The organism is Paenibacillus sp. FSL R7-0652 (assembly GCF_038595045.1).
In the GTDB taxonomy this organism is placed as follows: domain Bacteria; phylum Bacillota; class Bacilli; order Paenibacillales; family Paenibacillaceae; genus Paenibacillus.
The window spans coordinates 6,038,015-6,153,357 of sequence record NZ_CP152001.1 but is presented as its reverse complement, the minus strand read 5'-3'; the positions used below and the strand labels follow the sequence as shown (position 1 = coordinate 6,153,357).

Annotated in this window: 87 protein-coding genes and 1 riboswitch (2 of these 88 running past the window's edge); of the genes, 64 read left to right on the top strand and 23 right to left on the bottom strand. The window is 49.6% G+C overall.

Going from position 1 to position 115,343, the window contains the following annotated elements; genetic code table 11:
• Nucleotides 1–93: the 3' end of a methyl-accepting chemotaxis protein gene (locus tag MKY97_RS26820; protein WP_342553183.1), read on the top strand. The gene continues 1,656 nt to the left of window position 1, outside the view; 93 of the gene's 1,749 nt are visible here — the last part of the coding sequence; its start codon lies beyond the left edge, outside the window; the stop codon is at nt 91–93.
• Between the two features lie 38 nt (nt 94–131).
• Here MKY97_RS26820 and nrdG read toward each other — a convergent pair whose 3' ends face one another.
• On the bottom strand, nt 132–641 hold the full coding sequence (gene nrdG / locus MKY97_RS26815) for an anaerobic ribonucleoside-triphosphate reductase activating protein (RefSeq protein WP_342553182.1): 510 nt from the start codon (nt 639–641) through the stop codon (nt 132–134).
• Nucleotides 638–2,599: an anaerobic ribonucleoside triphosphate reductase gene (locus MKY97_RS26810; RefSeq protein WP_342553181.1), complete on the bottom strand. Its 1,962-nt coding sequence runs from the start codon at nt 2,597–2,599 to the stop codon at nt 638–640. The genes nrdG and MKY97_RS26810 overlap by 4 nt, the downstream gene beginning before the upstream one ends.
• Before the next feature lie 454 nt (nt 2,600–3,053).
• Between MKY97_RS26810 and MKY97_RS26805 the strand changes: the two genes are divergently transcribed.
• Together MKY97_RS26805 and MKY97_RS26800 are read left to right on the top strand one after the other, a co-directional pair.
• Complete coding sequence (locus MKY97_RS26805; RefSeq protein ID WP_342553180.1) at nt 3,054–4,694, top strand: histidine kinase dimerization/phospho-acceptor domain-containing protein; 1,641 nt, start codon at nt 3,054–3,056, stop codon at nt 4,692–4,694.
• Between the two features lie 260 nt (nt 4,695–4,954).
• Nucleotides 4,955–5,893, top strand: coding sequence for an aldo/keto reductase family protein (locus tag MKY97_RS26800; protein WP_342553179.1), 939 nt, complete (start codon nt 4,955–4,957; stop codon nt 5,891–5,893).
• Nucleotides 5,894–6,012: 119 nt separating this feature from the next.
• On the opposite strand, the gene MKY97_RS26795 is transcribed toward MKY97_RS26800, so the two are convergent.
• Nucleotides 6,013–7,137 (bottom strand): diguanylate cyclase, encoded by a 1,125-nt coding sequence (locus MKY97_RS26795; RefSeq protein WP_342553178.1) that lies wholly within the window; start codon nt 7,135–7,137, stop codon nt 6,013–6,015.
• Between the two features lie 273 nt (nt 7,138–7,410).
• Between MKY97_RS26795 and MKY97_RS26790 the strand changes: the two genes are divergently transcribed.
• The 30 genes from MKY97_RS26790 (at nt 7,411) to MKY97_RS26645 (ending at nt 41,425) form a co-directional block, all read left to right on the top strand.
• On the top strand, nt 7,411–7,806 hold the full coding sequence (locus MKY97_RS26790; protein WP_342553177.1) for a transcriptional repressor: 396 nt from the start codon (nt 7,411–7,413) through the stop codon (nt 7,804–7,806).
• Nucleotides 7,782–8,597: a winged-helix domain-containing protein gene (locus MKY97_RS26785; RefSeq protein WP_342553176.1), complete on the top strand. Its 816-nt coding sequence runs from the start codon at nt 7,782–7,784 to the stop codon at nt 8,595–8,597. Before MKY97_RS26790 ends, MKY97_RS26785 begins: the two co-directional genes overlap by 25 nt.
• 4 nt (nt 8,598–8,601) lie before the next feature.
• On the top strand, nt 8,602–8,958 hold the full coding sequence (locus MKY97_RS26780; protein ID WP_342553175.1) for a hypothetical protein: 357 nt from the start codon (nt 8,602–8,604) through the stop codon (nt 8,956–8,958).
• Nucleotides 8,959–9,308: 350 nt separating this feature from the next.
• Nucleotides 9,309–10,760, top strand: coding sequence for a catalase (locus MKY97_RS26775; RefSeq protein ID WP_342556466.1), 1,452 nt, complete (start codon nt 9,309–9,311; stop codon nt 10,758–10,760).
• A 263-nt stretch (nt 10,761–11,023) separates the two neighbouring features.
• Nucleotides 11,024–11,440 carry a BlaI/MecI/CopY family transcriptional regulator gene (locus MKY97_RS26770; protein ID WP_342556465.1) on the top strand — a complete coding sequence of 139 codons (417 nt, stop codon included), beginning with the start codon at nt 11,024–11,026 and terminating at the stop codon, nt 11,438–11,440.
• Nucleotide 11,441: 1 nt separating this feature from the next.
• Nucleotides 11,442–12,302: a M56 family metallopeptidase gene (locus MKY97_RS26765; protein WP_342553174.1), complete on the top strand. Its 861-nt coding sequence runs from the start codon at nt 11,442–11,444 to the stop codon at nt 12,300–12,302.
• Between the two features lie 60 nt (nt 12,303–12,362).
• The gene (locus MKY97_RS26760) at nt 12,363–12,776 is read left to right on the top strand and encodes a DoxX family protein (protein WP_342553173.1); all 414 of its coding nucleotides are present in this window, start codon (nt 12,363–12,365) and stop codon (nt 12,774–12,776) included.
• A gap of 272 nt (nt 12,777–13,048) precedes the next feature.
• Nucleotides 13,049–13,750, top strand: coding sequence for a pirin family protein (locus MKY97_RS26755; RefSeq protein ID WP_342553172.1), 702 nt, complete (start codon nt 13,049–13,051; stop codon nt 13,748–13,750).
• A 47-nt stretch (nt 13,751–13,797) separates the two neighbouring features.
• Nucleotides 13,798–14,136 (top strand): hypothetical protein, encoded by a 339-nt coding sequence (locus tag MKY97_RS26750; RefSeq protein ID WP_342553171.1) that lies wholly within the window; start codon nt 13,798–13,800, stop codon nt 14,134–14,136.
• A 180-nt stretch (nt 14,137–14,316) separates the two neighbouring features.
• Nucleotides 14,317–15,915, top strand: a complete 1,599-nt coding sequence (locus MKY97_RS26745; protein ID WP_342553170.1) for a spore germination protein — start codon at nt 14,317–14,319, stop codon at nt 15,913–15,915.
• 4 nt (nt 15,916–15,919) lie between these two features.
• Complete coding sequence (locus MKY97_RS26740; RefSeq protein WP_342553169.1) at nt 15,920–17,119, top strand: Ger(x)C family spore germination protein; 1,200 nt, start codon at nt 15,920–15,922, stop codon at nt 17,117–17,119.
• A complete protein-coding gene (locus MKY97_RS26735) occupies nt 17,112–17,339 on the top strand; it encodes a hypothetical protein (RefSeq protein WP_342553168.1) in 228 nt (75 codons plus the stop codon). The genes MKY97_RS26740 and MKY97_RS26735 overlap by 8 nt, the downstream gene beginning before the upstream one ends.
• A gap of 56 nt (nt 17,340–17,395) precedes the next feature.
• On the top strand, nt 17,396–18,625 hold the full coding sequence (locus tag MKY97_RS26730; protein ID WP_342553167.1) for an endospore germination permease: 1,230 nt from the start codon (nt 17,396–17,398) through the stop codon (nt 18,623–18,625).
• 131 nt (nt 18,626–18,756) lie between these two features.
• Complete coding sequence (locus MKY97_RS26725; protein ID WP_342553166.1) at nt 18,757–19,590, top strand: uroporphyrinogen-III synthase; 834 nt, start codon at nt 18,757–18,759, stop codon at nt 19,588–19,590.
• A gap of 257 nt (nt 19,591–19,847) precedes the next feature.
• Nucleotides 19,848–20,037, top strand: a riboswitch (cobalamin riboswitch).
• Between the two features lie 375 nt (nt 20,038–20,412).
• The gene (cobJ, locus tag MKY97_RS26720; protein ID WP_342553165.1) at nt 20,413–22,347 is read left to right on the top strand and encodes a precorrin-3B C(17)-methyltransferase; all 1,935 of its coding nucleotides are present in this window, start codon (nt 20,413–20,415) and stop codon (nt 22,345–22,347) included.
• 393 nt (nt 22,348–22,740) lie between these two features.
• Complete coding sequence (locus MKY97_RS26715) at nt 22,741–23,973, top strand: sirohydrochlorin chelatase (protein WP_342553164.1); 1,233 nt, start codon at nt 22,741–22,743, stop codon at nt 23,971–23,973.
• Complete coding sequence (cobK, locus tag MKY97_RS26710) at nt 23,970–24,752, top strand: precorrin-6A reductase (protein ID WP_342553163.1); 783 nt, start codon at nt 23,970–23,972, stop codon at nt 24,750–24,752. The genes MKY97_RS26715 and cobK overlap by 4 nt, the downstream gene beginning before the upstream one ends.
• Before the next feature lie 126 nt (nt 24,753–24,878).
• Complete coding sequence (locus MKY97_RS26705; RefSeq protein ID WP_342553162.1) at nt 24,879–25,526, top strand: precorrin-8X methylmutase; 648 nt, start codon at nt 24,879–24,881, stop codon at nt 25,524–25,526.
• 633 nt (nt 25,527–26,159) lie between these two features.
• Entirely contained in the window at nt 26,160–27,314 is a 1,155-nt protein-coding gene (locus MKY97_RS26700) for a cobalt-precorrin-5B (C(1))-methyltransferase (RefSeq protein WP_342553161.1), read from the top strand.
• The gene (cbiE, locus tag MKY97_RS26695) at nt 27,277–28,560 is read left to right on the top strand and encodes a precorrin-6y C5,15-methyltransferase (decarboxylating) subunit CbiE (RefSeq protein WP_342553160.1); all 1,284 of its coding nucleotides are present in this window, start codon (nt 27,277–27,279) and stop codon (nt 28,558–28,560) included. Before MKY97_RS26700 ends, cbiE begins: the two co-directional genes overlap by 38 nt.
• A 233-nt stretch (nt 28,561–28,793) precedes the next feature.
• Nucleotides 28,794–29,495 (top strand): precorrin-2 C(20)-methyltransferase, encoded by a 702-nt coding sequence (gene cobI, locus MKY97_RS26690; RefSeq protein WP_342556464.1) that lies wholly within the window; start codon nt 28,794–28,796, stop codon nt 29,493–29,495.
• Nucleotides 29,492–30,289 carry a precorrin-4 C(11)-methyltransferase gene (cobM, locus tag MKY97_RS26685; protein ID WP_145404502.1) on the top strand — a complete coding sequence of 266 codons (798 nt, stop codon included), beginning with the start codon at nt 29,492–29,494 and terminating at the stop codon, nt 30,287–30,289. The genes cobI and cobM overlap by 4 nt, the downstream gene beginning before the upstream one ends.
• Complete coding sequence (locus MKY97_RS26680; RefSeq protein WP_342553159.1) at nt 30,282–31,370, top strand: cobalamin biosynthesis protein; 1,089 nt, start codon at nt 30,282–30,284, stop codon at nt 31,368–31,370. The genes cobM and MKY97_RS26680 overlap by 8 nt, the downstream gene beginning before the upstream one ends.
• 687 nt (nt 31,371–32,057) lie before the next feature.
• Nucleotides 32,058–33,659 carry a cobyrinate a,c-diamide synthase gene (locus MKY97_RS26675; RefSeq protein WP_342553158.1) on the top strand — a complete coding sequence of 534 codons (1,602 nt, stop codon included), beginning with the start codon at nt 32,058–32,060 and terminating at the stop codon, nt 33,657–33,659.
• A 715-nt stretch (nt 33,660–34,374) separates the two neighbouring features.
• Nucleotides 34,375–35,013, top strand: coding sequence for a ThuA domain-containing protein (locus tag MKY97_RS26670; protein ID WP_342556463.1), 639 nt, complete (start codon nt 34,375–34,377; stop codon nt 35,011–35,013).
• 72 nt (nt 35,014–35,085) lie between these two features.
• A complete protein-coding gene (locus MKY97_RS26665) occupies nt 35,086–35,466 on the top strand; it encodes a phasin family protein (RefSeq protein ID WP_342553157.1) in 381 nt (126 codons plus the stop codon).
• Nucleotides 35,467–37,137: an AarF/ABC1/UbiB kinase family protein gene (locus MKY97_RS26660; RefSeq protein ID WP_342553156.1), complete on the top strand. Its 1,671-nt coding sequence runs from the start codon at nt 35,467–35,469 to the stop codon at nt 37,135–37,137.
• Nucleotides 37,138–37,696: 559 nt separating this feature from the next.
• Nucleotides 37,697–37,864, top strand: a complete 168-nt coding sequence (locus MKY97_RS26655) for a hypothetical protein (protein WP_342553155.1) — start codon at nt 37,697–37,699, stop codon at nt 37,862–37,864.
• 79 nt (nt 37,865–37,943) lie between these two features.
• Nucleotides 37,944–39,401 carry a SulP family inorganic anion transporter gene (locus MKY97_RS26650; RefSeq protein ID WP_342553154.1) on the top strand — a complete coding sequence of 486 codons (1,458 nt, stop codon included), beginning with the start codon at nt 37,944–37,946 and terminating at the stop codon, nt 39,399–39,401.
• A gap of 476 nt (nt 39,402–39,877) precedes the next feature.
• Nucleotides 39,878–41,425: a DEAD/DEAH box helicase gene (locus MKY97_RS26645; protein WP_342553153.1), complete on the top strand. Its 1,548-nt coding sequence runs from the start codon at nt 39,878–39,880 to the stop codon at nt 41,423–41,425.
• A gap of 457 nt (nt 41,426–41,882) precedes the next feature.
• On the opposite strand, the gene MKY97_RS26640 is transcribed toward MKY97_RS26645, so the two are convergent.
• Nucleotides 41,883–42,815, bottom strand: coding sequence for a hypothetical protein (locus tag MKY97_RS26640; protein ID WP_342553152.1), 933 nt, complete (start codon nt 42,813–42,815; stop codon nt 41,883–41,885).
• A gap of 408 nt (nt 42,816–43,223) precedes the next feature.
• Between MKY97_RS26640 and MKY97_RS26635 the strand changes: the two genes are divergently transcribed.
• The 15 genes from MKY97_RS26635 (at nt 43,224) to MKY97_RS26565 (ending at nt 68,765) form a co-directional block, all read left to right on the top strand.
• Nucleotides 43,224–45,017 (top strand): vWA domain-containing protein, encoded by a 1,794-nt coding sequence (locus MKY97_RS26635; protein ID WP_342553151.1) that lies wholly within the window; start codon nt 43,224–43,226, stop codon nt 45,015–45,017.
• Between the two features lie 237 nt (nt 45,018–45,254).
• Complete coding sequence (locus tag MKY97_RS26630; RefSeq protein WP_342553150.1) at nt 45,255–48,644, top strand: tubulin-like doman-containing protein; 3,390 nt, start codon at nt 45,255–45,257, stop codon at nt 48,642–48,644.
• Between the two features lie 13 nt (nt 48,645–48,657).
• On the top strand, nt 48,658–51,180 hold the full coding sequence (locus tag MKY97_RS26625) for a transcription initiation factor TFIID (protein ID WP_342553149.1): 2,523 nt from the start codon (nt 48,658–48,660) through the stop codon (nt 51,178–51,180).
• A 96-nt stretch (nt 51,181–51,276) separates the two neighbouring features.
• Entirely contained in the window at nt 51,277–52,560 is a 1,284-nt protein-coding gene (locus MKY97_RS26620; protein WP_342553148.1) for a vWA domain-containing protein, read from the top strand.
• A 21-nt stretch (nt 52,561–52,581) separates the two neighbouring features.
• A complete protein-coding gene (locus MKY97_RS26615; protein WP_342553147.1) occupies nt 52,582–53,274 on the top strand; it encodes a beta-mannanase in 693 nt (230 codons plus the stop codon).
• A 60-nt stretch (nt 53,275–53,334) separates the two neighbouring features.
• Nucleotides 53,335–54,594: a hypothetical protein gene (locus MKY97_RS26610; RefSeq protein WP_342553146.1), complete on the top strand. Its 1,260-nt coding sequence runs from the start codon at nt 53,335–53,337 to the stop codon at nt 54,592–54,594.
• Nucleotides 54,591–57,824 carry a hypothetical protein gene (locus MKY97_RS26605; protein WP_342553145.1) on the top strand — a complete coding sequence of 1,078 codons (3,234 nt, stop codon included), beginning with the start codon at nt 54,591–54,593 and terminating at the stop codon, nt 57,822–57,824. Before MKY97_RS26610 ends, MKY97_RS26605 begins: the two co-directional genes overlap by 4 nt.
• A gap of 518 nt (nt 57,825–58,342) precedes the next feature.
• Nucleotides 58,343–59,224: an ABC transporter ATP-binding protein gene (locus MKY97_RS26600; RefSeq protein ID WP_342553144.1), complete on the top strand. Its 882-nt coding sequence runs from the start codon at nt 58,343–58,345 to the stop codon at nt 59,222–59,224.
• 101 nt (nt 59,225–59,325) lie between these two features.
• Nucleotides 59,326–60,141: a (2Fe-2S)-binding protein gene (locus MKY97_RS26595; RefSeq protein ID WP_342553143.1), complete on the top strand. Its 816-nt coding sequence runs from the start codon at nt 59,326–59,328 to the stop codon at nt 60,139–60,141.
• A gap of 77 nt (nt 60,142–60,218) precedes the next feature.
• A complete protein-coding gene (locus tag MKY97_RS26590; RefSeq protein WP_342553142.1) occupies nt 60,219–60,698 on the top strand; it encodes a glutathione peroxidase in 480 nt (159 codons plus the stop codon).
• Between the two features lie 411 nt (nt 60,699–61,109).
• The gene (locus tag MKY97_RS26585) at nt 61,110–62,471 is read left to right on the top strand and encodes an FAD-dependent oxidoreductase (RefSeq protein ID WP_342553141.1); all 1,362 of its coding nucleotides are present in this window, start codon (nt 61,110–61,112) and stop codon (nt 62,469–62,471) included.
• 342 nt (nt 62,472–62,813) lie between these two features.
• Entirely contained in the window at nt 62,814–63,671 is an 858-nt protein-coding gene (locus tag MKY97_RS26580; RefSeq protein WP_342553140.1) for a formate/nitrite transporter family protein, read from the top strand.
• 449 nt (nt 63,672–64,120) lie between these two features.
• Complete coding sequence (locus MKY97_RS26575) at nt 64,121–66,184, top strand: molybdopterin oxidoreductase family protein (RefSeq protein WP_342553139.1); 2,064 nt, start codon at nt 64,121–64,123, stop codon at nt 66,182–66,184.
• 218 nt (nt 66,185–66,402) lie between these two features.
• Nucleotides 66,403–67,626: an MFS transporter gene (locus tag MKY97_RS26570; RefSeq protein WP_342556462.1), complete on the top strand. Its 1,224-nt coding sequence runs from the start codon at nt 66,403–66,405 to the stop codon at nt 67,624–67,626.
• Nucleotides 67,627–67,847: 221 nt separating this feature from the next.
• Nucleotides 67,848–68,765, top strand: coding sequence for an SAM-dependent methyltransferase (locus tag MKY97_RS26565; protein ID WP_342553138.1), 918 nt, complete (start codon nt 67,848–67,850; stop codon nt 68,763–68,765).
• A gap of 133 nt (nt 68,766–68,898) precedes the next feature.
• On the opposite strand, the gene MKY97_RS26560 is transcribed toward MKY97_RS26565, so the two are convergent.
• Together MKY97_RS26560 and MKY97_RS26555 are read right to left on the bottom strand one after the other, a co-directional pair.
• Nucleotides 68,899–69,894 (bottom strand): ABC transporter substrate-binding protein, encoded by a 996-nt coding sequence (locus MKY97_RS26560; RefSeq protein ID WP_342553137.1) that lies wholly within the window; start codon nt 69,892–69,894, stop codon nt 68,899–68,901.
• Nucleotides 69,895–69,997: 103 nt separating this feature from the next.
• Nucleotides 69,998–71,650, bottom strand: a complete 1,653-nt coding sequence (locus MKY97_RS26555; RefSeq protein WP_342553136.1) for an AraC family transcriptional regulator — start codon at nt 71,648–71,650, stop codon at nt 69,998–70,000.
• Nucleotides 71,651–72,224: 574 nt separating this feature from the next.
• On the opposite strand from MKY97_RS26555, the gene MKY97_RS26550 reads away from it, so the two are divergent.
• The 3 genes from MKY97_RS26550 (at nt 72,225) to MKY97_RS26540 (ending at nt 77,689) form a co-directional block, all read left to right on the top strand.
• Nucleotides 72,225–73,235: a LacI family DNA-binding transcriptional regulator gene (locus tag MKY97_RS26550; protein ID WP_342553135.1), complete on the top strand. Its 1,011-nt coding sequence runs from the start codon at nt 72,225–72,227 to the stop codon at nt 73,233–73,235.
• Between the two features lie 216 nt (nt 73,236–73,451).
• Nucleotides 73,452–76,847: a cellobiose phosphorylase gene (locus MKY97_RS26545; protein WP_342553134.1), complete on the top strand. Its 3,396-nt coding sequence runs from the start codon at nt 73,452–73,454 to the stop codon at nt 76,845–76,847.
• Between the two features lie 218 nt (nt 76,848–77,065).
• Entirely contained in the window at nt 77,066–77,689 is a 624-nt protein-coding gene (locus MKY97_RS26540) for a class I SAM-dependent methyltransferase (protein ID WP_342553133.1), read from the top strand.
• Between the two features lie 35 nt (nt 77,690–77,724).
• On the opposite strand, the gene MKY97_RS26535 is transcribed toward MKY97_RS26540, so the two are convergent.
• Nucleotides 77,725–78,798: a methyltransferase domain-containing protein gene (locus MKY97_RS26535; RefSeq protein WP_342553132.1), complete on the bottom strand. Its 1,074-nt coding sequence runs from the start codon at nt 78,796–78,798 to the stop codon at nt 77,725–77,727.
• Nucleotides 78,799–79,131: 333 nt separating this feature from the next.
• Here MKY97_RS26535 and MKY97_RS26530 point away from each other — a divergent pair, with 333 nt between their 5' ends.
• Together MKY97_RS26530 and MKY97_RS26525 are read left to right on the top strand one after the other, a co-directional pair.
• Nucleotides 79,132–79,629: a GNAT family N-acetyltransferase gene (locus tag MKY97_RS26530; protein WP_342553131.1), complete on the top strand. Its 498-nt coding sequence runs from the start codon at nt 79,132–79,134 to the stop codon at nt 79,627–79,629.
• 62 nt (nt 79,630–79,691) lie between these two features.
• Nucleotides 79,692–80,480, top strand: a complete 789-nt coding sequence (locus MKY97_RS26525) for an SDR family oxidoreductase (protein WP_342553130.1) — start codon at nt 79,692–79,694, stop codon at nt 80,478–80,480.
• A 262-nt stretch (nt 80,481–80,742) separates the two neighbouring features.
• On the opposite strand, the gene MKY97_RS26520 is transcribed toward MKY97_RS26525, so the two are convergent.
• The 3 genes from MKY97_RS26520 to MKY97_RS26510 form a co-directional block, all read right to left on the bottom strand.
• Entirely contained in the window at nt 80,743–81,711 is a 969-nt protein-coding gene (locus tag MKY97_RS26520) for a hypothetical protein (protein WP_342553129.1), read from the bottom strand.
• A 317-nt stretch (nt 81,712–82,028) separates the two neighbouring features.
• Nucleotides 82,029–82,577, bottom strand: coding sequence for a GNAT family protein (locus MKY97_RS26515; RefSeq protein ID WP_342553128.1), 549 nt, complete (start codon nt 82,575–82,577; stop codon nt 82,029–82,031).
• A 34-nt stretch (nt 82,578–82,611) separates the two neighbouring features.
• The gene (locus MKY97_RS26510; protein ID WP_342553127.1) at nt 82,612–82,869 is read right to left on the bottom strand and encodes a DUF2164 domain-containing protein; all 258 of its coding nucleotides are present in this window, start codon (nt 82,867–82,869) and stop codon (nt 82,612–82,614) included.
• Between the two features lie 275 nt (nt 82,870–83,144).
• On the opposite strand from MKY97_RS26510, the gene MKY97_RS26505 reads away from it, so the two are divergent.
• On the top strand, nt 83,145–84,911 hold the full coding sequence (locus MKY97_RS26505) for a glutamine--tRNA ligase/YqeY domain fusion protein (RefSeq protein WP_342553126.1): 1,767 nt from the start codon (nt 83,145–83,147) through the stop codon (nt 84,909–84,911).
• Between the two features lie 522 nt (nt 84,912–85,433).
• On the opposite strand, the gene MKY97_RS26500 is transcribed toward MKY97_RS26505, so the two are convergent.
• The gene (locus MKY97_RS26500) at nt 85,434–86,663 is read right to left on the bottom strand and encodes an MFS transporter (RefSeq protein WP_342553125.1); all 1,230 of its coding nucleotides are present in this window, start codon (nt 86,661–86,663) and stop codon (nt 85,434–85,436) included.
• Between the two features lie 270 nt (nt 86,664–86,933).
• On the opposite strand from MKY97_RS26500, the gene MKY97_RS26495 reads away from it, so the two are divergent.
• Nucleotides 86,934–87,587, top strand: a complete 654-nt coding sequence (locus MKY97_RS26495; RefSeq protein ID WP_342553124.1) for a molybdenum cofactor guanylyltransferase — start codon at nt 86,934–86,936, stop codon at nt 87,585–87,587.
• Here the strand turns inward: MKY97_RS26495 and MKY97_RS26490 are convergent.
• Complete coding sequence (locus MKY97_RS26490) at nt 87,554–88,528, bottom strand: AraC family transcriptional regulator (RefSeq protein WP_342553123.1); 975 nt, start codon at nt 88,526–88,528, stop codon at nt 87,554–87,556. The two genes, MKY97_RS26495 and MKY97_RS26490, sit on opposite strands and share 34 nt — an antisense overlap.
• 229 nt (nt 88,529–88,757) lie before the next feature.
• On the opposite strand from MKY97_RS26490, the gene MKY97_RS26485 reads away from it, so the two are divergent.
• From MKY97_RS26485 to MKY97_RS26460, 6 genes are all read left to right on the top strand, one after another.
• Nucleotides 88,758–90,764 (top strand): beta-galactosidase, encoded by a 2,007-nt coding sequence (locus tag MKY97_RS26485; protein ID WP_342553122.1) that lies wholly within the window; start codon nt 88,758–88,760, stop codon nt 90,762–90,764.
• Between the two features lie 171 nt (nt 90,765–90,935).
• Entirely contained in the window at nt 90,936–92,732 is a 1,797-nt protein-coding gene (locus MKY97_RS26480; protein WP_342553121.1) for a histidine kinase, read from the top strand.
• Nucleotides 92,729–93,829, top strand: a complete 1,101-nt coding sequence (locus MKY97_RS26475) for a response regulator (RefSeq protein ID WP_342553120.1) — start codon at nt 92,729–92,731, stop codon at nt 93,827–93,829. Before MKY97_RS26480 ends, MKY97_RS26475 begins: the two co-directional genes overlap by 4 nt.
• Nucleotides 93,830–93,970: 141 nt before the next feature.
• A complete protein-coding gene (locus MKY97_RS26470) occupies nt 93,971–95,251 on the top strand; it encodes an extracellular solute-binding protein (RefSeq protein WP_342553119.1) in 1,281 nt (426 codons plus the stop codon).
• 233 nt (nt 95,252–95,484) lie between these two features.
• Nucleotides 95,485–96,369 carry a sugar ABC transporter permease gene (locus MKY97_RS26465; protein WP_342553118.1) on the top strand — a complete coding sequence of 295 codons (885 nt, stop codon included), beginning with the start codon at nt 95,485–95,487 and terminating at the stop codon, nt 96,367–96,369.
• Complete coding sequence (locus MKY97_RS26460) at nt 96,366–97,193, top strand: carbohydrate ABC transporter permease (RefSeq protein WP_342553117.1); 828 nt, start codon at nt 96,366–96,368, stop codon at nt 97,191–97,193. Before MKY97_RS26465 ends, MKY97_RS26460 begins: the two co-directional genes overlap by 4 nt.
• Nucleotides 97,194–97,418: 225 nt before the next feature.
• Here MKY97_RS26460 and MKY97_RS26455 read toward each other — a convergent pair whose 3' ends face one another.
• Nucleotides 97,419–98,936, bottom strand: a complete 1,518-nt coding sequence (locus MKY97_RS26455; protein ID WP_342553116.1) for a PLP-dependent aminotransferase family protein — start codon at nt 98,934–98,936, stop codon at nt 97,419–97,421.
• Nucleotides 98,937–99,069: 133 nt separating this feature from the next.
• Between MKY97_RS26455 and MKY97_RS26450 the strand changes: the two genes are divergently transcribed.
• A complete protein-coding gene (locus MKY97_RS26450; protein WP_342553115.1) occupies nt 99,070–99,678 on the top strand; it encodes a LysE family transporter in 609 nt (202 codons plus the stop codon).
• Nucleotides 99,679–99,767: 89 nt separating this feature from the next.
• Here the strand turns inward: MKY97_RS26450 and MKY97_RS26445 are convergent, their stop codons facing one another.
• From MKY97_RS26445 to MKY97_RS26400, 10 genes are all read right to left on the bottom strand, one after another.
• Nucleotides 99,768–100,604 (bottom strand): methyl-accepting chemotaxis protein, encoded by an 837-nt coding sequence (locus MKY97_RS26445; protein ID WP_342553114.1) that lies wholly within the window; start codon nt 100,602–100,604, stop codon nt 99,768–99,770.
• Between the two features lie 297 nt (nt 100,605–100,901).
• Nucleotides 100,902–101,903 (bottom strand): GTP 3',8-cyclase MoaA, encoded by a 1,002-nt coding sequence (gene moaA / locus MKY97_RS26440; RefSeq protein ID WP_342553113.1) that lies wholly within the window; start codon nt 101,901–101,903, stop codon nt 100,902–100,904.
• A 133-nt stretch (nt 101,904–102,036) separates the two neighbouring features.
• Nucleotides 102,037–104,250 (bottom strand): methyl-accepting chemotaxis protein, encoded by a 2,214-nt coding sequence (locus MKY97_RS26435; protein ID WP_342553112.1) that lies wholly within the window; start codon nt 104,248–104,250, stop codon nt 102,037–102,039.
• A 420-nt stretch (nt 104,251–104,670) separates the two neighbouring features.
• Nucleotides 104,671–107,931, bottom strand: coding sequence for an efflux RND transporter permease subunit (locus tag MKY97_RS26430; RefSeq protein ID WP_342553111.1), 3,261 nt, complete (start codon nt 107,929–107,931; stop codon nt 104,671–104,673).
• Nucleotides 107,932–107,964: 33 nt separating this feature from the next.
• Complete coding sequence (locus MKY97_RS26425) at nt 107,965–108,912, bottom strand: TetR/AcrR family transcriptional regulator (RefSeq protein ID WP_342553110.1); 948 nt, start codon at nt 108,910–108,912, stop codon at nt 107,965–107,967.
• Between the two features lie 255 nt (nt 108,913–109,167).
• Nucleotides 109,168–109,299 carry a hypothetical protein gene (locus MKY97_RS26420; protein ID WP_342553109.1) on the bottom strand — a complete coding sequence of 44 codons (132 nt, stop codon included), beginning with the start codon at nt 109,297–109,299 and terminating at the stop codon, nt 109,168–109,170.
• Nucleotides 109,300–109,472: 173 nt separating this feature from the next.
• The gene (locus MKY97_RS26415; protein ID WP_342553108.1) at nt 109,473–109,787 is read right to left on the bottom strand and encodes a multidrug efflux SMR transporter; all 315 of its coding nucleotides are present in this window, start codon (nt 109,785–109,787) and stop codon (nt 109,473–109,475) included.
• Nucleotides 109,787–110,143, bottom strand: coding sequence for a multidrug efflux SMR transporter (locus MKY97_RS26410; protein WP_342553107.1), 357 nt, complete (start codon nt 110,141–110,143; stop codon nt 109,787–109,789). The genes MKY97_RS26415 and MKY97_RS26410 overlap by 1 nt, the downstream gene beginning before the upstream one ends.
• Nucleotides 110,144–110,148: 5 nt before the next feature.
• Complete coding sequence (locus tag MKY97_RS26405) at nt 110,149–110,763, bottom strand: TetR/AcrR family transcriptional regulator (protein ID WP_342553106.1); 615 nt, start codon at nt 110,761–110,763, stop codon at nt 110,149–110,151.
• Nucleotides 110,764–111,021: 258 nt separating this feature from the next.
• On the bottom strand, nt 111,022–112,518 hold the full coding sequence (locus MKY97_RS26400; protein WP_342553105.1) for a phospholipase D family protein: 1,497 nt from the start codon (nt 112,516–112,518) through the stop codon (nt 111,022–111,024).
• A 218-nt stretch (nt 112,519–112,736) separates the two neighbouring features.
• Between MKY97_RS26400 and MKY97_RS26395 the strand changes: the two genes are divergently transcribed.
• Entirely contained in the window at nt 112,737–113,684 is a 948-nt protein-coding gene (locus MKY97_RS26395; protein ID WP_342553104.1) for a MerR family transcriptional regulator, read from the top strand.
• A 379-nt stretch (nt 113,685–114,063) separates the two neighbouring features.
• Nucleotides 114,064–115,343 carry the 5' portion of a phytoene desaturase family protein gene (gene crtI, locus MKY97_RS26390; protein ID WP_342553103.1) on the top strand. It continues 271 nt past the right edge of the window, so only the first 1,280 of its 1,551 coding nucleotides appear in the window; it begins with the start codon at nt 114,064–114,066; the stop codon falls past the right edge of the window.

The following is a 115,343-nucleotide window of genomic DNA, read 5'->3' as shown; positions in this document are numbered from 1 at the left end:
CTGGCCTTAATGCAGGAAGTGTCCAGTCTATCCCATGAGCTGAGAAGCCTGGCTCACGAACTGAATCAAGTTATTCAAAGATTTCAGGTGTAACACTGCTCGTTTTGTTGTGTCAGCATAGAAAAACATCGTTACCCTGCATCGATCTGCAGGGTAACGATGTTTCCCGAATTCTGCGTGGCACGCACATCAATCAAACGCTGATTACGGCTGCCGCGGAAGGGCAGGGATACATCACGCTCAGCTGCAATGTAACGTCCATCTATAATCACATCGCACAGCTGCGCAAGCGCTGCTCTCTCCGGGTCGGTGACGAGCTCCTCATATTCAAATCCTGTGTAGGCCCACACCGTCAGATCAGGCCGTGCATTCCGGAACTGGCGCACCCACCGGACACATCCTGCTGCCGAGAAAAAAGGGTCACCTCCGCATAACGTCACACCGTCCAGCAATGGGTGGTGTGTGACCTCCTGCAAAATCTGCTGCTGCCGCTCTTCGGTGAAGGGTTCCCCTGCTCTGAAGCTCCATGAATCAGGGCTGAAGCAGCCAGGGCATGCGTGACGGCATCCGCTGATAAACAGCACGGCACGCAGACCCGTTCCTTCATTGACCGATTCGGGAATGTAACCAAACAGGTTCATCGGTGTTTCACTCGATCGCGTACCTCAGCCTGCTTCGCAGCATTGAAGCGGACTTTATAATCTCCTGTCAGATAGCCGGTTACGCGGCGCAGGCGTTGAAAATGCACATCATTTTCGTGCACCTCGCATTCCGGACAGCGATCACCGATAACCCCCTCATACCCGCATTCCGGGCAGCGATCGATCGGATGATTAATCGAGAAGTACCCGATATCCTGTGCCAGTGCGTACTGCACAATGCGCATAAAAGCCGCCGTGTTGGCCCGCACATTGCCGTCAAGCTCAACATAAGAGATGGCTCCGGCATTACACAGGGCGTGAAAAGGCGCTTCCAGCTCGATCTTACGATAGGCAGGAAGATGATGATAAACCGGGATGTGGAATGAGTTCGTATAATATTCACGTTCATTTACACCGGAGATGGGGCCATAACGAGCACGGTCTAATTTGGTGAATTTACCGGATAGACCTTCTGCAGGTGTCGCAAACAGTGTAACGTTCAAGTTATGCTGCTCACTCATGCGATCACAGAATTCTCTCATCGTGCGGATGACATGCAGCGCTTCACGATGTACATGCATATCCTGTCCGTGATGGCGTCCATACATAGCGGTCATACATTCGGCCAGTCCGATAAATCCAAGCGACAAGGTTCCGTGCTTTAACAGATCGGCAACCGGTTCATCCGGTTCCAGCTTCTCGCCGCCTTCCCATACGCCTTCACGCATCATGAAGTCTGATGATTTGGCAGGCTGTTTTTTCTGTATGGCATACCGGTGCAGCAGGCCGTCCACGGCATTGTGCATGATTTTATCCAGAGCCGCATAGAAACCCTCCCGATCCGCGACAGCCCGGTTTCCCCGGCAGATACCGAATCGAATCCCCAATTTGACCAGATTAACCGTGTTGAAGGACAGGTTTCCTTTACCGCTCTGCCGATTCCGGCCAAACCGGTCCGCAAGGGTACGCGTGCGGCAGCCCATAGTCGCAATGATCGTATCCGGGTCTTCCGGGTGGTAATAGGGCAAATTAAACGAGGCATCCACATTGACAAAGTTAGGATACATACGCCGTGAAGAACAGGTCACCGCGAGGCGGAATAAATCATAGTTCGGATCGTCCTTAGACTGGTTAACGCCCTGCTTGCACTGGAAAATATGCTGTGGAAATACAGGTGTTTCCCCATGCCCAAGGCCGCGAATGGTTGCTTCCAGCAGGGAACGAGACACGAGACGTCCCTCTGCTGAGGTGCACATTCCGTAATTCAATGAGGTAAAAGGAATTTGCCCACCTGCCCGGCTGCTCATCGTATTCAAATTATGTATAAGTGATTCGGCCGCCTGTCCAGTCTCCAGCTCTGTCTCTTCATATGCGAATGCAAATGCACGCGGACACTGCTGCTTCGCTTCGGCACTACCCAGATGAAGGTGCTCGTCCATTAGTACGGTATGCTCGTCGAAGAGGCGCTGTCCTTTGCGGAAATGCTTTATGAATGAGCGACGTACATAAGGCGCGAGATCCCAGTCTATTTTGTTGGCAGAAACGCCGCCGTACTGACTATTTTGCTGGGATTGGAAGATGATCGCGACCAGTGCCATCGCAGACATAATCGTCTGGGGGGTGCGAACAGACCCATTCCCGGTATTGAAGCCGGAAGCCAGCAGCCGATCAAATGGAATGAAGATGCAGTTGGTCGTTCCAAGGGCATACTGATCCAGATCGTGCACATACAAGTCTCCGCTCTCAACAGCTTCTGCGAGTGCTGCAGGCAGTACATGACGCATAGCATGCCATTTGGCAGTCTCTGATCCAAGCCTGCTCATCTTGCCGCTGAACGAATCCCCATTCAGATTCGCGTTCTCTCTCAGCGTATCAGCGTCTTCTGCGCCAATAATACGTCTTCCCAGGTCAGATAACAGATCGGCTGCCGGTGGTGCGGCATACTCAAGCATAGTCATGTAACGTGCCTCCTAAATGATTTTAATAATAGATTATAATTTTGATAATATATAAGTTATATACTACATGTTGATTGGTATTATCCATTTATAAACTATATGTGGGTTTTTGGGTGTGATTATGATCACACTCCCTTAGGGGATGAGAGCAATTTCCGTGATTTGGCGCGGGATTGAGGTTTCCAAATTTCAAGCGGGAGCGTATAATTTCTATTTATCCTGCAAGTATATACTTCCAAGTCAGAAGTCGTAGAATGAAGCATTCTTACAGATTTGTTTGGCGAGGAAAAAGGTTACAGATCCCAGTATGATTCTCTTATACTTCTGTGGTGTTAAACATATAAGTATAGTTTGTGACAATCATTCGGATTTCCTAGCAGAGTTCTGCATGTAATTTAAAATTCTGATCGGTGAATTTAATATAGCACCAAGATAAACAAAGAGGGGTTGGATCATGGGGACGGTAGAAGGCATCAACCAAGGCTTCTATGAAAATATCGAAGAAGCAGCGGCCCATATTGTGGACGTATTAAGTGGCATATTAAGAGTGAATACCATCTTCGTAGCCACGAATGACGGAGTGACTAATGTCATTCTGGAAGCCTTCAACCGCAAAGAAGAACTAATTGTCAAAGGTACTGCACTTCCGTTCGAGGAATCTTACTGCAGCCTGGTCTTGAAAGACAAAGGTAACATCATCACGACGATTTCGGATACCTGCGAGCATTCGATGACAAGCTCTATGAATGTCACGAATGAATTAGGAAACCGATTCTTTTTAGGTGTACCCATTATGCGAAGAACAGGTGAAGCGTTTGGGACGATCTGTCTAATGGATAATCCGGGTTATGTGGTCAGTGAGACGGACATGAAGACACTGGAAGCGATGGCTGTGTTCCTGGGATATGTTGTTGACCTGGAGCGTGCACTGCATGTTCAGGAGCAGAAGCTCAGTGATTCGGAACAGCTCCAGGAAAAACTTCAGGCCGAGAAGGAACGTGCCGAGTCGGAAGCAATGACCAAGACACAGATGCTCAAGCTGATGAGCCATGAGATCCGTAATCCGCTGAACGGCATTTTGGGATTGACGGACCTGATGCGAACACCCGATATGTCGGACGAGCAGGTCGAGTATATAAATATGATTGAAACAAGCGGCAATATTTTGCTATCGCTGCTTAACAATATGATGAACTTTAATATTAATGAGGCTGGAAAAACAGTGATTCATGATGACCCCTTCGATCTGGTCAGCACCATCGAGAACACGGTTTACCTCTATGCTGGTGCAGCAGCGAGCAAAAATATTGAGCTTGGTTTAAATCTTGATCTGAATGTATCGCAGGTTTTCATCGGTGACGAGGTTAAGCTTGGCCAGCTGCTTGGGCATCTTATGCAGTATGCCATGGATTCTACCCGGGAAGGTGCAGTGCTGGTGACAGCAGAGATGAAGGGAGAGGAAACGGAAGAGACGGGACTCCTCCTGCTTCGAGTTAAATATTCGGGACAGATGTTATCCGATAACCGCTTGCGAACCTCTTCCGTCAAATCGGAGATGATCAGCACCGAGAAGCTGATTGGAAGCAATCTGGGTCTGGCGGTCAGTCAGAACCTGGCGATTCTGATGCATGGCCGCATTCAGGTAAACAGCATGCATGGGAACGAGACAGAATTTGAAATTTCACTGCCCTTACGGAGATACTGGGATCTGCCTCAAATTACAAGTGTACAGCAGCGTCTGAAAGCGAAAAAAGTGCTGCTCGCTAAAGATCCTGACATCCTGCAGGGGGTATCCTCTTTAATGCGTAGATGGGAGATGGATGTGCACATGACTTCCGGTTCCGCAGTCGCTTGTGAATGGATCAAGGAAGGCTTCAGGCCGGACGTGGCTGTTGTTGATATGGGATTGCAGGAGGGCATTACCGCCGATTTCGTCGTTGCACTGAAGCAGCACATCGAGAATTTGCCCGTCATTGTGCTCGTTCCGTATGGAATGCATATGGACATTCATCAGACGGAGGTCTTTGATGCTGTGCTGACGAAGCCGGTAAGACAGACCGAGCTGTTAAATGCACTAAGCATTATTTTGCCGTAATAACCGTCCTTATTAAAGGGGCTGCGTCGCGTTCCTTTCACGTGCCTCGGTACGTCTGCAGTAGACTCCCGACTGGGAACGAAAATACGGCAAAATGGGTTCCCCCAGTATTGTCAGACACACCCTAAGCACATCACTTCAGGGTGTTTTTTTGCCTGTTCCTCCTGCTTGTACACTTAAAGTTTCTTCATTCGCTTAGGTTAGGTTACAATAGGATGTGGAACTTCATCATTTCTACATTCTGAGGAGGACATGCATTCATGGATTATCGCAGGTTGGGTGGAAGCGGACTGAAAGTAAGTGAGATCAGCCTAGGGAGCTGGTTGACGTACGGAGGATACGTGGAACGTGAAAATGCAGTGAAATCAATTGAAACGGCATTTGATGAAGGTATTAACTTTTTTGATACAGCCAACGCCTATGAGCGGGGAGCTGCCGAAGTACTGCTGGGTCAAACATTGAAAGCGTACTCACGGAATTCTTATGTGCTCGCAACCAAAGTTTTTAATAAAATGGGTGATGGCCCTAACGACCATGGGTTATCCCGCAAACATATTATGGAGCAGTGTGAAGCCAGCTTGACTCGCCTTGGCACCGATTACATCGATATTTACTATTGCCATCGTTATCATCAGGAGACGCCGATCGAGGAGACCCTTCGTGCACTGGACGATCTGGTGCGTCATGGTAAAGTGCTGTACGTGGGTGTCAGCCAGTGGACAGCGGCTCAGATGGAAGACGCACTCGGTACAGCGGATCGCCTGCTGCTGGATCGCATTGTTGTGAATCAGCCGGTCTATAATATGTTTGACCGATACATTGAACATGAAATTATCCCTTTGGGTGAACGTAAAGGGATCGGACAAGTGGTCTATTCTCCGCTTGCTCAAGGTCTGCTGACAGGTAAGTATACATCTGTTTCGGATATCCCGGAGAACAGCCGGGCTGCCAAACTCGGCTGGGATGAAGGCAAAATCAACGCAGACCGCATCGGCAAAGTAAGACAGCTCACTGAAGTGGCAGACAAACTCAATCTAAAAGTGGGTCAGCTGGCCTTGGCTTGGATTCTTCGGCAGCGTAATGTCTCCAGTGCATTGGTCGGTGCAAGCCGCCCGGAACAGGTCAAAGAAAATGCTGCAGCTTCGGGAGTTAAACTGGATGCTGCTGTTATTGAAGAGATTGAACGCATTCTTGCCTGATACTTCTTCTGCATGATTAGGTGATAGATAACCGTATCTGTTCAAAGTTTAAAAAGGGATGTCCAGCATCTGCCTGATATGGAGGCAGACGGGACATCCCTTTTATGATTCGAGCTTTCTCAGAAAAGTTCGTTATCAACAACCGTGATGTTGCGCGGCGGCAGAGAGCATACTTTATTCCGTCCCGTATTTTTTGCTTCGTACAATGCACGGTCAGCCTGATCAAAAAGATCACTGTCATCAAGGTCATCACAATGATCAGGGTATACGGCTACACCAATAGAGATGGTCAGCTTTACCGTCTGACCGTCAGGCAGGGCGAATAAAAATCGGGCGACGGCTTTCCGTACCGATTCCGCAATGGCCATGGATTGATGGTAACCGCAATCGAGCAGCAGAATCGCGAATTCCTCCCCTCCGTTACGGGAGACAAGATCGGTGGAGCGTGCGTGGGTAACGAGCAGTTGTCCAAGCTGTTTCAGTACAGCATCACCAGCAGAGTGCCCGTATGTATCGTTTACTTTCTTGAAACGGTCAATATCAATGACAAGCAGGGACAGCTTCTGATGGTACTGCCTTGCATGCTGAAGCTCGGACCGCAGCGAATGCTCAAACTGCCGCCGATTACTCAAATCCGTCAGATGGTCGGTAGAAGCACGCCGCTCAAGCAGAAACAGCATCTCATTCGATCGATTAATAAATTCGGCAATAAAATAAATGAAAATACCTCCGGCAAATGCGATGGTCATCTGTATTGGATAAACTTTCATCAGAGTACTCAAGCTGGTCGTGTTCATCAGCAGCACAACAAATATCATGGTCATGCCGAGCAGATTCATGGTAATGATCTTGGTTAATCTGGACCATGAAGCATAGGCAAAGTATACTCCTGTCAGTCCGAGCAGTGTCATGATGAATGCTGCATCAATTGCAGAAGAGGTTATACCGAACATCAGGATCCGAAGAATGGCAATGATGATACCGGAAATGACCGAAGCCATCCCGCCAAGATATACAGCTGCAGTCACAACAGCAAGATGCCGCAAATCCACGATGGTTGTTTCATTTATATGAAAAGAATAATTCATAAGCACTGTACCGTATAAACCGAATAACAAGCCGCCGATGACCTGAACGCGCAGCGAAGGAAAAGGCAGGCGAATGCTGTAGAATTTGGCGATAATCCCTGACAGGTACAAAAAGGTGATTATCACACAGAGATTAACAAAAAAAGTGCTTAACAACCAGCATCCCCCCTTTTACGCACATCCCTCTATTTTATCTGAAAAACGGTGCGGCAGCGAACCATATAATCCCAAATGCTTGAAGGGTTTGGTTCTAATTCGCTATAAAGTTCCAAGGCCAGTGAAGATGAAGCAATATTGACTTCGATATACATTAAGATTTATACTTAATCTAAATCAAAATTAATTTGAAGTTTATAAAAAGCTGAAGCGAACAATAGCGTTCGAAACAAAATATAGCCATGATGAGCAGTATAAAAAGGAGACCTGGTTGTGAAAACTTTAAATTTAACGATCCAACGGCAAGCGGTATATGATGTCGTACGTAATTCAGAAGATCACCCGACAGCTGCCGAAGTCATGAATCGGCTGGTAGAACAGGGATATAACCTGGCATACGGCACCGTATATAATTCTCTTCGGTACTTAACAGACAAAGAGCTGATTCGGGAGCTTAAGCTCGGTGAAACAGCGAGTCGATATGATGCGAGAATGGATGATCACCAGCACATTATGTGTGAGGTATGCGGCAAAGTGGATGAGGTGATGACAGAAGTCCCTCCACAGTGGATGAAGCAGGTAGCAGCAGAAACGGGTTATGCAATTGATCATGCACATGTGGTATTTGGAGGTGTCTGCGGGGAATGCAAAAACAAACGGATCAAGTAAAAGTGAAATGGTCAGGGCGGCGTTTACCTCTTCGGGTTAAACCTGCTCTGGCAGACTCCATGACTGAACCGCCTCTGGTGGATAACTGCCCGATTACGAGACGTGTCATTCTGATCAGCCCGATGCCGGGACAAGTGCATGAACTGGTAAAGGCTTTGACAGATAGCTGTTTTGACGTACTTGTGTTTCATCGCTGGGAACCGGATCTCCATGAGCGCCTTGTTTTTGATCTGCTGATCTATGATCTCTCGGTTGCGGGAACGATCGATGCGTTTACGGGAATCCACAGTCGGTTGAACCGCGAGGCCGAGCACACGACCCCTTGTCTCTACCTGGTGGGAGAGAAAATGATTGGCAGTGCAAGCGGACCGATGCTTCAGGAGGAGCTGCTGGTGTGGCCTGCGCGCCCGCAGGAGGCGCTTTACCGGGTACAGCGCATGATCGGCAGCAGCCCGGTAATGCCCAAGCGGGCTTTTTTACCTGAAGAAGGACAGCGAATCGGATTCAAAGACTTGGTGCTGGATCGGGAACGCATGAGTGTACAGCGTGATCAGGATCGAATTCACCTGACCAAGACGGAGTATGATCTGCTGCTTAAGCTGATTGATGCCAAAGGTGCAGTTATCTCGCGTGAAGAGATGCTGAGTGATATCTGGGAGACGGATTTTACAGGCGGCAGCAATGTGGTGGATGTTCATATCAAAAGCTTGCGCAAAAAATTGGGCGATAATGCTTCGTCCCCTCAGTATATCGTAACGGTAAGAGGCGTAGGCTACCGGTTGGCGGATTAATTTTATGCGAAAAATAGTGGTCAATGGAAGCACCTATTGGTGGAGCTATAGAACGGTCAGAGACGTTTACTGCAGGTCCAAACTGACGTTCATTACGGAAAAGAAGGACATGAGATATATCATTGTATTTGGAACCCGGGATACACCGATTTCCGGCAGTCCTTTGAATGAAGGATTACGGATGAAAAAAGAGGATGTAACACATGCTGTGAATTTTAACCAGCCCAGATATGTGGCCGAAGTGCTGAAGTCCGTACTTGAGATGCAGTTCGATACAAGTAGGAAGAACGTGCTGGAGCTGAATGGCAATGAGTTATTAACACGTATGGGGTATGAGGATCTTACAGGGCTAATGATCTAGGTACATGACTGTAAACGGTAAAAAACAATTGAGGAGCATTCACCATGGTGATGCTGATTATGCCCATTCAGGATGAAATATGGCGTAGACCGTTATGAAGCGGTCTGCGCTTTTTTTGTGATTTCCGGTGTCATATGAAACGTGTTTCGCATCCTTCATATATCATTCATTTTAGGTATATTAACCTCATCCTAATCTCATGTGAACCTCATGCAGCGAAGGGATGGGACATGTTAGAATCATTTTAACAGTTAGATCAAGTCTAAATGTATATTTCGGCAAACGACGAATATGATTGGAATTAGATAGATACAGCAGACATGATACCCATTCTAGAGGAGGACGACATGATGACAGATCGTTTGACAACCAACCAGGGAGCTCCCGTAGGAGATAACCAGAATTCACGGACTGCAGGAAGAAGAGGGCCTACCCTGCTGGAGGACTACCATCTGATTGAGAAGATCGCCCATTTTGACCGAGAGCGTATTCCTGAACGAGTTGTACATGCGAGAGGTGCAGGGGCACATGGGATATTCAAGCTGGAGCAGAGCATGACGGCGTACACAACAGCGGATTTTCTGCAAGAACCGGGCACTGAAACCGATGTGCTTGTACGGTTCTCAACCGTTATTCATGGTACGGGTTCTCCCGAAACTGCTCGTGACCCGCGGGGATTTGCTGTTAAATTTTATACACGTGAAGGCAACTATGATATTGTCGGCAATCACCTGCCGGTCTTCTTTATTCGCGATGCGATTAAATTCCCGGATATGGTACATTCCCTGAAGCCTGCTCCAGATACTAACATTCAGGACCCGGCTCGTTATTGGGACTTCATGACGCTCTCCCCGGAATCAACGCATATGATGACATGGCTGTTCTCAGATCTGGGAACGCCCGCGAGTTACCGGGAGATGGATGGTTTCGGTGTACACGCATTCAAATGGATCAATGCCGAGGGCGAAGTGCACTATGTAAAATACAAATGGGAATCGGTTCAAGGGGTTCGCGCTTTCTCACGTCAGGAAGCTGCTGAAGTTCAGGGACAGGATTTCAACCATGCAACACGTGATCTGCACGAACATATCAAAAACGGTGATTTCCCGCAGTGGAAGCTGCAGGTGCAGCTGCTGAAGCCGGAACAGATGGATGATTTCTCTTTTGATCCACTCGACCCGACCAAAACATGGCCGGAAGATGTTCTTCCCTTCCAAACGGTGGGGACGATGACATTGAACCGTAATCCGCAGAATTTCTTTGCAGAAGTGGAGCAGGCAGCATTCTCACCGAGCGCGGTTGTACGGGGAATTGAACCATCTGAGGATAAGCTGCTGCAGGGTCGTTTGTTCTCTTACCCGGATACACAGCGGCACCGACTCGGACCTAACTATCTGCAGATTCCGGTGAACTGCCCTTATGCACCTGTGCGCAATCATCAGCGTGATGGGCTCATGAATGTGAACCAAGATCTGTCTCCTGTAAACTATGAACCTAACAGTTCGAGCAGCAGCCCGCAAGAAGATCCGGCTTACCGTGAAATTCAGGTTCCACTGCAGGGGCATGTCACGAGAGAGAAAATTGAGAAAACAGATGATTACACACAAGCCGGGGAATTGTTCCGTTCGTTCACGCCTGCTGAGCAGCACAACCTGTTGGATAATTTGACGAATGATCTCAAAGCCGTACCGGTAGATATTCAGATGCGAGCCTTATGCCATTTCTTCCGGGCGGACGGACAGTTGGGTGCTCGATTGGCTCATGGCTTGGGCATAGATATCTCCGGGCATATGCCAAAATAAACGAAATGACGGGCGAAGGTGTATAGTCCTGCATTTAATACGAAGGGAGTGCTATTCTTTTCAATGACTTCGTAAAGGTACGTATTAATGTATATTATGAACACCGGGCAGGACTGCAGTTATGCAGAATAGCCCGGTTTCCTTATGTCATTTGATACGCAAATGGAAAACAAATTTACAAATCATTTACATAAAATACCTGACATAGAGGTTGACTTCTCCTTCGTGGGCACTACAATGGGTAGTGTGAGGGGTGTCAGATGATGAGAATACTTAATTTCAAAGTGGGAGAGCGTGGACTGAACCGATTCTTCGGTCCGTTGGAGGCCAGAATTATGGACATTCTGTGGGCTCGCCCCGGAAGCAGCATCCGTGAAGTACAGACTGCATTGGAGCAGGAAAAGGATGTAAATTTCAATACGGTTATGACTGTGATGAATCGTTTGGTGGATAAGGGATTGCTCAGTAAAACACAGAAAGGCCGCACATCGCTGTATAAACCGGTACAGAGCAGGGAGGCGTTTATGAACGATCAATCCAAGGAATTGTCACAGGAATTGGTGGATGAATTCGGGTCGCTGGCATTGAACCATATGCTGGACGCGCTGGATGAAGCGGATGAAGGCTTAATTGAACGACTCGAAATGAAGATTAAGCAGTGGAAAAAGGATAACGATTAATATGTGGAAGACCCGTTCCAAGATTTTGTTCACCGTCGGGTTTGGTATTCCGGTACTTGTGCTCGTGCAGATGTTCATGTATGCGATGTACAAAATATATGGATGGGATATCCGGCTGAATCTGTTATGGCTGTGCAATCACTGGATGAGCCAGTTGGGCTGGATGTCTGTAGGGCATTTCTTAATGCTGCTGGTGGTGCTGACTTTCGTGGGTACAAGCTGGATGCTGTCTGTACGAATTATTCAGACTCGGGCAGCATTGACCAAGCTCCGCTCGATGGAGATTCGAACGTGGTCAGCGGAGCTGAGTGCAAGATACCGGCACCTCAAGAAACCTCGGTTTCTCGTTGTGGACAAGCCTTCTCCAGCAGCGTTTACAATTGGGCTGTGGCAGCCGTGCATCGTGTTATCCACAGGACTGCTCAGCATGCTGGATCCCGATGAAGAGAGAGCGGTCATCTACCATGAGGTTCACCACCTGCGGCATCGGGACCCGCTCAAAACGACAATGCTCTCCGTGTTTGCTGCTGTGATGCCGTATATTCCTGTGCTGAAACATACGTCACAGCAATATCGAACCGTGAGAGAGATTTTAGCGGATAACGAAGCCATTGAACGTACAGGTAACGCTGCCGGTATTGGCAGTGCGCTGTTAAAACTTCTTCGGACATGTTCACCATCAGGTGAAGGCAGAGCGCCAACAATTCAATCCTCGTTTGCCGATACGTCGGTTAATGTGCGTATTTCCCGTTTGCTGGACCCTGAACTGGACGTTGCGCTGCGGTTACCGCGTTATGCCATTCTGGTCTCGGCAGCGGTGTTCCTGTTGTTGTCCATTCTGTTTGTGTGGTCAATTGGATAGAAGACAGCTTTGGAACAAAGTCATAATGAACAAAAAATGAATGAAATGAGGAGATGAATAATGAATAATAAAAACGTTGAAATTGGTCTCTTTTTCTCAAGGATTATGATTGGTTTCATCTTTGTATTACATGGATGGAGCAAATTTGAGGGGGGGATTAGCGGAACCGTTGGTTTCTTCGAAAGTATAGGTATTCCGGGCTTTATGGCTTCGGTTGTTGCCATCATTGAGCTGGCAGGCGGTGCAGCGATGATTCTTGGTTTGGGTACTCGTGTCTTTGCAGCTTTGTTCATCGCTGTTATGGTAGGTGCACTGTTCACAGCCAAGGCAGGTCAGCCCTTCTTGAGCGGAACAGAATTGGATTATCTCTTGATGGCAGGTTCGCTGACTCTTCTTCTGACCGGAAGCCGCTTCCTCGCGCTGGATTATCTATTTAACAGAAAAGGAAGCACACGTCAGAATGTCAGTGCTTGATTTGATTATTGGGAATCGGCATAACATATTCATGAGCGCAGTATAAAGGTAAATATAAGAAAAGCTTTAGAGCGCCGCATGATTTCTGCAACCAGCTCTTTGCTTGCCAGTTTGATGAGGTAATGTGGATTGCCGATCAAACTGACGGGTAAAGAGCTTTTTGTTTTGGACGAAATCATTTTAAATTTGGTATAATGAGAATAAGTATGCTGCTAAGAAAAAATAAGAGAGATACAACATGTACAATAATAGATCTGAGGAGGTTGCACGATATGATTAAGGTCATTCCATCCGAAGCACGTTCCAGCTTTGACAGGGGCTGGCTGCGCGGCAGTCACAGTTTTTCCTTTGGTGAATATCAGGATTCCGACAATACAGCGTTTGGACCGATGCGGGTAGCTAATGATGATGTTATCGCACCAGGTCGCGGTTTTGGGGCACATCCACACAGTGATATGGAGATTGTATCCATCGTGCTGCATGGCAAGCTGAGACATGAGGACAGTCTGGGTAACGTTGCTGTAACAGGCTTTGGCAGCATTCAGCGCATGTCCGCAGGAAGCGGAGTCATTCATACGGAGCATAATGCCTCAGATACCGAGGAGGTAAGACTTCTCCAGCTGTGGTTTATGCCGCATACGAAAGGGCTGGAGCCTTCCTACGAAACGACTTCGTTTGATACAGCGGCCTTGGAAGGTGCTCTTGTGCCTGTAGCCTCCTCCGATGGTGGGCCGCGGGTTGCCACGGTTCATCAAGACATGACGATTTATCTTGGGCGATTATCCAAGGGCAAGACGCTTGAGTATGAGCAAAAAGAAGGGCGCCGCATGTACATTTTCTCCATCGAGGGCAAGCTCGGTTTGCAGCATGAACATGTGCTGCATCCAGGAGATACGGCACGTGTGGAGCAGACCTCTTCCATGAAGCTGGAAGGGCTTGAAGACACTTTTTATATGCTGATTGATCTGCCTTAATAAAAGAAGACGAACTCCACTTCAAGATCCAAGGAGGAACGATGCGTATGGCGCAGCAGGAATGGTTTATGGTAAAACACGGAGTGACCGGGCGTGGACTGGCGAACAGCAAAATGGATGCAGGTCTGTCTTATCGCTTTCAGCAGGATGGAACGGGATTCCTGTTTACAGTTTCGGGACTGGACGAGCAGACCGTTGCGAAGATTATCGAGCTGAGGCAGGAATTAAACGTATTTCGATTCGTTCAGCGTAAAGACCGCCCTCTGACGAAGCACTGGTATTATGTCGATGGCGATCGCGTAAAATATGACAGCGAGCGGCATACACTTACGATCTATGCCAAGTCAGAAATTCAATATGTACCTGAGGATTATTTTGCAGACTAACACAGACATGGAATGGCCGCATGGTCTATTGTGCGTTCAACCTACTGCATGAGACTTCCATCACTTCGATCTGTAAGCCTTCCTTCATGGGAGGCTTATTTTTTTGTATTAAAAACCACATAATTCCCTGTCTTATGGCACAAGCTACCTCGTATAAAAACATGAATGGAGGGGCGGCATATGGCAGGTAAAACATCATCAGACGGTGGTAAGTCCAAAGCTTCAGGAGCATCCTCCGACAGCAGCAGACATATACCCTTGGGACTGCCGTCCCCGCCTATTCTGAAGCAGCCAATTAGTGGAGTTCATACGACTCAGATTCAGGCATTAAAAGAAATATTCTCGGAATGTTCCGACGTAGTATTCCGCAATGTTATGATCACACCGGAGGTGCAGGGACTCCTCGTATACGTCGAGGGCATCGTGAATTCGGCAGATATTCAGGAGCATATGCTGCGTCCGCTTATTCGGGGACTGATTCAGCAGCGAACAGACGAGCCGGATGTGCCGATTGATGATACACGGATTGAATTAACACAGGTAAAGCGAGTTCAGACCTGGGCCGCTGCGGCAGAGGGCGTGCTTGCCTCATCGGCGTTACTGGTCATGGATGGAGAAGCTGAAGCATGGCTTTTCAATGTCAAGGGCGGTATAAGAAGGGGCGTAGAAGAGCCGCAGACGGAATCGGTCATCCGCGGACCCCGGGAGGGATTCACGGAGACGCTCCGCATGAATACAGCTTTACTGCGGTTCAAGCTGAAGACACCTGCACTCAAAATGGTGAGTATGACACTGGGCTCCGATACGAAAACAGATGTTGTTTTGGTCTACCTGGAAGGAGTCGCCGATCCCAAATTGATTCAGGACGCCAAGAAACGTCTCGAAAAAATTGAAATTGACGGTATTTTGGAGAGTGGTTACATTGAGGAGCTCATTGAAGATCATCCTTATTCTCCTTTTCCGCAGCTGCACTACTCGGAGCGTCCAGATACGGTTGCTGCAAACCTGCTGGAAGGTCGATTCTCCATCATGGTGGACGGGACACCGTTTGCATTGATTGCACCTGTGACCATGTGGCAGATGCTGCAGGCAAGCGAGGATTACTATGAGCGGTTTTTCATTACGAATCTGATTCGCTGGATTCGCTTTTTGTTCGTAGCGATTGCTCTGTTCCTGCCAGCTCTGTATATCGCGGTTACAACCTATCATCAGGACATGCTTCCAACCACACTGATTCTCAGTATTGCCGGTGCCCGTGAAGCTATTCCTTTCCCGGCGCTGATCGAAGCGCTCATTATGGAATTATCCTTTGAAGCGCTTCGAGAGGCCGGGGTCAGGCTGCCCAAGACGGTGGGGCAAGCGGTCAGCATTCTCGGTGCCCTGGTGATCGGCCAAGCTGCCGTACAGGCAGGTATTGTGTCTGCCCCAATGGTTATCATCGTGTCGATGACGGGCATAGCTTCCTTCACTATTCCGCGCTTTAACTTTGCCATTACCGTAAGGCTGCTGCGGTTTCCGATCATGCTTCTGGCAGGCATGTTAGGGTTATACGGCATAGTCATTGGTCTGGTACTCATCTCTGTGCATCTGACACAGATGACATCATTTGGTGTACCATATCTGTCTGGTTTAAGTCCGTACAGCAAGAAGGATACCAAAGATATTTTGGTCCGGGTGCCTTGGTGGAAAATGATCAATCGCCCTTCGACTGTACATCGGGACCGCAAACGTATGACCAGAGATATTAATGGTTCGCCGGAAGCTGAGGAAGGATGGTGATTCCATGCAGGTTCTTATCAAATACAGAGCTGTGATTGCGCTGATTCTGTGTACTTCCATGCTTGCAGGCTGCTGGGATCGCGAAGAGATCAATGACATTGCCTTTGTTATCGGCATTGCCGTTGATAAAGAAGAGGAGAACTACAGAGCAAGCCTGCAAATTGCTCTTCCAGGACAGTCAGGTGCATCAGGCAGTGAGGGTGGTGGCGGGGGGACCAGTGGTGATAAGTCATGGTTCCTGCTCTCGAACACGGGTCCAACGCTGCGGGAAACAACACTTGCAGGTCAGAAATCATTGTCTCGCAAAATTTATTATGCGCATCGCCGAACCATCCTCATTGGAGAGGAGCTTGCCCGGGAAGGTGTGGCCTCGATGCTGGATTTACTCACGCGGTATCCGCTCAACCGGTTATCGGCAATGCCTGTCGTCACTCGGGGTGAAGCTTATAAAGTCATTGATACGGATGCTCCCATTGAGAAATTCCCTTCAGAGATGGTGCGAGAGTTATGTTTCCTGAATATGCGAAATCCGCGTTCTCTCAAAACATTTATCGACTCCATTCTGAGCGAGGGTATTGATCCTTTTCTGCCTATTGCTTCGGTTTCGGACAGCGTACCGAAAGATTGGAAAGACTCCAAGACCAATATCAAGCTGGATGGTCTGGCTATTTTCAAAAAAGATAAACTTGTAGGCATGATGGATAAGGAACCAGCAGATGCTCTGATTCTGGCGATGGGTGAAGCGAATGCACCTGAAGTTTTGATCAAGGCCCCTCGAGGGAAAGGGGATTTGTTTATCAAGCTGAACGAGAACAATGCTTCGCTTCACCCTCATATAGAGAATGGGAAGGTGAGTATAACCATTGAACTCTATGCCAAAGGGGTATTGGTCGACAACGAATCCAATTATGGGGATCGGCAGGAGAAGGAGATTCTTAATATTAATGAGGCTGTTCACCAGAAGCTCAAAGAGGATATTGAAGAAGGGGTCCATCTGGTACAGAAGAAGTTCAAAGCGGACATTCTCGGTATGGGCAGATCAATTCATCAGCAGCGGCCAAAGGAGTGGAAGAAGATTAAGGATCGTTGGGATGTTCTCTATCCGGACGTCAAGGTGAATGTAGAGCCCCATGTCATCATTGAGAATGTTGGCGTTGTCAATAAACCGATCGGGGTCGTAGAGGAGGACATTGTGCATGATTAAACCGCTTCTGTTCACATATTTAGCGATGGTTGTTGGCGCGCTTATCATGGATTTTCGTCATCTGAAACAGGCAGCCCCGATTAATCGCTGGTTGTCTTACGGTTTAATGGCCATAGGGATTGGTATCTGGTTGTATGTAACTGCATTGAGCACGAAGACGTTTTTTGTAACGGTATGGATCAGTCATGTGATCCAGCGTCTGCTGCCGCTGCCCGGATGAAGTGCAGTATGATTGCTTAACATGCAGAAGGTATGCGCAGGAAAGGAGGGGACAGGATGAGTCAGAAAGTAACCCACCGACAAATGGTATTGATCATTATGCTGCTCAGTATTACAGGTACGCTGCTTCAACCTCATGCTCAGGCCATTTTTTATGCAGAACAGCATGCTTATCTCTGTTACGTACCGGTTGTTCTGATTATGTTTACATCGATGTGGATGCTCAGCCGTGTCCAGCGGCGTTTTCCAGACAAGGATTTGTTTGAGTCGCTGGCGGAGCGCTTCCCCTTCCTCGGGAGAGTAACGGGGTTTCTATACATCACGTTTTTCTTCTTTGTACTTGCCAGAGATATACGGCTAACAGGGGATTATGTAAGTATCACGTTACTTGAAACAACACCTATATCGATAATCGTGCTTTCTTTGATTGTCATGGCCGTTTTTATCGTTAGGGGAGGTCTCGGTTCCCTAATCGGTATGGTGGAGTTATATGTGACTCTATTTGTGTTAAACTCCATCATCGTTCCGTTTATGCTGATTCAGCAGATCAATCTGGATAATTTGAAGCCCTATCTCGATGTTGACCTCGCGGGAGTGGGGACAGGAAGCTGGTATATCTTTTCATTTTATGGTGAGATGATTGCCCTGCCTTTTGTGGTAAGAGGTAGTGACTTTCGCGTGAAGTCAATTCTTTCGGGTACTATTGTTACGGGATTGCTGCTGATGCTGATTGTTGTAGAAACGATTGCTTCAATCGGTGTACCCATTGCTTCAAGACTTGTATATCCATCGTATGAGCTGGCAAGACAGCTGCAGATCAGTGACTTCCTGGATCGGTTTGATCTGGCGCTTGCTGCCGCAACGCTGCCTTGTATTATTACCAAGATTGCATTTGACCTGTATTTTGTATGCTGGGGATTAAAACGAATGATTCCGAAGGTGTCTGGTAAAGTATTAACTGGACCGATTGCGCTGCTGGGTTTTGTATGTGCCTTTTGGTTTTTCCGCAATGCGGTTCAGCTCAATCGCTTTACTCGAGAGTGGACGTGGATTGCGATCGTGTTCGAGGTGTTATTCCCAATTGTATTGTTTCTTTTCCTTCGTCCGCGCAAGAAGGATGCACAGCATGTCCCGGATTCCGGGTCCGAAGAACGTGCGTCCAGAGACAAACAGCGCAAAGAGGATGAGAAGCAGCAGGCACACGCTGAACCGGATCACTCTGAAGAAAAGTCCGGGGAAAAGAAGGGGAAAACATCACATGGTGGCGGTAATCTGCAGCCTTCCTGATGAAAACTATAAAAAATCGTTATAGCCAAGAGCCCGGAATGAAAGCAGATATGGTTTCCCTCCGTACAAGCAGCCTGTATACTGTAGTCAGACTGATGAACATTCGGCTGATTTGAACGGAGGGGACAGGTATGGCGCAGCATTTGGCAGGGGTAAGAGTAGCATTAACCGGACCGCGAAAGTCCAAAGAGATGTCTTTATTAGTAGAAAAAATGGGTGGAGTCCCTCTTGTGCGTCCTGCACAAGGAACGGTATTTCTGGATGACCGCAGCATCAGGGATGGATTGGTCTCCTGGATTTCCAATCCGCCGGATTGGGCTGTGTTTACAACCGGTATGGGACTGGATGCCTTGTTTGACATGGCGGAGGATATGGATGTGGCCGGGCAGTTTCGGAATGTGCTGTCTGAATCGAATGTCGCAGCCAGAGGATACAAAACGGTAAATGCACTTCGGAAGCTGAAGTTAACACCTTTGGTACGAGACGATGATGGCAGTACGGACGGATTGATTCGTGAATTCGGCTCGCATGATCTCTCAGGTAAAAAGGTGATGCTGCAGCTGCACGGAGAAACGGCCCCCAAGCTGGTCCACTGGCTGGAAGAGCAGGGAGCCGTCGTACGCCAAGTGCTGCCTTATCGTCACGTACCACCGGAAGAAGCTGCGTTGAAGCAGCTTTTGGATGAAGTCCTTCGGCATGAGCTGCATGCCGTAGCTTTTACAAGTGGTCCGCAAGTTCGATTTTTAACGGAATATGCCGCTTCTCAAGGAAAGCTGGAGCAGATGCTGAAGGCCTTCAGGGAAGGTGTAGTTCCGGCTTCCGTCGGTAAAGTGACCGCAAATGCGATGCGTGAGGAAGGCATTGAAGCACTCGTTGTACCGGAGGAAGAGAAGATGGGTGCACTTATTGTTGAACTGGGGCGTTATTTTGCTGCTAATCCGGTTGGTGTCCGGGGGGAGTCTTAGAGGGAGCTCTGGCGGGAATGAGTTGAGAGCAGCAGCGTATACGGAGGCAGGAAGGCACGTCAGATCACTGGATGAAGAAAACGTAAACGCGTGGAGAGTTAACGCTGCAGGAAAAAACAGAAGCTTGTTATACAGGATACATAAAGGTTCTGGTCCGTTTGGCGGATCAGGATCTTTTTTCATTTTTATCCGAAAATCAAGATATGGACAATATTCATTATCGTGGACATTTTTTCCTGACCGATGGTATGATGAAATCAATATGAAAGCAGCAAGGTGCTCTTGCGTAAAGCAAGAGGTAACAGGGAATCGGGTGCAAGTCCCGAGCGGTCCCGCCACTGTAATGGTGAAGCGCTTTTCAATAAACGTCACTCGGAAAACGGGGAAGACAGAAAAGAAAGCTGATGATCCAAAGCCAGGAGACCTACCTTGCATGTGTCACCAAACCCTTCGCGGAAAGGAGTGGTGTACGATAAATTCGGAAAGGGACAAACATCAGTTTGTCCTGAAAGGCCTTATATGGGCTGTTTTGGTCGTGTGTACCTCCTTTTTTGGGGATTCATGCGTTCGTTTCCTGAGTTTAAGTACATGCGTATCTCATCCGTGAACAGGATGAGATTTTTTTGTTTTTCGGACAGCAAACAGCTTCAGGATCAGGCGAAAAATGAGGAGTACCATCAGCATGAAGTCAGGAATACCGCATATCACGGGGAACTTGCTGCCTGTAATCAAGAGAGGAAGTTCTTATCAATAAAGTTAACATTTTAGATAAATAGGCTGAGATGTAAACCGCGTGACGAGTGGAATGAGGGAGGAAGAGATATGCAAAAGCAAGGCAAACTGCTGATTATCGGGTTCGGCCCGGGTGCGATGGAGCATATAACGAAACGGGCACTGGATGCACTGCAGGAAAGCGAGGTTATTATCGGATACAACACTTATGTGGATCTGATTCGCCCACTGCTGAATGGACAAGCCATTGTACGTACGGGCATGACCGAGGAAGTCAGCCGGGCACAGGAAGCGGTGAGACAGGCGGAAGCAGGTAACATTGTGGCCGTAATCTCCAGTGGAGATGCAGGGGTATACGGCATGGCTGGACTTGTCTACGAGGTTCTGATGGAGCAGGGCTGGAAGCCGGACACAGGCGTAGCCGTTGAGGTTATTCCCGGCGTGTCAGCTGTTCAGTCCTGCGCTTCCCTGCTGGGTGCACCCGTAATGCACGATGCGTGTACGATCAGTCTCAGCGACCATTTGACACCATGGGATACGATTATTCGCCGGGTTGAAGCGGCAGCAGCGGCTGATTTTGTCATTGCTCTGTACAATCCCCGCAGTGGACGCCGTACACGCCAGATTGTGGAGACGCAGGAGATGCTGCTTCGTTACCGTGATCCCAAGACACCGGTGGGTCTGGTCAAAAGTGCGTATCGGGAACGTCAGGATGTGGTCCTGACGACACTGGAAGATATGCTGCATCACGATATCGGTATGTTGACTACCGTAATTATCGGCAATTCCTCAACCATGATGTACGAAGGACTCATGGTCACTCCGCGCGGATATCAGCGGAAGTATACGCTGAACTCCGCGGAACAGCCGCTCAGACCTCATGAGCGGCTGCGCACCGAAGCCGAGCCATGGTCGCTCGGCGCACAAGAAGCCCGCGCTGCCGCCTCCGGCGAGGCAGCGGGCGATAGCGCGGCCCGCGATGCGCAGGCCGCGCTAACGGCGGAGCCAGCCCTGCACGGCGCGCGCGCCGGAGCGGGCACGGCTCCGCAAGGGCAGCCGCCCGCTGGTGCATGGGCGGCGACCCCGCCTGCAGCAAGCCCGGCGCGCGGTGCCGGCACCGCCGTGCTTGCCGCATCGCGGTCCGTGCCCGCGGCGGCAGAAGCCGCACCGCGCGCCGCTGCTGCTGCGCCGCGTGCCGGCGCTGCCGAGCTTGCTGCCGAGGCGCTGACGCGGCTCGCGGCAGGCGGTGCGCTCGGGGGCGAAGCGGCAGGCCGCTGGCTGGACGCGGCGGCGTCAGGCCCGGCGGCCGTGGCGGCGCATCGCGCTGACGGCGCTGCAGCGGTTGGCACCCCAGCTCGGCCCGTGCCGGGACGCAAGGCGCCGCTCTTCGAGGTCGGCGTAGCGCCCGGCGTGGGCAACAAAAAGTTCACCGCCGTCCAGATGGCCCTGCTGGCGCAGTGCGCAAGCGAGGACGGCGAGCTGGAGTATACGCCGGAGCACCAGATCATTCTGAGGGTGCCGACGTTTGAACCGGATGCGCTGGTGGAGCAGCTGCGTGCAGCGAATTTTATCGTTGTTCCCATCGGTGATGTCATCAAGGTCAAAGCCTGTGATTTCTGCAATCTGGAGAAAGATGATGCCGTTCCGATGGCTAACCATCTTCAGGACGTGATTGGCGGATTATCTGCTCCGAAGGAAACCAGTGTAGCGCTGAACGGTTGCGGTATGGCTTGTTACGGCGCGGTGCTGGAGGATATTGGTATCGTTTACCGCAAAGGCGGATACGATCTGTTCCTTGGCGGCAAAAAGTTTGGGCGCAACGCACATCCGGCCCAACCTGTAGCCGAGGGTATTCCCGGTGATGAAATTGGCGGCATCGTAGAACGCATCGTGGCGGAGTACAAGGCAAAGGGCCATCCGAACGAGCGCTTTCACAAGTTTTTCAAACGTGTAGGGGTTATTCAGGGCTTCCGCCATGTGGATGCACCAGTCACCGTCGAAGTGAATCCGGTATGCGGAGATTAAGTGAACGAAGATAGATGATACAGGTCGATCAAACGCGCTGCCGATCCTTGATCAGACTGAATCGCGGCCTATAGCGCTAACGATTCTCAGAAGCCTTATATCGCGGAAAAGGGCATGTTTGAAAATGTAACGATCCGTAGGAACGCTATTTCATTAAAACCCAGCCCAAGTTGGTGTAAAAGGCATCATTTTGGTGAAATAACGTCTCCTGAGATCGTTAGAATTCCAGCGAGTATAAATTACTCCAAATAACGTTATCTGGGATCGTTAGCGCCGAGTTGTGAGCGTAGTAGGCATTAAGTAAGTGAGATGGTTAGCGTGTGGTTGATGTTGATAGATGATGGTTACATGAAAAATCTGATCTGTGGATCGGACAGCGGAGGAGATAAGAAGATGGATGCCATTTTGTTGGTGGGACACGGGAGCCGTGATCCTGAGGGAAACCGTGAGTTAAAGGAGTTTGCGCGTGGGGTTGCCGAGCAGGCACCAGAGAACACGCTGGTGGAGACCTGTTTTCTGGAGTTAACGAGACCGAGTATTGCTGATGGTGTGACAGCTTGTGTAGACAGAGGTGCGACGCGTGTTGTACTGGTGCCGATCATTTTGTTTGCAGCCGGTCATGCCAAGATTGACATTCCGAATGCCATTGACCGTGCCAAAGCACGTTATCCTCAGGTGCAGTTTATATACGGACGCCCGATTGGCGTACATGAAAAAGTGGTGCAGATTATGCAAACTCGCCTGCAGGAGGCACAGCCTGTGCGGGCTGCAGCTCAAGGTGAAGGTGAAACAGATACAGCAGCTGCAGTAGCCGCTCCGCCTGCTGCGTTGAGCGTAACGGATGAAGAGACAGCCGTGCTTGTGTTGGGACGGGGGAGCAGTGACCCGGATGCGAACAGTGACTTTTTCAAAATGACCCGTATGCTGTGGGAGAAGCTTCCGTATAGATGGGCGGAAAGCAGTTTTATCGGGGTTACCCAGCCTTCTTTCCCGGATGGCTTGGAGCGCTGCCTGCTGCTTGGTGCGAAAAAAATTATTGTCATGCCGTACTTCCTCTTTACCGGTGTGCTGATTAAACGCATTGACGAGATGACGGCTGAATTTGCAGCTGCACATCCAGACATTCAGGTCGAAATTGGTGGTTATTTCGGTTTCCATCCAAAGTTGGTCGAGCTTGTGCTGGAGCGTGCTCACGAGGGATTGTACGGGCGTGTGGCAGCGAACTGCGACAACTGCCAATTCCGACTTGAAGCGGCCAAACACCATCATCACCATCACGACCACGACCATGGGCATGACCACGATGAACATGATCATCACCATCATGATCACGATCACCACCACGAAGATCAACATGTCCACAGTCATGATGAGCATACTCATCACAACCATGACCATAGTCACGACCACGAACATGAGCATGCAGAACAGGGTTCCGTCCACCATGAGGCATCGCTTGATTTCCATCATGACCATGATGGAGAGATGCACCACACACATCACGAGCGTGAGGTCAACCGGAACAGCGGGCAGCGGGCAGCGCAGGAGCCCGTTCATGTACAGCCAGATACGTCCTCTGTTCACGCACAGGCCGCAGCGGCTTCAGAGCAGGTGAAGCATTCATGATTTTCATGTTGTGCGGCACCAGTGATGCACGGGAACTTGCGCTTCAAATCCGGCAGCAGGGCTATGACGTATTAACCTCCGTTGTGACGGATAGCGCGGCCCAAAGTCTGGAAGAAGCCGGACTGTCTGTGCGGACAGGCCGATTGACGGTAGAGGCGATGGTGCAGCTGATCCGTGAAAAAAACACCTCTGTCTTTGTGGATGCAAGTCATCCTTTTGCCGAAGAAGCACATGCGAATGCTATGGAAGCCGCGAAACAGGCGGGCATCCCTTACATTCGTTACGAACGAACCGGGCTTGTTTACGATGACCATGAACTACTGCATGTCGTGTCATCTTATGATGAAGCAGCGCTCAAAGCCAAAGAGCTGAAAGGTTCCGTGATGCTGACAACAGGCAGCAAAACGCTGCAAATCTTCACCAAGCACCTGCTCGGTGATCCGGATATACGACTTGTTGCACGCATGCTCCCCCGTCTCGACAATATGGAGAAATGCGCTGAGCTGGGCGTAGAGCAGCGCAATATTATTGCGATGCAGGGACCCTTTTCCCGAGAAATGAACGAAGCACTGTACAAGCACTATGCAGCAACGGTGATGGTTACCAAGGAAAGCGGCAAAACCGGGGCCGTGGACGAGAAAATCCAGTCTGCACTGGAACTGGGGATTCATGTTGTGCTGATCTCACGTCCAGAGGCGGAGTTTGGCACGGTATTTGATCACTATGACGGTATACTAAACGAGCTGAACGAGATGCTGAGGCAGTCATTTCTCCGATAGGCCTAATTTGAATAGTGCAGCTTTGAAGTGCCTGATAGAAAGCAGCAGACTCGGATGTAATGTTCGTTTCGTAATTTATTTCAGGCCGTGTTTCAAATCAATATTTGACAAGGAGTGATTGAGTCGATGGACTTCAAAACGGAGTTTAAACCGCTGACCGTGCAGCCGCAGGAGATTGAGGGTAAAAGTTTTGAAATGATTACGGAGGAACTGGGCGAGCACCCGTTTACCGATGAGCAGTACCCAGTCGTACAGCGTGTCATTCACGCTTCGGCTGATTTCGAGCTGGGCCGCAGCATGGTATTTCACCCTGACGCGATCCAGGCAGGTATCACCGCGCTGCGCGCAGGCCAATCGGTTATTGCTGACGTGCAGATGATTCAGGCGGGTGTGAGCAAGGACCGTATTCGCGGATTTGGCGGCGATGTGCATGTGCATATTTCCGACCCGGACGTGATGGAAGAGGCGAAACGTCTCAACACCACTCGTGCCATCATCTCGACGCGCAAAGCAACCCAAATGTATGAGGGGGGCATCTACGCCATCGGTAACGCACCCACCGCGCTGCTGGAGCTGATTCGTCTTGTTAAAGAGGGCGAGGCCAAGCCAGGGCTGATTATCGGCATGCCGGTAGGTTTTGTATCCGCTGCCGAGTCGAAGGACGAGCTGCGCAAGCTGGACATTCCGTTCATCACCAACATCGGCCGCAAAGGCGGCAGTACAATCGTTGTGGCTGCCCTTAACGCGATCTCGTTGATGGCTGTGAAGGCATAGATCTGTGTGGGAGTAATAAGGAGGTTTGCCTCGATCGACCAGTGAGGTCGAAAGAAATCTAACTGATCTGATTTAAGTCTGGTTAGCGAGCCGTGCCGAATCCTAATGAGAACTGGAATAGTCTTCACGAAGGGCTATGTCCGAATCTGTTAAAGTCCAGCAACTTCTAACGATCACCAGGAAGCTTATTTTGCGTAAAATCAGCCTTTTGAAATTGTAACGATCCTGAGGGACGTTATTTGGCTGAAACTCGTCCAGAAGTGCCGAAAATGACCCATTATTGGTGAAATAGCGTCTCCTGAGATCGTTAGAAATCCAGCGAGGTCAAATTAGTCCAAATAACGTCATCTGTGATCGTTAGCGCGTACTTGTGGCATGGGCGGATCTTATGTAACTGAGATGGTTTGCGTGCGTGCCATTAGTAGGTATAGGTCTAGTCCAGCAACTTCTAATAATTTCCAATGGTTAGCGCCCAGTTACTAGCGTCATATTTGCTGAGTACACCGAGAAATTGATTAACCAACAATTCATACAAGACTAACCATCAATCCATAATCAACAATCAACATGAACCATCAGTAAATATAAGCGCACGAACAAACAAGCAAATCAAAGGACGGGAGGTTCAAAGCCATGGAAAAGAAGCGCATGAAAAGCGGAGAAGTACCAGACCCCGACAAACCGATGCGTTCCGGCTTTACGACGGGGGCGTGTGCGACAGCGGTTGCTAAAGGAGCAACGCAGCTCCTGTTAACGGGACATATCCCTGTGCAAGCCGTGGTTTCCTTGCCCGCCGGCTTTGACCACTCGTTCGAGCTGATCGAGCAGGGACTGATGGCGGACGGCACGGCAACCTGTGCCACGATCAAAGATGCCGGGGACGACCCGGACGCTACCCATTTGGCGAAGATCATCGCACATGTGTCCTGGAAGGACGAGCCGGGGGTGGAGCTGGATGGAGGCATCGGTGTGGGTCGCGTCACGAAGCCCGGTCTTCCCGTGCCTGTAGGCGAAGCGGCGATCAATCCCGTGCCGCGCCGTATGATTACCGAAGCGGTGACTCAGGTCCTGACTGAACATGGTACTGCCAGAGGGGTGCGGGTGGTGATCAGCGTACCGGACGGCGAAGAGATTGCGAAGAAAACGCTCAATGCACGGCTTGGCATTCTTGGAGGCATCTCCATTTTGGGCACACGAGGCGTGGTCGTTCCGTTCTCTACTTCGGCATACAAAGCCAGTGTGGTGCAGGCCATTTCCGTTGCGCAGGCTTCGGGGTGTCAGCACATTGTGCTGACAACAGGCGGCAGCAGTGAGAAGTATGCCATGAAAATGATGCCTGAACTGCCGGAGGAAGCCTTTATTCAAATGGGTGACTTTGTTGGCTTTGCGATCAAACACGGGAAACGGCTCGGCATGAAACGCATCAGTCTGGTCGGGATGCCGGGTAAATTTGCCAAAGTCGCGCAAGGGGTCATGATGGTGCATTCCAAAAGTGCGCCGGTGGATTTTGGATTTCTTGCGTCCGTGGCTCGCGAGACCGGGGCTGGCGATGAACTGGCGCAAGCGATCGAGGAAGCCAACACGGCGACTCAGGTGGCGGATATGATGACCGAAGCGGGATACTTGCCTTATTTTGAGAAGTTATGCCTGTACGCCTGTCAGCACTGTTTGGAACATGCGGGCGGCGGCGTAACGGTGGAAGTGGTGCTTGTCACTATGAAAGGAATGGAACTGGGGAGGGCGGAAATCAGTGAACTCGAACACAACAACTGGAGCAAAGAATCGTAACATCCGCATTATTGGCGTGGGCGAAGAGGGTGCAGCCGGACTTACGGCAGACAGCCTGAATCTCATTCAGGAGGCAGATGTGCTGGTAGGAGGCGAGCGCCTGCTGCAATTTTTCCCGGCGTTTGCGGGAGAGAAGCTGGTGATTAAGAGCAGTTTGAACGACCTCGTTATGAAAATAAAAGCGCTGCGGGACTCGCACAACATCGTTGTGCTTGCCTCGGGAGACCCGCTGTTTTACGGCATCGCCGGGTATTTCGCACGTAAACTCGGCCCGGATCAGCTGGACATCCGGCCTAATCTCAGTTCGCTGCAGCTGGCGTTCGCAAGGCTTGGCGAGAGCTGGCATGACGCCGTGCTCGAAAGCGTGCACGGCCGCCCGCTCAAAGGCCTCGCCCAGCGCATCGATGGCAAAGCCAAAATCGCGCTGCTCACGGACGAGCATAACAGCCCCGCTGCGATCGGGGCATACCTGCAGCAGTTCGGCATGACCGAGTATGATGCCTACGCTGCAGAAAACCTGGGCGCGGCAGATGAGCGTGCCCGCCATTACACCCTGGACGAGCTGGCAGCGGCTGAGTGCAGCCCGCTGAACGTCGTCATTTTGCTGCGCCGCAAGGATGCACCGGCGCCGCGCAAAGGCTTCGGGTTTGCCGATGAGGAATTCCATCAGCGCAAACCCGAAAAGGGCCTCATCACCAAGCGTGAAGTCCGCGCGTTCAGCTTATCCGAGCTGAACCTGGGCGAGGACAGCATCGTGTGGGATATCGGCGCAGGCTCAGGTTCGGTGGCGGTGGAGTGCACCCGGCTGGCGCCGCGGGGGCAGGTCTTCGCCATCGAAAAGAACGAAGGTGACCTCGTGAACATCGAGGCCAACCGCATCAAATTCCGGACGGATTTTACCGTCCTTCATGCCAAAGCACCAGCGGGGCTGGACGAACTGCCGGATCCCGATGCGGTGTTCATTGGCGGCAGCGGCGGTGAACTCGCGCAGCTGATCGCCCTATGTGCGTCCCGCCTGCGCCCTGAGGGACGCATCGTGGTGAATGCAGCGACCATCGAAACGCTGCATGACAGCATGAAGGCGATGCGCGATGCAGGCATGGACGCCTCCGTGACCTTGCTGCAGACGGCGCGGAGCAAGCCGATCCTGAACATGACCCGTTTTGACGGACTGAATCCAATCTATGTTATTACAGGACAATATACAGCTGCAGGAGAAGCGGAAACGGTAAACGGAGCAGAGTAGCTCGACAGGGAAAGAAAAAGGGGGAGAACCGCATTAGCACAACAACAGGAAATATCACAAGTGACGCATCAAGTTTCACAGGAACCGATTCGGAAAGTGCTGCAGCAAGTGCAGCAGCAGGCGAGACGGTGACTGCAGCCGGAGGGGACGCAGCTGTAAGCACAACTGTGAAAACGACTGCCGGAGAGGTGTCACCATCGGCTTTGCCAGAACCATCGCAAGCGGGCAAAACGATTGGCACACTGTATGGCGTTGGCGTCGGGCCGGGAGACCCGGAGCTGATTACGGTCAAAGCATACCGGATGATTCGCGAATGCCCGGTGGTCGCCTACCCGAAGAAACGCAAAGGCGGTAAATCCTATGCCCACGAGATCGTGGAATTATATGTGAATCCAGAGGAGAAAGAGATGCTGGGGCTGATCTTTCCGATGACCAAAGACCCGGTTGTGCTTGAACGGGAATGGGGCAAAACCGTGGAAGCATGCTGGGAAGCTTTAAAGGAAGGCAAAGATGTAGCGTTTGTGACAGAAGGTGATCCGAACTTATACAGTACATTTATCCACCTTGCACGCCTCATGCGTGAACTGCATCCTGAAGTTCCGATCAGCTCGATTCCGGGCATATCCTCCGTTCTTGGTGCGGCGGCTGCACTCGATATTCATCTGGCAGATGGCGACGAGCAGGTCGGCATTATTCCGGCGACGGCGGACAAAGAAGCGATGCGGCAGGCGATTGAGCATCACGATACGATTGTGTTTATTAAAGTAGCGAAGGTATTGGACCCGATGCTGGAGCTGCTGGACGAGATGGGACTTGGGGGCAAAGCTTCGGTGGTTACCAAAGTCACTTCCCCTTATGAATTGGTCTGGCGTGACGCCCGTGAACTGAAAGGGCAGGAGCTGGAATATTTAAGCCTGATGGTGGTGAGCAAATGAAGACATTAGAACCGAAAGTGTACATTGTTGGTGCAGGCCCGGGAGACCCCGAGCTGATTACGGTAAAGGGCTCGAATATTCTGAAAAATGCCGACCTCGTCCTGTACACGGATTCCCTCGTGAATGATGAACTGATTGCGACAGCCAAACCCGAAGCCGAGGTGCTGCAAAGCTCGGGCATGGATTTGGAACAGCAGGTCGAGCTGATGTGCACCGCAGTCCGGGCAGGACGAAGCGTAGCACGTGTACATACGGGTGATCCGGCGATGTATGGTGCCATTTTGGAACAAATGGTGCTGCTCAAGCAGCAGGGTGTGGATTACGAGATTATTCCGGGCGTTAGCTCTGTATTTGCTTCGGCAGCGGCGCTGGGAGCGGAACTGACTGTACCTGAACTGACACAGACCGTTATCCTGACACGTGCGGAAGGACGCACACCTGTGCCTGAACGGGAAAAGCTTCGCGATTTGGCATCCCATCACTGTACGGTTGCACTCTTCTTGAGTGCGACATTGGCGAAGAAAGTCGTCGTGGAATTCCTTGCCGCAGGCTGGAGCGAGGATACACCGGTGGCAGTAGTGCAGCGGGCAACATGGCCGGACCAGAAAATTGTGCGCACCACGCTGGCTAATCTGGCTGCTGATCTGCGTGCCGCAGGCATCACGATGCATGCCATGATTCTGGCAGGCTGGGCACTTGATCCTGATCTGGTGAACCGGGATGCTCACCGTTCGAAACTGTATGACAAATCCTTCACCCACGGCTATCGCAAGGGAGTGAAGTCCGGTGAGTAATCCGTTTGCTGCTGTAGCGATTACGAAGCATGGCGTGGAGATGGTGCGTAACCTGGAAGGACAGTTTCAGGGTACGGACGTTTATTATATGAGCAAATTCGCCCGTGGCGACGAGGAGCAGCTTGGATATACGCTGTTTGAAGGCTCGGTGAAGCTGATTCTGCCCGACCTGTTCAAACGTTATAACGGCATCATTCTGTTTATCTCTTTGGGCGCCGTTGTACGCATGATTGCTCCGCTGCTGGTGGACAAAAAAGTGGATCCTGCCGTTCTGGTCATCGATGACCGCGGCGAGAACGTCATTAGCGTGCTGTCCGGTCACCTTGGCGGTGCCAACGAACTCACGCGACAAGTGGCGGAAGTTCTTGGTGCGCGTGCTGTTATTACAACAGCTTCGGACGTGCAGGGTACAATTCCGGTGGATATGTTTGGCCGTGAGCTGGGCTGGATCGTGGACAGCTTTGATAAAGCAACTCCTGTAAGTGCGGCGGTGGTCAATGAAGAGCCGGTGGCACTGATTCAGGAGACAGGCGAACGCAATTGGTGGCGTTATAACAAACCTGTACCTGATCATATTCGGGTCTTCCGCAGTATGGAGGAGACGGAATCGTTTGCGTTTAACGCTGCACTGGTAGTCAGTGACCGTTTGCTTTCGGCGGCGGAAGAGGAACGTTTTCTAACCAACGGTGTGCTGTACCGTCCGAAGAGCCTCGTGCTCGGCATGGGATGTAATCGCGGTACGGCGATGGAAGAGTTGGAGCAGGAAGTGCTTGCCACATTGGAAGAGCTGTCCCTGTCTGTGAAGAGCGTGCGCAACGTGGCTACGATTGATCTAAAAAAAGATGAGGAAGGCCTGCTGGCCTTATGCGCTAAGCACGGCTGGGAACTCGTAACCTATACTCCGGCGGAACTGAATACGGTGCAGCTTGCTAATCCGTCCGAGACAGTATTTAAATACACCGGAGCCTATGGCGTAAGTGAACCGGCGGCGCTGCTTTCTTCGGGAGCTGATCATTGGCTGCTTGAAAAGAAAAAGAGCGGCAACCTGACGATTTCTGTCGCCCGGGCTGCGTTTGATTAAGCTCGATTTGTGTGATTGAAAAGCATTTCGTGTGACCAACTAGCTTTTGTGTGACCGACAAGCATTTCGTTTGAAAAACTAGCATTAACGTGTCTTCGATCGTGTGCATCCCCAATAAGCACGAATGTGTTTTGGGGAAACACTGGCGAGCACTGCGGCCTATCATTAAGTTTGCATACGTTTATGACAGAGTATGACCTTATGTTGTTGATGTTCCAACTCTAACGATCACCAGCGACCTTATTTGGCGAAAAAAGCACACATTTAAATGCTAACGATCCTGAGAGACGTTATATAGAGCAAAAAGCTCAAATCTCAGCTATATTCTCCGCAAAATGGTCAAATAACGTCTGTGGTGATCGTTAGAATGTAGAGTTTCCCCATTTTGGGGCAAATAGCGTCATCTGAGGTCGTTAGAAATGTTTAGAAACAGAGTCACGTCTAACAAGACCATCCAGTCTCTTCAAGCAGATCAAAGCTATCGTTTATCTTGATGCGTTCACGCACAAAAAAGCAGCTGCTATCACCTCATGAACATGACCGTCCCAGCCGTTGGAATCGATATGGGATGGTCTATTTGTTATATGTAAAGCAAAGGCGGGATGTATGATGAACTCAAAAAATGTAAGGACCACCGTATCCAATAATGAAGCCTTACCAATGAAATCAAATAATGGAGCCTTACCAATGAAATCTAATAACGAAACCATAACAGCGACGTCCAATAACCAAAGTGCACCTCGGCTGATTATCGCGGGCACAGGTAGTGGTGCAGGGAAAACAACTGTAACGCTAGGTTTAATGAAGGCATTTGCCCAGCGCGGATTGAGCGTTCAGGGGTTCAAATGCGGTCCGGATTATATTGATCCAACGTATCATACGGCAGTGACCGGTCGAGCTTCACGTAATCTGGACGCATGGATGACTTCACCTGCATATGTGAGGGAGACGTTTGAGAAAAGGGCAGCTGGACATGATATCTCCATTATTGAAGGTGTGATGGGTCTGTATGATGGCAAAGACCCGCTCAGCAGCACAGGTTCTACCGCAGAGATCGCAATGGTTACGCAAACACCTGTAATTCTGGTGGTCGATGTACGCAGTATGGCGCGCAGTGCGGCGGCGATCGTGCTGGGATTTCAGCAGCTGGAGCCGGAATTGAACATTGCTGCTGTGATTGTTAACCGGTGCGGAAGCGCGGGGCATTATACGATTGTGAAAAAAGCCATTGAGCAAATGTGCGGCATTCCGGTTGCTGGCTGGCTAAAGCGGGATGAAGACTTGTTTATCCCCGAGAGACATCTCGGACTCGTCCCCGCGATCGAACGCGGAGAACTGGAGCCTTTATTCCAGCGGGCAGCCGAGATGATGCTGGAAGGAACGAATCTGGATCTTCTGCTGGAACTGGCAGCAAGTGCTCCCCCGCTCCCGCTGCAGTGCAGCAGCACAGCTGGCACAACTCATGCAGCCTCCAACGATCCAGCCATTACTGCTGAGACTGCTCGTAATAGCGTTATTACCCAAGCAGTTATTGCAGCCAATGCTGCCGATATCGGCAGCACTGCCCACACAGCCAGTGTGAACGACACCGAGCATGTGTCCCACCCGACAGTTCCCCACATTCACGGCAAGCCAGATACGTATCAGCCTGTTATTGCTGTAGCTCGTGATGCGGCATTTAACTTCTATTATCCCGACAATCTGGAACTGCTCGAAGCGGCGGGAGCAAGGCTGCACTTCTTCAGCCCGCTCGCTGGCGAAGGTATTCCGATGGAGGCAGACAGCATATATCTCGGTGGTGGTTTTCCTGAGGAGTTTGCGGCGGTGATTGCCGAAAATGAACATTTCTTGAATGGGCTGCGCGAAGCAGCCCGTTCCCGGATGCCGCTGTTTGCGGAGTGCGGCGGCTACATGGTGCTTGGCGAAACGCTGACTGACCGTGAAGGGAAAACGTATACTATGGCAGGGATTATTCCTGCGCAGGTACAGATGCAGAAAAAACGAGCCGCACTGGGATATCGGGAGGCGAGTGCGGTTCAGGATTCCTTTTTGCTGAAACAGGGTGAAGTGCTTCGGGGGCATGAATTTCATTACTCCACGATGACGTATCGCGAAGAAGAACGGATTCAATATGCTTACGAAACGAATGGGCTTCGAGGGGTGAAGCAGGAAGGGTATGCGGCGGGCAGTATTGTGGCTGGATACACACATGTGCACCTTGGTTCATATCCTGCTGCCGCACAGAGATGGGTGGAGCACTGCAGACTTTATCGTCAACAGCGGGTTTAAATCAAGTGAAGCACCTATCTTAGGTGACAGTATGGAGCAGAACCAGCGATAGTTATGTTGTGCTGCTCCTTTACAATGAGAGCAGTGATGCGAACAAAGCTTGGAGAAACTTTGCTGCAAGTATGAAAAATGTAATAGGACTCCAGTCAGAATACTGAGTTGAGTCATCTTGTGAAAATGCGGTATAAATGTCTTGCATGTATTCGTATATCTTCATAGGTCTTCGTGTGCTTGTTCATGCCTCATATGTTTTTTTAGGCCCCTCGTATGGATATTTTGGCAATACGCAGTAGGCTCTAATCCAGCTTGGACCTCCTGAGACTTTGGTCGTGAAGTTGGGTATTCGACGGAGAGATTAAAGGTTTTTAGTGAAGCGTGTGGAATGTGTAGGGATGGAGCATCCTGCGCGAAAAGAGACTGGTGAATACAATACTGGATACAGATGACGTGGATATGCCAAACAATAATGAGGCTATACTAGGGAGTATTCGGATCCAATTCATATCCCGCTGAACAGGGTAGAACAGCTAAGGTGTTTTGATTTCAATATATATTCGTAGAATCCCTGTATAAGAAGCTGAGAAGAGGTATTACAGGTAGTCGATTTGACGATGCATGGTTAATTTATTAGATGATGATGTATGATTAATTTATTCGATAATGAAGCATGCAGACGAATGACGACAACAGGACGACATGAAAGGAGATGATGATGATGGATCATCGCAAAAAAGCATTATTAATTGGAGATTACACACATCCGGATTGGCACCCGCTTCAGGGCGTGGACGCGGAGATCAGCCGGATCTTTCAAGATACGATTACCGTTCAGTGCAGTGAAAATCGCAATATGCTGCTTCATGAGAATATTTCCGGATTTGATGTATGTATCTCATACGTGGACGATTGGAGAGGGAAAGTCTCCCCTCAGCAGACAGCAGGTCTGCTGTCTTATGTGAGCAACGGTGGTGGATTGGTCATCTTACATAACGGAATCTCGCTTCAGAATCGAAATGAGATCAAACAGATGATCGGGGCTAAATTTCTTCACCATCCGCCGTATGCATCGCTAGAGTTTACGGTGACGGAAGAAAATCATCCGGTAACGGAAGGCATTACAGGTTTTACAATGGAGGACGAGCCCTATGAATTTGAATTCGGATCGTTTACCGAGACTAAAATTCTGCTGGAATACCAGTCCAAAGAAGGACCGAAGCCGGCAGCATGGGCACATAAATATGGACTGGGCAGAATCGTATACTTGATGCCTGGGCATTCTGTACCATCCTTTGCGAATGAAACGTATCGTCGATTGGTGCTGCAGGCAGGTAAATGGGCAGCGCGATACGTGTAAGGATGCTCTCCTTTTTGCATGTCGAGGCTTAAGGGGTGTAATATATAGACAACAAAGAGGAGGATGAATAAGATGAGCGATTTGTTCAAGAAGGCGTTCTCGTTAGGGCTTGGTCTTACGGTAGTCAGCAAGGAAAAGATTGAGAAAACCGTGGATGATCTGGTGGAACGCGGAAAGCTTGCGCCCGGAGAATCCAAAGCGTTTGTTGAACGATTGCTGGAGCGTGGTGAGGAGGAGCAGGGCCAGCTGAAACGTATTATTCAGGAGCAGGTCAAGCGTGTGCTTCAGGAAGCCGGTGTGGCCTCCGAAAGTGACGTGACTGGTCTGGAGCAGCGTGTGGCTGTTTTGGAAAAAAAGCTGGCCGAGCTGAACCAGACACCGCAGCTTCAACTTGATGAATCCCCGGCTCCATCTGAAGATTCCCCTCCTCTCAAAGGAAACGAGATCGAATAGATGGCTTTGCGGATCAAACATGTCGGCAGATACCGGGAGATTGCCATGGCGCTGGTGCGTCATGGCTTCGGGTATATGGTCGAGGAGCTGGGATTATTCCAGATGCTCGCTCTTCCCAGACGGTGGATGTCGCGTGAAGCGCAGCCAACCAAGACGCTGAGTGAACGGATCAGACTGGTGCTGCAGGAGCTGGGGCCGGCTTTTGTGAAGCTGGGGCAACTTGCAAGCACAAGGGCAGATCTGTTACCTGAATCGGTTATTCGTGAGTTGGTGAAACTGCAGGATCAGGTTCCGCCGTTTTCGTCCGAGACAGCGCGGGGTATTTTGGAACAGGAATTGGATACACCGCTGGAGGAGATCTTTTCCCGGTTCGAGGATACCCCGGTGGCCGCGGCCAGTATTGGCCAAGTGCATCTGGGCAAACTTCAGAGCGGAGAGGCGGTGGCGGTCAAGATCCAGCGTCCGGGTATATCGCGGATTGTGCAGCGCGACCTGGATATCCTGCGGGAACTGACTGCTATGGCAGAGAAGCGCTGGGAATGGGTGAAGCAGTACCAGATTCCGCAGATGGTGGAAGAGTATGCTCAGGCCCTGATGGCAGAACTGGATTATACCGTAGAAGGCCGTAATACGGAGAAGATTGCACAGCAGTACCAGCAGGACAGCAAAGTGAAGATTCCGGTGATCTATTGGGATCAGACTTCATCACGTGTACTGACTATGGAATATATCGAAGGCATCAAGCTGAACGATCGGGATGAACTTGTAAAGCGCGGCCATGATTTGAACAATATCGCCGAGCGGCTCGTGGATGCCCTGCTGAATCAGATTTTTATGCATGGCTTTTTTCACGCCGACCCGCATCCGGGTAATCTGATGGTGCTCAAGGACGGACGACTGGCGTTCATTGACTTCGGCATGGTGGGCAGCCTGAGTGATGAGATGAGGCAGCAGCTTGCGTCACTTATTATCGGGTTGATGCGTAAGGATACGGACAGCATGATTCGCGCCATTGAGAAGCTGGGCATGATGCCGGATGACATGGATGCGCGTGCGCTTCATGTGGATTTGGACAAACTTCGAACGAAGTATTACGATATTCCTTTTTCCAAAATCAGTGTAGGGCAGGCGCTCAATGATCTGTTTGGCATTGCGCAGAAACATAGAGTTGTCATGCCCGCGGATATTTTGCTGATGGGCAAATCACTGCTGACGATGGAGGGGGTCATCGAACATCTCGATCCGACCTTGAGTATTGTCGATATGGCGGAGCCATTCGGAAGGAAGCTGTTGAAGGAGCGTTTTAGCGCGGGCCGCATCAAAAATCGGCTGTTTCGCAGTGCGGCAGACATGGCAGAAAGTGTTATCGGGCTGCCCGGGCAGCTGCGGCAGCTGTCCTCGATCATCAGCAAAGGCAAACTGCGGCTGGAGATCAGCGTACCCGAATTAGAGTCGCTTATGCGCAGACTGGACCAAATCAGCAATCGTTTGTCGTTCAGCATTGTGCTGCTCGCATTCTGTATCATCATGGTTGGACTTATTATCGGATCATCTATTAGTCATCAATCCACGATGCTGTGGGATATTCCGGTGATTGAGATTGGTTTTCTCGTGGCGATCCTCATGGTGGCGTTCCTGCTGTATTCCATATTCAAGTCTGGCAGGTTTTAAATCTGGCAGGTTCACAGAAGACGTGCAGTTGTACGATCTAACGTCATAGATTATAAATATTCAACGCGAGGATCTTTCCATGAAAGACTCCCTGCGTTTTTTTTGCGCTTAAATCCTTAAAGAGCCGGAAAAGGACTCTAACACTTTCTGCAGCTGGCAGCCTGCTTTATTTTGAAGTATCAGGATAAGGCGGAATGCTAATTTTATGTGCCGTAGAGATAAAGTGAGTTAAATATAGAAAGATGAAGATAATAGGAGATAAGATTCTGTTTTTACGCTATTACCGTGTTCGTATATACGTATTTCTGTACTATAATAATAGGTCAGTAGATTAACGGACCCGGTTTTTCTGAGAGGGGAAAACCAATTAGACATCGATTCGTCAAGCTCGTCTCATCGAGAATTGAGACCAGATGATTGAGATGCTGTAAGCAGGAAAGACAACTGAATGCATAGCGGAACAGGTTGTACATACTGGAACGGCAATGACATGATGGTTTTGAAACGACGTTCGAGCCCTATTACTGAATTGAATCATCATGGACCCAGGATAAGTAGATTGGAAAAGCTTAAAGAAAAGCTTATGGCAGGATATGCCTCCGGGCATGTTCATATCGCAGGTGAATTGTCAGCACGCACAGCAGTATTTTCTACGGATACTTATCCGTTACTTTGTGTTATTTCTGGCCATCTGCTTCTCGCTAACTATGGATTTCAGGGGATTTGATCGGATATGTACGTCTTCCGTTATTGCCTCAGTAGGATCGTTAATTGAGGGACACATCTAGGAGGCAAAGCAGGAATATATGAATACGTTAAAACAGCAGTGGTTTGGTAACATTCGAGGAGACGTGCTCGCAGGCATTACAGTAGCGCTGGCACTCATTCCGGAGGCTATTGCGTTCTCCATTATTGCCGGTGTTGATCCGATGGTCGGATTGTACGCGTCGATTACGATCGCCATCGTCATTTCGATTGCAGGCGGCAGACCGGGCATGATCTCGGCAGCAACAGGAGCTATGGCCGTATTAATGGTGGGGCTTGTCAAGGATTACGGCGTGGAGTATCTTTTTGCGGCGACCATTTTGACAGGCATTATTCAATTTATTTTAGGCATATTCAAAGTGGGGCGATTTATTACGTTTGTGCCTCATTCGGTATTAACCGGATTCGTGAATGCACTTGCGATTCTGATCTTTATGGCTCAGTTAACTCACTTTACGGGAGCAAACTGGATCATGTATGTGATGGTGGCGGGTACACTGGCAATCATCTATATTTTGCCGCGTTTTTTCAAAGGTGCTCCTGCTCCGCTTGTGGCGATTATCATCATGACCATTATTACAGCGGTCTTTCATCTGGATGTCAAAACGGTAGGTGAGATGGGTAATCTGACGAGTACGCTGCCGATGTTCCATCTGCCCAATATTGCGTGGACATGGGATACACTGATGATCCTGCTGCCGTATTCGTTTACGATGGCACTTGTCGGTTTGCTGGAATCCTTGTTGACCGCGACCATCGTTGATGAGATGACCGAGACCAAAAGCAGCAAAAACCGTGAGGTGCGTGGTCAGGGGATTGCAAACTTTGTGAACGGTCTTTTCGGAGGTATGGGTGGCTGTGCGATGATCGGACAGTCTGTCATTAATGTGAAGTCAGGCGGACGCGGCAGGCTGTCGACATTTACAGCAGGAGCGTTCCTTGCCATTTTGCTGCTGCTGCTGAGCGGGGTGGTAAAGCAGGTTCCGATGGGTGCGTTGGTCGGCGTGATGTTTATGGTGTGTATTGGTACGTTTGACTGGAGTTCTGTTAAAAATATCGCCCGCGTACCACGTGCAGAGGCGATTGTTATGGTCGTAACGGTAGCGATCGTGGTTTACACGCATGACCTGTCACTTGGTGTGATGGTGGGTGTCGTGCTCAGCATACTGCATTTCGGCTGGAAACAGACCAAGATTCGCGTAGAAACCAGCATAGAGCAGGGACAGAAAGTGTATCATGTACACGGACCGTTCTTCTTTGGTTCTTCTTCTCACTTCGTGGATAAATTCGATGCGGAAGCCGATCCGCAGGACATCACCATTGACTTTGGCGGCTCACATATCTGGGACAACACCGCGGTCGTGGCGATTGGCAAAGTAAAATTCAAATATGCGAAGTTCGGCAAAACCGTTCACCTGCGTGGGTTGAACGAAGAAAGCTCCCGTCTGTTGGAACGCAGCGGATATAAGGTTTCCGGTACGGGCGGGCATAGCGCGTAAATTAGTTAACGCTGGACATTTTCATATGGAGCGGTTTCTTTAAGGTGTATGCCGGGGGAGCCGCTTTTTTTTGCATCTGTGAGCGCCAGCAATCATCAGAAGGCTGTTCATAGTTAGACGTATTTGAACCCTTAACGTTCTTAACGATTAGCATATTCATTTCCTAGATGTCTTATTATTACGATACATTTATGCTGTAAGTTGGCGTGACAGTTCAGTTTCGCTTTTGTTTTACTGGATGAACGTGTAAACTACAGGGTATGGAGAAGAAGAGCAAGGAATGATTGCTTTTTAAAAATTCATTTCATAATCAGAGTTGAATTCAGGAAAACTAGTGTGGACTTCCCTCGTATGCAGAACTCAAACACAGACATAGACTCATTCAAGTTCAGGCGGAGATGCTCATTTGCATTTTCCGGCAGCTGAGGTCTTCTATGAAATGAACTTATCTAAATGAATATACAGAGGTGTAACGATTGGCAAATTTCGAACAATTAGGTATTCGCCCGGAATGGTGCGAGGTGCTGAAACATCAGGGCATTGCCGTGCCGACTCCGGTACAGGAGCGTTCAATTCCGGTACTGCTGGGTGGACGTGATATCATTGCCGAGGCACAGACGGGCACAGGGAAAACGCTGGCTTTTTTGCTGCCGATTATTCAGAAAATTAACGTATCCGACCGCTCCCCGCAGGCACTGATCATCGCGCCCACGCGTGAGCTGGCGCTGCAGATTACGGAAGAAGCGAAGAAACTGACAGCAAATGATGATAAGCTGCATGTGCTTGCTGTCTACGGTGGACAGGATGTAGAGAAGCAGCTGCGCAAGCTGCAGAATGGAACACAGATCGTTGTAGGGACACCAGGCCGCCTGTTGGATCACCTGCGCCGCGGTACATTGAAGCTCGATAATGTGAAAAAACTGGTGCTGGACGAAGCGGACCAGATGCTGCACATGGGCTTCCTGGACGATGTAGAGACGATTCTGAAAGAACTGCCGCATAAACGTCAAACGATGCTGTTTTCCGCTACAATGCCTAAAGGCATTCGTATGCTGGCGAAGAACTATATGAAAGACCCGGAGGACGTAAAAGTTTCCTCCAAGTCCGTGATTCCGATTCATCAGATTCGCCAGCAGGTGCTGGAATGTATAGACCGCGGCAAGTTTGATGCACTTCGCGGCATGATTGATACGTATCGCCCGTATTTGGCGATTATTTTCTGCCGGACGAAGCGCCGGGCTTCGAAGCTGAACGAAGATCTGCGCGAAGCAGGGTATGAAAGTGACGAGCTTCACGGGGATTTGTCCCAATCCAAGCGGGAAAATGTTATGAAGGCATTCCGCGATGCGAAGCTGCAGATCCTTGTAGCTACAGACGTTGCAGCACGTGGACTGGATGTTGAAGGGGTTACTCACGTATTCAACTACGACATTCCGCATGATGCGGAAAGTTATATTCACCGTATCGGTCGTACAGGCCGAGCAGGTGGAACGGGTCTTGCTGTGACGTTTGCAACGCAGCACGATAGACCGGAACTTGCTCGGATCGAGGAAGGCACGAATCAGAAGCTTAACCGCATCCAATGGACAAGCGAAGGGCCAGTCGCTTCTACAGGAGCTGCTCGCCGCGTAATTAATAGCGAGGGCAATGATGAGCGCGGCGGTCGCACTGCCGGGACTGGCAGTGCCCGTCGCGGTGCAGGGCGTAACGACCGCCGGGAAGGTGGACGTGGCGGTCGTGGTTCACGCAGCGGCGAAGGCGGACGCAGCGGTGGGCGTAGTGGCGGCCGCAGCGGGGATGAGCGCAGCGCTGGCCGTGGATCGGCACGCAGCAGCAGCCGCGGCACAAGCCAAGGCGGCCGCGGGGGTGCAGGCCGCGGCGAAGAGCGCAGCAGCGGCGGCTGGGCTGGCCGCAGCGCAGACAAGCGCACCGCTGGGCGCGGCGGTGCTGGTTCTGGCCGTTCGGACGCCGCAGGACGCGGTCCGAGCAGGGGCGACCGCCGCGATTCTCGCCGCGGACGGTAGTGCAATGGGCGCAGGCGGCGACGCAGCCGCATCTTGCGCCATGACACAACAACCATGCAGCTGCGAATGCCGCATGGGTCATACCGAGAGGATTCGGGTACGTAATTGTACCGAACCCTCGAACCAAGGGTCGCGACGGAACCACGTCGCGGCCCTTTTTTACATCCAACTTCATATGGACTCATCTACACGATGAATTTCGCTCCAGCCTCACGGCGTGAATCCATACGACAAAACACCTCATCCTAGACCTAAGGACGGGGTGTTTTCTGAATAAAACTTATATGATTAAGGATGGCACGACATCACAAGCGGCTTGAGTAAGATGCAGGGGGGCACAGTGTAAGGTTCGTCTATATATAGGGAGCTGATTTGCATTATTTTACTTATCACTCTGTAAAGTGGGCAATCACGCTGAGATATCTCACATATCTCCGACTATCCCTGCTGCTCACGGTTATCTATGAACATCGGCGTACTGATCCCGATACTTCTCATTGTAGACCCGGCCGACAGACTCGGCGAGCCCTCCACGTGCTTTGGCTGGATAACGCTCGATCGTGTGATAGAGGCGCATGAACCGGTCTTTGGGCATGAAGCGGGCATAGCGGGTGATCAGACTGGGAAACAGTTGGATATATTTGCTTTTACGCACAGCAGCGGCGGCAACGGCAGTTAGGATCTGAATACCGTTATGCAGCTGTAAAATATGAACCTCATATGTTGCGATATAACGTATCGCGTCTTCGCGGATCAATTCCGGCTTCAGCCGGGCAACCTCACCGATATAATCGGCGAGCAGCCGCTCGAAGTTATCGAGCAGGAGTGGTTTCAGCTGCAGGTCCATGTCGCTCCGCAGGACAAAGGATTGCAGGAGCGCTACCTGCTGCAGTCGAATCCGGTCGTTATAGACCAGGGAGCCGATCTCACGCAGCATCTCATAGGCAGTCGCCTCGTCTTCTTTTCGCGCTTCAGCGACGAGGGCCCAGTTTCGATTGACGCCCTGGCGGATTGCTTCTTCGTCCAGCCGAAGCATACGTCTCATCTCGCGCCGCTGTTCGACCGGAAACGAACGCTGCTGCATGAAGGTCATACCGCCGAGCAGCAGCAGCGACACCGATGCTGCGATCATGGATTGATCCAGCGTTTCGCCGAAATATACAGCTGCTGCGCCGAGAAGCATAACGAAGAAAACATCACGCACCATCCGGCGTTTCACCCGGGAAGCAGCTTTCTCCTCTACAGAGACAAGTGTCCTGCGTCCGCAGGAGGTGCACTGATTTTCCCAGAGGCAGGTATACTGTCCACATCGCTTGCAAATGCGCAGCTTTTCGAAGGCATAGGTCGTTCGCTTAAACGGCCTTATGGATACCACTTTTTTGGTGCTCATGCTCCATCACGTCCGCCATTCAAAATATTGTACAAGGTGCGGTCTGTATCTTCTCGAGTAACCGGCTTTCGGCGATGCAGCTGAAATGAAATAACCTTGATGAAGACAAAAAGAAACAATATGGCGAGGCATACGTATGTAACCATAATCCGTCCCTTTCTAAGGCTTGGGAATCAAGCACTGTTATATTGCAGTTTGCTGGCAATAACTATATCATATTTCCATAGTTGGTATAATATTTGCGGCGGAAGCCCTAAAAACGTCGATTTTTGTCAAACATTACAAAATTGTAACTCAGAATAGGGGTGCTTTTCAGATTTTATTAGAAGACTGTTAAGATTTCCTTAAGGCTTGACGCCTATAATAAACTATTCGCATTTTAATCTCAAACGTGAAGGAGTACAGCCCATGCTGCGGATACACAAAAAACGCTGGCTCAGCGGAATCCTGGTTCTGCTGACCTTACTAACCCTGCTGCTGCCTTCGGCACTGCTTCCCCAAGCGGAGGCTGCTCAGGCACAGACAAGTGGAATTGACGCGGTGCTTGTAGCTGATGTCAGCAACTCGATGAATACAAGTGATCGTGACAAGATCAGTAACGAAGCCATGAAAATGTTTATAGATATGCTGCCAACGGTTGGCGATAAAGTAGGGATCGTTGCTTACACCGATCAGGTGGAACGCGAAAAGGCGATGCTGGAGATTCAGTCAGATGCAGACAAGAGCAATCTGAAAGACTTCATTGACCAGCTGGGCAGAGGCCCATACACTGATATTTCCGTGGGTGTCGCGGAGGCCATGAATATTTTGAGCCATGGTGCCGACCCATCCCACTCACCGATGATCGTGCTGCTTGCGGATGGCAACAATGATTTCAACAAAAGCAAAGGACGCACCCAGGCCGAGTCGGATGCTGATCTGGCGAAAGCCGTGAAGGATGCACAGGCCAAAGGCATTCCGGTCTACACGATTGGACTGAACGCCGACGGCAAACTGAATAAAAGTGCACTTGCAGACCTCGCCAAACAAACAGCAGGCAAGTCGTTTATTACCGACACACCGGATGATCTGCCGCAGATTCTAAGTGAAATCTTCGCCGATCATGCCAAGCTCAATGTGGTGAAACTGCCTTCTGTAACCGGAAACGGCAGTTATCAGGAAGTTACCGTGAACGTACCGAATGACAGCGTGCTGGAAGCTAATATTTCCATCATGTCCTCGAAGCCGGTCCAGCTGCAGTTAACCGACCCTTCGGGCAAAGACGTGAATCTGAATTCCAATGCAGCCAAGCTGTCCACATCCAAAAGTTACTCCCTCGTGAAGCTGCTGAAACCGCAGGAGGGCGACTGGAAGCTTCGGGTCAAAGGAGCTCCAAAGGACAGCATTGATATCAACCTGCTGTTTAACTATGATCTTCAACTCGTTGCGGACCCAATTAAGACCAAGTCCTATACGAAAGGCGATAAAATCGATCTGACGGCGAGGCTGGAAAATGGCGGTAAGCCGCTCCAGGACAAAGACCTCTACGCTGATATGAAAGCGACGCTGGTTGTGAATGACAAGGACACCGGCAAAACCGAGGAACAGCCGCTTAACAATACCGGCTCCGGTTTTGCGGGAACGTTCGAAGTGCCAGACAATCACAATTACGAACTGGTCATTCGTGCGGAGGAAGACAGCTTCTACCGTGAAAGTGAACCCATCGTTATCAACGCAGGGGGAACAGGCGGAAGTCAGGCACAGCCGACAACACCGGCGAATGCCAATGACAAGCCATTCCCTTGGATGCCTGTCATTCTGGGTGTGATCGCCCTGATCGTGGTAGCGGCGTGCGGCTGGTTCCTCATGGGCTGGCTGAAACGTAAAAACCGCGGCTTTGTCGGTCAGATTATCGTGGAGATTCGTGATGAGAATACCGGAGACAAGTCCTATCCGCAATACAAAAAGCTGGCATCCTTCCGGGGCAAGTTCCACCTGCATCAACTGCTGCAGCTTGACCCTGAATTGAAGGAAACCGAGAAATATATATTTACTCCTGGCAGTGGAGACCGATTGATCATCCGCAATACGGCAGGAGGTACGCTGGAGAAATCCGGTCGTGCGGTGGATGCAGGCTCAGGCGTTGAACTGAAGAATGGTGATCGACTGAGCATCCCGCTGCAGCAGGCGGACAAAACGATTTTGATTGAGTATTTGGTGTGAAGTGTTGGAGCTCAGTGAATGAGAGCTTTAAAAGACAGATTACAATTTACACGTTAACGGAGGGGACAGAGAAAACCTGAAGAAGCGAAGCGTTCGCCTTTATCACCGGATATCATCCTTGAAAACATTTCAAAGATATCCGGGGATAACAGCGATCGGAAGGTTCCTCTGTCATCGGAGTGGCAAGTGTAAATGAGGTTTCTAGTCTTTTTAATTGAAATACAGGGAGGATATTGAATGAAACCGATCGTGAGAGAACATATTCAGCAGCTGGATGTATCACTGGGCGGAGGCATCGTCAGCGAGAAAATCAGAGTCGATACGATTGATAACCCGATTCTGATTATCGGTCTGGGAGGCACGGGAATTGACGCACTTTTGCGTCTGAAATATCAGATTAACCGCCGTTTCAAGCTGCCGCAGGACCCGGTGTCCAAGAAAAAGATGGAGAAGCCGGACAACGTTGAATTTCTGGCGTTCGAGACGAACGAACAGGATCGCGCGAAGAAATACAGAGGCATCGGCCTTGATCCGATCAACGAATTTGTACTGCTTTCCAATGCAGAGATTGGCGGTCTCTTGCAGAATCGCAGCGTGCTGGAGCCGTATATCACGGACTGGCTGTCCCCTGAACTGAGCATCACGGATGGCATGAACGGAGCGGCAGGTGTGCGTCAGGCAGGGCGTCTGCTTCTGTTTACGAAGATCAATCAAGTCGTGCAGGCGATCGATAAAAAAATCAAAACGTTATCCGTGGGCACGAACAAAAAACTGATGGTATTCCTGCTCACCGGATTGTCCGGCGGTACAGGAAGCGGCTGCTTCCTCGATATTTCCTATATCGTGCGCGGCATCATCGAGCGGGATCACGGCTCTGCCGGGATTGACCGTGTCAACACGCTCGGTTACCTGTTCACGCCAGACGTGAATCTGTCCAACAAAAGCCTGAGCGAGCACACGCGCGAATATATTCGCAAGAACGGATATGCAGCGCTCAAAGAGCTGGATTATTGGATGAACGTGGACAGCCGCGGCGAGCGGTTTACACAGAAGTACGGCAACATATTGACCGTAAACTCGCCGCTGCCGCCATTTAACTTGTGTCATCTGATCTCGGCGACGAACACAGAGGGTAAATTGCTCGAGAATGCCTATGACTACTGCATGAACGTTACCGCGGAGAATATCACCAACTTTATCTCCAGTGAAGAGAAGCAGTCGGGTGAGGAATTTGCGATACATGACTATATCAGCAACATTCGCACCAACATCGCACAGATGAACAAAGTGTACCCGGCCAACTATGACTACAATATTATTGGCGCATCATCGGCTGTACTGCCGATTGAAGAGATGACGACATATCTGGCCTACCGGATGTTTGACAAAATGAGCACCATGTTCTCCAAAGCACCGAATCAGGAGGATACCGAGAAGTTTGCCCGCAAACTGGGCATCGATCTCGAAAGTGTAGTTAAAGCCTTCGAATCACGCGTACCTGAACCGCTGCCCGGTTACCAGAACAGCGAACGTCTGTCTTATGGCAACGTGGTGAAGTCCCAGGTCGTGAACATGGATACGGAGCTGGAGCAGAACTTCCTGGCGCGTGCTCGTGAGGAATATATCAAGGCGAAGAAGCAGCTTCCGGGCGAGATTGCGGGTCAGTTCACTGAGCAGATCCGGCGTATGTTTTTGCATCCTGAACAGGGGCCGTTCTATGTCTCTCGCTTGATTTATACGGAAAAAGGATTCTGTGTATTGAAAATGATTCAGTCGTACATTGAAACGCTGCGCGAAAATGCCTTCCGCATCCCTCGTGATATTGAGGCGGCTCAGGAGCAGTCCGAAGAGAAACTTGGCGATGCGAAGAGTGCCTTTGTCTCCAAAGACAAGAAAAAGAATGCTTATATTGAAGCAAAAATTCATGAATACTGGCTGCACGCCGATGTGGAACGCAACGACCAGATGATTGAGTTCTATGAAGACCTGTATGAACTGCTGAACCAAGAGAACAGCCGCATTTATAACGTATTTTCCGAGACGCTGAATGCGCTCAGTTCTATCTTTGCCAAGAATGGTGATCTGCTGACACGCGGCGAAGAGCAAACCGATCACAAAGGCAACAAGACCTATTATTGGAATGTGGTAAGTGTGCCGGATATCGTGAGTGTGGTAGACGGGCTGCTGGACAAACGAGATACGGATGATCTGATCCGCGACTTCTCGCGTGAGCTGCTGGAGAATTCGAGCCAGTGGGTGAAGGAAAACGAGATTGATATCGTCAGCTCCATCTCTGACTTCCTGAGTGAGAAGTTTGGTGATCTCATTACCCGTTCCATGGAGGATTTCCTGGTGATCAAATACGGGAAAGACGAGTCCGTGGAGAAATTCGTGGAACGTTTCATCGCAGGCAAGCTGGACGACGAGGCCGTTCCGGTATTTAATCTGAGCAACAGCACAGGCAGTTTGCACTTCCCTTCGTGGGGATTTGTATCCGTGCCGGCACAGGCTCCAGGAATTCTGAAAGGGATTCGGAACTACCAGAACAACGCCGTGGGCAAATCCCACTTTACCGTTAAGGAAAGCGAAGTACGGAACCGGATCTTCTGGCTGAATACGCGCAACGGAGTACCGCTCTTTGTGTATACGCCGCTTAAAGTCTATGAAGAGAGCTATGAACGCACGATTTTGGACAAAGAGGGTATTGGACGCCATCTGGTACAGACGGAGAAAAACAATTGGACGTACCTGCCGTCTCCTATTCCGGAAAAATCCTGGGGAGATGTGTACGAGAATGCACGTGTGAAACAGTATAACGCTAGGGTTCGCAGTGAATTTGAACAGGCGCTCGGCTATAAGATTGTTACAGCCAAATCGGCAGATGAAAATACAAGCAACCGCTATGCGATTGTCACAACGGAACCGTTTGATCTGTCTGCGAAGCTGGCCGCATATGACATGCGTCTCACTTCAAACGCTCCGAATCTCGGTGAAGTGAAACGTGCGGTTATTGAACTGAAGCGTCTGCAAGCCGAAGGTTTGCCGCGTGTCGATACGAAGGATATTTTCGGAAGCATTAATGAGGATATGGCGAAAGAGAACCTTGTACGCTCTCCGCAGCTCATCGCGCGAGTACGTGAGGAACTGGCCAAGATGAATGCGATCACTGCGAAAGTGGCTGAACTGGAAGGCATACTGGCTCAGTATCAGGATGAAGAACAGTGGTATGACCGCTTCATCGAAGCACTCTACACAGATACGATTGTTAAAAAGGGTGCGCTGTACGTCTACGACCGTGATCCGGAGGAAGACGCATGGGAGCCGTTCGCTAATCTGATGAAGAGCCGCAATTATGCCGAATATGAAGTCTTTGGCAATTTCCGGGGCCTGTCCGAGAAGGATCGCAGCACACTGCTGCGTAAAGCCTCCCGCCGCGATAACGATCTGACGGCATCAGAGGATATCGCCCCGCTTCTGACCAAGCTGGATGATCTCGCTGCGCTGTTTATGGAATCCCGTGATCGTCTGGAGTATGAGCGGGTAGAGCTGGCAAACGGGGAAGATATCTATCAGTTCTACAGAACAATGTCGTCGAAGCTGAACGACATTCGCAGAAGGCTGAAGTAAGGTGGCTGGCAGTATGGATTTCAGGTCAAATGAGAGACAAGCGGATCATCGGGATGCTGCCTATCTCACAGGCGCAGGGTCTCATGCATCGATGATCTTAAAACGAGAGCTGGAGCAGTATGCAGCTCGTTACGCTGCAGAGCAGGAACGTCAGGGCAGCCAGGGAGATGGACGCAGCAGCATCCATTATCCGGCCCTGTTCCTCTTTGTGGGTGATCTGGCGGCACCTGCAGTATCTGCTGTGCGTGACATTAACCAGTTGAAGTGGGATAACGAAGACGGAGTGGCCTACGTGCATATTGGGACAGACGAGGCAGGGCGTGCTGAGAATGCAGCGAATGCTTCCCGTGATGCTGCTTCTGCTTCTCGGGAGCATGAAGACCATCAGGTGACGTACCACCGATTGCCGCTCTCGGCAAGGCAGACTCAGAGTCCACCTAAAACGCTGCGCAAAGATGTGCATCGGAGCTTCCATGAATCGGCTGAGGCGCTCTTTGGGCTGAATCGTACGATGCGGCGGGTCAGCAATCGAATTGCCGAGTATGGACGTCTGTATTCGTCATTTGACCGGATTTACGTTACGGTCATTACGCGAGCAGATGATCCGCTGAATGTGCTGCTGCCGGAAATCACGAAGCTCGCGGAGACGATTCTGGCACAGTCTTTCAAATCGGTACAGACCGATCTGCATGTGCTGGTCAGCGAGATGGAGCATGTGGATTCGTTCGGATATTCGAGCGCAGCAGGGCTGGCATTTCTGCGTGAGCTGGATTATATGCAGTCACTGGATTACAGGTTCAGCGGGAGATTGCTGGTGACAGAGGACGGGATATCCATTCCTGTGACCCATCCTGCAGCACCTTTATTCGATCTCGTTTATGTGCTTTCCGACAAAAATGAACGCGGTACCGGTGTTCCGGGCGGCTGGATTGAAAATGCGGAGATTATCTGCCGTATCTGTCTGCTGAAGAACCGGAAGCAGGAGGAAAGGTATGAAGACCGGGCTTCCGTCGCCAGCACGGGTGCGAATACCTACAATAATACTTCGTTCAAAAATAATATTCGTACCACCTCGGATCAGCACGGCTATGCCAGTGCAGGTTTTGCCGAGATCAGACGGCCGAACAAACCGATTGCGCTGACGGTGTTATATCACCTCTACCGTTATCTGCTCGCCAGAATGAAGCAGGAACCGGACTGGAGCATCAAGGAGAAGCTGGCCTTCTTCGGACTGGATGCATCTTCTGTGGAACGTAAAGTAGCGGGTCTGCTGCCAAGCGAAGATCTCGTTAGCGGCATGAGCGGCATTATGACGCACAGCCGCAGTTTCTCGGATCTCAAGCCGCTCTCCCTGCGAGAAGCAGAACGGGCACTGTATGGAGAAGGAGCAGAAGCTTATTTCCGGGAGAATGTCGTTCGTCCAATGCAAGAACGTGTGCGTGAGCGCAGTTCCAGCGGGTCGCTTCGCCGTCAAGCCGAGCGGTCCCATAGCGAGCATCCCGAAGCGGGATACTTTCAATGGGCCGCTTGGAGCGGCAGTGAGCCGGGCAGTGTGCGCGAGGCGCTGCTGGCGCTGATCCGCGACAAAGGTGTACAGCTTGAATCGGCACGAGCACTGCTGGAACAGCGTCAGCAGGAACGGGTGGAGGATCAGCCGATCAAACGGGCGCTTTTCCGGGACAAGCAGAATGTACGCAATCTGATTGACTGCCTGCTGGAGCGTGTATACGTGCCGAAGGTAGACCTGCTGCGGTTGGAAAATGAACTGCATCTGCTCCGCATCTATGATACGGAGATGGAGGAGCTGCATCGCTACAGCTGTCAGGTTAAGGCCTCACTTGAAGCGCTGGAGCGCACATTACGCGGAGCGGCTGAGGAAAGCATCGCGGCTGCCGACGAATACATCGGGCAGAACGTGATGGAGTACTATGGCAGAGTGACAGAAGAGCTGATCACTGATCTGGAGGCAAGACGAGGGCGGGATGTATGGTTTGAGGAACGATACATGGGCGACATGAATGAGCTCGCCACCACGGGTGATGATCGTTTGCTCGCACGGTTGATAGAGGTCTGCCGTGCGCTGCTGCTCTCCGCGGAACCACTGCGATTACCGTTTGAGGAAGAATTGTTACAGCGGGCCAATGTGACCATTACTTACGGAGATCGGGATGTATTAACCCGGGATGATCTGTTCCGCAGACTATATCGTACATTGGAAGACCAGGCGGTTGTGCGGATACGGGTCTTCGACTATACACAGGAGCATCGGTATGAGGAGAAATATTTTTTTGGCGACCATCACAGTGCTTTTATGGATTACGCGGCACATGCCGAGGAAACCTCGCGAATTTACAAGCTGGGTGTCGTCTATGAGGAACGCAGCAGCGGGGTGGAGAAGCTGAATTTGATGGGTGGTTTCCATCTGGAGGATCTCATGGTCTACCGGAACGCCAAGGTGTACTACGATTCATATACAGAGAATGGATATGAACTCCATCCTGCTGACCTGGCAGATCATCTGCCCCCGCTTCGATAAAAAGACCTTTTATATTCGTGAAAGTAATAGTTGTAAAAATTCAGGGCACTAAGTCAGCCTGCTTCAGGCAGGCTCTGAGAAAGGATGCATGCAGACATGCAGCGAAAAATCAATTTTCTCCTGGTCCTGTTCAGCCTGATTGGCGGAGCAGTGGGATTTGCGGCAGGGGAAATCATGCTGCATCAGTGGCTTGGGGAGATGCCGCGCCTGCTGCTGATGGGTTTATATTTTGGTGTATTGGCTCTTAGTGTAGGATTGTTCTGTCTGCTGGCAGAGATGATCTCGCCGCGTCTGAACGGTGCCTCGTGGAAACTCAGATATCTGAGCTTGTCCTGGAAGCTGCTTGTTCCGGCTACACTGGCTCTGCTGCTGGTGGCTGGACTCGGATTGCAGCTGCTGTACCAGATCAATCCCGGCGGGGCGAAGCAGGTCAAAGATATCATTCTGATGATTGATAACTCAGGCAGCATGAACGACACCGATCCGAATAATGGACGGTTTGAAGCAGCCAAGACGCTCATCAATCAGATGGAGAGTGACAAACAGGTGGCGGTAATTACGTTCCATGACCAGCCGCAGCTGCTGCAGCCGTTCATCGCAGTAGACAGCGAAGCCGCCAAAAGTGAAGTGAACAGCAAAATTGACAGTATCGTGACGACATCAGGCGGCACTAATTTTGATACCGTACTGCGAGAAGGAATGGAACAGATCAAAGGCAAACAGGACCCGAAACGGGGCACCGTTGTTATTCTGTTGTCTGACGGTTTCAGTGATGCAGACATCTCGGACATTTTGCCGCAGTATGTACAGGAACAGGTTGCGATCCATACCGTTGGTCTAAGCCTGGTCGATCCGTCGGGTACGGATTTGCTCAAGAGCATCGCTCAGCAAACAGGCGGGATGTACTATGATGTGCCGGACGCAGGCGGCCTGAATGTCGCGTTCCAGAAGATTTACGATACGATTGATGAACGTACACTCGTGACAGAACGTACAGGTGCGATGGAACACAGCATGTATCTCGCTATTTTCCGCGTCGCGGCCTTATTGTTGATTGGGGTGGCACTTGGTGTATCGCTTGGACTTGTGTTTGATAACCGTCATCTTGCGCTCAGTTTTGGTGTAGGCGGTGCAGTTTCGGGCTTATTAGCCGGACTGTTGCTGGAGTGGGGATTGAACGGTTCTAATGTGGGCGATGCTTTCGTCCGTTTGGGAGCAATGCTGATCCTTTCGGGTGTGCTTACGCTCTTCTCCTGGATTGTTCCGATCAAAGAAAACACCCCGCGCAAGAGCAAAGGCCGCCGGGATGCCGGTCGTGGAACTTCTTCTGCGGAAGGATTCGGTCAGCGAGCAAGAGATACACGAAGCAAAGGATTCTAACATCGGGGAGGTCAATGAAATATGCGATTTATCAATGCAGATGCAGACCCTTCGGCTCCCCGGATTCGAAAACTGACTCTAGCGGTGGACGAAGGCCGCTGCACGCTTCGCTGGCTCTGGCCGGACCAGCTTGAAGCGGTTTACGTAGAACGGTTGGAACTGAGTCGAATGAACACCGATCACATCGGAGAAGAACATAGGAATGCAGGTCATTCTGAGGAACGTGAAGAAGGAAGGGCACCGAGCAAGCTGAAGCTGTACACAAGAGAGGAATACAAAGCGAACAACGGGTATACCGATCGGATCACAGGTTTTGGCGCCATCCAGTACAACGTATATGCATGCCAGATGTCAGAAGAAGGGCCTGTGCTGATTCGTCAGCAGGATAAGGACAACCAAGGGATCGCAAGCGCGGGCAGGGCGGATATCCGCTTTGCCATTCGCTACAAGAGCGGTTTTTTTCAGAAACGCAAGACCGTGCTGATCACGGTGACCGCCGAAGTGCCCGTTCCTAAGGAAGCACTCTGTTATGTTCGTAAGCAGGGCAGCGTTCCGCTGAACAAAGATGATGGCACGGTGTATCCGTTTGTAAGTGATTTTATGCCGGGAAAAAATGAGATGCCGCCTGTTGAAGTCGCCAAGGACGACTATGTAAGGTTATTCTTCACAGACGGCCGCCAGTATGGAGCTGCTTATCGGCTGATATCCGATTGATCACACATGACGACTGAAGTTGAATTTTTATTTACACAGGTATGGAAAGGGGGAATGGCTATGAGTTTTTTTAGTCGGTTTTTGAAGAGACAGCAGCCGGAGGAACGACCGCTGTTTTACGATATTGTATGTCCGTACTGCTTCAGCAAGTTCTCACCGGAAGAGGTCGTATTCCGCGCAGCACATCATCGTGACGACGACGAGGACTACGCGCTGGGGGAAGATGCCAAGCTTAACCGATACCGGGAACGTTTTGGCCTGGATACGGTATTTGATATGGAGGCCGTTCTGTCTCCTTATGACGTACCCGAGGAGCACCGCATCTATTCGGATAACATCGTCATGGGGCTGAATGATCGTTATGGTGTAGTTACACGTCGTCGTCTGTGCCCGCAGTGTCATAATGAGCTTCCTGTAACGGCCGGGAAGGCACCAAGCAACATCATTTCGATCATCGGTGCATCCCAGGTCGGGAAATCCGTCTACATGACATCGCTGATCCATACGCTGCAGCATTATACGGCAGATCATTTTGATGCTGCCTGTATGCCGCTGAATGCAGAGATCAGCCGCCGTTTCCGTGCAGATTACGAAGAGCCGCTGTTTGAGCGGGGCGACCTGCTGGACTCCACGCAGAAGGAAAAGCTGCAGGAGCCGTTTATTTTTCAGTTTGTGTTCAAGGATGAGGATAAAGCGCCGCTGACCCTGGTGTTTTTTGACGTTGCAGGTGAAGGAATGGTCGAGCAGGATTATCTGGGTCTGCACGGACAGCATATCAAAAACTCGGCAGGCATTCTGTTTATGGTCGACCCGCTCCAGATTCGTTCAATCCGGGACAAAATTCGCATTAACCTGGGCAGCGAGCCGGGAGAATGGACGCCGAAATACGATGAGCCGCGCGACGTGGTGCTGACGTTGTTCGGTGACTTTATCGCCTATCAGGAGAAGGCTAAGACCAATATCCCGACTGCGGTTGTGCTCACCAAAAGTGACATGCTGCATTCCCTCAAGGATGAGGAAGGGGATTATATCAAATCCAACAGCAATGTGTTCCGCAACATGGTGCATCGCGAGTGGTTTGATTTGACCGAATTCGAAAATATCGACGGGGAGATTCGCCGTTTTATCGAGAAAGTGGATCGTCCGTTCAAAGGCACGATGGATGTGTACTTCAAGGACACCGCTTATTTCGCCGTATCTGCGCTGGGCAGCAATCCGGTAGACATGAAAATTCAAGGTGTGGTTAGTCCAATCCGTGTGGATGAGCCTTTCCTATGGCTGCTGTACAAGCTGAAGTACATTGAGGGGAGAGTGGGATGATGCGTTCTTCCAACACTCCGCCCATTGAACAGCAGATGTACACAAGAGAACGGCGCGGGGTATTCCGGACCACAGAGGGGTTCGATACGGTGGCTGCATCGCCGGGACTGGACCTTTCTTTTATCAAAAAAGTACTTCATCCTTACTGCGTCTATGACGCTCCTGCGGAGCTGACAGGACGGAGCGAGAAGGACGAGAGCAAGTTCCCGGCTTCCATGCACCTGCTGCATCTCGAGAGCGGCGAGACCATTCTTGGGCAAAATGTGTATCAGGCTGCAGATTTCACCGGGCTGCGCAGTGCCTTTTTTGCCCACAATTATGTGCTGTCTCCGGCAAGCCTGGAACAATATATGAAAGGTGGCGAATGGCTGGATGCCGTGTTTGCTACCTCCTATGATATCGAGCAGGGTACGGAGCTGCCTGTGCTTGCAGAACTTCCTACGGCAGCAGGAGCCGGAGGTGGAGTTCAAGCTGGACAGCAGGATGGCAGGTTTGGAGCAGCCGCGTCACCAGACCAGATTCTAAGTGCCCTGAAAATGGACGAGACGCTGTTCAAGCGCTTGCTCTATGCTGTGATGCAGGCTGTGGCGGCACGCCGCAAAGTATATATAGCGCTTGATGTGCCAGCGGAGGAAGTAACGGCAGGAGCTAAGGCGCTGCTGCGTCTGCTGTACAAGGCACTGCCCTACGCGTTCCGGCGGCAGCTCGGTTTTATGACGTTTGCCAAGGAGCCACAGGCCAAGAAAGGCATACATGTGCAGTTTGTGGAGCGGGGTACACTTCGTCCCAAGGACAGGAACACAGAGAAAGATTTCACCTTTGATCTCGTCTCTGGTCGTGTCACCCATGTGGATGCGTCGGTGGCCAAGCTGCCTTATGCGGAATTTGCCTGGTTTTTGCTGAGGGACCCGGTAAGGTCAGCAGCATTCTACGAGTTCGCCGACGACATGCTGGCCGGTATGGAACCGGGAAGGGAGCTATCCATTGAAGCTTATGGAGAGCTGTCGGTATTTTACAGCCTTGAACAAGGTGTAGAAGATTTATATTTGAATAACAAAAGCGAGGTTCTGAAGGGTTTACTGACGTATCTGAAGCCTGAAGGTGGGCTGCAGCAGCGTGCACGTCTGAATGATCTGTTTCTGACGCTGCTTAGTCGGGAGCTGGACAGTGTCCGCCGGGAAAATGTACCGGAGGAAGCGGTTGCTGCCCGCTTCGGAGAATACTTCCGTGCTGCTGCGCCCGTAGTAAAGGGCCGGATCGTAGACTATTTTATCTATGCTGTAAACAATGCGCGTGCGCAGAAACGCATGCGTGCTGTACAGGATCTGTATGTCATTTTGGACCGCGATGCCCGTCTGAATCAAGCTTTTTTTGATAAGGTACTGGGTAATGATGCTTTGACCAAGCTGCTGTTTGAGCCGTATCTGGACAACCAATTGAAACGGACAGAGACGGCAGCGGGGGTCATCGATCTTGTTCAGCGCTGGGTTACGGCTCATCCGTCAGCGATTCAATCTGCGTTTCTTGTGGAACGTTCCTGTACCGAGCTTAGGGAAAGGTTGTGTTCGGCACCTGATCCGGTTGAATCGGCAAACGAGGCGCTTCAGCGAGTCAGCATGCTGGACCGAATAACCGGGAGTGACGAGTTCGAAACGGGTATAACAGGACATATCGGGCAATCCAAAGCCGCTGTCAGTCGAACTCCCCAAAGCGGTAGTCATTCTCCCGACGAACAGGCCGCCTATCAGGAAGCTTTAACCAAACTTGCGGATAAGCTTGCTTATGTGATTAACCTCTTCATGATTCAGGATCTGGATCTGGAACGGGTGAACCGGGAACAGCTGCTGCGTATCGATATTCTGCAGCATGAGAATGACGTTCGGGATTGGGCATCACGCCAAGGTTCGGATGTAGCGGCTAGAACAAATGTGATGCTGGCGGCGAGAAAATGGCTTAGAAGTGATCCTGACGCCGAAGAAGAGGTGGAATCACTCTCTCTGGCTGAGCGTGATGAGCTTCAGCGCTGGACTCGCCGCTGGCTGGCGGCAGAACTGCGGAATTATCCGGGAACCGCAGCGTATGAGGCATTACCACTCGCATTCTACCGTGGGGGAAGCGGCAGTAATCGGCTTGATTATTCGGGTCTGATTGAATTTCTACGCAGTCATACCAATCAAATTGAAGCGATCTATACCTTTTTCGAATGGTCCGGTGTACATCGGATGTTTGTTCGCGGTTCCAGTGCGCATAAAGGATATGCAGATGCCATTATTATGTATTTCAAATCCCATGACCGGGAAGCATTCCGGTCCAAGTCAGTGTTCAAGCCGTACTATGCCAAAGCAGGAAAAGCTCTGAAGCCGGTCTATGATCGGGCCAAGGCTGAACTGGCCTCGCCATTTATGCGTATTCTGACCGGGCGGAAGAAAAAGCGATGGATGGGCCTGCTGCTGCTGTTCCTTATTCTTGGTATTGCAGGTGGCACATATGCCTGGATGAACAATACCTCTGAACCTCAAGCAGCACAGCCGCCGGCAGAACAGGAACCAGCTGCCCCGGCTGAACCTGAAGAGAAGCCGGCAGCGTATATCGCTTATATCGCTGGTGCAGATGAGCAGGAAGGAACAGAATCCCCGGCCCGATTAGTCCTCCGCTTCCGGAGCGAAACGGGTGGTATTCCTTTTGAACAGGGCAGCCTGCAGCTGCGTTTGGATGATGGAAGCATGAAAGAGTTTAACGTTACAGACAAGTGGAAGAGCTTGAATTCCGGAGAAAAGTCTGATGCAGCCAATGACCCTTCATCGAATTCTGAAGGCGCAGCAGGTAAGGAAAATGGCTCTCAGACATCAGGTAAGAGTCAAGGTGCTGCTGATTCAGATGCTGATTCAGCAGCATCCGGTCAATCGGATGATCAACAAGGGATTGATACGGCAAGTAATGCTGACCAAGAGGATCAATCCACAGCTGGCAGTTTGTCGGCAGGCAAAGCGGATAAATCATCGACACAAGACCAAGGTAAAACAAGTGAGAACTTATCGGGGGATGTCTCGCAAGAAGGGCAGGCTGACACTGTTCCCAAACCTTTAACTGCGGCCGAAGCAGATCGCTTATACCCTTACGGCATGCAGATCACACTGCCGGACAATATTGATCCCAAGAATGTTGTGAGCATTCAGAAGGGTGCGAAGGGGTCAGAGATCGCTGTTGAGTTGATGCAGGAGCCAATCTGAATCTCATGATATAAGCACATAACGAATCATAACCGGCAGAGAAGCATATGTAGGTCAGGTTTGATTCGACTTGATTAGAGGGATGACCCTGAGACCAAGAGTTCAGGGTCATCTTTTTATATTCATAACCAAGCTTCTGAGATGATTGTACCGAAGCGTTTAATCAGTTCACAAAATAGACACATAAGGATTGATTCAAAATAAGGTAATTAGGCGAGCAGTGAAAAATAGCACGGAATCATTGAGAAATGCTCTCATATAATAGGTGTCACAGCGAGTGGTAAAAAGCAGAATTTAGATAAAAAAAGCCTTATATTATCAAAAGATTTTGTTATTTTCGGTTGACAAGTGATAATGATTATCAGTATCTTTAATGTAGCGAATAAATCTGTTTCAATTTTTATGTCAATGCCAAGCGTCGGAAAATTCAGGAATACTGAATTAGAATATAATTTCAATTTCGTTGTCGTTATGATAGCCGGAATACATAACCGGATTAATGAGAGAGGGATGATCGCATGTTTCGTCTGGAGACGTCCAAGCTGGATATCGCTTATGAGGAAAGACTGATAGTTGAGGATCTGAACATTCAGATCCCCCAAGGCAAAATTACCGCACTTGTTGGAGCCAACGGTTCGGGGAAATCAACGATCCTGAAGACGATGGCACGCATTATGTCTCCGAAGGCAGGCAGCGTGCTGCTCGACGGCAAGTCTATTCATAAACAATCCACGCGTGAAGTTGCCAAGCAGCTTGCGATCCTGCCTCAGAACCCTACAGCACCGGAAGGTCTGACGGTTACAGAACTGGTTTCCTATGGCCGTTTTCCTTATCAAAAAGGATTTGGTTCCATGCGTGCAGAAGACAAACGCATGATTGAATGGGCGATCGAAGTAACGGGCATGACTGAATTCCATGACCGTCCGATCGATCAGTTGTCCGGTGGACAACGTCAGCGTGCCTGGATTGCTATGGCACTTGCTCAGGAAACAGACATTCTGTTCCTGGACGAGCCGACAACCTTCCTTGACATGGCACACCAGCTTGAAGTGCTGCAGCTGCTGGAACACCTGAATGCCACAGCTAACCGCACCATTGTAATGGTAGTCCATGATCTTAATCATGCTTCCCGGTATGCTCAGCACATGATTGGTATTAAGAAAGGTAAAGCCGTTGCACAGGGTTCACCCGTAGAAGTGATGACTTCAGATGTACTGCGTGAAGTGTTCAATATTGAAGCAGATATCGTAATGGACCCGCGTTCCAATGTACCGCTCTGCCTCCCATATGCACTCGCTGGCGAACGTCCGAAACCTGCAGCTCCTGAAACCAAGGTGATGAACAGTGCCATGGTTCATGCAGGTCGAACCGAACATCGTGTACAGGCAATGGGCAGTTAATTTAAACGAACTGGATCACATCTGTGATTCTCTATTATAGAAATGAAGCCGCTGTGCGCTGTTAGCACGCGGCTCATTCGCATTCACGGGAGGTTTCATTCATGGGCGCAATCAACTATACGTGGCTCGAGCAATATGGCCGAATCTCGACAAGTCCCGCTTCTAACCCGGTTTATGATATACTTCTGGCTTCGTTACGGGATACAGCGCAGGCAGATGATATGCTGAAAGTATATAACGAACATTTGCGGGCAGATAGCTTGCGAACCGCGGCGGTGTATTTCATGCATTCTGTTCGTGGACTGCTGCTGGGCATTCATTATATGAATTCAATGTGTGACACAATGCTGGATATTTCTCTGGACAATATTCGGCTGCAGCTGGTTGTACAAGACGGCTATCCGGCATTTCACTTTCAACTGCTGGATGGTACCGAGCATGTACATCCTGCGCCTCCTGGTAAGAACGAACATGAATCTGCAGCAGCCGGATTGGCAAGAAAGGCGATGCTTACGGCTTACTATGGAGAACAGCTCCGGCCTCTAATCGAGGGTGCAGCCGAGGCTGGAGGGGCAAATACAGGCCAGATGTGGGCTCAATTGGCATCCATTCTGACATGGTTTAAGACGATGGCAGTGCAGATGGACATTACTGAGGATGAACGTAAAGCGGTCATTCAAGGGTATGAACATGTGATTACGATGCCGCCGGAAATTCTGGGATTGCGTAAAAATCTGCTGCACTTCAAACCGGTAGAAATCGATAGTCCGTATCAACCTGGGGAAAAAATGCTGATGAAGTCAACCTGCTGTCTGCATTATAAGGTATACGGTGGTCAAGATTACTGTTACAGCTGTCCCAAGTTGAGCAAAGCCGAGCGGCAAAATCGCTATGAGATACTTGCGGCTTCTCGGTGAATTTGAAGTAAACCCCGAAACAAGGCTATAATTGATTACAACCCCAAAATTAATCGATGTCATAGGAGGAATCAGCAATGTCCGTATATTCGTACAAGGCGGTAACCACCGCAAATCAGGAAGTGCCGCTGGATATGTATCAAGGTAAAGTGCTCGTTATTGCAAACACAGCCAGTAAATGTGGACTGACACCGCAATATGGTGAACTGCAGAAGCTCTATGACCGTTATCGTGATCAAGGTTTGGTGGTGCTTGGTTTTCCATGCAACCAGTTTGGTGGACAGGAGCCAGGTACAAGTGAAGAAGCGGAATCCTTTTGCCAGATCAACTATGGCGTAAACTTTCCAGTGTTTGCAAAAGTAGATGTGAACGGAGAAGACGCACATCCTCTGTTTCAATATTTGAAAGAACAGCAGCCAGGTACAGGTGAAACCAGTGATATTCAGTGGAACTTTACCAAGTTCCTTGTGAACCGCGAAGGTGAAGTCGTGGGCCGGATTGAACCAAAAGAATCACCAGAGTCGATGAGTGCTGCGATCGAGCAGCTGCTCGGTTAATTCGCCGCACGTGAGATCAATATATGACGAGAAGCCTGCCCCTTTTACGGGACAGGCTTCTTTTGGTTTTCTTTTTAGTAGAACGTCTCGGCTCGGTGTGATCTGATGATCCAGGTTTTCGGTAATGGAATTGAACTATTTGGAGGGCATAAGCAAAATGTAATTCGGGGAAAATGAAGTTAGTGAGAACATAGGAAAGAAGTGATTGTAGGCGGAGGCAGGGGGGCCTTCTTTTTCTGAAAAAATAAATTATTTTGCTTAATCTATTGCAATGTGAAAAAGATCACATTATAATGGGTATATAAAGTGAAATAAATCACATACACCTCATCGGTCTAATAGTGAAATATTTCACAACGTTAATGAAACTTATTATTCATTTATTTTATATACTCCAAGGAGGAACTACTCATGAAAATCGCAGTCATCGGATGTACACACGCAGGAACGGCAGCTATCGTAAATACCGCTAAATTATACCCGGATGCCACCATTACCGTATATGAACGCAATGACAACATTTCATTCCTCTCCTGCGGGATTGCGCTCTATGTTGGGGGCGTGGTGAAAGATCCTGACGGCCTGTTCTATTCTTCGCCGAATCAGTTGGCGGACCTTGGTGTTGAAACCAAGATGCTCCATGAAGTGACAGCAGTTGATGCCAAAGGTCACACCTTACGGGCTAAAAACCTGCAAACTGGGGAAGAATTTGAAGATACGTTTGACAAACTAATTGTGACTACAGGTTCATGGCCTGTCGTTCCGAAGCTGGAAGGCATCGAGATGGACAACATCCTACTCTGCAAAAACTACAATCACTCCAACACCATTATTGAAAGAGCGAAGGATGCCAAACGCGTAACGGTTGTCGGCGCTGGTTACATCGGCGTTGAACTGGTGGAAGCCTTCCAGATGAACGGCAAAGAAGTGACTCTTATTGATAGCGTGGATCGTATTTTGAATAAATACCTTGACCCTGAATTTACAGATGCCATCGAAGATACATTGACTGGAAAAGGAATTAAATTGGCTCTTGGGCAGACGGTACAGAAGTTTACGGGCGAGAATGGTAAAGTCACCAAAGTCATCACATCCAAAGGGGAATTCGAGACTGATCTGGTCATTCTCTGCATCGGGTTCCGCCCGAATACGGAGCTGCTCAAAGGTCAGGTGGATATGCTTCCAAACGGCGCGATCATCGTGGACAAATATATGCAGACCAGCCAGGAAGATGTCTTTGCCGCGGGCGACAGCTGCGCGATTCACTACAATCCTACCGGCAAAGCGGCTTACATTCCACTGGCAACAAACGCCGTGCGGATGGGTACACTCGTAGCGCGAAACCTGGTTCGTCCAACGACACCTTACATGGGAACACAGGGTACATCGGGCATCAAAATTTACGAGCAAAATATTGCAGGAACCGGCATGACCGAAATGTCTGCCGCCGAAGAAGGACTCGTGGTAGAATCGGTTGTTCTGGAAGACAGCTATCGTCCGGAGTTTATGCCAACCGCCGAGAAACTGCTGCTGAAAATTGTATACGAGCAGGCCACTCGCCGGATTGTTGGTGCACAGGTTATGTCCCAGGTCGATCTGACACAGTCGATCAATACGATCTCGGTCTGCATTCAGAATAACATGACAGTGGATGAGCTGGCTTTTATCGACTTCTTCTTCCAGCCGCACTATAACAAACCGTGGAACTTCTTGAACACTGCAGGTCTGCAAGCTCTGCCTCCAGTAGAAGTTAAAGCACCAGCCCTGGTCTAAGTTGATGGCATAATCGACAGCTTAAGTTAAAAGCAGATTAAGCGCAAGAAACTAGACAGAATCCGGGTACATCATACAATAAAGAGAAGGAAGGACGGCGATCATATCGTCAGTCTTCCTTTTTTTTCGTCTGTGCCAACTATGTCAGTTTGCTGTTTACTTATTTATTTGTTTATCTTGATCCTCCGGATTTTGAAGAGAGGCATTGGAAAATGGGATCATCTTCTTGGATCACTTTGTGATTATTTGCACAAAGTTTTCCGGGAGGTCGATATACAATGAATTCATGGATAGATTTGCTTGGCATACGAACGGATAGAAGATAAAAGGAGAGGATGACATATGGCGGCCAAAACACCTCTGGAGGTTGCACAATATACGGTACAGTCCGGTGTGAAAAAAGCACAAAACCCTATTTCCTCCGTGCTGATTCTCGGTTTTCTGGCAGGAGCTTTCATTGCGCTTGGTTTCCTGCTGGATATTCGCGTGATTGCGTCTGCACCAGCGGAGTGGGGAAGCATTGCGACATTCATCGGAGCGGCTGTGTTCCCGGTGGGACTGATTCTGGTTTTGATCGGTGGTGGGGAACTGCTGACAGGCAATATGATGGCTGTGCCGCTTGCTGCAATCACACGTAAAATTTCACCAGCCAGCATGTTGAAAAACCTGCTGCTTGTGACATTGGGCAACCTGCTGGGCGCACTGTTTGTCGCTTTTTTCTTTGGTCATGTGCTGGGCTTGACGGCTGATGGTGCATATTTGACCAAGGTGGTTGATATGGCGGGACACAAGCTGCATGACAGCTTTTTGCAAGCATTTATCTCCGGGATCGGCTGTAACTGGCTCGTGGCCCTTGCGGTCTGGCTGTCATATGCTGCCGATACGATGAGCGGTAAAATTCTGGGCATTTGGTTTCCAACGATGGCGTTTGTGGCCATCGGCTTTCAGCACGTTGTGGCGAACATGTTTCTCATTCCGGCAGCGATCTTTGAGGGTCATTATTCCTGGGGGCAGTATGTTATGAATTTTATTCCGGTCTGGTTGGGTAATCTGACAGGCGGCGCTTTGTTTGTAGCGGCTGCTTACTGGATGGTGTACTTACGGAAGGCTGAGCCGGCAGCGAAGCCGGAAGCCGTTGTTCCTGTTCCGGCACCTCCCGTGGAAGCAGAAGGCAGAGTAATGTGGGGCAAACAGGCGTAACGGATCATATAAGAGATTTATCAATGAGAGTTAAAGCTTAGTAGAAACGAAGATGATACACCCTGCCGTTTCACGATAGTTCGTCGTGGCGTTGGAGATGCAGTCATCTTTTTTTTTTTGCACAAAATTAAATTCGCCATGACAAGGTTCGGGGGAACGAAACCTGAGCATGGCGAATTTCGGGAGTGGTCCATGATATGGCATGAGGAGGAAGTGGGGAAACACCAACCTAATGCCTTGTTTTTAATTTACCCCTGGATTCAGAGAATGAATCAAAGGGGTAAAAATTTTTTTTGAAAAGTTGGAATATATCATGGAATATAGATTGGTGCAGCAGCAGCCTGCCCGGCAATCATGAAGATTTAACCGATTCACTCTTGTTCTCTTTACGTTTCAGCCTCAGACGGGATATGATATAGGGATAGCTGTTGAATGAGGAGGGCCAGAAGATGATCGATCAGGAGAATGGTGTATTTCCAGCGGTATGCCCGCTCGATTGTCCAGACACATGCGGTCTGCTGTTACATAAAGAGAATGGTAAAATTGTTAAGGTAACCGGTAATCCGGACCATCCGATCACAAAGGGTGCGATCTGTAATAAAGTTCGAAATATGACGGAGCGGGTGTATCATCCCGAACGTCTTCAATATCCGATGAAACGAGTCGGAGCCAAAGGTGAAGGCAGGTTCGAGCGCATAAGCTGGGACGAAGCAATTCAGGAAATTACGGGAAAGTTTAAAGATTTGTCTGATACGTATGGACCTGAGAGTATTCTGCCGTACAGTTTCTATGGAAATATGGGTGTGCTTGGTGTGGATGGCATGGATCGGCGTTTCTTTAATGCGCTGGGGGCAAGTGTGCTGGAGCAGACGATCTGTAATGCTGCAGGCAACACCGGCTGGAAATATACGATGGGCGCCAATCACGGAACGCTGCCGGAGGATACGGAGCATGCTGATTTGATCGTGGTCTGGGGCGGTAACATCGTCAGTACCAATATGCATCAGGTGGTACTGGCGGAGAAGGCTCGTAAAAAGGGTGCCAAAATCGTTGTCATTGACGTTCACCGCAACCGGACAGCACAATGGGCAGATTGGTTCATTCCAATCTATCCGGGCACAGACAGTGCGCTGGCACTGGGTTTGATGCATGTGCTCTTTGAGCAGGGACTAACGAATGAAGAATTTATGCAAAAATATACCATAGGACATGAAGCGCTGCGCGAGCATGTACGCAGCTGTACACCGGAACGCACGGCACGTATTACAGGCGTGCCGGAAGAAACCATTGTGGAGCTGGCCCGGCTCTATGGGGCTGCTCATGCCGCTCATATTCACATTGGCAATGGCCTGCAGCACCATGACAACGGGGGCATGAACGTACGCAGCATCGCCTGCCTGCCTGCGATTACAGGGCAGTGGCTCAAGCGCGGCGGGGGTGCGGTACGTACGAACAGCTATGCAAGTACGAACAGTGATGCGCTGGAGCGGCCTGACCTAAGGCAGCATGCCGAGCCGCGGGTTGTGAACATGAACCGGATTGGCGAAGCGCTGCTGGAAGCGGAGCAGCCGATCCGGGCCATGCTGGTTTACTGCAGCAATCCACTGGTTGTGGCACCAGATACGGAACGAGTGGAGCGAGGTTTTGCACGAGAGGACCTGTTCACGGTGGTTCATGATCTGTTCATGACCGATACAGCGAAGTATGCCGATATTGTGCTGCCGGCGGCGTCTTCTTTTGAAGCGACCGATCTGTACATCTCCTATTGGCATCAGTATGTGCAGCTGCAGGAGCCGGTCATTGCACCGATTGGAGAGAGCAAAAGCAATGTGGAGCTGTTCTCGCTGCTCGGACAAGCGATGGGGTTTGATGCAGACATCTTCGGTGAACAGCCGGAGCAGATGATTGATAGCGCACTGCAGGGCACAGAAAATCCGTATATGAACGGAGTTACGCTGGACAGGCTGAAGCAGCATCGCTTTGTGAAGCTGGATATGTCAGCACACGCCTCTTTCCTCGACCATCTGCCTACACCATCAGGCAGAATTGAATTATATTCCGAGCAGATGCAGCAGAAGGGGCTTCCGCCGCTGCCAACCTATGCTGCACTGGTTGAAGGATACGACGGCGAGAATCCGGCAGGGCCGAACGATGCATATCCGCTGATGTTTGTATCCCCGCCGAATCACAATTTCTTGAACTCCAGCTTTGGCAATTCGGCCAAACATCAACGTCTGGAAAAGATGCCTATACTGCAGATTCATCCGGAGGACGCGGCTCGCCGCGAAGTACAGGATGGCGATGCGGTTGTAGTATGGAATGAGCGCGGACGCATCGAATTAACGGCCAAGGTGACAGATGCAATGCTTCCGGGTACGGTAATCAGTCAAGGACTATGGTGGGATGGCGATGGCAAAAAGCAGCGCTCCAACACGCTGACCTCCAACCGGCTGTCGGATATGGGCAATGGCGCAACCTTTTTCTCCGCCACTGTTGAAGTGAAGCGGCAGTGAGTGTGCTTGCGGTCAGATTGTTTTGATGTAATATAGATTGTGTACTGTAAAATATTTCAACTACAGGCTTCCACCGCGGCTGGTCAATGCCAACCGGGTGGGAGCCTTTTGTGCGGAAACAGGCTGGCGGATGCCCGGTTTGGGTGTGTCTGAAAACGCTGATGGAAGCAGATTTCAAGACACGCCTTAGTCAGATGTAAGGAGTTTTGGTGAACATGATGAGATGGCTGCATAACTATCCAAAAGAAGTGAAGGTGTTTTTGCTTGCAAGTCTGGTGAATGCGACGGGCAGTGCCCTGATGTGGCCGCTGACAACGATGTATGTGTTTGATGAGCTTGGGCGCACGATGGCGAACGCGGGTTTTGTCATTTTGATTCAATCCCTGGGCGGTATTTTTGGACAGCTGCTTGGCGGCTCATTGTACCATCGTGTAGGGGTGAAAAAGCTGATTATCGGTTCGCTGGCACTGAATGCAGCTGGATTGTTTGCCCTGCCGTGGATCAGTGCGTACTGGGTTATCTTTATCTGCGCGATGGGCTGGATTGGCCTGTTCAGTTCGTTATCGCTGCCAGCGATACAGGCGTTTATCGGCTTTCGGTTTGCAGAACGTCGCGGAGAACTGTTTAACATTATTTATGTTGCAAACAATATCGGAGTAGCCATTGGTACGGCGCTTAGCGGATTTCTCGCTGATTTTTCATATCACTTGAGTTTTGTATTAAACGGGGTGACCTCAGCAGGCTTTGCTGTATTCTTCTGGTACTATCTGTCCCGGGCCGAACCGGAGCAGGGCGAAGTGCATCTGACGAAACGCAAAACCGTACCCGAAGGTCCGGGCATCTGGTCGCTGCTCAGCAACACCCGACTGTATCTGTTTATGAGCCTTGGTGTGCTGTTCCTCTTGTTTGGCAACTCCATCTGGAATACGGGCGTGTCACCCTATATCATCTCTGAAGGCCTGGAGAAAAGAATGTATGGTCTGCTTTGGACACTTAACGGTGTGCTGATCTTTGTCGGACAGCCGTTCACCAGTTGGGTGAAACGTACGATGGCCCGCACCTCCAGCGCGCAGATGATGGCAAGTGCCGTATTTTACGGTTTGGCTTATATTGTTATGATCACCATATACAGTTATCCGGGCATGGTGCTTGCGATGGTGTTGGCTACCTTTGGAGAGATGTTAATCTCACCTGCAGCGCCGGCTTATATATCGGAGCATGCCGGAAGAGCTGCCCCTTTCTATATAGGTATCTCGGGTGGAATTGGAGCAGTTGGACGTGTTATAGGGCCGTATGTCATGGGGGTTATGTTTGATAAACAAGGTCTCATCCCGGTGGCGTGGCTGGCAGCCGGAATGGCTGTGATTGCTCTGCTTGGATTTGTACTGCATGCTGCGCTGAACCGCAGCCGGGAGATGAAGGAGTATGGCATGGATGCATAGGAATGCGTTCTATACGAATGGACGAAATGGGTGAATTGAACGTAGTGAACCTAATCAACCTGGTCGACTCGAAAAATATAGATTCCAATGATCTCATCTCAAAATGAGATTGACAAAAAAAATTATTTATGCTATAATTTACATATATAAATCTTCCGTATATACTAAGGTTCTCCTGGCCAGGGGGAACCTTATTTTTGTTGATACGGGAGGTACATGTGATGAGCCAGAAGAAGGAATCCAGTATAACGTCTCTGATTTCAGCGTTTGCCCGAGCCTACCATGTAGAGCATGATGAACCAATCATCTTTAATGATTTTGCAGCCCGAAAGCTGATCACTCCAGAGGAGTTTGCAGCTATTGGCGAAAATATGATTCGGGGCATCGATTTCTTCCGCCCGGATGCGGACCAACAGTTCAGGGGTGACCCAGATCAAATATTAAAATGGATCACCCAAGTCCAGCTGTCACCGATCACACTGGCTCGCGCTGCCTATAGTGAACAGGTGATGCTCCAGGAAGCTGAGCTGGGCGCGAAGCAGCTGATTATTCTTGGAGCCGGTATGGACACATTTGCGATTAGACACCCGGAAATGGAGGATACGTTGGATGTATTTGAGGTGGATCTTCCGTCTGCACAGCAGTTAAAGAAAGAGCGTTTGAGGCAGGCAGAGCTGGTTATTCCACGCAATCTTCATTTTGTGCCCATGGACTTTACCCGCGATATGATTCAACCCGATGGTTGGGGCAGCCTATTCGGCAATGTGAAAACCTCGTTTACACTGCTTGGTGTTTCGTACTATTTGTCCAAAGAAGATCTCTTCCGTTTAATTCATCACGCTTTTGCAGCTCTTCCGGCTGGAAGTTCAATCGTGTTTGATTATGCAGATGAACATCTCTTCCAGGAGAAGGGCAGGTATAACCGGGTCGAAAATATGGTCAAAATGGCTGCGATGGGGGGCGAACCGATGCTGTCCTGCTTCACGTATGAGGATATGGAGCATCGGTTGGAGGAAGCAGGGCTTCTCATCTATGAGCACCTATCCCCTCAAGAGCTGCAGGAGAGGTATTTCAGTCAGCGGACAGATGATTTGGCTGCGTTCGAGACGATTCATTTTATACATGCAGTAAAAAAGTAAGATTCGACTATACATTAAAGGGGAAAAACTATATATGAGCCAACAAATGTAATATATGTTGCGGTTCTCTTCATGCTAAAAAACGCCTGGAAAGCTAGCTAGTCTCTCCAGGCGTTTGGCACTCATGATTGCTTTATTTGCGATTCTGGGCAGCACGCTCTACGATCATATCTGCCAATTCTTCAGCCTGACCCTGAATTGCAATCGGGTCAAAGTACCAATACCGATCCTCCTGCAATTCATACACCTGATTGTTTTTTACTGCGGGAAGGGACCTCCAGACGGAATCACCCTGAACATTTTTATTGTTCTCACCAACGGTCAGGAAAATATGATCACCTGCATAATCACCAACAATCTCACGTGAAATCTCTTTCCATTGGGTATCGCCCATCAGCTCTTTTCTGGTACGTTCTAGCGGGGCAAGTTCCAAAGCACGGTAAACTGCTTGTCCTCCTCGACCAAAGTTGTCTCCGTATCCATAATAACTCTTGTCCGATACTTCAAGGATCGAGAAGGTTTCCTCTGGACGGATGACCGCCTTCACCTTGGTGCGAGCGGCTTGTATCCGTTCGTCGTATGTCTTCAGCCAAGCTTCGGCTTCTTCGGATTTGTTCATGAGCTCTCCGAAGCCACGGATCTCATCTGGTACGTTTGTAAATGTACCGTAAGGAATAACTACGGTAGGTGCAATTTTTTGATAATTCTCAATCTCCTGAGCTTGGTTAGAGTAGGTAATAATCAGATCCGGATTCAAGGCAGCAACCTTTTCCATGGATACAGCATTCCGATCACCAATACTTTCTATGCCTGCTACCTGGTCCGAATAGAACGGGTTCTCGAGGTAATGTTGTACAGCACCAACGGGCTTGATACCCAGTACAAGCAGATTACTTACGTACATATCTGTAACAATACGTTGGGGTTCAGCCGGAATTTCAACATCCCCGCTTAAGGACTTGTAGATTCGTTTAGCATCCGAAGGAACCGAACCGGATGACGGATCTGTGTTGGCTTCGGAAGTTCCAGATGTGACTTCTGTTCCCGCTCCGCTACCGCAAGCGGCCAGGATCATAAGCATGGCAAGCATAAGCAGCAAGCCAGAGAATTTGTTTCTAAAAGCATACATGTACTGATTCCTCCCTATGTATAGTCCATAAATAATAATGATTATTATTCTCATTAATAACATAGAGGAAGATGTCTGATTTGTACATGGACAACGATGATCACTAAGGCATGGATAGATGTGATGTGAAATGATGCATTATGTTTTTTAGTTGCTTTACCATGGATAGAGGGTCAAAACCGTAGAACATGTCTGCATCAATTTCGTATACACAACCGTTACGAATGGCCGCAAGGCTGCTCCATGATGTTGAATTCATCTGTAAATGGACGGCTTGTTGTTCTGCAGCTTCCTCAGGATAGGCTGCAAATATGTGATCTGCTGCATACAAATGAATATCGGACAGAGGCACATGGATGTATCCGTTTGGCAGCCGCCCATCCTTGAGCATACGTGTCGGTGGTTGAAATCCAAGAGACTCATACAGAATATGAGAAGCTCTGCCCCAACTATGACCAAAGACGTATGCACCTTGTTCCCCATACAGGAATAAACATACCGCTGAACCGCGATTTTTGCCCATCAGATTGTCCAAGGTCTGATTGGCCTCCTGCACCAACTGGTGATAATGTTGAATGACAGCTTGGGCCCTGGACTCCAGTCCTGTAATTCGACCGATCTGTATAAACTGCTGCTTCCAGTCCAGTTCTTCAAACGGCATCAGAATTGTTGGCGCAATCATTCGCATTTTATCCAGAGCTGGATGAGGTGCGTAGCCGATGATTATGTCGGGATTGGCCTCCGCGATCAACTGCGGATGAGCTAACAGTTCATGCTCCGCATACTGCCTCATCTGCTGTTGTACTTGCTCATCAAGACCGGATTCCATCCAGCTCGCAACAGCTCCTATGTGGGGAATACAGCCCAGTGCCAGCAGGGAAGCCGTGTAGTTGAAGGTCAGAGAGACGATTTTCTTCGGAGTATGCCGGTAATGGGTTGGTGCTGCACCAACGATTTGTTTGAACTTGCGGCTTAGATAGAACGAATCTTTATATCCGGTCAGTCTAGCCACTTCCTGTAATGTAGGACTTCCCAACAGCAGATGTTCTTGAGACATCCTGATCCTTAAACGGGATACATACTCGACAAAGGTAAGGCCGGTATAGCGTTTAAATTCCCGCGAAAAATGTTCTGGGCTGATGTTCGAGGCTTTAGCCAGTTGCTCACGGGTCAACGGATGTGCATACATCTTATGAATATGGCGGAGTACACCATCCAGCCAAGAGTGATCTGGTTGAGAAACAAGAGCGGCTTGCTCCTGCAGCATATCCAGAAGTTGATAGAAAAGAATATGCGGTCTGAACGGATTTGCATTTTGCTCTGTCATGCATACCTGGGCCAGTTCTACTGCCTTGTCAACAATCAAGCGGCTGGATGTTGGAGCTGGGGCACCAAACGGCCAGAAGCGCTGTTGTTGATCGGTAAAATCGAAGGCGATGGCAATGCCCTGGACTGGCGATAGAGTACCTCGATAACAGTCATGCTGCAGCAGGTGGCCTGCCCGGCGAATGAATGCGGAGCCGGGAGTGAGTGTCAGTTTACCATCTGCTCCGATGAGTCTGGCCTGACCTGCGGTTATGACATATAATACATGGAGCTTGCTCCAGGATTTCTCGATATGGGCGAATGCTTCACGGTCATGAAGCTGAACGAGATGTATCAGCTTGAATGGAGCGCCAGGAATAGACTTCATGTATGGTAAGGAAACGAGCGAGGAATCTTCGTTGACTTGATCAGCAGGCTGTTTGTTTTTCATGACGTAACCTTCTCCTTATTATGATTTGGAAGAGCTGTAACACTGCATCGCACTTCTTGTACTGGTCAAATTGATAAATTTGAACTATTATGCAGTATATAATAAACAAAACTTCGTGGACAAACGATCGAAAATTGGACTTATTTCTACGAAAATTAGATAAAATGGTTGAAATCGCTATCACCAGCGACTATAATGATAATGTCGAAACGTTTCAATCTAGTATTTACGGCAGATTGACTGAAGTTTGTGCATCGAGTGATGCAGAGTTCCCATCTAAGAAGGACCGAGTTACGGGCATTGCTCCGTCTTTTCACAAGGAAAAATAAGCCTGAATTATTTTTTTGGAAACACCTCGAAACGTTTCGATTGTGCTGTAACGAGGAAGATGGCGAAGTGCAATTAACAATCTAAGCTAGAAGTGCCATAAGCGGCACGGTATATGCATCATAATGAATGATAACCATGACTGGAGCAGTGAACGGGGCTGCATGGTGTTGGTTTTTATTTAATACATGCTGTCTGATGAGATAATAAGTAATGAATGAGCTAAGCAAGAAGGGGCGAACGAGGAATGGCAACGATCAAGGATGTGGCAAAGCTGGCGGGTGTGGCGCTCTCAACTGCTTCCTATGCACTGAACGGGGACAGCAAAGTTAGTGCGAAGACCAAAGCGAAGGTGCTTGAGGCAGCACGAGAACTGAATTACCGTAAAAACGGCTTTGCCATGGATTTGAAACGGAGTCGGACCAATACCATCGCGCTGATTCTGACAGACCTGTCGGGACCATATTACTCAGAGCTGATTCGCAGTGTGCAGGATGTAGCACTGGCGAACGGGTACGATCTGATTGCCTGCAGCTCAATGGGAGGACGGGATTCAACAGCAGTTCGTTTTTTGCGTGAAAAGAGGGTGGACGGAGCCATTATACTGGCTCACAACATCCATGATGACATTCTGGTTGAGTCCGCCGGATCACGCTTCCCGATTGTTGTCATGGATCGTCAGCTGTCCGGTGATCATCTGGTCAATGTGCTGGTGGATGGCGAGCAGGGCGGATACCTTGCAACCCGCCGTTTGATCAGAGGTGGTCATGAGAACATCGCTTATATCAGCGGTCCATCCAACTCCTATGATAATGCACTGCGTTACCAAGGTTTCCTGCGTGCGATGCGGGAAGCTGGACTTGAAGAGAAGTCGAAGTGGCGTCTGAACGGTAATTTCGTGCGTGAGGGTGGCTTTAATGCAACCAAGATGATGATTATGCAGGGAGAGCTTCCATCAGCCGTATTTTACGGAAACGACGAGATGGCCATTGGAGGGCTGAAAGCATTTGAAGAGAGCGGTATCTCGGTGCCGGGTGACATTTCGGTCATCGGCTTCGATGACATCCAGCTGTCCGAATATGTTCATCCTCCGCTGACAACGATTCGTCAGCCCAAGCACGAGGCTGGATCGCTGGCGGGGCATCTGCTGTTCCAGATGCTGAATGGAGAGAGCGTTAATCCATCCTATACGCTAACGATTGATCTGGTGGAGCGTGGTTCTGTAAGTTCTCTGCATACTGACGAGTCAGGAAAATAACGGTTGATTTCTTTATCGAGCGGCTTGAGCGCGGATCGGCGTATCTGGATACATAACAGGTGAAGCACGGTCTGTATGTGAACGTGTTGTTTGACATGACAGGGTTATCGTTGGAACGGGTCTCGCTGGGCCGGTTCAAGGGAACCCTATTCTTTTTCAATAGTATCGAAACGTTTCGATATTGAGTGGTAAACTAATTTAAGGAGTGGTAGAGAGATGGCAGCAACGATGAATGAAACGATTCGGCTGAACGCCGGAGAAGTCACATTTACTTTTTTCAACAGTGGGGATCTGGTTCAGGCTGTTTCCGGCAATACGATGCTGAATCAATTGATCAGCAACCCGATAGATGGGTCTTTGAATAATCTATACCTGCGCGTACATGAGAATGGCGAGATTACTTCCTTCCCGCTGCTCGGCGTACACTCCAACAGCAAGGTATCCACAAGCAAATCGCATGGAGACCGTCAGCTGATCTGGACAGGCCATGTGCAGCCGAAGAACGCTGCGGAAGCGATCAACTATCAGGTCGTATTTACGCTTACGCCGCAAGGCATCTGGTTCTGGGATGTGAAGATTACCGGACAACAGCAGCGTGTTGATGTGGTCTATGGACAAGATGTAGGATTGGCTGATCCGGGTGCGGTACGCAGCAATGAAGCATATCTGTCCCAGTATATTGACCATACCGTGTTTGAGGATGATGCTAAGGGGTATGTGGTATGCTCACGTCAAAACCAGCCGCAGGGAGGAGCTTTCCCCTACATGCAGCAGGGTTCCCTGACCAAATCGGTCGGTTACTCCACGGACGGCTTCCAGTTCTTTGGGCTGTCTTATAAAGAAACCAATCAGCCTGAAAGTCTGACCCGCCCAACACTGGCAAACGAAACGTACCAGTACGAGTTTGCTTATACTGCACTGCAATCCGAGCTGCTGGAACTAAATGGTGAGGCGCAGGTTGTATTCTATGGATTGGCGAAGGCTAGCCATGCATCGGCTATTACCGCACTGGAGTTCGGGGATGAAGTTGCAGCGGCATGGAATGAAGTGAAGACTCTGAATGCAGAACCGGGTGAAGTATTCGAACAGGTGAAGCGTTCCTCATCTCTGGGTGGGCCGCTGGCCGCACTCGATCTGACGCAGGAAGAGATTAACCAGCTGTATCCCGACCGTCACCAGGAAGAACGCAGCGGGGATCAGCTCCTGTCCTTCTTCACGAATTCTTATGAGCATATCGTATTGAAAGCCAAAGAACTGCTGGTGGAGCGTCCACACGGACATATTCTGATGAGCGGCGGCAATGTCAAACTGGGCGCGCAGGTTATTACTACGACATCGTATATGTACGGAATGTTTAACTCGCAGCTTGTTATCGGCAACACTAATTTTAACAAAATGATCAGTAATGCCCGCAATGCTTTGAACGTACCAAAAACGGCTGGACAACGCATCTATGTAGAGATCGACGGGCAATATCGTCTGCTGACGATGCCTTCCCTGTTCGAGATTGGGTTTAACTATGCGCGCTGGATTTATAAAATGGAGTCCGATACACTCATCGTAACGAATTATACAACGACGCATTCTACGGAAGTACGCATGAATGTACGTTCTACAAGTGGAAAAGCCTATCGTTATCTGGTAACGAACCAGATTACGATGAATGTGAATGAGTACGAGTACCCGCTGCACATGACACAGGAAGGCAGCACGCTGACTTTCAAAGCTGACCCGCAATCTTTGAGTGCTGGAACATATCCAGAGCTGGAGTACCGCATGACGGTTGAAGGTGCTTCTGTACAAGCTGGGGACGAAACGCTGCTCGCCAGCGGTGTTCGCAGCGGCTCGGCCTCCCTTGTAACCCTGAGCTTGGAAGAAAGTGCGGCATGGACGCTGAAGGTTCAGGGTGTCCTGGAAGATCAGGCTGCTGCAGGTCCTGAAGCTGCGGCTCCGAGCCTTTCTTTTGAAGAAGAAGTGCATGCGTATCGTGAGTTCTTTGCAGGGGTTATGAACGGGTTCCGTTTGTCCCGCGGCGAGAGCCAGGATGCGGAAGACTTGTTCAAAGTCAACGCGCTTGCTTGGTGGTATACGCACAACATGCTGGTGCATTACTCTGTACCTCACGGTCTGGAGCAGTACGGCGGCGCTGCATGGGGTACCCGTGATGTGTGTCAGGGTCCGGTGGAATACTTCATGGCGACTCAAAAATATGAGCAGGTTCGCGATATCATCAAAATGGTGTATACGCACCAATACGAGGATGACGGCAACTGGCCGCAGTGGTTTATGTTCGATAAATACTTTGCGATTCAGCAGGAAGAGAGCCATGGCGATATCATCGTATGGCCGCTGAAAGTACTGGCAGACTACCTGACTGCAACTCGCGACTATGCGATTCTGGAAGAGAAAGTGCCTTACACGGTTAAGCATAGCTTTGGATTCACAGAAGAGACAGCAACGGTACTGGATCATGCGAAAAAAGAGATCGAGTACATCCGTGCACACTTCCTGCACGATACGTTCCTGTCCTCCTATGGAGATGGAGACTGGGATGATACCCTTCAGCCAGCCAATGCACAGCTCAAGCAGTACATGGTGAGCAGCTGGACCGTAGCTTTGACGTATCAGTCCGTGAACGTGCTGTCACAGGCATTGAAATCCACGGATGGAGCTTTTGCACAGGAGCTTGCCCAACTCGCAGAGGGTATCCGCGAAGACTTCAATCGTTACATGCTGGGCACAGATGTGATTCCGGGCTTTGTGTACATGGAAGAGGCGGATCAGGCGAAGCTGATGCTGCATCCGACAGACACGGAGACAGGCATTCAATACCGCCTGCTGCCGATGACACGAAGCATGATCGGAGAACTGCTGAACGCAGAACAGGCCGAAGCACACTATGCACTCATTCGTGAGCAGTTCCTGTGCCCGGATGGCGTGCGTCTAATGAACCGTCCTGCACAATATGCGGGGGGTGTGAGCACTCACTTCAAACGTGCAGAGCAGGCATCCAACTTCGGACGGGAGATCGGTTTGCAGTATGTGCACGCCCACATTCGCTACGTGGAAGCGATGGCGAAGCTCGGTAAAACGGATCAAGTCTGGAATGGTCTGGCGATGATTAACCCGGTAGGAATCAGCGAGGTTGTGCCTAACGCAGAGATTCGCCAAGCGAATGCGTACTTCAGCAGTTCGGACGGCAAGTTCAACACCCGCTACGAAGCACAGGAACATTTTGACCAGCTCCGTAAAGGTACAGTACAGGTGAAAGGCGGATGGAGAATCTACTCCAGCGGCCCTGGAATCTACATGAACCAGCTGATCTCGAATGCACTGGGTATTCGTCAGGAAGGCGGCAATCTGGTCATCGACCCGGTACTGCCAGCTGAGCTGGACGGCATGCAGTTTGAATTCGAATATGCAGGCAAGCCGGTGACATTTATCTACCACCTGACTGAGGGGACTGTCAGCCGTGTAGCGGTGAACGGCAGCGATATTCAAGGCGAGCGCACAGCGAACCGTTATCGTCAAGGCGGGGTATGCATCACGCTGGATGCGTTCAAACAGGCAAGCAGCACCGCAGAGCGCACGATTGTTGATATTTATATGTAAGAGTTTTTCGCAAAAGGTTTACCAAGACCAGCACAGGAAGAACAGAATTAACTGTCTCTTGTGACATATTGAACTACAGCACCCCTTAGCATATTTAGGATATTTGTTATATCCAATTGCTGCTAAGGGGTGTATTTTTGTTTATATCAACTGCCTGAACGTTTAATATCTCACCTTAATGAATCGAAACTAACATATATAACTTAGGAGGTTAATCATTGGGATCGTACTGGGAAGATCGATTTCAGACAGAAGGGAAAGTTTGGGGAGAAACCCCCAGTGTAATTACAACCAAAGCCATTTCGTCTTTTCGGCAAAGAGGCGTGAAACAAGTGCTGGTCCTGGGGGCTGGATATGGGCGAAACACGAAGGAATTGGCAAAATATTTCAAGGTTGACGGCATAGAGGTATCTGGAGCTGCGGTTAAACTTGCAAGGGAATGGGATACCCATTCGAATGTTATCCATGCTTCTGTGCTGGATGTTAAACTGCCTCAGAAGTATGATGCTGTTTTCTGTTATAACCTTCTCCATTTGTTTAAGCGGCAGGAACGAAACGTGATTATAGGCAAATGCAGCGAGTTTCTTCGGAAGGGCGGATCTGGATTTTTCACCTTATTCTCGGACGAAGACAGCAACTGCGGAAAAGGAAGCCTGCTTGAGCCGAATACATACGAGTATAAACAAGGGAAGTTTGCTCATTTTTTTAATGAGCTGGACTTAAGCCACCACTTCGCAAACTACACCATCCTGGATACCGGTTCATTCCGAGAACAGCTTCACTATGCTCATGAGCAAAGTACCTGGATTGATTTGAGATATGTTAGCTTTCTCAAGGACTAACAGCATATAGCCGATATATGCTGCTTGAATATCGCTTAACGCACTGGAACCGCAAGCAGTGTGTGCAGCAGCTCATTATGCCGCATATGCTTGATCTGGCAGCCTTGTTGAGTCAACCAGACGCACAGTTCGTCCAGCAATGGGAAATGACGCTCGCGCAGAGCCTGCAGCTGTTCCGCATTCCCGGCGGTTTCGGCAAGCTTTACATAGGTATCACGGTGCTCATGATTCGTAAACATCAGATCGGTAAGACAAATTCTGCCCATGGGCGTGGTCTTGAGAACGCGCTGCATTTCTTCCAATGCCAGCTGCTGCTGATCTGGACTCAGATGATGGAAGGCAAAGCTGGAAACGACAAAATCAAAAGATTGATCGGCAAACGGAAGTGCCAGGAAGTTACCAAGCTTTACGTGCATCTGTGGATATTTCCTGCGGCACGTGCGCAGCATCTCCCGTGACTGATCGATTCCGGTCATGACTGCACCCTTATCCAGCATTCTCCCGGCCAGATTGCCCGTCCCGGTTCCTATATCTAATCCGTATTCCCCAATTGCAGGAGAGGTCCATTGGACGGCCTGTTCCAGGGCTTCATCATAATTATGATATAGGTTGAAAGGCTTGTCCGCTTTTGTCCACGCTGTCTGCACCCGCTGATCATGGATGGCTGCTTGTCTATCATAATTCCAGCGATCATGCCAGTTCTGCCGTGCTTCTCGCAGACGGCGCGCACTGCCTGCCAGATTATGCAGATGGCTGACCTTCAGCGGTCCACCCTGACGATTCAGTTCAATCATACGCTGGGTCGTATCCATCATGCGTTTCAACTCTACCCACTGAGCATACATAACTGCCTGCTGCAGCTCGAGATATTCCTCCAGTCCCTGCTGGTTTCCCTGATCAATCTCGGCAAGTGCATGATGAATATCCTGCAGGGACATGCCGATCTCGCGCAGCGCTGCAATGGTCTGCAGTCGCCAAATATCATTTTCCGAATAGGTACGGTAGCCGTTACCCGTCTGTTTGGCAGGCTGGACCAACCCTTTTTCTTCATAAAAGCGAACAGCTCTTGCCGATATTCCGAGCCGGGACGCGGCCTCTTTGATATTCAATCCGGGTGCACCTCCTTGCTTCATGGAACCTGTATTATATACAATCACAATGAAATCAGTATAAACGATGACGTTACGGCAAGGTGAAGTGTTTTTTATGGGTCATTTCGATTTGGCTGATCTGGAGAACACCATTTATAAGTAACTTAGATGATCTCATTTTCATGGTTTGGTTATATGGGTGCGGAATTTAAGTCCATGCGTTGGCTATGCTACAATAGATAGCAGCATAAGGCACATCAAAAGATAGCGTAATGAGGTCAAGGAAAAGGATATTTCAATGAGGCAAAACAAAAAAAATATTGAATGAAATATACGAAAGGTTGAATCGGCATGCTCACCAGTCATACGTATGATATTCGTCCTTCCGAGCTTAAGGATGCGAGCCAGTTAATGGAGCTGGATATGCTGGTTTGGAACGCGTCCACTTCGCCTGCACCGATGCAGTGGCGTTCCAGACAGCAGTATTTACAGTACTGCCCGCCGGGAAACCAATTGATTGCGGTGCAGGAGGATCGGGTGTGCGGATATGTGGGCTTTCATCCCCCCACAGGAATGCCTGTGAACCGCCATGTTTATGAGATTCATATTGCAGTTCACCCCGAGTTCCGCCGCTCCGGCGTGGCGACAGCTTTGATGGAAGCGATGAAAGAGCACGCACTGGGGCAGGGAATACGCAAGCTCAGGCTGCGTGTACTGTCAAGCAATCCGGGAGCGGTCGCCTTCTATGAGCAGTGCGGTTTTATAACGGAGGGCAGACTCGTATCCGAATTTCGAATCGAAGGCAGAGATGTGGATGATATTTTAATGGCCTATTTTATTGGATCATAGACGGTCAGCCTGATAGGTGATGCATCAGATACAGCAAAGAATTGGCAAAGGGAGGAATTACGATGGATATGGGACTTCGCGGTAAAAAAGCACTGGTGCTGGCCTCCAGCCGGGGCCTGGGCAAAGCGGTGGCAGCACAGCTGGCACTCGAGGGCGCCGATGTCATGCTGGCCAGCCGGAGCGAGGATAAGCTCGCCGCGGTAAAAGAAGAACTGCTCGCCCTTGGCGGCGGTGGACGTGTCGAATATGCCGCCACAGATGTAACCCGCAAAGAGGACATTGCAGCACTTATTCAGAAAACAGCTGAACAATTTGGACAGATCGACATTCTGGTCAACAATTCGGGCGGTCCGCCTTCCGGTACGTTTGAGTCTCTGACAGACGAAGACTGGGAGCATGCGTTTGAGCTGAATATGCTCAGCTATGTCAGACTGATTCGAGGTGTACTTCCGTATATGAAGAAAAATGGAGGTCATATCGTCAACATTGCTTCCACTTCGGTCAAGCAGCCGATCCCGGGTCTGATACTGTCGAATACGTTCCGTACCGGTGTGTTTGGCCTTGCCAAAACGCTCTCTCAGGAGCTTGCACCTTATGGCATTTTAATCAACACCGTTGCTCCTGGCCGCATCGCAACAGATCGGATTCGTGAGCTGGATACGGCGCGGGCTGAACAAAATGGGGTCAGTGAAGACGAGATTGCCGAGCAGTTCCGTAAGGAAATTCCGCTGGGGCGCTACGGTCAGCCGGAGGAATTTGCCAAAGCGGTAGTGTTCCTGTTATCCGGGGCTAATTCTTACATTACCGGAACTTCGCTGATTGTGGATGGCGGCATGGTGCGTGCTCTCTAAATGTTATACGGCTTAGTAATAATTAAAGGTCCCTCCTTCACCGCTGTAAACAGCGTGAGAAGGAGGGACTTGGCATGGATATGGAAACGATGGAAACGATATTTTGGCGTTCCAAAGATAAATGGATATTTCTCTTATGCTCTGCTTGCATACGTTTATTGTTCCTGCTTGCCCGAAATCGAAGCAGGTGACGTGAGCTTATTTATACCGTTGTATCAGACGCCAATGGTCGGATGGGTATTATGGGTGCTTCGTGGAGTGGTTAAGCAGGGTCTTTGCTGCTATCAGAGGTGCTCGTTTCTGCCTTATCTGTTGTACCCGCCTTGTCTATCTTGTCGTTCTCTGGTAAAGGTTTAGCTGGAGCACCGGACTCGTCTTTCAAACGAGAGCCATGGTGATGCTCGGGGCGAGCGGATGGTCGTGTGCCATTAACTAGGTCTGTGATGTGCTCCGTTAGGTCAGCAGCCCGCTCATCATACTGAGCCTGCGTAATTTTACCATCCTTCAACTCTTGCTGTAGATCGGACGTTCTATCGGTGACGAGCTGCTGAATAAGGGTTTGCACGCCTACCTTCTGAGCAGATGCAATCTCAGCAAGAGTATCCCCATTTTTGAGTGATGAACTTAACTCATTAGTGGTCACTCCAAGAATGGAAGCGAGCTTGTCCAGGTTACGATCGACTTCAGGACCAAACCCCCGTCCATGCAGGCCAAGTTCAGGCGCACCATGTTCAGGTTTTTTCGCGCGTAATTCGGACGGTTTCTCGTTTACCATTGCACTGATGCGCTCTGTCAGAGCCGCGAGGCGCTCATTATACTGAGTTTGAGTAATCTTGGAGTCGGTAAGCTGCTGCTGCAGATCCTTTTTCTCCGCGGCAGCAAGTGTTTCGATAAGCGTCTGTGTCTCCACATTTTTCGCAGCAGCAATTTCCGCAAGCGATTGGTCTGCTTGAAGGGCCTCTTTTAACTCATCTTTCGTTATACCCAGCACAGATAGTACCTCGTCGGCTCGAGGGCCAAACCAAGGTCCCAATCCTCTCTCGGCTTTGCCAGATGGCTTTAATGTATGGGAACCAATCGGGGCAGTGCGTTTGTTCTGGAGTGCATCGGATGCTTTCGCCGCAGGGTCTGCATGAACTGCAGTTGCTGCCACCAAGCCCCCGCTAAGTGCAAGTGTTAAAGCTAAAGCGCTGGTGACCTTTACTGCTCTTGATGTTGTGGTTTTCTTCATCCGTATCATCCTTCTTCCTGTCATAGAGATTGTGGTTGTAAAGCCACAATGCTATCTTAGGCACCGAGCATGAAGCAGAGATTAGTTCAACCTTAATGGGAAGTAAAAATTGGGGCTGTAACCACAATAACCCTTCATCTGTGGGACATGTGCTGTCACAGACGAAGGGCAGGCGGATATAAGGGATGCGTTAATGTATTTTCATAGTCATTCGATATACTCTAACGTACTCCGAGTGACTTTGATTCACTCTCACGTGCTTTTATTTATGAAAAGGTTATAACAAGTTCGATTCAGGTTCATTATGTAAGGCTGTTTTATCGCAAAAGTTCCCATTCATGCTGCAGCATGCCGTACACCGCATGGTTCACATATCCTTTAGGCAGTTTCTCTGCCTGGCGGATCACGCCTTCAAGCACGAAGCCAAGTCGTTCCGGAATGGCACGGCTGCGTTTGTTGTTTGTGGCACAGCGAATTTCGACCCGGTTCAGATCCAGTGTCACGAGGGCGTAATCCACTAGGACACGGCAGGCGCTGGTCATCAGGCCTTGTCCTTCGAATCCTTTGCCAAGCCAGTATCCGATGCTTACGGAGCGGCTCGTCCAGTTAATCTCGTGGAAACCGATGATGCCGGCCAGTTCTCCTTTTAACCAGATGCCAGCCGTGAAACCGCCGTTCTCCGCAGCTTGTTTTAACGCGCTTGTAATAAAGTTCGATGTATGTTCAATCTCGGTTACCTGGTCGACCCAAGGCAGCCAATGTCTAAGTTGATCCCTGGAACGGTCTGTCAGTTCAAACAGCGGTTTGGTGTGCTCCATCAAAAGCGGGCGAAGCTCCGTATATTCATCGAGTGAATAGGTAAACATGATTGCAACCTTCTTTCTTTATATAATAGGTAGATTAGCGGGGAGGCCGGGGCAATTTGCGCTCCAGAGCAAACAGATCTTCTTCTATGGAGGCCATGCGCTGGTTTACCGTTGTGCGTGCGTCACTGAGTGCCTGATTATATATGTAGGGAGCAAGCTGTGTCATAAACAGGTCGAGGACGCCCCATGCTGCCAGATCGCCCAATTCTTCGCCGCGTTCCTCTTCAAAATACGACTGGATCGTGCGAATGGCTTCATCCTGCTGTTCTTTGGTCAGTTTTAGCGCGTTCACTTGGGAAACCCTCCCTTAAATTTAGTTTTAATCATATGCTACATGATTCGTGCGAACTCGTCAAAATGGTATTAGGCCTAACTTGCAAGGATGCACATATAATGTCTGATCCTGACTTTGGTACTGTTATTTATTGAACTCCTCCCCCGTTAAAGGTATATTTAAATGAAACGCGTACGAAACTTTCCATGAAAGTGGATATTTTCAGGAAATGACTTCGTATTTAAGGAATTTAAACCGGAATTGCTGCAATTCCTGCAAGCTCCAATCCATTCATGAAAGGTTTGATACTCGTGGACAATCGATTCACAACCCCACCTAACTTTATTAAAAATATCATTACCGAAGACCTCCGGTCGGGCAAAGTCCAGGAAGTTATTACCCGTTTTCCTCCGGAACCGAACGGTTATCTGCATATTGGTCATGCGAAGGCGATCTGGATCAACTTTACGCTGGGCGGCGAGTTCGGCGGCAAAACCAATCTGCGCTTTGATGACACGAACCCGGTGAAGGAAGACGTGGAGTATGTAAACTCCATCCAGGAAGACGTGAAGTGGCTCGGATACGAGTGGAACGAGAAACGTTTTGCCTCGGATTATTTCGATGAGATGTACAGCCGTGCGGTCCTGCTGATTCAAAAAGGTAAAGCCTATGTCGACGACCAAAGTGCCGACGAAATTCGACAAATGCGCGGAACACTGACCGAGCCGGGCAAAAACAGCCCATACCGTGACCGTTCGGTGGAAGAGAATCTCGACCTGTTCACACGCATGCGCGCAGGCGAATTCAAGAACGGAGAAAAGGTGCTGCGGGCCAAGATTGATATGGCTTCGCCTAACATCAACCTGCGTGATCCGGTTATTTACCGTATCTCTCATGCACACCACCATAACACGGGCGACAAATGGTGCATCTACCCGATGTATGCATTTGCACACCCGCTTGAAGATGCGATTGAAGGTGTGACACACTCTCTGTGTTCCCTGGAGTTTGAAGATCAACGCCCGTTCTATGATTGGGTCATCGCCGAGTGCGAGATGGAGAGTCAGCCGCGTCAATACGAATTTGGCCGCCTGAACCTGTCCCAGATGGTAACGAGCAAACGTAAGCTGAAGCTGCTCGTGGATGAAGGCCATGTCGATGGCTGGGATGATCCACGGATGCCAACGATTTCAGGTCTGCGCCGCCGGGGGTACACACCGGAAGCGATTCGTGATTTTGTATTCGAAACAGGCATTTCCAAAAGCCAAGGCGTGATCGATCTGCAAACGCTGGAGCACTTTGTTCGTGAGGATCTGAAACTGAAAGCCCCGCGCACCATGGCTGTGCTGCACCCGCTCAAAGTGGTTATCACCAACTACCCTGAGGGACAAGTGGAGTGGCTGGAAGCGGAGAATAACGTGGAAAATCCGGAGATGGGCAGCCGCCAAATTCCGTTTTCCCGTGAGATTTATATCGAGCAAGACGACTTTATGGAAAATCCGCCGAACAAATACTTCCGTTTGTTCCCGGGCAACGAAGTTCGTTTGAAACATGCCTACTTCATTAAATGTAATGACGTAATCAAGGATGCAGACGGTAATGTCGTTGAGATCCACTGTACCTATGACGTAGAAACGAAGAGCGGTAGCGGCTTTACGGGACGTAAAGTGAAAGGCACGATTCACTGGGTGGAAGCGACTCAAGCGGTACCTGCGGAATTCCGTTTGTACGAGCCGCTGATTTCGGCAGAAGCACCCGAGGCGGAGGCCGAAGTAGAAGCAGCGATAGCAGGAGCTGAGATTGAAGCGGATGTAACGGGTGCTGGAGCAGAGACTATCGAGCAGCCGGAGAAAACGTTCCTGGATCAGCTGAACCCGAACTCTCTCGAGATCGTTCACGGCTACGTGGAGCAGGAGATGAAAGAAGCACAACCGCAGGACAAATTCCAATTTTTCCGTCACGGTTACTTCAGTGTTGATCCGAAGCACTCCGAGCCAGGCCGTCCGGTATTCAACCGGGTTGTATCGCTGAAAAGCTCGTTCCAACTGCCAAAGGCCTAAGTTTGGCTTGGGCTGCCGAGCATTAAAGCGCAAACGGTTATAACATTGAAGAAAAGGCGTTCCGTCATGATCGTGACGGAACGCCTTTTTTGTGATTGGGGGAGGAACCCAAAAAACGACCAGGCTTCGAGCAGTCAAGTGATCGGCAAGCCTTTGGACTAGACATTTAGACTAGATAATAATCTAATGTACACATCATCATACCGTGGCCCATCAGCTTGGCTGTAAATCATTCTAACGATCTCAGGAAACGCTATTTGCCCGTTTTTCGGCACTTCTGAATTCTAACGATTCGTACGGACCCTATCCCCCTTGAATGTGATGTTTTTAAGCGGTTTTCCCCTATCAGAGCGGAAATAAGGTTCCTGGAAATCGTTAGAATGTGAAACACCTGAAAAACGTCCAAATAAGCTTCCTGGAGATCGTTAGCGGTTAGCTCAAAGTGATTGATTGTTGGCCTCGGAGATATTGGCTGTGGAAATCGTTAGTCACCTTGAATGATTCCACTAATACGAATTGATACTACCTGTCCTCATCCATGCTGCCCATCTCTGTGAGCACCGTAGGCTGGTATCCATTACGGCGGTTCCACAGCCACATCGTGGCGAAGCCGGCAGCGCCGATGAGTGAGAAGAAGACACCGATGCTGTACATCACCTCAGCCCCGAAGCTCTGGAACAGCCATCCACCGAATAATCCGGCGATGACACCGGAAAGGCCGCCCCAAGCCATTGTATACACCGCCTGCCCGGAGGAACGATAGGGCCTTGGAATAAACAGCATGGTGAGCTGCGTACCGACATAGAAATAACCGCCAAACGTGACAGAGTGCATCAACTGAATAAATACAACCTCCAGCGGGTTAGACGCCAGAGCCATGAGCTGCCAGCGCAGCGCAAACAACAGACTGACCACGATGAGCGAGCCGAGCAGCATGCTCATTTTGCGTTTAAGCAGCCGGTCAAGCAGCAGGAACACACCCACTTCAAGAATGGAAGATGTGAAGATGGCCCAGCCGACCATCTGCTTGTCGCCGCCCATCTCTACAATATATAGCGACATAAAGGTACTATTCATAGCGTTAGGCACCGAAACAAGCACCCCAAGTCCGATGAAAATCATAAAATACGGATTAAACATAACTTTGCCGAACCGCCGGAATGTAATAACGGGTGTGTCTGAGGCGATGGGCTGCCTTGGCAGGAAGACGGACAAGACAAAGGCAGTAGTGATCATGCATGCAAATATAATGGATACACTGCTTACGCCATAACGGTCAATAACCGGCCCGGCGGCGGCCGCGGTCAGTGCCCAACCCAGCGAACCCCAGAGCCGAAAGGTGCCGAATTTTTTCCCGGTGCCATCAATGTACCCAAGAATCAGACTGTTGGTTTGAGCGAATAGCGGACTCTGAAAAAAATAAAAGATAATCATAGCTGCATATATCCAGGCATACGTGGGCGCGTAAAATACCCCTTGTGCGAGCACAAAGGTACCTCCCATCATGATCATCAGCACGATCCGAATATTGCGTGACTTATCGCTCCAGTAGCCCCAGAACGGATTGGCAAAGAGGGATACAAAGGGACCGATGGCCATCAGGCTGCCAATCTCCAGTTTGGTCATACCAATCTCTTGTAGATAGAGCTGCAGGAATCCGGCGAAGATCGAAATGGCTCCGTAAATGAAAAAATTATATAGTTTCAATGAGGCCAGCGAAGATGTGCCTCTCACAGATGCAGATCTGTCCAATTGAGCCATTCCTTTCCGAATCAAATCATATTGTTCAATGTATCATTTGTTGAAAGGGGATTCAATGTATAGAATAAATGGATTAAGGTGATGTCCTGCTCCAGCGAGTAATGTAAATGCAGGATGATGACCCACGGTCCACCGTGTAAACTGTAACTCATATGATAGCTGCGATATCCGAACTGAACTTCCAGGACGTGTAGTTAGCCTTAAATGAATCATACTTTTATTTTATTATAAGCTCATGGTACTACGGGGAGGAGGTTGGCGATGGAAGCAAAAAAATGGACAGGCATTATACTGGCAGGCGGATTATCCAGGCGAATGGGGACCGACAAAGCACTGCTGGAACTGAACGGCTCGACCGTTCTGAATCATATTGTGAACACGATGAAACCTGCAGTATCCCGAATTGTCGCTGCAGCAGGTCCGAATGAAGCAATCTACAGCGCAATGGGGTACGAAGGCATTGAATGTGTGCAGGATGAATATCCCGGCAAGGGGCCGCTTGCCGGCCTTCATGCCGCACTGTCTGCATCAAATACCGACTGGAATCTGGTCTGTGCCTGCGATATGCCGCTGCTGCAGCCTTCCTTTTTCAATGGAATGAAGAGGTTGGCACTGCAGGATGAAACATATCATGTCATCATTCCGCATGTGGATGGACGCATTCATCCGCTTGCAGGAGTGTACCACAGACGTATACTTCCCGAACTGGAGCACTGCCTGATTCATGACCGTCTGCGTGTGATCCGCTGGCTGGAAGAAATGGAGTGCCGCTATGTCGAAACATATGAACTGGAGCAGGTTGGTATTGAGCAGGCTGCACGGCAGTTGAGTAATATGAATACCCCGGAACAGCTTGATTACATAAAGGCCCAAGCTCGTCTTCAAGATTCGGGCGGCCCGCCTTCAGGGCGGTGAGAAAAAGGTTCACGGCTGTTCTCGGCATGTTGGTTCCGGTAGAGAAGCGGGCTTTGACCTGTCCAGCGTTTGAACTGTCTGCTGAAGTGGGACAAGTGTGTATAGCCGAGTTTGATCGCAATCTCCCCGAGAGACAGATCGGGCTGCTCCATCAGCATTTTGGCTTCCTGCAGCTTCAGATCCGACAAATATGCACGCGGAGATTGTCCAAATACTTTACGGAAAACTTGTAAACCGTATCCTGGGCTGATGCCGAGCGATGCAATAATCTGCTCCACCCTGACCGACGAAACACTGCCGTCCCGCGCTCGGAGCTGGGCATGAAAGGCCTGTTTGATCGCCTCGGCAACTGCCCCTGCGTAATGCATGGCTGTTGGAGCCGGAGCTTGAGAGGCAGAGGCGGAAATAGCCGATTCCGGTGCAGAGTCAGCAGCCTGGGACAGCAGCGCGAACAGCTCAAACATACGTGCCTGCATCAGCAGTTTGTCCGTGGAAGTGTAAGCTTCGGCAGTATTGATCATGCCCATCCAGCTCTCCAGAACAGCTCGTATTTTTATATTATCTTCTGTACCTGCGGCATAGATTCTGCTGCGCTGAGATATCAGCTTTAAAGTGAATACCGGATCATCTACATTAAAATGTGCACTGAAATACGTCATGCCTTCTGTAGAAATACATTCATTTGTATGCCTGAATCCGGGAGGAATAAGCAGGATGGACCCTTCCTCCACTGTATAAGTGTAACCGTGAATCAGGCTCTCCTGCGTACCCCGAATGATCAGAATAATTTCAAATCCGGGATGTGTCTCCTCCGGCATAGCCCACCCGCAGGGTACTTGCTGGCTGTGTGCACCATAGAATTTGAGATTACTATCGATAATCGGAAGCCAGTGAGCCAGCGTATGGTACGGCATCTCTCGAAGCTGTGAACGGATATCCATGACTTTCACCTCGGAAAAGGGTAAAAAATACTCGCCTTGTGCCATCGGCACTATGCATGCACTTCATTATAATCAGTTTAACACCCGCAGCTTAATATGATAAGGATATGTAGTCTGGAATGATTAGATACGGTATAAAAATGCACAAATACCATTATTAATGTAAACGCTACCATTAAAAACGGGAATATGTCAACGCGGCGAGTTGACTATTAAGGAGACTATATCAATGGACAAGTTATTATACGGCGCAGCCTATTACGATGAATATATACCATACGAGAGACTGGACAAAGACATTCAGATGATGAAAGATGCAGGCATCAATGTCGTGCGCATCGCTGAATCAACGTGGAGCACACATGAACCGCAAAACGGCGTGTTTGATTTCACTTCCGTCGATCGGGTGCTGGATGCGATGCATGCGGCGGGCATTCATGTCATTGTAGGCACACCCACGTATGCTGTTCCAACGTGGATGGTGAAGGAGCACCCGGATGTTCTGGCGACAACAGCACAAGGTCCCGGGAAATATGGTGCAAGACAGATTATGGATATCACCCATCCGACGTACCTGTTCTATGCAGAACGCATCATCCGCAAGCTGATCTCACGCGTGAGTCAACATCCGGCTGTCATCGGATATCAAACAGACAATGAAACGAAGCACTACAACACAGCTGGAGACAACGTGCAGTTACAGTTTGTTAAGTATATGCGCAGCAAGTTCAGCTCTCTGGACGAGTTGAACAAGGAATTTGGACTGGACTACTGGAGCAATCGCATCAACAGTTGGGAAGACTTCCCTTCCGTTGTGGGCACCATTAACGGCAGCCTGGGAGCTGAGTTTGCCAAGTTCCAGCGGCAGCTGGTCACGGATTTCTTGGCATGGCAGGTCGGGATTGTGAATGAGTACAAACAGGAAGGTCAGTTTGTTACCCAGAACTTTGACTTTGAATGGCGCGGATATTCCTACGGCATTCAGGGGGATGTAGATCATTTTGCGGCATCCCGACCTTTTGACATCACCAGTGTGGATATTTATCATCCTTCCCAAGACGAGTTAACCGGCATTGAAATCTCGTTCGGGGGAGATGTGGCGCGTTCCACCAAACAATCCAATTATCTTGTTCTGGAGACCGAAGCACAGGCCTTCTGGCATTGGGTACCTTATCCGGGCCAACTGCGATTACAGGCATTCAGCCACTTGGCTTCAGGTGCGAACATGGTGGCGTATTGGCATTGGCACTCGCTGCACAATTCGTTTGAGACCTATTGGAAGGGTCTGCTGAGTCATGATTTTGAACCGAATCCGGTGTATAACGAAGCCAAGACGATTGGCAGCGATTTTGCCCGCCTGAGTCCTAAGCTGGTGAATCTGAAGAAAACAAATCGGGTCGCCGTACTGTTTAGCAACGAGGCGTTAACCTCCATCAAGTGGTTCGGCTTTAACTTTACCAGTGACAAGAACTACAACGACGTTGTGCGCTGGATGTATGATGAACTGTACAAAATGAACATGGGCTGCGATCTAATCGATCCTTCCGTGGAGAGTTATGCAGGTTATGATGTGCTGGTGGTGCCAGCTCTTTATGCAGCATCCGATGCGCTGCTGGAAAAATTAAATCAATTTGTACAGGATGGCGGACATATCGTGTATTCGTTCAAAAGCGGCTTCGCCAATGAACACATCAAAGTTCGCTCTACGCGTCAGCCGGGACTGATCAGTGAAGCATGCGGAATCAGCTATAACCTGTTTGTTGAGCCGAAGCATGTCGCGCTGCGCGATGATCCATTTGGCGTAGGTGAGGAGCATAATCAAGTACACACCTGGATGGAGCTGATTACACCGACGACTGCGGAGGTACTCGCATGGTATGATCATCCACACTGGGGAGAATATGCAGCAATCACGCAAAATAACTACGGTAAAGGCAGAGCAACATATGTTGGCTGTTATACGAGCGCTGCCGTCATTCGCAAGGTGCTGGAACGTGTAATGAAAGATGCGGGTGTATGGGGGGCGGATCAGGAGCTTGCTTTTCCGCTCATTGTGAAGACGGGTATTAATGAACAGGGCCAGACGATTCGCTATTATTTCAACTATTCCGACGAACCGGTTTCCTTTCATAATCCGCATGGGGATGGGACAGAGCTGCTATCAGGAGATTCGATTGCTGCTGGGCAGGAGTTGGTGCTGGAGCGCTGGGGTATCCGCATTATCGAACAAAATTAGGGAATAATAGTATAACCGCTGCTTTCCAGGTTATTCTGTCATCGGAGTGGCCTGTGTAAAATCTTAGTTCAACATTTACTTCATATTTTCCGAAAAAAATAACAAGACCATGGCGCCCTCGGCTTTGATGCCGGGGCGTTTGTCTTATTTTAAGCTCAGGAGTGATGCGCTGTGTTTAACGAATTCTACCGTCGGCTGATCGATCCTTTCAAGCGCAGCATTCGTAATAAATTGATACTGACGATGACCTTGGTTGCTGTACTGCCAGTCATTGTGATAACTGCGGTAGCTGCGGAGAATACGCGCTCCTCTATGGAAGCCGAGATTGTGGATACGAACCGGGTCAATATGAATTGGGCCTCTGTCTATTTGGCAGAACAGTTTACCCGCATGAATAATATCATTTATTCCATTCAGATCAGTGATGAGCTTCATCAGTATATGGCGTTAACTCGGGAGGCACCAGCCTCCAGCCGTTTCGATGAACAGAAAGCCGTCTTTAATATGCTGAACAGTGTGTACTATTCTGCTGGAAATTATGTATTCGGTGTCGAACTGTACTTGAAGGAGCAGGACACGTTGTTCACGTTTAACTCGATGGAATCTCGCATTAAGACGGTTCAGGATGTTCCGGAAGGATACGATAAGCTTTTTACTGAGCGTAAAGATTTTACAATTATCAATGATCCGATAGATCCGGCGAAGTTTCATATGACCCGAAGTATGAACCGCTTTGAGGATCAGGCTCAGATCGGGGCGATCAGTCTGGAGATCAAATGGGCTGAGTTTAATCAGACGCTTGAACTGCTCGACAGCAGGGGAGATTATACCGCCTATATCGGGGATAGTTTAGGTCATCCGGTATATCAGCCGAACTCCTCCATCCAGCCATCGGATGAAGCGTTGAAGCGGCTGAGTGAAACGAAGAATAACGCAGGTTTTATTCGTACAGCCCAGGAATACATTTTCTATCACGATATTGAGTCGACAGGACTGCGGGTGATCAAAATCGTACCGGATCATGTCATTAACGAGAGTGCACTGGAAACGATGAAGTATGGACTTGCCGTGGGTGGAGCAGCAGCATTGGTATCGGTTGCTCTGGCAGCACTGGTGGCTTGGCGAACCTCTAAACCTATTGTCAAACTGGCGAATTCCATGAAGGGCATCCAGCTGATCAAGGATCGTAAAGTAGAGCGCAGCGGACGAGTAGATGAGATTGGTCTGCTGGAGAAAAATCTGCACGGTATGGCGAGTCGAATCCGCGAACATATCCGGGACAACTATTTGATGAATCTGGAGAAGCAGACAGCAGAGCTTAAAGCGCTGCAATCTCAAATTCATCCCCACTTTTTGCAAAATACATTACAAATGATTGGTGGTATGGTCTATTCGCAAAAGCCGGCAGACAGCTACAAGGTAATCCGGGCTCTAAGTGAGATGTTCCGGTATATTGTGCGGGCACCCGACGGCCTTGTTCCCCTGCAATCCGAACTGGATCAATTGGAGCATTATATGCTGATTCAGAAGCAGCGCTTTGCCAGCCGGCTTGAATATAAGCTGGAGATTACAGGAGAACTCAGAGAATGTTATATTCCGAAATTATCGTTACAGCCGATTGTGGAGAATGCATTCCTGCATGGGCTGGAGAAAAAGCCTGGAGAATGGAGACTGGGCATCGAAGTGGTCTCTGATCCGCAGCAGGGTTTGGTGACTATTCAGATTTGTGATAACGGCATGGGTATGGAGCCGGAGAAGCTGGCAGAGATGCAGTCCAGACTGGAGCGCATCACGCGGCAGACCGACCGCGTATGGAGCTCAGGCACAAGTATCGGACTGCTGAATGCAGCTTCACGGATTGTGATGCATTATGGACCGGATTACGGTATGCATATGGAGAGCGAATATGGACAGGGAACCAGGGTGATCGTACGTATTCCCTGCACGACAGGAGGCGAATCCTTGTGAATAAGGAGTTATATAGAGTGCTGCTGGTGGATGATGAGCCTTGGAACCGGGATATCATCCGCAACCTTGGTGAATGGAATGAGCTCGGCTTGGTTGTCTGCGGTGAAGCAGAGGATGGAGAACAGGCGGTAGGGATGGTCAAGGCACTGGAACCGCATATTATTATTACGGATATGCGTATGCCAGGATCGGACGGTGTCGAGCTGATGCAGACGCTGAGCAGTCAGTACCCGGAGATTAAGGTTGTTGTGGTGAGCGGTTATGATGATTTTAATTATGCCAAACACGCGCTGCGGTATCGTGCAGCGGATTATCTGCTGAAGCCGGTGAACCCGGAAGAACTAAATGCTGCGCTGGCGAAATGCAGTCGTGAACTGGATAAGGCTGCTGCAGCACCGGAAGTGTGGGAAGCTTATCCGCCTTCATTCGCGGGAGAATTCTCTCTGTTCCAGCAGCAGGCACGTCTGCGCTTCAACGACCTGAACCTGCCGAGCCTGCGGGAATGGTTTCAGCAGCTAGAGCGGAAGATGGAACAAAACGAGGTCCGCAGACCCCGCCAGCTTGGACGCGCTGTCTATGAGATGCAGAATATGCTGGATGAGCTGTGTATGTCTAATGGGCTGTCCGATCGCCCGGAAGACAGGGGGCTGCCGCCTGCATCGGCGCTGGGTTCGATCCGGGCGGCTGTAGGATGGATCTCCGCTTCTTATTATCAGGCGCTGGAACAATTAATTGCACAGCGCAAGTATAAGAATAAGCTGAACCTTGAAGATGTGAAGCAGTATATGGAGCAGCACTGCATGGAGATGATTACACTGGAGCAGCTTGCCCAGATCTTTTTTGTCAGTAAGGAATATTTAAGTAAAGCCTTCAAGAAAGAATATGACGTGAACGTGACCGATTATGCGGTGCAGCTTCGAATGACCAAAGCAAAAGAATGGGTGATGGATGATCAGATTCCATTCAAACATATCGCCGAAATGACAGGATATGAAGATGTGTCCTACTTCTATCGGGTATTTAAAAAGCATTTTGGCGTGTCGCCCGGAGAGATGCGCAAGGGCCAACATAAGTTGTCTAACCCATTCCCCGAATGATTCATTCGGGGAATGCTGCTTGGATTAAGGTTTAAAATAATCCAATGGAAGAGTCTAATTTTGTCCAATGAAGCGCTTACATTTTGCGATATATAATAAGCCTATGAAAGACAAACCAGTCACGCCGGGAGGTCATAAGAGATGAAAGTATGGAAAAGCGTTGTAAGTGCGGCACTGGTCAGCGTTCTGCTCGCAGGCTGCGGCTCGAATGCAGGCACGGATAATGAACAGAACGAAGTCAAAGCTGGCAGCACCGTAAACCTCAAAGTATTCATTGCTCAACCAAGGCTGAAAGAACATTACGATAAATATATAGAACAGTTCAAAGCCAAGGAAAAAGCAGATAAAAACATCGAAGTGAATGTGCAGCTGGAGATGCCGCCAGCAGATAATGCACCTCAGATTTTGAAAACAAGACTAGCCTCCAATGACGCACCGGACGTATTCGCGCTGCACGCGGTCAATGAGATTCCACCTTTCAGCAAAGCCGGATATCTCGAAGACTTGTCCAATCAACCTTTTGTAGATAAACTGCTTGATTCGGTCAAACCTTCGGTAACGGATGCAGGCGGCAAAGTCGTTGCGGTTCCGCTGGAAACCTTGTCATGGGGTTATCTGTACAACAAAGATATCTTCAAGGAACAAGGGCTTGAGGTTCCAACAACGTTGACAGAAATGAAAGCGGTTGTAGAAAAGCTGAAAGCAGCTGGCATCACACCGTTTGAGCTTTCTTACAAAGAAGCCTGGGTTCCGCAATTGTTCCTGCCGCTGACAGTAGGGGCACTGACACAGACGGAACATAAAGATTTCGTGGAAAAAATGAACAAGGACGAAGCTTCCTTCTCGGATATGAAAGCCCTGTTTGATGTGTTCGATCTCGTCAATGCCAACGGAACGGATAAAGCGCTTGAAGTCGGAGCGGATGACGGCGCAGCGGCTTATGCCACAGGCAAAGCGGCGATGTGGATTCAAGGACCTTGGTACGCAGAGACGATCCTGAAGTCCAATCCAGACATTAATTTCGGTGTAGCTCCAATGCCGCTGAACGATAATCCGGATGATACCAAAATCAACCTGAGTACATCCACGTCACTGGCTGTATCTTCGTCAAGTAAAAATAAAGAAGTGGCGCTCGACTTTGTAAACTACATTCTCGATGACAAAGACTCAAGTGCATTCTATGAAGCACTCAAATTCAATCCGGTTGCCAAAGTGCATACGTTCAAGAGCTTCCCGTGGGTAGACGACGCCCTGAAATATGTAAACGAAGGCAAAGCTTATCAAGATCCAACAATTCCTCAAGCCGTGAAGGATGAGTCTGGTAAAGCACTGCAGGGGTACTACTCCGGACAGTTAAATCAACAGCAGGTGATTGATGCGCTCGACAAGGCGTGGAAGTCCTACAATAAGGTCAACAAATAAGAGCCGGATGCTTAACAATTAAACGCCTGAACGATCAACAAGGTTGAGCTGTAAGAAAGCAGTACCCGCGTTTGTTGACAAAATCTCGTGCATGTCCGTATTGATCTCGGGGTTTTGTCAACAGATGAGCGGTACTTTATTTCTTCACAGTCTCGAAGCAGATGAAACGGCTGGCTGAACGATCTTCGTTCCCCCGTTAACCTTCATCCGCTGTGCAAAAAGGGGGAGAAGTTATGGCTACGAATGTGTTCAAAAAGTATCTTTCACTGCTCGCGTTCACAGCGCCAGCCTTTGTAATCTATGCGATTTTCCTGCTGTACCCGACGTTTAGCGGGATGTTCTACAGCTTGACGGACTGGAACGGTTTAAACCGGGACTACAGCTTTATCGGGCTGGGGAACTTTGTGGAATTGTTTAAGGAAGATCCGGACTTCCTCAACTCGCTGTGGTTTACGATGAAATATGTTATTTTTATGCTGATTTTGCAAAATGTCATTGCATTGCTGCTCGCCGTGTTCATTGAGTCACGTACACGCAGCAAAGGGTTGTTCCGCACGTTATTCTTCATGCCCAACATGATCAGTACAATCATCAGTGCATTCATGTGGACGTTCATCTTTTCCCAGGTGCTGCCGCAGCTGGCTGAGAAACTGGCTGTTTCTTTTCTCGACCAACAATGGCTCGGTGATCCGAAGTTCTCCTTCTACTCGATTCTAATCGTATCGCTTTGGAACGGTGTGGGCTATATGATGATCATCTACCTGGCTGCATTGCAGGGTGTACCGAAAAGCCTTAAGGAAGCCGCGGTCATTGACGGCGCAAATGCGTTTCAAGTGTTACGTAACGTAGTACTGCCGATGATTACACACGCCATTACAATCTGTTTCTTCCTGACACTGAATGGGGCATTCAAAGTGTTCGAGGTTGTCTATGGATTGACAGGCGGCGGCCCGGGTCGGGCTACACAGGTGATCACGATGAATATTTATGAAGAAGCGTTCTCCAACAACTTCAGATACGGTTATGCCAGTGCCAAATCGGTTGTGCTGTTCATCATCGTACTGATCTTTACACTCATCCAGATCACCGTTATGAAGAGAAAAGAGGTGGAAGCATGAGAATGCAGCGACTGAATAACTACCTGATTCGGCTGTTATTGATTCTCGGCTCACTGCTAGCCATGCTGCCGATCTACATGGCTGTAGTGAACTCTTTTAAAACACAGGGTGAGATGTTCCAATCGTTTATCGCTCTGCCGAACACATTACATTGGGAGAACTACACGGATGCGTTTAACAAAATCAATCTGCTCGGCAGCTCGCTGAACTCCGCGATTGTGTCGATTCTGGGTATCGGGGGAATTGTGTTCTGTGCTTCGCTTGCAGGTTACAAGCTGTCGCGGACTTCCGGCAGGCTTAGCAATCTGATCTTCTTCATGTTTGTCGCTTCTATGCTGGTGCCGTTCCATTCCATCATGATTCCATTGACGCGTGTAGCAAAGGGTATGGGAGTGCAGGGAAGTACTTATGGATTGGCTCTAATCTATATCGGACTTGGTGTGAATATGGCGATCTTCCTCTATCACGGGTTTGTGAAGTCCATTCCGCGTGAACTGGAAGAATCGGCTCAGATCGATGGATGTAACGAGTTCCAGACGTTTTTTCAGATTATTTTCCCGCTGCTGCTGCCAATTACGGTGACAATTGCAATTCTGGACTTCCTATGGATCTGGAACGACTTCCTGCTTCCGCTGCTCATGCTGACGGATGTGAACAGATATACGCTGATTCTGTCCACGAACATGCTGTTTGGCGAGTACAACAAGGAGTGGCCTTTAATTCTGTCCTCTCTTGTCCTGACTGCGATTCCAGTCATTCTGATCTATGCGTTCTTCCAGAAGTTTATTATGGAGGGTATTGCAGAGGGTGCGGTGAAAGGATAACGGGCAGGGAGGCATGTTCCTGTAATCCAACTCCTCACAGTTAAGTTTATAAAAACTCATGCTTACTGCCTTGAACTGCGGATGTACTCCGTTAGTTCAAGGCTATTCTCATTTATGGAAAGACAGGGAAACCCAGATGAGCACCAAAAATAAGCGCAAGGTGTGTATAAGAAGAGCAGCGGGAGGACATATATACTGCCATTTTGCAATGCATAGGGCTGCCTCTCACAAGCTGGGTGCCATTAGCTTGCGGGCTTCTTGTGCAAGGACAATCAGTCCGCGCTCCATCTCATCTTGCGAAGCATAGGCATAAGAGAGGCGAATATGACTCGCATCCAGCCGATCATACAAGTAACCTGGATGGATCAGCACGTCTTTTTCCAGACAGGCATGGAATAATCGGCGGATAGATAATGAATCGGCTGTGAACCGAAGCCAGATATAGAAACCGCCTTTGGGTGTTGTCCAATCCGCAATGTCCTGAAAATAACGATGCAGCAGCTCCAGCATGAGGTCTCGGCGTCTTCGCAGCTCGGACCTTAGCCGTTCCATATGGCTTGCATGATAGCCTTCCGCAAACCATAGTGCCGCTGCTTCCTGAGCAAGTGAACTGGTGCCGTAATCCGTCTGCATTTTAATATCGGCAAGGCGGCGGATCACGGGCACAGGGCCGACAAGCCAACCGAGCCGAAGTCCGGGACTGACGGCTTTGGAGAGTGTGCCCATATGCAGCACGCGGCCCTCCTGATCACCTGCTTTAAGTGAAGGTGGAGGAGGCTGATCCAGCCACAGCTCTTGATAAGCTGCATCCTCCAGGATAGATATGCCAGAACTGCGGGCAATGGACATCAGTTCTTCCCGGCGGCATAGACTCATGACGCTGCCTGTAGGGTTATGGAAGCTCGGAATGGTATACAGCAACGGGAAGGATTCGATGCCTGGTTCACTTTTCACCCTTTTTGCCGATTGTATTGCGCCTTCCAAAAATCCCGGTTGTAAGCCCTCTTCATCCACAGCAATACTGCTCAGCTTCAAACCGGCTGATTGAAACGCATGAATAGAATAGAGATAAGATGGTTTCTCCAGCAGTACAGTCGATCCGCGAGGCAGCAGTCCCACCGAGATCAGATGCAGTGCCTGGAGAGAGCCGGACACGATCAGAATCGAATCAGGTGAAGCTTGAATGCCGTCAGACTGTAAGTGAACGGATAATGCTTTTCGAAGCTGCAGACTGCCTTGGGGTTCGATGTAGTTAAGGGTGCGTGTACGTCTGGACATGGCCTGAAGAATCTCGTTAAACGCTTCATTAGGCATCTGGTCCGGTGCAAGTTCACCTGTACCCAGCCGAATAATGCCGGGCCTGAACTCAGCCTGATTAATCTGCTGAATCTCAGGCAGATTCGGATAGTACCAGCCTTCCTCGGCAGCTTCACTCCAGTTGGGCACAGCAGCATGGGCCATGCTGTGCCACCCCGAACCGGAGACATAAGTTCCGCCGCCATGCCGCCCTTCTATCATACCTGCTGCTGTCAGGTTATCCAGAGCGGTAACCAGCGTGCTGCGGTTTACTCCCATCGATGCAGCCAGCGTTCGCTGCGAAGGAAGACGGGTTCCGGCAGACCATTCACCAGTTGTGATTTTTTGTCGGATATAAGCTTCGATCTGGCGATACAAGGGCAAGTCAAGCGCAGGGTTTGGCTGCCAGCTGCGATTAGATGAAATATCGGATTGTTCACGTCCCATTCAGTTAGAGTCACCTCTCATCTTATTTGTACCGTCCACTATACCATTTGGTTGGGATCAATGCCATCCAATTGGTTGGTTACGTTTTTCGTATATTCATCTACTATGGTGAGATAAATAAGGGGGATGGAACATGGGAGTATTTATCCATGCAGTGGTGCTGGCGTTTGGCCTGATTCTGCCGCTGGGTGTTCAAAATGTTTTTATTTTTAATCAAGGATTGAGTCAGAAGAAATACCTGCATGCACTGCCTGCTGTTGTTACAGCAGGGATCAGTGACGCACTGCTGATTAGTGCGGCTGTTGGGGGCATGTCCCTCATTTTAGTTCAATGGCCGCTTTTGATAAATGCTCTATATGGGGCAGGCATCCTGTTTTTGCTCTATATGGCCTGGGGATTGTGGAAGTCGTCTGCTTCGCCGGATCAAGCCCCTGCGGCGATGTCTGCGGGACGGCAAATTGCTTTTGCCGCTTCGGTATCCCTTCTTAATCCGCATGCGCTGCTGGATACTGTGGCTGTCATTGGCACCAGTTCCCTTCAATATGAAGGGGTACAGCGATTTTATTTTGCAATGACCGCGTCGGTGGTATCCTGGGTTTGGTTTGCGGGGCTGGCAGCTGCAGGCAGACTGGTTGGGAGCCGTGACCGTACCGGGACTGTCCGGTATGCACTGAATCGCTTGTCTGCTCTGATCATGGTTGGAATTGCGCTGATGATGTGCTGGAAGCTCTTGTATTCATAGGTCATGATCCTAAGCTAAGGTATAGGCGGAAATGCTTCACATTCAGAAAGACTCCCCGTTTCATAAACATGGGGAGTCTGACACATGGGTTATTCGGCCTTTAGAAGCATGGATTCGATGAATACTTTGAGATCCTGACTTGTTGCGTTCAAATGGTCAATAATCTCACTGAACTCGGTTACGAGTTCTGACTGTTCATTGCTGGACTGAGCAATGGAAGTGATCTCCTGCTCCATCTGCTGAATGGAGGATTGTACATCCTTGAGAGAGCGTTCGATGTTTACTGTAGCCTCTTTGGTTCCGGTGGACAGTTTACGCACTTCGGATGCAACAACGCCGAACCCGGCACCTGCCTGACCTGCACGTGCGGCTTCAATGGCTGCGTTCAGGCCGAGCAGATTGGTCTGCTCCGAAATCTCGCGGATAAATACGGCCACTTTGTTGACCTCACTGGAGTTTCTCACAGCGAGTCGGGTATTGTCCAGAATCTGTGTGGAGGATGCTGTGAGCTGCTCGGATTGTGCCGCTACCGTCTGTACCATATCCGACAGCCTGCCGCTGATACCTGTAATCAGGTTGGTAAAGTACTCCAGTTTTTCTTCGTTTTGAAGTGAAAAACCTATAGCAAGCGTACCCGCAATCTTTCCTTCATCATCATAAAGCGGAGTGGCAGCCGAATTAATAGCCGTACCATAAAACTTGGCGTCAATACGATTGGCTGAAGTCTCACCATGTACAAGTGCGCGGCGCAGTGTAGGGTCTTCTAGGGAGATCGGATCTCCAGCCTTGATGCCAAGATCAAGCTCGCTGCTCGGAACGTAATACCAGAATTTTTCGGTATCGGTTACGGCAATCATGATATCATGTTCCTTCAACATAATTTTAAAATAAGGACTTGCTGCAACGAGTGCTTCAACGATGTTCAATAAGGTCAGCTCCTATAGTATGTGTGTATATCATCTGAGTGTATATTATACATCGTCAGATCAATTTGCAAATTTTAGACCTGATAAAGGCATAAAGACTATTACATTTTCTGCAAACTTTTGAATCAGAAAAAGGGTTTGATTGTTTATAAGTGAATAAAAAATGCAAAAACAGACGGAACAAGACGTTCCTGTCTGTTTTAATTACATATGGACTAGTAAAGGTGGTTGGGTCTAAAGCCGATCGGCAGCATTCATTTTGCTGAAAGCCTGCGTAGTTGGTTTCACGTCTTACTTCTATCCGCCAATCTGTGACATACGCCGTACTGTAGGGGTATGAGATTGCATCTTTTTCTCCAGTGCCATAGCCATCTCATGATTTTTCGGTTTGGTGCCGAGTGCTTTTAGAAAGAGGGCTGCCATCGCATCCGGATCATCCACATAACGGCGGACGTTATACTCATCTGACCAGTACAGACAAGCTTTAATATGTCCATCAGCTGTGAGGCGCAGCCGGTTACAGTTATCACAGAAGTGATCACTCACGGGATGAATCAGACCAAATGTACCTTGGGAGCCGGCAATACGCATATTGCGAGAGGGGCCATTCCCGGCAGGGCCCTCTGTATTCTCGACCGTCCAGCCCGCTTCTTTACAGACATCGCTCACAGCCTCCAGCGGTAAATACGATTTGCGCCAGGAATCGGAAGCGTGTCCGATCGGCATATATTCAATAAATCGCACATGCAGCGGCTGATCAATGGTCATGGCGATGAAGTCTTTGATTTCATCATCATTAATACCTTTCATCAGCACAACATTCAGCTTAATCGGTGCAAGACCGACGGCAGCAGCTGCCTCGATGCCCTTTAATACTTTATTCACATCTCCACCACGTGTGATCATCGAGAACCGATCAGCCTGCAGCGAGTCCAGGCTGATATTGATACGGTTTAAACCTGCGTCCTTCAACGCCTGAGCTTGTTTGTCCAGCAGCAGTGCATTGGTGGTCAGTGCGATGTCATCAATGCCGTCGATAGCAGAGATCATACGAACCAGCTTATGCAGATCTTTGCGTACCAGCGGTTCTCCACCGGTGAGCCGAACCTTACGCATACCCATCGGGGCGAGCACTTTCAATACTTCCGTAATTTCTTCGTAGCTCATAATTTCATCATGCGGGGCGAACTCCATGCCTTCCGCAGGCATACAGTAGACGCAGCGCAGATTGCAGCGGTCCGTAACGGAAATACGGATGTAGTCATGTATTCGGCCAAATGAATCCTGAAGCAGTTCCATGCAGACCACCCTTTCAACGGTTCAGATTGGATATCTTCTATATAAAATGATACGACAATTATAAAAGCAGCAGCTGCATCAAATTTTAGCTATTTCTCCAATCCGCGTCAATGCTGACGTCGGGTGACAGCAATCAGGCAGGCTGATTCAACTGGAACTGACCGACAACCTGCCGCAGGAACAGGGTGATCGTTTCTACATCATGGGAAGATTGCTGCACCTTCAGCATATCCTGAATCAAAGCCATCATCTCGGCTTCCACTTCGGCGGAAGTCGCACGATTCTGGTGGCTGATTGCCGCGATATTTTCCATCAGGAACACGACTTCATCTACTACCTGTGTGCGCTCAGCTTCTTCCGCAGTTGCTTTCTTGAGAAGCTCTGATGCGGCCTGAACGAGAGTAGTCCCTTCTGCAAGCACCTGATCTCCTTCGGTAATCTGCTTGGAAGCTGTGCCTGCAGCATTGGAAATGCGATCCAGAATTTGATGGATATCCTCTGTCGAGGAGCGAGACACATCAGCAAGCTTGCGAATCTCTTCAGCGACGACAGAGAAGCCGCGCCCATGTTCTCCGACACGAGCAGCTTCAATCGTCGCATTCAGTGCGAGCAGATTGGTCTGTGCGGCTATTTCTTCAATGACCGCCAAGGCGCGATAGATGTCTTTCATGGTGCCGATGAACGATAGAATTGTCTGATTCGTATCGGATACGGTGCTGGATATTTGAATCATTTTGTCACCGATGCGATCTACTTCCTGTCTGGCTACCCCAATCTGCTCACTTGCCGACATCTCCAACTGCTGCAGCGTCAAACGCATGTGATCGGCAGCCTGCTTCGCTTGATCCAAATCCTGCAGTTGGGTGCGGATGGCCTGAATCATGGAACCGAGCTTGAGATTAACACGATCTGTAGTAACCTGGGTTGTCTCTGTGGATGTGCGCATGAGGTGCTGATTATCCATCACATCCTCTGTGGCCCGCTGTACTTTGAGCATGATGCTTTCGAGAGAATCGATCATATTATTAATCCATTTCGCCAGCTCGCCAGATTCATCTTGAGCAAAAGCGTTCGTGTCAAGACGCTGGGTCAGGTCACCCTTGCCCTCTGCATTAATTCGAATGAATTGACTGAGGCGGTGCAGGTCTGCATGTACCCGGTTGTACTGTTTACGATGAAGCTGCAGTGCGCCAAAAAATCCGAAGATCAGATTAAAGCCGGCAATCGCAGCAGCGCTCCAACCACTTCCTGTCAGAGCAAAGATCAGGGCAGCTGCAAGTAAAGCGGAGAGTACAATATAGATGCTGTGCTGTTTGAATTGCCGCCATCCAATACTGCGTATGCGGTACACCTCTTCCAGATCGCCTTCACACATCATGCCCCAGCGATCCGGGCAGTGGGGCAGCTGAAAGGTAATGCCCTTACCTATGACGGAAATATGGCGATAATCGGAATAACCAGGATAAGCCGCGAACAGGTTGGACCCATTCTGAATCGTTTTCGATACGCCCGGGTGTAATTGGCCCGTGGAAGGGTCTGTGAACATAAGTTCAAGCTCCGTATGCTCCTGCACACATACAGTACCCCAGTCGGTGGTTACGCCGTCTTTCAGGTTTTCACCATGGGTAAACGTTCGATCTTCGAAGCGGCTCCGTGACAAGGCAGTCCCCGGCTGCAGTTCAGGTCGCAGTACGGATGCAGCCATAAACAGGTAGTTATCCCCCGAGTCCGGATAGATATGTCCCGATTCGCGCTGAATGAGATCACCGAGTACATCACCGGGAATACGACTGCATAATGCACCTAAATATTTACCATGACGTACAATCGGGACAATGAACATCAGGGTGATGGCGTCATGAAACGTAGATGAGCGTGCTCCGATCTCCAGCGTAAGAGGATCTGAATAAGGGCCATACAAGCATTTCCTGGCGGGTGTATCTGTCAGCACATAGTTTAATCCGGGTCCAAAAGAAGAATGCTCGTGCGCAGTATAGCGTTGACCTATATGTTTCTGATATGTAGAAAATACAACCTGATGCTGCTCGTCGAGTAAAAACAATTCGGTACTATCCTGTGATCGGGTATAACCTGCCTTAAGCCAGGTTTTCAGTTTCTCTGTCCGTGATGATTCAAGCTTCATGTCTTGGGTGATCTCTGATTCCATCTGGTGAAGCATTCGATCCAGATGATTCCACTGATCATTCGCCCAATCCATCATGATCTGTCTTCTTGTCTCAGCGATCCCTTCAAAAATCTGCTCTACATCATGCTTCAGGTGTGCGTTCAACCGATAAGACCACCACAGCGGTAATCCTTTTCTCCATCCCAGCCAATCAAACATCATAACCACCCCGACTTCTGGATTTTGAACAGCTATTGAATCGTTTTGTTTTCAGAGAGTTCAAGCTAATTGTTGCTTGGAATGACAGCAGTGCCGCCGACTGCATATACTCTTTTCTATGTCTATATCCAACGTTATACATGAAATCACATGTGATTACGAGGGGATATGTACAATTTTCCGAATATTTCATCAATTAATACAAATGAATATACGCTGTTTGTAAAGGAGAATAGCTTAGCAGCGGCTGCGGGGCAGAGCGGGTTGGAGGCAGGTGAGGACAAGGGCGTTAGGTTAGAGACATATGTCTGTCCCCCAAGAAATAAAAAAACCTGACAGGCGCTGGAATAAACAATCATTCCGGCACCTATCAGGGACAATCTTCCCAGTGCGATAAATGTCACATCGCAGCTGCGATGCACATTAATCTACGATCTTTTTCTTTTTAAACTTCATCAGGAACTCATACACAATCGGCACGATTACAAGCGTGAGCAGTGTGGAACTGATCAGACCGCCGATAACGGTAATTCCGAGTCCTTTCGAGATGATACCCGCGCTTTCTTCGAGACCTGTTACCAGCGGAAGCAGAGCGCCGATAGTTGCGAGAGCAGTCATCAGGATTGGACGCAGACGTGTAGCCCCTGCTTCCAGCAGTGCTTCACGAGTGGAGAGTCCTTCATTTTCCTTATGAATAACACGGTCAATCAGTACAATGGCGTTGGTAACAACGATACCGATCAGCATCAATGCACCCATCATAGCCGATACGTCGAGCGTACCTCCTGCGATGAACAATCCAACCATGATCCCGATTACGGTAAACGGCAGGGAGAACAGGATTGCGAATGGTGCAAGTCCGCCGCCAAAGGTTACGACAAGCACAAAGTATACAATTGCAATGGCTGCCAGCATCGCCAGACCGAGCTGCGTGAACGTATCATTAATCTGTTCCGTTGTCCCGCCAAACTTCACTTCAACGCCATCCGGCAGGTTCAGCTTGTCGATGCTTGCCTGCAGGTTCTGCGAAGCTTTGGTTACATCGGATGCCAGAATGTTCGCTGTCACCTGTACAACCACTTTGCCATCAATCCGCATGATGGAGTTCGGTGAAGTACCTTCTTCCACTTTTGCTACATCTTTAATTGGAACCTGGATACCCAGTGGTGAAGTAACTGTTTCATTTTCAATATCCTTAAGGCTGCTGAATGTTTTATTATCCGTTTCAACATAGACTTTGTAGGTTTTGTTATCGATGTCGACTTCCGTGAGAACCGGACGTTCCCGTACCGGACTGAGTGTCATCGCCAGTTGACCTGCCGTAAGACCGAGCTTGCTCAGCTTCTCCTGATCGGCAACCAGCGTATATTGACCGTATGTGTCCGAGATGGAGGTGCCTGCCTTTTCAAAAGAGTTCTTGTCCGCCTGAACCAGCTTCAGAACTTCTTCAGCTACAGGCTTCAACTGCTCCACATTGTCCCCGTAGATGGACAGACTCAAATTGCTGCCGCCGAATCCGCCGGACATGTCGAGTTCTTTCCATGAACCTTTGGTAACTTCCTTCTGCAGTCCTTCAACCAGCTGTTTTTTCACATCGGTGAAGTCTTTCGTGTCTTTGTTGTACTGAATGTAGAAGAGTGCCGAGTTTCCGCCGCCTCCACCCATACTGGCGAGTGGACTGCCGCCGCCGATAGAATACTGCATTTTCTCCAGACCCGGCTGTTTGAGCAGCCATTTCTCAGCAACCAATGCTTCTTTTTCTACATCTTCACGAAGTGAACCTGTTTCCGGGCTGTACGTGATCGTTACAAATTTATCTTTCTGCTCCGGCAGGAAGCTTGCGCCGATGAATGGATACAGGAACAAACTGCCGACCAATAAGATAACCGCAATAACGAAGGTAATGATCTTATGTGAGAGGGTCCAGTTCAACAGACGTTTGTAGCTTTCAGCCAGTTTGCCTGGTTTCTCATGATTTTGTTTGTTCTTGATCCCTTTGCGGAACAGGCTGTGTGCCAGCATTGGAACAATCGTGATCGCTACCAGCAGGGATGCCAGCAGGGCGAATACCATCGTTAAGGCAAACGGCATGAACAGCTCTCCGACCATACCGCTAACGAGAGCCAGCGGCAGGAATACCGCAATCGTAACAATGGTAGAGGAGAGGATCGGGATAAACATCTCGCGAGTGGCTTCACGAACCAGTTCCCGGCCTTTCAGTTTCTCATTTTTGAGTGTCAGTCTGCGGTAGATGTTCTCGATAACAACGATGGAGTCGTCGACAACACGGCCGATCGCAACGGTCATCGCTCCCAGAGTCATCATGTTCAATGTAATATCCATCAGGTCGAGCGCCGTCAATGCCATGAGCAGGGAGAGCGGAATCGAGATGATGGAGATGATTGTTGAACGGATGTTGCGCAGGAAGAGCAGGATAATCAGAATCGCGAACAGGGCACCGAAGACGGCTTTGCCCAGCATCGTATTCACGGAATCCTGAATAGGCTGACCTTGGTCAAGCAGGATAGTCAGTTCAGCATTTTTAAACTGTTTTTGCAGTTCTTCTGCTTTGTTTTTGACCGCCTTAACGACATCGACCGTATTGGCATCATTGGATTTTACCACGGAGATACCGATAGATTCCTTGCCGTTGGTGCGGGAGATCGACTCAGCTTGACCAATGACTTCGATCTTGGCAACGTCACTCAGTTTAATCGTTGGAATTCCGGCAGCACTTCCGCCGCCTGCTTGACCCGCTGCGGGGTTGGACCCCTGTACAGCGCCTGCTGCATCCTGTCCGGCTTGAGCCGAGGGATCGGCAGTTTGCCCAGTGGCTTGGCCTGCTTGAGCACCGCCGCCTTGGGAAGCCCCTGGCGCAGCAGCACCTTGTTCTGCCGCCGCTCCAGCACCCTGGCCGGAAGAAGCGCCAGCTCCGCTTGGCACAACGGGGATGGCCAGATTTTTCAGATCATCAAGACCGATGATATTGCCGTCTACAACTACGGCTTTTTGCGATTTGTCCAGTTCGAAGAGGCCGAGCGGCACACGAATGGATGAACCTTTCACAATCCCGTTCACCGTATCTTCGCGTAGTCCGAGTTCAGCCATTTTGGCCTGGTCAAACTTCAGCTTCACTTCTTTGACGTATTGACCGGAAACCTGAACTTGCGCTACACCGTCAATATCTTCGATGGCAGGTTTGATGTCTGAGTCTACAAGTCGCGTCAGTTCCTCCAGATCACCGCCGTCTTTATCGGACAGGCTCAGGGATACAACGGGGAATGAGTTAATGCTGAATTTGGAGATCGTTGGTTTCTGCACACTGTCCGGCAGCTGCACCTCGTTGAGTGCTTCGCGGACCGTGGCGGTTGCGTTTGTCAGATCGGTTCCGTAGTCGAACTCAAGTGTGATGGATGCTGCATTCTCCATTGATGTGGAGGTGACTGTCTTCACACCATCGACGTTGCGCAGTTTCTGTTCGAGCGGCTTGGTGACATCTTCTACAATACCTTCTGGAGCAGCACCCGGATCAATCGCTGTGACATTCAGAAACGGTACATTGATGTTCGGAATGGTCTCCTGTTTCATCGTCGTTCCGCTGTATAAACCTGCGAATGAGATGATGATGGTCAGAATCCAGATTGCAAACTTGTTGTTCAGTGAAAAGTTAATAATTCCTTTCATATGTTGGTTACTTCTCCTCTCTGTTTCTCCTGTTTATGTTTGTGACGAGTCAGCCTGGATAAACCGGTTATACATGGTATCCATAATGTACTGAAGCTCGGAGTGCATAGGTTTAAGGATAGTCACGCCTTCCAGGTTACGCATCATGCCGAGAATGATCGCGCGTCTTGGGGAAAATTCCATGATCTCCTGCCTAAGTATGGCAAGGGTCTCAAGTACATCATTTCTGGATTGTCCTGCAGGCAGCTCGCTTGAAGCAGTATCCTGCATCTGTTTCAGAATATGGGCAGGATGGCGCAGCATGGTAACATCCGATTGGGGTTCGGCGATCCAGGCAGGCCACTGCTCTAGTGGAATGAGCGGTACGGGCCGATGCTGCAGATAACCCTGTGCTGCATAATCCAACGACAGCAGGAGGTTGGCTGCCATTTTGTTTACCGTAAGGTTCGGCATTTCAGTAAACCAGATTTTCACATACGATAGAAGAAGCCCATTCGTTAGTAAGATGAGATCGATTGTATAAGGTTCAATCTCGGAGCCGTACAGGTCCTCCAGCTTGCTTTTGAACCAATGCAGTGTACGAATCTCGATATCTCTTTGCTGAGGGGTGCAGCGTTCCTTACGCAGCTGCTCATCGTCCATCATCATGCTTCGCATCTGCACGCGCAAAAATTCCTTTAATTCGGAGACGTGTGTCAGCAGCACCTCGATCTGTTTCTGCAGCCGCTCTCTGGATGACAGGCTGGTTTCCTGCTCAATCTGGGACATCTCGTCCATCAGAATGTATACACAGTACTCCAGGGTACTCGCTTCCAGCTCTTCTTTGGACTTGAACATCAGATATAAGCTGCCTTTGGACATCCCGCATAACTCGGCAATCTCCTGCATGGAGGTGGCGGCACTGCCCTTGGCAGCAAACAGCTTGAGCGCTGTAGTGATGATCAGTTTTCTCTTTTCGTTCATCCCATGGATCGGGTTCATGAAGGGTACGTTCACCTCACTGGGAACTCTTGAGTTCTTGAATTGACTTTATGGTCAAACTAAGTATAAACGATGTAAATGAGGGATTACAAATGTGCGCGATGCAGGGGGTGAAAACGAACCTAAATTCGACTGAGAGTGAACTGGAAAAAATGCATTGAACAGGCTCTGAAGCCTCCTCAGGACAAGAGAATGAAGAGGAAGCAAAGTTTAATGAAGTGGAGGCAGAGCGAAGGTAAGAGAAAAGAAAAGAGACTATGCTCCCTGAAAATCGAAAATAGCAAGCATGAGAACTGCTGCCAGAGAGACGAGATAGAAGAGTGCCAGTACTATCAAAATGGAGTACCCCGTGTATGCACTGATACGTACCAACCATTTTTTCTTCAAGTAATCCCCTCCTTTATTCCGCTGAGCTAACAAGATTTGCTCACGTATTACATTATATCCCAAACGGCCTATCATACCTAAAATATTCTACCTGAAAAATTGTACTTAAAAAAGACGACTTCCTGATTGAAGTCGCCTTTCGGAATGTATAATGAGCCTCATGCTGCATTACATTACGTAATAATTTTCAATCCAACCGCTGCCACCAAAATCATCGCAATGAACAGCAGCCGCTTCGCTTCCTTTCGCTCCCCAAACAGAAGCATACCCGTTGCGGTACTTCCCACCGTACCGATTCCTGTCCATACCGCATAGGCTGTACCCATAGGAATGGATGTCATGGCATAGGATAACAGCGAAAAGCTGAACACAAACGATACCAGCATCAGGACAATATAAGGCCAGCCCTTGCGCGTAGAAGCCCCGTTAATGCCGATGACCCCAAAAATTTCACAGATTCCCGCACCTACAATTGCAAGCCATGCCATTAGACGGCACCTCCTTTAACCTGTGGTTTCTGATTTTCCTGCTGGTCTGTTACCAGCTTCAGTCCAATGACGCCGCAGAGGAGCAGTCCGATCAGCAGCATTTTAGTCAAACGGAACGGCTCACCGAACAGCAGCATTTCGGTCAACACTGTACCGGCTGTACCAATCCCTGTAAACACGGCGTAGACCGTACCAACGGGCAGTCTTTTGGCAGCGGCAATAATAAGCCCGAAGCTGATCATAATGGCGATTGCTGTCAATGCCCATTCCCAGGCATTCGAGGCATGCTTCAATCCGCTGACCCAGACAATTTCAATGATTCCTCCTATAAAAACGTATAACCAGTTGCGGTTCATGATGTTTAATCTCCTTCTGGCACAACAGGAAGTGCCTCTTTATTCATGCTGTGTATTCCAATCCAAAAGACGGGCCAGGCCGCATCGAGGCGTCGTTTATACCGACGTGTGCTTCCGTAGATAATCTCAACCGTAATGCCATCAAGAAATGTCATAAAAGCGATGGCGGCCTGTTCGGCAGAAACAGGCGGAATATCTCCTTCGCGAATTGCTCGCTGCAGCAGTCTGGATAAAGTACGCTCCATCCCATCCAGAAATGGATACACCAGGTCCATCACATGACTGTACAGATCCGGCGGCGGATAATAACAATTGCGGAGCATCAGCCTGGCAGAAGCATGATCCTGATATTCCTGTTCAAACCACACCAGCAGTCCCCGCAGACGCTCTTCCAGCGGCAGGTGGGCATGATCCCGGAAATATTCCAGAGTGTGCCGACGTACTTCATGAAATGCATGGTCCAGCGTGCTCATAAACAGATCTTCTTTGCCGCTGAAATGCGCATATATAGAGGGTTTCTTAATCCCGACTTCATCAGCGATCGCTCTCAGCGAGGCCCCTTCGTAGCCGTCTCTTGCAAAATGAAACAGGGCTGCATCCCGGATAGAATATGCAGTCATTATATTCACCTTCCTAACGGTCGTTAGGTAACATTTTTTCACGATTCATATTATATGTCAAGAATGAAAATACATCCGCCGCACGTGAAGAGTGCAGACGGATGTATTTCGCTAAGTGGATAAATTTGAATTTTGTTGTGATATGAAGTCGTTATATAGGGCTCAGCAGATCCATTCACAAAACGGAGAGAACGGATAGAGCCTGAAAAGTGAACGTGTAAATACCCTTTTGTTCAACGGGTACAAATGCGCCGATCATCAGAAGGTAGTAAAGCCGAGAATAAGCTGCAGTTTGTACAGAATGCCTTTCAGGAAGGTTGTTTTCTCCTGAAACTCCTCCAGATTCAAGGTGAACTCGGCATCCTCGTTCGTCCAGATACGCTTGAAATAATTTGCAATGTCGACGGTAAATGCATTGTCTGCCGGGGCTGCAGCCCAAATGTTATTTTCCAGATTATAATCATTCAGATTCCGGGGGGTGAAATTGGTTGACCCGCCGAGTACGATATGATCTCCAGCAGCCTTCGCGATATACATCATCTTGGTATGGTACTGCTCTTTGGTGGTGTTGTACCAGCGAATCTGGATTTTTCCGTTCGATTTGTCATGCAGCTCAGCGGCCACAGGACGATTGGGGATACCGATCTTCTCCTGACCGAAGGCATTTTCGTTGGGATCAAGTATAAGCCGGATGTCGGCTCCTCGCTCCGAGGCGTCCAGTAATGCCTCCAGTACTTTGGGTGAAGCGATATAGAACATGCCCATCCAGATTGTATCCCCTTTTTCCGCTTGGCTAAGCTCACTCAGCAAAGCATCATTGACTTTGCCTTCGGTCAAATATCGCAGGCGAATAGGTCCATCATTTTCGCTCGGTTTCCCGGACGGGGAGGTCTCGGAAGTATCGGTATATGTGGGCAGCTGACCTCCACCGGATATATCGACAACAGCCTGCTCCGATTGAATGATATCACCAATGATTGGCCCGTTGACTTCAAATCCAATGTTGGAATGGTACGCGCTGGGATCATGAATGTTGCCTGAGGATACAATAGCCGTCTTTTCACTGGCAACCACCTTGCGGTGATTTGCCTTCACGTTCAGCAGTTTTAGATACGAACGCAGCGTGACATCGGGACCATCTGTCGCCATCAGGTTGGGAATCCACCCCTTCCCGGACTGACCAAACCACTGGAAGAACGTGCGCCAGACCGCAGAATACACCGGTGTAGAATCCCGTAGTGGATCATCATTAGTGACAACGACCTGTATGTCAGCCTGTTTCATCTCTTCCAGTAGTTGATTGGGAGCGGAGTTATAGTTGGTGTTTACTTCATCCGTAATGAACCAGATGTCCATGTCGGGATGCTTCATTTTTTTGGCAATGAGCGCATCGGTAAACTCTTGACTGACAGGTGGGAAGTTCTGCCCCTTGTGCTGGTAGTTGTTGAATAGAAACATATCAACCAGAACAAACTGTTCTGCATCCTCGACGACCTGCAGCATGCGCTGAAAAATCTGCTGTTCATGCTGCATCTGTCCATCGGAAGAAGGGTATGTGAGATCATGAAGGAACTCCATATTCTTCACCCGGTATTCCTGGCTTTCATAAGAGATGCCTGGCGGCAGCGGTTTATAGGTCTGATAGAGCATAACCGCAATAAGCCAAAGGATAAGTAATACAAGTGCTGTGCGTATGTATGGAAATTTGCCACGAGAAGATCTGCGGTCAGAGGTATGGCGGCGCAATGAAACCAACGGTGGATTCCCCCTTTTCTGTTTGCTGACGTTTATTACCACATGGATAGCGATGTTGACGCAGGAGACATGATTCGGATGTTGTGTGGGTGACATGAGGGTCTGTTACAGGCCGAATCAGGTAATTTGATTTGGATGAATCGACAGCCGCAGAGCCGTTGTGTATAATGAACGTATTATTTTTGTAGAACGTTTATGGAGAGAAAGTAGGTAATCGCGTGTATTCCATCAAACAAGTCGCTGCTATGCTGGGCATTCAGGCGGTCACGCTCCGGGCTTGGGAAAGTCGGTATAATGCAGTCACCCCTGAGCGGACGGATTCGGGTTATCGCATGTACACGGAAGAGAATATTGCGGATCTGCGCTGGCTGAAAGAACAGATTGATCAGCATCAGGCCAGCATCTCCGAGGCTGTACGCATGTTAAAGGTCAGGAAAGCGAATGTGCCCGATGCAGAAGCTGCTGCAGCCATGCCGATGGTTCCACCGGTACCTGTGATGGAAGAGGCTTATGCACAGATGGCAGATCAGATCTATGACTCTCTTTACCATTTTCAGGGTGAGCGTGCCAACGGTTTGATTGATTTTGGCTTCACGATGTACGGATATGACAGCATGTTCTACCATGTGCTCGTACCGATTCTTGTTCGGGTTGGAGACGCATGGGAAGAGGGGCGTGCAACGGTAGCGCAGGAGCACTTCATGACACAGCTGATTTCACAGCGGTTTTATCAGTTTTTCCATCTGTTCCCGATCTATCCGCATCTGCCCAAAGTTCTGGCTCTTTGTCCGGAAGGGGAGCATCACCAGGTTGGTTTACTGCTGTTCTCTCTATTTATGCGTAAAAATGGAGCAGAAGTCCTGTATCTCGGAGCCAATACGCCGGAAGAAGGGGTATTTCCAATCCTCCGTGAGCAGAAAATCAAATTAGTCTGTCTATCCATCACAAACCCTGGACTTGTTGAAGCTTGCGACCAGTTGATTGGCCGAATTCAGGACGAGTTCCCTCAGATCCGTTTCGTGCTTGGGGGCAAAGGGTTTGAACGTGCGGAGAATGCTCGTTACCCGGAGTGGATCATGCCTGAAGATTCGGCAGACTGGCAGTCTTGGATCGAACGAGAATATTTTACAGAACGACCGTTCGGGGCTGAACAGGCGAGAGGATAACAATTAAACATACGGCGACTGCTGATCGAACGGACATAAGGCGAACGTCGGTGGAATAGATTCATATATAGCGGACATCCTCTGATCGAAAGATCAAAGGATGTTTTTTTTGTGGTGAATAATGAGGATATCGGGACAAAGTTGAAAGATGATATTTTTCCTGTTAGGTGCCATTTTGAATGGGTTGTTCAGGACATTAGCGTATAAAAAGAGAATTAATTTGACCCGTCGGTCATTTTATGTTTTACTTGTCGTATAATATTTGTACATCATTTGTATAATGTTTTTCGGTTTAGCCGCTTAAAGTGTTACCGAGCGGTTTAATAATAGGTTAGGGCTTGAGAACTAGAGATATTCCCTACATAGAAAGGTGAGTGGCATGATACCGAATCAACAACGCAAACGTGCAGCTGTCATTGGCGCAGGTCCGGGTGGACTTGCAGCGGCCATGTTATTGTCCGGTCAGGGTTATGAGGTTGACGTGTACGAGAAACAGCAGGCCATTGGCGGACGTTCTTCCCGTCTGGAGCTTGGTGAATACAAGTTTGATCGCGGGGCTACGTTTTTGATGATGCCTCAGCTGATTGAAGAAATGTTTGACGTGGTCGGACGCAAGCTGTCTGATTATGTAGATATGAAAGAACTGACCCCGCTGTACGCTTTGAACTTTGGAGATAAGGTATTCACGCCTTCACGCAATCGGGAGGATACAGCAGCACAGATCAAGGAGCTGTTCCCCGGCAACGAAGAGAATTACCTCCGGTACATGCGGGACGAGGAAGTGAAGTTTGGCAAAGTCATGCCGCTGCTCCGCCGTCCATTTGGCAAACTCACCGATTATTTACGCAAAGATGCGATTACCGCACTGCCTAAGCTTGATATAAATAATACCGTGTACGGCATTCTTTCCCGTTATTTTACCGATGAACGTCTGCGCTGGGCATTTACGTTCCAGTCCAAGTATTTGGGCATGTCCGCATGGGATTGTCCGGGGACGTTTACGATTCTATCGTTTATCGAGCACCAATACGGACTGTTTCATCCAATCGGCGGCGTGAATCGGGTATTCCAAGCGATGGCCGATGTCGTTGAAGAGAATGGCGGACGTATTCACACGAGTACACCTGTGAAGCAGGTTATTGTTCGTGATGGTCGCGCAGAGGGTGTACTGCTTGAAAACGGTGAACGGATTGAAGCCGATCATGTCGTAGTCAATGCCGACTTTGCCCATGCAGTGAACCATTTGTTCGAACCTGGCGTACTTAAAAAATATACACCCGAAAAAATGAAGCGAAAAAAATATTCCTGTTCCACAGCGATGCTGTATCTGGGTGTAGATGGCGAGATCGGCCTGCCGCATCATTCGATCTATTTTCCGGAAGATTACCGGGTAAACGTAGACGAAATTACCAAACACAAAATACTGTCTGCAGACCCGTCTCTATATGTTCATAACCCATCGAGGCTCGATCCGACACTCGCTCCGGCAGGAAAATCTGCACTTTATGTGCTGATGCCGACACCAAACCTTACAGGAGATATCGATTGGGAGGCCGAACGAGCGAAAGTGCAGGAAGCTATGCTGAAGCGGCTCGAAGCGATTCCTGAACTGGCAGATATCCGTGGGCGCATTGAAGAATGCATGATGTTCACCCCGCT

What these genes read in the sequence shown, in the direction of transcription:
- MKY97_RS26755 (WP_342553172.1), top strand. Translation starts at nt 13,049, where the DNA reads ATGATTAAGGTCATTCCATCCGAAGCACGTTCCAGCTTTGACAGGGGC.
- MKY97_RS26670 (WP_342556463.1), top strand. Translation starts at nt 34,375, where the DNA reads ATGGATCATCGCAAAAAAGCATTATTAATTGGAGATTACACACATCCG.
- MKY97_RS26415 (WP_342553108.1), bottom strand. Translation starts at nt 109,787, where the DNA reads ATGGCATGGCTTGCAATTGTAGGTGCGGGAATCTGTGAAATTTTTGGG.
- MKY97_RS26650 (WP_342553154.1), top strand. Translation starts at nt 37,944, where the DNA reads ATGAATACGTTAAAACAGCAGTGGTTTGGTAACATTCGAGGAGACGTG.
- MKY97_RS26470 (WP_342553119.1), top strand. Translation starts at nt 93,971, where the DNA reads ATGAAAGTATGGAAAAGCGTTGTAAGTGCGGCACTGGTCAGCGTTCTG.
- MKY97_RS26585 (WP_342553141.1), top strand. Translation starts at nt 61,110, where the DNA reads ATGAAAATCGCAGTCATCGGATGTACACACGCAGGAACGGCAGCTATC.
- MKY97_RS26520 (WP_342553129.1), bottom strand. Translation starts at nt 81,711, where the DNA reads ATGAAGAAAACCACAACATCAAGAGCAGTAAAGGTCACCAGCGCTTTA.
- MKY97_RS26595 (WP_342553143.1), top strand. Translation starts at nt 59,326, where the DNA reads ATGGGCGCAATCAACTATACGTGGCTCGAGCAATATGGCCGAATCTCG.
- MKY97_RS26525 (WP_342553130.1), top strand. Translation starts at nt 79,692, where the DNA reads ATGGATATGGGACTTCGCGGTAAAAAAGCACTGGTGCTGGCCTCCAGC.
- MKY97_RS26750 (WP_342553171.1), top strand. Translation starts at nt 13,798, where the DNA reads ATGGCGCAGCAGGAATGGTTTATGGTAAAACACGGAGTGACCGGGCGT.
- nrdG (WP_342553182.1), bottom strand. Translation starts at nt 641, where the DNA reads ATGAACCTGTTTGGTTACATTCCCGAATCGGTCAATGAAGGAACGGGT.
- MKY97_RS26785 (WP_342553176.1), top strand. Translation starts at nt 7,782, where the DNA reads ATGCAAAAACAAACGGATCAAGTAAAAGTGAAATGGTCAGGGCGGCGT.
- MKY97_RS26550 (WP_342553135.1), top strand. Translation starts at nt 72,225, where the DNA reads ATGGCAACGATCAAGGATGTGGCAAAGCTGGCGGGTGTGGCGCTCTCA.
- cobJ (WP_342553165.1), top strand. Translation starts at nt 20,413, where the DNA reads ATGCAAAAGCAAGGCAAACTGCTGATTATCGGGTTCGGCCCGGGTGCG.
- MKY97_RS26410 (WP_342553107.1), bottom strand. Translation starts at nt 110,143, where the DNA reads ATGAACCGCAACTGGTTATACGTTTTTATAGGAGGAATCATTGAAATT.
- MKY97_RS26725 (WP_342553166.1), top strand. Translation starts at nt 18,757, where the DNA reads ATGGCGCAGCATTTGGCAGGGGTAAGAGTAGCATTAACCGGACCGCGA.
- MKY97_RS26590 (WP_342553142.1), top strand. Translation starts at nt 60,219, where the DNA reads ATGTCCGTATATTCGTACAAGGCGGTAACCACCGCAAATCAGGAAGTG.
- MKY97_RS26780 (WP_342553175.1), top strand. Translation starts at nt 8,602, where the DNA reads ATGCGAAAAATAGTGGTCAATGGAAGCACCTATTGGTGGAGCTATAGA.
- MKY97_RS26715 (WP_342553164.1), top strand. Translation starts at nt 22,741, where the DNA reads ATGGATGCCATTTTGTTGGTGGGACACGGGAGCCGTGATCCTGAGGGA.
- MKY97_RS26425 (WP_342553110.1), bottom strand. Translation starts at nt 108,912, where the DNA reads ATGAACCCGATCCATGGGATGAACGAAAAGAGAAAACTGATCATCACT.
- MKY97_RS26700 (WP_342553161.1), top strand. Translation starts at nt 26,160, where the DNA reads ATGGAAAAGAAGCGCATGAAAAGCGGAGAAGTACCAGACCCCGACAAA.
- MKY97_RS26505 (WP_342553126.1), top strand. Translation starts at nt 83,145, where the DNA reads ATGAAAGGTTTGATACTCGTGGACAATCGATTCACAACCCCACCTAAC.
- MKY97_RS26545 (WP_342553134.1), top strand. Translation starts at nt 73,452, where the DNA reads ATGGCAGCAACGATGAATGAAACGATTCGGCTGAACGCCGGAGAAGTC.
- MKY97_RS26460 (WP_342553117.1), top strand. Translation starts at nt 96,366, where the DNA reads ATGAGAATGCAGCGACTGAATAACTACCTGATTCGGCTGTTATTGATT.
- MKY97_RS26730 (WP_342553167.1), top strand. Translation starts at nt 17,396, where the DNA reads ATGAGTCAGAAAGTAACCCACCGACAAATGGTATTGATCATTATGCTG.
- MKY97_RS26450 (WP_342553115.1), top strand. Translation starts at nt 99,070, where the DNA reads ATGGGAGTATTTATCCATGCAGTGGTGCTGGCGTTTGGCCTGATTCTG.
- MKY97_RS26495 (WP_342553124.1), top strand. Translation starts at nt 86,934, where the DNA reads ATGGAAGCAAAAAAATGGACAGGCATTATACTGGCAGGCGGATTATCC.
- MKY97_RS26740 (WP_342553169.1), top strand. Translation starts at nt 15,920, where the DNA reads ATGCAGGTTCTTATCAAATACAGAGCTGTGATTGCGCTGATTCTGTGT.
- MKY97_RS26665 (WP_342553157.1), top strand. Translation starts at nt 35,086, where the DNA reads ATGAGCGATTTGTTCAAGAAGGCGTTCTCGTTAGGGCTTGGTCTTACG.
- cobK (WP_342553163.1), top strand. Translation starts at nt 23,970, where the DNA reads ATGATTTTCATGTTGTGCGGCACCAGTGATGCACGGGAACTTGCGCTT.
- MKY97_RS26570 (WP_342556462.1), top strand. Translation starts at nt 66,403, where the DNA reads ATGAGATGGCTGCATAACTATCCAAAAGAAGTGAAGGTGTTTTTGCTT.
- MKY97_RS26560 (WP_342553137.1), bottom strand. Translation starts at nt 69,894, where the DNA reads ATGTATGCTTTTAGAAACAAATTCTCTGGCTTGCTGCTTATGCTTGCC.
- MKY97_RS26765 (WP_342553174.1), top strand. Translation starts at nt 11,442, where the DNA reads ATGTGGAAGACCCGTTCCAAGATTTTGTTCACCGTCGGGTTTGGTATT.
- MKY97_RS26600 (WP_342553144.1), top strand. Translation starts at nt 58,343, where the DNA reads ATGTTTCGTCTGGAGACGTCCAAGCTGGATATCGCTTATGAGGAAAGA.
- MKY97_RS26770 (WP_342556465.1), top strand. Translation starts at nt 11,024, where the DNA reads ATGAGAATACTTAATTTCAAAGTGGGAGAGCGTGGACTGAACCGATTC.
- MKY97_RS26555 (WP_342553136.1), bottom strand. Translation starts at nt 71,650, where the DNA reads ATGAAAAACAAACAGCCTGCTGATCAAGTCAACGAAGATTCCTCGCTC.
- MKY97_RS26430 (WP_342553111.1), bottom strand. Translation starts at nt 107,931, where the DNA reads ATGAAAGGAATTATTAACTTTTCACTGAACAACAAGTTTGCAATCTGG.
- MKY97_RS26615 (WP_342553147.1), top strand. Translation starts at nt 52,582, where the DNA reads ATGCGATTTATCAATGCAGATGCAGACCCTTCGGCTCCCCGGATTCGA.
- MKY97_RS26575 (WP_342553139.1), top strand. Translation starts at nt 64,121, where the DNA reads ATGATCGATCAGGAGAATGGTGTATTTCCAGCGGTATGCCCGCTCGAT.
- moaA (WP_342553113.1), bottom strand. Translation starts at nt 101,903, where the DNA reads ATGGAACTGCTTCAGGATTCATTTGGCCGAATACATGACTACATCCGT.
- MKY97_RS26490 (WP_342553123.1), bottom strand. Translation starts at nt 88,528, where the DNA reads ATGGATATCCGTTCACAGCTTCGAGAGATGCCGTACCATACGCTGGCT.
- MKY97_RS26485 (WP_342553122.1), top strand. Translation starts at nt 88,758, where the DNA reads ATGGACAAGTTATTATACGGCGCAGCCTATTACGATGAATATATACCA.
- MKY97_RS26735 (WP_342553168.1), top strand. Translation starts at nt 17,112, where the DNA reads ATGATTAAACCGCTTCTGTTCACATATTTAGCGATGGTTGTTGGCGCG.
- MKY97_RS26465 (WP_342553118.1), top strand. Translation starts at nt 95,485, where the DNA reads ATGGCTACGAATGTGTTCAAAAAGTATCTTTCACTGCTCGCGTTCACA.
- MKY97_RS26760 (WP_342553173.1), top strand. Translation starts at nt 12,363, where the DNA reads ATGAATAATAAAAACGTTGAAATTGGTCTCTTTTTCTCAAGGATTATG.
- MKY97_RS26405 (WP_342553106.1), bottom strand. Translation starts at nt 110,763, where the DNA reads ATGACTGCATATTCTATCCGGGATGCAGCCCTGTTTCATTTTGCAAGA.
- MKY97_RS26660 (WP_342553156.1), top strand. Translation starts at nt 35,467, where the DNA reads ATGGCTTTGCGGATCAAACATGTCGGCAGATACCGGGAGATTGCCATG.
- cobM (WP_145404502.1), top strand. Translation starts at nt 29,492, where the DNA reads ATGAAGACATTAGAACCGAAAGTGTACATTGTTGGTGCAGGCCCGGGA.
- MKY97_RS26635 (WP_342553151.1), top strand. Translation starts at nt 43,224, where the DNA reads ATGCTGCGGATACACAAAAAACGCTGGCTCAGCGGAATCCTGGTTCTG.
- MKY97_RS26580 (WP_342553140.1), top strand. Translation starts at nt 62,814, where the DNA reads ATGGCGGCCAAAACACCTCTGGAGGTTGCACAATATACGGTACAGTCC.
- MKY97_RS26810 (WP_342553181.1), bottom strand. Translation starts at nt 2,599, where the DNA reads ATGACTATGCTTGAGTATGCCGCACCACCGGCAGCCGATCTGTTATCT.
- MKY97_RS26620 (WP_342553148.1), top strand. Translation starts at nt 51,277, where the DNA reads ATGCAGCGAAAAATCAATTTTCTCCTGGTCCTGTTCAGCCTGATTGGC.
- MKY97_RS26610 (WP_342553146.1), top strand. Translation starts at nt 53,335, where the DNA reads ATGAGTTTTTTTAGTCGGTTTTTGAAGAGACAGCAGCCGGAGGAACGA.
- MKY97_RS26675 (WP_342553158.1), top strand. Translation starts at nt 32,058, where the DNA reads ATGAAATCTAATAACGAAACCATAACAGCGACGTCCAATAACCAAAGT.
- MKY97_RS26435 (WP_342553112.1), bottom strand. Translation starts at nt 104,250, where the DNA reads ATGATGTTTGATTGGCTGGGATGGAGAAAAGGATTACCGCTGTGGTGG.
- MKY97_RS26625 (WP_342553149.1), top strand. Translation starts at nt 48,658, where the DNA reads ATGGATTTCAGGTCAAATGAGAGACAAGCGGATCATCGGGATGCTGCC.
- MKY97_RS26630 (WP_342553150.1), top strand. Translation starts at nt 45,255, where the DNA reads ATGAAACCGATCGTGAGAGAACATATTCAGCAGCTGGATGTATCACTG.
- MKY97_RS26455 (WP_342553116.1), bottom strand. Translation starts at nt 98,936, where the DNA reads ATGGGACGTGAACAATCCGATATTTCATCTAATCGCAGCTGGCAGCCA.
- MKY97_RS26530 (WP_342553131.1), top strand. Translation starts at nt 79,132, where the DNA reads ATGCTCACCAGTCATACGTATGATATTCGTCCTTCCGAGCTTAAGGAT.
- MKY97_RS26515 (WP_342553128.1), bottom strand. Translation starts at nt 82,577, where the DNA reads ATGTTTACCTATTCACTCGATGAATATACGGAGCTTCGCCCGCTTTTG.
- MKY97_RS26605 (WP_342553145.1), top strand. Translation starts at nt 54,591, where the DNA reads ATGATGCGTTCTTCCAACACTCCGCCCATTGAACAGCAGATGTACACA.
- MKY97_RS26775 (WP_342556466.1), top strand. Translation starts at nt 9,309, where the DNA reads ATGACAGATCGTTTGACAACCAACCAGGGAGCTCCCGTAGGAGATAAC.
- MKY97_RS26800 (WP_342553179.1), top strand. Translation starts at nt 4,955, where the DNA reads ATGGATTATCGCAGGTTGGGTGGAAGCGGACTGAAAGTAAGTGAGATC.
- MKY97_RS26565 (WP_342553138.1), top strand. Translation starts at nt 67,848, where the DNA reads ATGAGCCAGAAGAAGGAATCCAGTATAACGTCTCTGATTTCAGCGTTT.
- MKY97_RS26705 (WP_342553162.1), top strand. Translation starts at nt 24,879, where the DNA reads ATGGACTTCAAAACGGAGTTTAAACCGCTGACCGTGCAGCCGCAGGAG.
- MKY97_RS26745 (WP_342553170.1), top strand. Translation starts at nt 14,317, where the DNA reads ATGGCAGGTAAAACATCATCAGACGGTGGTAAGTCCAAAGCTTCAGGA.
- MKY97_RS26805 (WP_342553180.1), top strand. Translation starts at nt 3,054, where the DNA reads ATGGGGACGGTAGAAGGCATCAACCAAGGCTTCTATGAAAATATCGAA.
- MKY97_RS26640 (WP_342553152.1), bottom strand. Translation starts at nt 42,815, where the DNA reads ATGAGCACCAAAAAAGTGGTATCCATAAGGCCGTTTAAGCGAACGACC.